At 42.6% G+C, this 115,343-nt stretch carries 110 protein-coding genes (2 of these 110 cut by a window edge); 44 read left to right on the top strand and 66 right to left on the bottom strand.

The window, feature by feature from the left end:
* A protein-coding gene (locus GVT53_RS16475) for an SDR family oxidoreductase (RefSeq protein ID WP_166249584.1) crosses the window boundary here: on the top strand, positions 1-427 show its 3' portion. The gene continues 284 nt to the left of window position 1, outside the view; the window shows 427 of its 711 coding nt (coding positions 285-711); its start codon lies off the left edge, out of view; it ends in the stop codon at positions 425-427.
* Here GVT53_RS16475 and GVT53_RS16470 read toward each other — a convergent pair whose 3' ends face one another.
* From GVT53_RS16470 to GVT53_RS16455, 4 genes are all read right to left on the bottom strand, one after another.
* Entirely contained in the window at positions 428-3,160 is a 2,733-nt protein-coding gene (locus tag GVT53_RS16470; protein ID WP_166249583.1) for a PD-(D/E)XK nuclease family protein, read from the bottom strand.
* A 62-nt stretch (positions 3,161-3,222) separates the two neighbouring features.
* Positions 3,223-4,581 carry an OmpA family protein gene (locus GVT53_RS16465; RefSeq protein WP_166249582.1) on the bottom strand — a complete coding sequence of 453 codons (1,359 nt, stop codon included), beginning with the start codon at positions 4,579-4,581 and terminating at the stop codon, positions 3,223-3,225.
* Between the two features lie 123 nt (positions 4,582-4,704).
* Complete coding sequence (gene kbl / locus GVT53_RS16460) at positions 4,705-5,898, bottom strand: glycine C-acetyltransferase (protein ID WP_166249581.1); 1,194 nt, start codon at positions 5,896-5,898, stop codon at positions 4,705-4,707.
* Positions 5,899-5,912: 14 nt separating this feature from the next.
* On the bottom strand, positions 5,913-9,035 hold the full coding sequence (locus GVT53_RS16455; protein ID WP_166249580.1) for a UvrD-helicase domain-containing protein: 3,123 nt from the start codon (positions 9,033-9,035) through the stop codon (positions 5,913-5,915).
* A gap of 122 nt (positions 9,036-9,157) precedes the next feature.
* Here GVT53_RS16455 and GVT53_RS16450 point away from each other — a divergent pair, with 122 nt between their 5' ends.
* On the top strand, positions 9,158-9,766 hold the full coding sequence (locus GVT53_RS16450; protein WP_166249579.1) for a superoxide dismutase: 609 nt from the start codon (positions 9,158-9,160) through the stop codon (positions 9,764-9,766).
* 644 nt (positions 9,767-10,410) lie between these two features.
* On the opposite strand, the gene GVT53_RS16445 is transcribed toward GVT53_RS16450, so the two are convergent.
* The 15 genes from GVT53_RS16445 to purN all read right to left on the bottom strand — a co-directional run bounded on the left by GVT53_RS16445 (position 10,411) and on the right by purN (position 22,663).
* Positions 10,411-11,019 carry a hypothetical protein gene (locus tag GVT53_RS16445; protein ID WP_205791746.1) on the bottom strand — a complete coding sequence of 203 codons (609 nt, stop codon included), beginning with the start codon at positions 11,017-11,019 and terminating at the stop codon, positions 10,411-10,413.
* A gap of 8 nt (positions 11,020-11,027) precedes the next feature.
* Entirely contained in the window at positions 11,028-11,291 is a 264-nt protein-coding gene (locus tag GVT53_RS16440; protein WP_166249577.1) for a hypothetical protein, read from the bottom strand.
* 43 nt (positions 11,292-11,334) lie between these two features.
* Positions 11,335-11,910: a hypothetical protein gene (locus GVT53_RS16435; RefSeq protein WP_166249576.1), complete on the bottom strand. Its 576-nt coding sequence runs from the start codon at positions 11,908-11,910 to the stop codon at positions 11,335-11,337.
* Positions 11,911-12,478: 568 nt separating this feature from the next.
* Positions 12,479-13,348: a hypothetical protein gene (locus GVT53_RS16430; protein ID WP_166249575.1), complete on the bottom strand. Its 870-nt coding sequence runs from the start codon at positions 13,346-13,348 to the stop codon at positions 12,479-12,481.
* Complete coding sequence (locus tag GVT53_RS16425; RefSeq protein ID WP_166249574.1) at positions 13,335-13,964, bottom strand: hypothetical protein; 630 nt, start codon at positions 13,962-13,964, stop codon at positions 13,335-13,337. The genes GVT53_RS16430 and GVT53_RS16425 overlap by 14 nt, the downstream gene beginning before the upstream one ends.
* Before the next feature lie 8 nt (positions 13,965-13,972).
* Entirely contained in the window at positions 13,973-14,689 is a 717-nt protein-coding gene (locus tag GVT53_RS16420) for a hypothetical protein (RefSeq protein ID WP_166249573.1), read from the bottom strand.
* 114 nt (positions 14,690-14,803) lie between these two features.
* Entirely contained in the window at positions 14,804-14,989 is a 186-nt protein-coding gene (locus tag GVT53_RS16415) for a hypothetical protein (protein WP_166249572.1), read from the bottom strand.
* A 17-nt stretch (positions 14,990-15,006) separates the two neighbouring features.
* Complete coding sequence (locus GVT53_RS16410) at positions 15,007-15,567, bottom strand: hypothetical protein (protein WP_205791743.1); 561 nt, start codon at positions 15,565-15,567, stop codon at positions 15,007-15,009.
* A gap of 151 nt (positions 15,568-15,718) precedes the next feature.
* Positions 15,719-16,093 carry a carboxypeptidase-like regulatory domain-containing protein gene (locus GVT53_RS16405; RefSeq protein WP_166249570.1) on the bottom strand — a complete coding sequence of 125 codons (375 nt, stop codon included), beginning with the start codon at positions 16,091-16,093 and terminating at the stop codon, positions 15,719-15,721.
* Between the two features lie 47 nt (positions 16,094-16,140).
* Positions 16,141-16,575 carry a hypothetical protein gene (locus tag GVT53_RS16400; RefSeq protein ID WP_166249569.1) on the bottom strand — a complete coding sequence of 145 codons (435 nt, stop codon included), beginning with the start codon at positions 16,573-16,575 and terminating at the stop codon, positions 16,141-16,143.
* A gap of 12 nt (positions 16,576-16,587) precedes the next feature.
* A complete protein-coding gene (locus GVT53_RS16395; RefSeq protein ID WP_166249568.1) occupies positions 16,588-18,087 on the bottom strand; it encodes a hypothetical protein in 1,500 nt (499 codons plus the stop codon).
* 432 nt (positions 18,088-18,519) lie between these two features.
* Positions 18,520-20,418, bottom strand: a complete 1,899-nt coding sequence (locus tag GVT53_RS16390) for an amidophosphoribosyltransferase (protein WP_166249567.1) — start codon at positions 20,416-20,418, stop codon at positions 18,520-18,522.
* Positions 20,419-20,461: 43 nt separating this feature from the next.
* Complete coding sequence (locus tag GVT53_RS16385) at positions 20,462-21,388, bottom strand: PfkB family carbohydrate kinase (RefSeq protein WP_166249566.1); 927 nt, start codon at positions 21,386-21,388, stop codon at positions 20,462-20,464.
* Positions 21,389-21,464: 76 nt separating this feature from the next.
* Entirely contained in the window at positions 21,465-22,100 is a 636-nt protein-coding gene (locus GVT53_RS16380; RefSeq protein WP_166249565.1) for a ribonuclease H1 domain-containing protein, read from the bottom strand.
* The gene (purN, locus tag GVT53_RS16375) at positions 22,100-22,663 is read right to left on the bottom strand and encodes a phosphoribosylglycinamide formyltransferase (protein ID WP_166249564.1); all 564 of its coding nucleotides are present in this window, start codon (positions 22,661-22,663) and stop codon (positions 22,100-22,102) included. The genes GVT53_RS16380 and purN overlap by 1 nt, the downstream gene beginning before the upstream one ends.
* Before the next feature lie 162 nt (positions 22,664-22,825).
* Between purN and GVT53_RS16370 the strand changes: the two genes are divergently transcribed.
* From GVT53_RS16370 to GVT53_RS16335, 8 genes are all read left to right on the top strand, one after another.
* Entirely contained in the window at positions 22,826-23,059 is a 234-nt protein-coding gene (locus GVT53_RS16370) for an acyl carrier protein (RefSeq protein ID WP_009778413.1), read from the top strand.
* Positions 23,060-23,161: 102 nt separating this feature from the next.
* Entirely contained in the window at positions 23,162-24,412 is a 1,251-nt protein-coding gene (fabF, locus tag GVT53_RS16365; protein WP_166249563.1) for a beta-ketoacyl-ACP synthase II, read from the top strand.
* Between the two features lie 9 nt (positions 24,413-24,421).
* Positions 24,422-25,159: a ribonuclease III gene (gene rnc / locus GVT53_RS16360; RefSeq protein ID WP_166249562.1), complete on the top strand. Its 738-nt coding sequence runs from the start codon at positions 24,422-24,424 to the stop codon at positions 25,157-25,159.
* Positions 25,160-25,264: 105 nt separating this feature from the next.
* Positions 25,265-25,735 carry an IPExxxVDY family protein gene (locus GVT53_RS16355; RefSeq protein WP_166249561.1) on the top strand — a complete coding sequence of 157 codons (471 nt, stop codon included), beginning with the start codon at positions 25,265-25,267 and terminating at the stop codon, positions 25,733-25,735.
* A 2-nt stretch (positions 25,736-25,737) separates the two neighbouring features.
* Positions 25,738-27,180 carry a pyruvate kinase gene (pyk, locus tag GVT53_RS16350; RefSeq protein WP_166249560.1) on the top strand — a complete coding sequence of 481 codons (1,443 nt, stop codon included), beginning with the start codon at positions 25,738-25,740 and terminating at the stop codon, positions 27,178-27,180.
* Positions 27,181-27,325: 145 nt separating this feature from the next.
* Positions 27,326-28,174, top strand: coding sequence for a helix-turn-helix domain-containing protein (locus GVT53_RS16345; protein WP_166249559.1), 849 nt, complete (start codon positions 27,326-27,328; stop codon positions 28,172-28,174).
* Positions 28,175-28,266: 92 nt separating this feature from the next.
* Positions 28,267-28,425 (top strand): hypothetical protein, encoded by a 159-nt coding sequence (locus tag GVT53_RS16340; protein ID WP_166249558.1) that lies wholly within the window; start codon positions 28,267-28,269, stop codon positions 28,423-28,425.
* 35 nt (positions 28,426-28,460) lie between these two features.
* On the top strand, positions 28,461-29,009 hold the full coding sequence (locus tag GVT53_RS16335) for a carboxymuconolactone decarboxylase family protein (protein WP_166249557.1): 549 nt from the start codon (positions 28,461-28,463) through the stop codon (positions 29,007-29,009).
* 56 nt (positions 29,010-29,065) lie between these two features.
* Here GVT53_RS16335 and GVT53_RS16330 read toward each other — a convergent pair whose 3' ends face one another.
* Positions 29,066-29,644, bottom strand: coding sequence for a TetR/AcrR family transcriptional regulator (locus GVT53_RS16330; protein ID WP_166249556.1), 579 nt, complete (start codon positions 29,642-29,644; stop codon positions 29,066-29,068).
* A 223-nt stretch (positions 29,645-29,867) separates the two neighbouring features.
* Here GVT53_RS16330 and GVT53_RS16325 point away from each other — a divergent pair, with 223 nt between their 5' ends.
* Entirely contained in the window at positions 29,868-32,648 is a 2,781-nt protein-coding gene (locus GVT53_RS16325) for a M16 family metallopeptidase (RefSeq protein WP_166249555.1), read from the top strand.
* A 33-nt stretch (positions 32,649-32,681) separates the two neighbouring features.
* On the opposite strand, the gene dinB is transcribed toward GVT53_RS16325, so the two are convergent.
* On the bottom strand, positions 32,682-33,782 hold the full coding sequence (dinB, locus tag GVT53_RS16320; RefSeq protein ID WP_166249554.1) for a DNA polymerase IV: 1,101 nt from the start codon (positions 33,780-33,782) through the stop codon (positions 32,682-32,684).
* A gap of 27 nt (positions 33,783-33,809) precedes the next feature.
* Here dinB and GVT53_RS16315 point away from each other — a divergent pair, with 27 nt between their 5' ends.
* Positions 33,810-34,283: a CYTH domain-containing protein gene (locus tag GVT53_RS16315; protein WP_166249553.1), complete on the top strand. Its 474-nt coding sequence runs from the start codon at positions 33,810-33,812 to the stop codon at positions 34,281-34,283.
* On the top strand, positions 34,277-34,939 hold the full coding sequence (locus GVT53_RS16310; protein ID WP_166249552.1) for a lysoplasmalogenase: 663 nt from the start codon (positions 34,277-34,279) through the stop codon (positions 34,937-34,939). Before GVT53_RS16315 ends, GVT53_RS16310 begins: the two co-directional genes overlap by 7 nt.
* Positions 34,940-35,033: 94 nt before the next feature.
* On the opposite strand, the gene GVT53_RS16305 is transcribed toward GVT53_RS16310, so the two are convergent.
* The 21 genes from GVT53_RS16305 to GVT53_RS16205 all read right to left on the bottom strand — a co-directional run bounded on the left by GVT53_RS16305 (position 35,034) and on the right by GVT53_RS16205 (position 58,424).
* Positions 35,034-36,173, bottom strand: coding sequence for an AEC family transporter (locus GVT53_RS16305; protein ID WP_166249551.1), 1,140 nt, complete (start codon positions 36,171-36,173; stop codon positions 35,034-35,036).
* Complete coding sequence (locus tag GVT53_RS16300) at positions 36,173-37,372, bottom strand: pyridoxal phosphate-dependent aminotransferase (RefSeq protein WP_166249550.1); 1,200 nt, start codon at positions 37,370-37,372, stop codon at positions 36,173-36,175. The genes GVT53_RS16305 and GVT53_RS16300 overlap by 1 nt, the downstream gene beginning before the upstream one ends.
* A 138-nt stretch (positions 37,373-37,510) precedes the next feature.
* A complete protein-coding gene (locus GVT53_RS16295) occupies positions 37,511-38,113 on the bottom strand; it encodes a TetR/AcrR family transcriptional regulator (RefSeq protein WP_166249549.1) in 603 nt (200 codons plus the stop codon).
* 11 nt (positions 38,114-38,124) lie between these two features.
* The gene (locus GVT53_RS16290) at positions 38,125-39,525 is read right to left on the bottom strand and encodes an efflux transporter outer membrane subunit (RefSeq protein WP_166249548.1); all 1,401 of its coding nucleotides are present in this window, start codon (positions 39,523-39,525) and stop codon (positions 38,125-38,127) included.
* A gap of 17 nt (positions 39,526-39,542) precedes the next feature.
* Positions 39,543-42,686, bottom strand: coding sequence for an efflux RND transporter permease subunit (locus tag GVT53_RS16285; RefSeq protein ID WP_166249547.1), 3,144 nt, complete (start codon positions 42,684-42,686; stop codon positions 39,543-39,545).
* Between the two features lie 32 nt (positions 42,687-42,718).
* Positions 42,719-43,798 carry an efflux RND transporter periplasmic adaptor subunit gene (locus tag GVT53_RS16280; RefSeq protein ID WP_240905060.1) on the bottom strand — a complete coding sequence of 360 codons (1,080 nt, stop codon included), beginning with the start codon at positions 43,796-43,798 and terminating at the stop codon, positions 42,719-42,721.
* Positions 43,799-43,850: 52 nt separating this feature from the next.
* Positions 43,851-44,330: a GbsR/MarR family transcriptional regulator gene (locus tag GVT53_RS16275; protein ID WP_166249545.1), complete on the bottom strand. Its 480-nt coding sequence runs from the start codon at positions 44,328-44,330 to the stop codon at positions 43,851-43,853.
* 103 nt (positions 44,331-44,433) lie between these two features.
* Entirely contained in the window at positions 44,434-44,832 is a 399-nt protein-coding gene (locus GVT53_RS16270; RefSeq protein WP_166249544.1) for a hypothetical protein, read from the bottom strand.
* A 9-nt stretch (positions 44,833-44,841) separates the two neighbouring features.
* On the bottom strand, positions 44,842-45,861 hold the full coding sequence (gene pheS, locus GVT53_RS16265; RefSeq protein ID WP_166249543.1) for a phenylalanine--tRNA ligase subunit alpha: 1,020 nt from the start codon (positions 45,859-45,861) through the stop codon (positions 44,842-44,844).
* Positions 45,854-46,546, bottom strand: coding sequence for a ceramidase (locus GVT53_RS16260; protein WP_166249542.1), 693 nt, complete (start codon positions 46,544-46,546; stop codon positions 45,854-45,856). The genes pheS and GVT53_RS16260 overlap by 8 nt, the downstream gene beginning before the upstream one ends.
* Before the next feature lie 124 nt (positions 46,547-46,670).
* On the bottom strand, positions 46,671-47,297 hold the full coding sequence (locus tag GVT53_RS16255; RefSeq protein WP_166249541.1) for a carbonic anhydrase family protein: 627 nt from the start codon (positions 47,295-47,297) through the stop codon (positions 46,671-46,673).
* Between the two features lie 9 nt (positions 47,298-47,306).
* Positions 47,307-48,890 carry a SulP family inorganic anion transporter gene (locus GVT53_RS16250; RefSeq protein ID WP_166249540.1) on the bottom strand — a complete coding sequence of 528 codons (1,584 nt, stop codon included), beginning with the start codon at positions 48,888-48,890 and terminating at the stop codon, positions 47,307-47,309.
* An 85-nt stretch (positions 48,891-48,975) separates the two neighbouring features.
* Positions 48,976-49,284: a hypothetical protein gene (locus GVT53_RS16245; protein WP_166249539.1), complete on the bottom strand. Its 309-nt coding sequence runs from the start codon at positions 49,282-49,284 to the stop codon at positions 48,976-48,978.
* A 58-nt stretch (positions 49,285-49,342) separates the two neighbouring features.
* A complete protein-coding gene (locus GVT53_RS16240; RefSeq protein ID WP_166249538.1) occupies positions 49,343-50,101 on the bottom strand; it encodes an SH3 domain-containing protein in 759 nt (252 codons plus the stop codon).
* Between the two features lie 2 nt (positions 50,102-50,103).
* Complete coding sequence (locus tag GVT53_RS16235; RefSeq protein WP_166249537.1) at positions 50,104-51,891, bottom strand: BatD family protein; 1,788 nt, start codon at positions 51,889-51,891, stop codon at positions 50,104-50,106.
* Positions 51,891-52,784, bottom strand: a complete 894-nt coding sequence (locus GVT53_RS16230; RefSeq protein ID WP_166250518.1) for a tetratricopeptide repeat protein — start codon at positions 52,782-52,784, stop codon at positions 51,891-51,893. Before GVT53_RS16230 ends, GVT53_RS16235 begins: the two co-directional genes overlap by 1 nt.
* Entirely contained in the window at positions 52,771-53,823 is a 1,053-nt protein-coding gene (locus GVT53_RS16225; RefSeq protein WP_166249536.1) for a VWA domain-containing protein, read from the bottom strand. The genes GVT53_RS16230 and GVT53_RS16225 overlap by 14 nt, the downstream gene beginning before the upstream one ends.
* 3 nt (positions 53,824-53,826) lie before the next feature.
* The gene (locus tag GVT53_RS16220; protein WP_166249535.1) at positions 53,827-54,825 is read right to left on the bottom strand and encodes a vWA domain-containing protein; all 999 of its coding nucleotides are present in this window, start codon (positions 54,823-54,825) and stop codon (positions 53,827-53,829) included.
* Complete coding sequence (locus GVT53_RS16215) at positions 54,826-56,487, bottom strand: BatD family protein (RefSeq protein ID WP_166249534.1); 1,662 nt, start codon at positions 56,485-56,487, stop codon at positions 54,826-54,828.
* Positions 56,487-57,353 (bottom strand): DUF58 domain-containing protein, encoded by an 867-nt coding sequence (locus tag GVT53_RS16210; RefSeq protein WP_166249533.1) that lies wholly within the window; start codon positions 57,351-57,353, stop codon positions 56,487-56,489. The genes GVT53_RS16215 and GVT53_RS16210 overlap by 1 nt, the downstream gene beginning before the upstream one ends.
* 69 nt (positions 57,354-57,422) lie before the next feature.
* Positions 57,423-58,424: an AAA family ATPase gene (locus GVT53_RS16205; protein WP_166249532.1), complete on the bottom strand. Its 1,002-nt coding sequence runs from the start codon at positions 58,422-58,424 to the stop codon at positions 57,423-57,425.
* 159 nt (positions 58,425-58,583) lie between these two features.
* Between GVT53_RS16205 and GVT53_RS16200 the strand changes: the two genes are divergently transcribed.
* The 4 genes from GVT53_RS16200 to GVT53_RS16185 are packed head-to-tail and all read left to right on the top strand — an operon-like array spanning position 58,584 to position 61,832.
* Positions 58,584-59,456 carry an aldo/keto reductase gene (locus GVT53_RS16200; protein WP_166249531.1) on the top strand — a complete coding sequence of 291 codons (873 nt, stop codon included), beginning with the start codon at positions 58,584-58,586 and terminating at the stop codon, positions 59,454-59,456.
* A 12-nt stretch (positions 59,457-59,468) separates the two neighbouring features.
* Complete coding sequence (locus GVT53_RS16195) at positions 59,469-60,224, top strand: SDR family NAD(P)-dependent oxidoreductase (protein ID WP_166249530.1); 756 nt, start codon at positions 59,469-59,471, stop codon at positions 60,222-60,224.
* 40 nt (positions 60,225-60,264) lie between these two features.
* The gene (locus GVT53_RS16190) at positions 60,265-60,645 is read left to right on the top strand and encodes a four helix bundle protein (RefSeq protein ID WP_166249529.1); all 381 of its coding nucleotides are present in this window, start codon (positions 60,265-60,267) and stop codon (positions 60,643-60,645) included.
* Positions 60,646-60,695: 50 nt separating this feature from the next.
* Entirely contained in the window at positions 60,696-61,832 is a 1,137-nt protein-coding gene (locus GVT53_RS16185) for an ATP-binding protein (RefSeq protein WP_166249528.1), read from the top strand.
* Here the strand turns inward: GVT53_RS16185 and GVT53_RS16180 are convergent.
* Both GVT53_RS16180 and GVT53_RS16175 read right to left on the bottom strand, forming a co-directional pair.
* Complete coding sequence (locus GVT53_RS16180; RefSeq protein WP_166249527.1) at positions 61,829-63,748, bottom strand: alpha-amylase family protein; 1,920 nt, start codon at positions 63,746-63,748, stop codon at positions 61,829-61,831. The two genes, GVT53_RS16185 and GVT53_RS16180, sit on opposite strands and share 4 nt — an antisense overlap.
* Positions 63,749-64,693, bottom strand: a complete 945-nt coding sequence (locus GVT53_RS16175; RefSeq protein ID WP_166249526.1) for a carbohydrate kinase family protein — start codon at positions 64,691-64,693, stop codon at positions 63,749-63,751.
* A gap of 152 nt (positions 64,694-64,845) precedes the next feature.
* Here GVT53_RS16175 and GVT53_RS16170 point away from each other — a divergent pair, with 152 nt between their 5' ends.
* Together GVT53_RS16170 and GVT53_RS16165 are read left to right on the top strand one after the other, a co-directional pair.
* Positions 64,846-65,577, top strand: coding sequence for a metallophosphoesterase family protein (locus GVT53_RS16170; protein WP_166249525.1), 732 nt, complete (start codon positions 64,846-64,848; stop codon positions 65,575-65,577).
* 40 nt (positions 65,578-65,617) lie between these two features.
* A complete protein-coding gene (locus GVT53_RS16165; protein ID WP_166249524.1) occupies positions 65,618-66,613 on the top strand; it encodes an acyl-ACP desaturase in 996 nt (331 codons plus the stop codon).
* A gap of 22 nt (positions 66,614-66,635) precedes the next feature.
* On the opposite strand, the gene GVT53_RS16160 is transcribed toward GVT53_RS16165, so the two are convergent.
* From GVT53_RS16160 to GVT53_RS16135, 6 genes are all read right to left on the bottom strand, one after another.
* Positions 66,636-67,199 carry a hypothetical protein gene (locus GVT53_RS16160; protein ID WP_240905058.1) on the bottom strand — a complete coding sequence of 188 codons (564 nt, stop codon included), beginning with the start codon at positions 67,197-67,199 and terminating at the stop codon, positions 66,636-66,638.
* Positions 67,200-67,562: 363 nt separating this feature from the next.
* The gene (gene amaB, locus GVT53_RS16155) at positions 67,563-69,116 is read right to left on the bottom strand and encodes an L-piperidine-6-carboxylate dehydrogenase (protein WP_166249523.1); all 1,554 of its coding nucleotides are present in this window, start codon (positions 69,114-69,116) and stop codon (positions 67,563-67,565) included.
* 70 nt (positions 69,117-69,186) lie between these two features.
* Positions 69,187-69,561, bottom strand: coding sequence for a DUF1304 domain-containing protein (locus GVT53_RS16150; protein ID WP_205791740.1), 375 nt, complete (start codon positions 69,559-69,561; stop codon positions 69,187-69,189).
* The gene (locus GVT53_RS16145; RefSeq protein ID WP_166249522.1) at positions 69,558-70,100 is read right to left on the bottom strand and encodes a 3-hydroxyanthranilate 3,4-dioxygenase; all 543 of its coding nucleotides are present in this window, start codon (positions 70,098-70,100) and stop codon (positions 69,558-69,560) included. Before GVT53_RS16145 ends, GVT53_RS16150 begins: the two co-directional genes overlap by 4 nt.
* A gap of 107 nt (positions 70,101-70,207) precedes the next feature.
* Positions 70,208-70,720, bottom strand: a complete 513-nt coding sequence (locus GVT53_RS16140) for a CAP domain-containing protein (RefSeq protein ID WP_166249521.1) — start codon at positions 70,718-70,720, stop codon at positions 70,208-70,210.
* A 185-nt stretch (positions 70,721-70,905) separates the two neighbouring features.
* Positions 70,906-71,436, bottom strand: a complete 531-nt coding sequence (locus tag GVT53_RS16135) for a CvpA family protein (protein ID WP_166249520.1) — start codon at positions 71,434-71,436, stop codon at positions 70,906-70,908.
* Between the two features lie 60 nt (positions 71,437-71,496).
* On the opposite strand from GVT53_RS16135, the gene GVT53_RS16130 reads away from it, so the two are divergent.
* From GVT53_RS16130 to GVT53_RS16110, 5 genes are all read left to right on the top strand, one after another.
* On the top strand, positions 71,497-71,853 hold the full coding sequence (locus GVT53_RS16130; protein WP_166249519.1) for a hypothetical protein: 357 nt from the start codon (positions 71,497-71,499) through the stop codon (positions 71,851-71,853).
* Positions 71,854-72,162, top strand: a complete 309-nt coding sequence (locus GVT53_RS16125; RefSeq protein ID WP_166249518.1) for an antibiotic biosynthesis monooxygenase family protein — start codon at positions 71,854-71,856, stop codon at positions 72,160-72,162.
* 4 nt (positions 72,163-72,166) lie between these two features.
* Positions 72,167-73,834 carry a glycerol-3-phosphate dehydrogenase/oxidase gene (locus tag GVT53_RS16120; RefSeq protein WP_166249517.1) on the top strand — a complete coding sequence of 556 codons (1,668 nt, stop codon included), beginning with the start codon at positions 72,167-72,169 and terminating at the stop codon, positions 73,832-73,834.
* A 247-nt stretch (positions 73,835-74,081) separates the two neighbouring features.
* Complete coding sequence (locus GVT53_RS16115) at positions 74,082-75,347, top strand: hypothetical protein (RefSeq protein ID WP_166249516.1); 1,266 nt, start codon at positions 74,082-74,084, stop codon at positions 75,345-75,347.
* A gap of 16 nt (positions 75,348-75,363) precedes the next feature.
* Positions 75,364-76,005 carry a hypothetical protein gene (locus GVT53_RS16110; protein ID WP_166249515.1) on the top strand — a complete coding sequence of 214 codons (642 nt, stop codon included), beginning with the start codon at positions 75,364-75,366 and terminating at the stop codon, positions 76,003-76,005.
* An 8-nt stretch (positions 76,006-76,013) separates the two neighbouring features.
* On the opposite strand, the gene GVT53_RS16105 is transcribed toward GVT53_RS16110, so the two are convergent.
* Positions 76,014-77,015 (bottom strand): NAD(P)H-dependent glycerol-3-phosphate dehydrogenase, encoded by a 1,002-nt coding sequence (locus GVT53_RS16105; RefSeq protein WP_166249514.1) that lies wholly within the window; start codon positions 77,013-77,015, stop codon positions 76,014-76,016.
* A 124-nt stretch (positions 77,016-77,139) separates the two neighbouring features.
* On the opposite strand from GVT53_RS16105, the gene GVT53_RS16100 reads away from it, so the two are divergent.
* Both GVT53_RS16100 and GVT53_RS16095 read left to right on the top strand, forming a co-directional pair.
* The gene (locus GVT53_RS16100) at positions 77,140-78,060 is read left to right on the top strand and encodes a nicotinic acid mononucleotide adenyltransferase (RefSeq protein ID WP_166249513.1); all 921 of its coding nucleotides are present in this window, start codon (positions 77,140-77,142) and stop codon (positions 78,058-78,060) included.
* Between the two features lie 280 nt (positions 78,061-78,340).
* Positions 78,341-79,864: a SulP family inorganic anion transporter gene (locus tag GVT53_RS16095; protein WP_166249512.1), complete on the top strand. Its 1,524-nt coding sequence runs from the start codon at positions 78,341-78,343 to the stop codon at positions 79,862-79,864.
* A gap of 9 nt (positions 79,865-79,873) precedes the next feature.
* Here the strand turns inward: GVT53_RS16095 and GVT53_RS16090 are convergent, their stop codons facing one another.
* The 9 genes from GVT53_RS16090 to GVT53_RS16050 form a co-directional block, all read right to left on the bottom strand.
* Positions 79,874-80,467, bottom strand: a complete 594-nt coding sequence (locus tag GVT53_RS16090; RefSeq protein WP_166249511.1) for a DinB family protein — start codon at positions 80,465-80,467, stop codon at positions 79,874-79,876.
* A gap of 9 nt (positions 80,468-80,476) precedes the next feature.
* Positions 80,477-81,346, bottom strand: a complete 870-nt coding sequence (locus GVT53_RS21095) for a YciI family protein (protein ID WP_240905057.1) — start codon at positions 81,344-81,346, stop codon at positions 80,477-80,479.
* 49 nt (positions 81,347-81,395) lie between these two features.
* Positions 81,396-81,875, bottom strand: a complete 480-nt coding sequence (locus GVT53_RS16080; protein WP_166249510.1) for a hypothetical protein — start codon at positions 81,873-81,875, stop codon at positions 81,396-81,398.
* A 2-nt stretch (positions 81,876-81,877) separates the two neighbouring features.
* Complete coding sequence (locus GVT53_RS16075; RefSeq protein WP_166249509.1) at positions 81,878-82,693, bottom strand: META domain-containing protein; 816 nt, start codon at positions 82,691-82,693, stop codon at positions 81,878-81,880.
* Positions 82,690-83,109, bottom strand: a complete 420-nt coding sequence (locus tag GVT53_RS16070) for an META domain-containing protein (RefSeq protein ID WP_166249508.1) — start codon at positions 83,107-83,109, stop codon at positions 82,690-82,692. Before GVT53_RS16070 ends, GVT53_RS16075 begins: the two co-directional genes overlap by 4 nt.
* Before the next feature lie 99 nt (positions 83,110-83,208).
* On the bottom strand, positions 83,209-83,916 hold the full coding sequence (locus tag GVT53_RS16065) for a membrane or secreted protein (RefSeq protein WP_166249507.1): 708 nt from the start codon (positions 83,914-83,916) through the stop codon (positions 83,209-83,211).
* 85 nt (positions 83,917-84,001) lie between these two features.
* Entirely contained in the window at positions 84,002-84,481 is a 480-nt protein-coding gene (locus GVT53_RS16060) for a c-type cytochrome (RefSeq protein WP_166249506.1), read from the bottom strand.
* Positions 84,482-84,598: 117 nt separating this feature from the next.
* Positions 84,599-85,558 carry a YheT family hydrolase gene (locus GVT53_RS16055; RefSeq protein ID WP_166249505.1) on the bottom strand — a complete coding sequence of 320 codons (960 nt, stop codon included), beginning with the start codon at positions 85,556-85,558 and terminating at the stop codon, positions 84,599-84,601.
* 6 nt (positions 85,559-85,564) lie between these two features.
* Positions 85,565-86,539 carry an NAD(P)H-dependent flavin oxidoreductase gene (locus GVT53_RS16050; protein ID WP_166249504.1) on the bottom strand — a complete coding sequence of 325 codons (975 nt, stop codon included), beginning with the start codon at positions 86,537-86,539 and terminating at the stop codon, positions 85,565-85,567.
* A 117-nt stretch (positions 86,540-86,656) separates the two neighbouring features.
* Between GVT53_RS16050 and GVT53_RS16045 the strand changes: the two genes are divergently transcribed.
* A complete protein-coding gene (locus GVT53_RS16045) occupies positions 86,657-87,139 on the top strand; it encodes an acyl-CoA thioesterase (protein WP_166249503.1) in 483 nt (160 codons plus the stop codon).
* Positions 87,140-87,148: 9 nt separating this feature from the next.
* On the opposite strand, the gene GVT53_RS16040 is transcribed toward GVT53_RS16045, so the two are convergent.
* The 3 genes from GVT53_RS16040 to GVT53_RS16030 form a co-directional block, all read right to left on the bottom strand.
* A complete protein-coding gene (locus GVT53_RS16040) occupies positions 87,149-87,826 on the bottom strand; it encodes an SMI1/KNR4 family protein (RefSeq protein ID WP_166249502.1) in 678 nt (225 codons plus the stop codon).
* 516 nt (positions 87,827-88,342) lie between these two features.
* Positions 88,343-89,233: a DMT family transporter gene (locus tag GVT53_RS16035; protein WP_166249501.1), complete on the bottom strand. Its 891-nt coding sequence runs from the start codon at positions 89,231-89,233 to the stop codon at positions 88,343-88,345.
* Complete coding sequence (locus GVT53_RS16030; RefSeq protein WP_166249500.1) at positions 89,233-89,583, bottom strand: arsenate reductase family protein; 351 nt, start codon at positions 89,581-89,583, stop codon at positions 89,233-89,235. The genes GVT53_RS16035 and GVT53_RS16030 overlap by 1 nt, the downstream gene beginning before the upstream one ends.
* Before the next feature lie 178 nt (positions 89,584-89,761).
* On the opposite strand from GVT53_RS16030, the gene GVT53_RS16025 reads away from it, so the two are divergent.
* Together GVT53_RS16025 and GVT53_RS16020 are read left to right on the top strand one after the other, a co-directional pair.
* Entirely contained in the window at positions 89,762-90,226 is a 465-nt protein-coding gene (locus GVT53_RS16025) for a DinB family protein (protein ID WP_166249499.1), read from the top strand.
* A 105-nt stretch (positions 90,227-90,331) separates the two neighbouring features.
* On the top strand, positions 90,332-90,883 hold the full coding sequence (locus GVT53_RS16020) for a conjugal transfer protein TraO (protein ID WP_166249498.1): 552 nt from the start codon (positions 90,332-90,334) through the stop codon (positions 90,881-90,883).
* 6 nt (positions 90,884-90,889) lie between these two features.
* Here GVT53_RS16020 and GVT53_RS16015 read toward each other — a convergent pair whose 3' ends face one another.
* Positions 90,890-91,630 carry a DUF3298 and DUF4163 domain-containing protein gene (locus GVT53_RS16015; RefSeq protein ID WP_166249497.1) on the bottom strand — a complete coding sequence of 247 codons (741 nt, stop codon included), beginning with the start codon at positions 91,628-91,630 and terminating at the stop codon, positions 90,890-90,892.
* A 74-nt stretch (positions 91,631-91,704) separates the two neighbouring features.
* Between GVT53_RS16015 and GVT53_RS16010 the strand changes: the two genes are divergently transcribed.
* The 4 genes from GVT53_RS16010 (at position 91,705) to GVT53_RS15995 (ending at position 97,572) form a co-directional block, all read left to right on the top strand.
* Entirely contained in the window at positions 91,705-92,859 is a 1,155-nt protein-coding gene (locus GVT53_RS16010; protein WP_166249496.1) for a cystathionine gamma-synthase, read from the top strand.
* 130 nt (positions 92,860-92,989) lie between these two features.
* A complete protein-coding gene (gene gdhA, locus GVT53_RS16005) occupies positions 92,990-94,342 on the top strand; it encodes an NADP-specific glutamate dehydrogenase (RefSeq protein WP_205791737.1) in 1,353 nt (450 codons plus the stop codon).
* A gap of 88 nt (positions 94,343-94,430) precedes the next feature.
* Entirely contained in the window at positions 94,431-95,150 is a 720-nt protein-coding gene (gene recO, locus GVT53_RS16000; RefSeq protein WP_166249495.1) for a DNA repair protein RecO, read from the top strand.
* Positions 95,134-97,572, top strand: coding sequence for a TonB-dependent receptor (locus GVT53_RS15995; RefSeq protein WP_240905055.1), 2,439 nt, complete (start codon positions 95,134-95,136; stop codon positions 97,570-97,572). Before recO ends, GVT53_RS15995 begins: the two co-directional genes overlap by 17 nt.
* A 53-nt stretch (positions 97,573-97,625) precedes the next feature.
* Here the strand turns inward: GVT53_RS15995 and GVT53_RS15990 are convergent, their stop codons facing one another.
* On the bottom strand, positions 97,626-97,919 hold the full coding sequence (locus tag GVT53_RS15990) for a hypothetical protein (protein WP_166249493.1): 294 nt from the start codon (positions 97,917-97,919) through the stop codon (positions 97,626-97,628).
* 180 nt (positions 97,920-98,099) lie between these two features.
* Here GVT53_RS15990 and ileS point away from each other — a divergent pair, with 180 nt between their 5' ends.
* The 4 genes from ileS (at position 98,100) to GVT53_RS15970 (ending at position 103,223) form a co-directional block, all read left to right on the top strand.
* Entirely contained in the window at positions 98,100-101,501 is a 3,402-nt protein-coding gene (gene ileS, locus GVT53_RS15985) for an isoleucine--tRNA ligase (RefSeq protein ID WP_166249492.1), read from the top strand.
* A 4-nt stretch (positions 101,502-101,505) separates the two neighbouring features.
* Positions 101,506-101,889 carry a TraR/DksA family transcriptional regulator gene (locus GVT53_RS15980; protein ID WP_108245802.1) on the top strand — a complete coding sequence of 128 codons (384 nt, stop codon included), beginning with the start codon at positions 101,506-101,508 and terminating at the stop codon, positions 101,887-101,889.
* 92 nt (positions 101,890-101,981) lie between these two features.
* Positions 101,982-102,539 carry a DUF4097 family beta strand repeat-containing protein gene (locus GVT53_RS15975; protein WP_240905053.1) on the top strand — a complete coding sequence of 186 codons (558 nt, stop codon included), beginning with the start codon at positions 101,982-101,984 and terminating at the stop codon, positions 102,537-102,539.
* Between the two features lie 33 nt (positions 102,540-102,572).
* Positions 102,573-103,223 carry a lipoprotein signal peptidase gene (locus GVT53_RS15970; RefSeq protein ID WP_166249490.1) on the top strand — a complete coding sequence of 217 codons (651 nt, stop codon included), beginning with the start codon at positions 102,573-102,575 and terminating at the stop codon, positions 103,221-103,223.
* Here GVT53_RS15970 and GVT53_RS15965 read toward each other — a convergent pair.
* Complete coding sequence (locus GVT53_RS15965) at positions 103,211-103,774, bottom strand: 5-formyltetrahydrofolate cyclo-ligase (protein WP_166249489.1); 564 nt, start codon at positions 103,772-103,774, stop codon at positions 103,211-103,213. The two genes, GVT53_RS15970 and GVT53_RS15965, sit on opposite strands and share 13 nt — an antisense overlap.
* A gap of 485 nt (positions 103,775-104,259) precedes the next feature.
* Between GVT53_RS15965 and uvrC the strand changes: the two genes are divergently transcribed.
* From uvrC to GVT53_RS15930, 7 genes are all read left to right on the top strand, one after another.
* A complete protein-coding gene (gene uvrC / locus GVT53_RS15960; protein ID WP_166249488.1) occupies positions 104,260-106,053 on the top strand; it encodes an excinuclease ABC subunit UvrC in 1,794 nt (597 codons plus the stop codon).
* Between the two features lie 3 nt (positions 106,054-106,056).
* A complete protein-coding gene (locus GVT53_RS15955) occupies positions 106,057-108,324 on the top strand; it encodes a patatin-like phospholipase family protein (RefSeq protein ID WP_166249487.1) in 2,268 nt (755 codons plus the stop codon).
* Between the two features lie 336 nt (positions 108,325-108,660).
* Complete coding sequence (locus GVT53_RS15950; RefSeq protein ID WP_166249486.1) at positions 108,661-109,443, top strand: DUF3108 domain-containing protein; 783 nt, start codon at positions 108,661-108,663, stop codon at positions 109,441-109,443.
* 11 nt (positions 109,444-109,454) lie between these two features.
* Positions 109,455-110,429, top strand: a complete 975-nt coding sequence (locus GVT53_RS15945) for a tryptophan 2,3-dioxygenase family protein (RefSeq protein ID WP_166249485.1) — start codon at positions 109,455-109,457, stop codon at positions 110,427-110,429.
* Between the two features lie 7 nt (positions 110,430-110,436).
* The gene (locus GVT53_RS15940; RefSeq protein WP_166249484.1) at positions 110,437-111,717 is read left to right on the top strand and encodes a M23 family metallopeptidase; all 1,281 of its coding nucleotides are present in this window, start codon (positions 110,437-110,439) and stop codon (positions 111,715-111,717) included.
* Positions 111,717-113,354, top strand: a complete 1,638-nt coding sequence (gene pgi / locus GVT53_RS15935; RefSeq protein WP_166249483.1) for a glucose-6-phosphate isomerase — start codon at positions 111,717-111,719, stop codon at positions 113,352-113,354. Before GVT53_RS15940 ends, pgi begins: the two co-directional genes overlap by 1 nt.
* Before the next feature lie 172 nt (positions 113,355-113,526).
* Positions 113,527-115,343 carry the 5' portion of a TonB-dependent receptor gene (locus GVT53_RS15930; protein ID WP_166249482.1) on the top strand. Its footprint extends 1,390 nt past the window's final position, so the window shows 1,817 of its 3,207 coding nt (coding positions 1-1,817); it begins with the start codon at positions 113,527-113,529; the stop codon falls past the right edge of the window.

The raw sequence follows: 115,343 nt of genomic DNA, 5'->3' as shown, positions 1-115,343 counted from the left end.
CCCAATCGATGAGTTGGAGGACGAGAAATGGCATCAAATGATAGACACCAACTTGAACGGGGTTTATCATACGCTTAAAGCATCGGTGGATGCCTTGAAAAAATCCGAAGGTTATTATATGACCTTGGCCAGTTTGGCGGGGACCAATTTTTTCGCGACCGCAGCCGGCTACAATGCTACAAAGTTTGGTGTGGTGGGCTTTACACAGGCCGCAATGCTTGATTTAAGACAGTACAATATCAAAGTGACCACCATTATGCCCGGTTCCGTTGCGAGTCAGTTTAACAACAATGAGCCATCGGAAAAGGACGCATGGAAAATCCAGCCCGAGGATATTGGTAAATTGGTCATCGATTTGCTTATGATGCACCCACGAACGTTGCCAAGTAAAATTGAGGTGCGTCCCACACGACCAGATTTAAAATAATCAGGTCACCTTTTCGGTAAGCGGAACAGCAGCATTGCATATTTCGCTTATCAATTGGAACAGATAACTTTCAAAGGTAGCAAGGGTATCCGTATGTATCCGGGTATCCTTGTCCTCTGAAAACGGGAACAATCCTTTGCTTAAATTTTTAAAGGAAATAATTCCTGCCTGTACATCACTTATACCGTGTTTTTTGGAATAGAGGTAGGCGTAGCATAGTAACTGAAAGGCCTTGCTCTTGTCGTAATCTGTGATGAGCGTTTCCCAATCCGTTATTTTTACATTTTTGGGCTCCACCTTTCCCGTTTTGTAATCTATGATTCTGACAGTTCCGTCAAACTCATCAACACGGTCCAAGGTTCCCTTTAGTTTGATGGGAAAATCAAGTCCTGGGATGGTAATAAACTCTTCGTAGCGTTCTTCGAGCGCCAATATTTTGATTTGGTGTTGTTTGAGTTGTTTGATTTCATCATCCAAGAAATTGTGCAGGTATTTTAGGATGACATTGTACACCAACAAAAACTTTCCTTTGGAAACATCGATTCCTGAAAGATTCTTTGCAAAGTGATGTTGCACCACTTCTGGAACCTGCTTTTTTAGGGATTGGACGTGTTCTTCCGTCAACATTATATTGATCAGTGGTGTGTACAGCTGTTCCAAACTATCGTGAATAATGGTGCCGAAGGTGTTGGCCGCAATGTTTTCCTCGACCTCTTCCAAATCATTGATTTTAAGAATGTTTCTGGTGTAAAAATCAATCGGGTTTCGGATGTAGTTGGTCAAAGAGGTTGGCGAAAATCCTTTTTGGGCAAATGCTTGTAGATCTTCCATAAACTGTCCATCTTTTTCGATTTGAACGAGCGGTTTCGGCTCAATGGAAATCTTGGGCGTTGCAATGGTATGCGTGATGTTGGATTTTAGATTTTTATCCGTTAGCAATTGCGTGATCAATCGGCTCTTTTCCCCACCCTCCAAAACGTCGGGTTCGGTGTTGTAGGTGATGTAGATGTTCTTGGCACGTTGAATCAGTCTGTAAAAGTGATACACATAGATGGCATCTTTTTCTTTGTAAGTAGGCAAGCCATAATCCCGTTTTACATCAAACGGAATAAAGGAATTGTTGGATTTTCCCGAAGGTAGAATGCCCTCGTTTACGGAAGTTATGATTACCGTTTCAAAATCGAGGTTTCTACTCTCCAACATTCCCATAATTTGAAAACCCGTCAATGGCTGGCCAATAAAATCCAAGGTTTCCATGTTGGCCAATTGTTTGAACAGGTTTTTGATGGATTTGAGCTCCCCCATAAAATCTACCTTGTCCAAATATTGCCCCAGTTGATTGAAAAGTGTGTAGAACCGATACAGGTATTCCAGTTCCAGCGCATTTTTTTCTTCCTGATAAATAATCTTCAACCGCTCGATGAGCATCAGGCATTTATTTATCCAATCCATCGGGGCTAGGGTGCCATCAGGAAAAATAATGGACAATAACTCTTGTGCCTTCGAATATTTTGTAAGCACTTCCGAATTAATGTAAAGGAGGTTGCCCTCTTTTATGTCCTTGGACAATTGTTGGGCGAAGGAACCTTGGCTTTCCGTGGAGAGGGTCAAACTGTAGGGGTTGGATATAAACTCCAGCACCCTTTTATAAAACCATCCTCGCTCCGAAACATTGAGGTGCAGTTCCAAAAAGTTCACAAAAAAGGAATATAGCACTGTTTTGTTCAACGGCATTCCCATGGTGATATTGACTTCGGGGATGTTGTTAGGAACGCCATTGAGCATTGGGTTCAGCAAGGTCTCATCAGCCAAGACCAGCGCAGTTTTGGTCAGGTCTATTGCTGGGTTTCCGCCAATTTCTTCCAACAATTGGCCCACATATTTGGTCTGTGAGATACTTTTGGGCACACCGGTGATTTTGATGTTCTTATTTTGGAGAAAATTGTTCTGTGGCTCTATTTTGTGACCATGTTTGTAATAGGGCCAATTGTATTGATAATCTCTGACGAACAAGCCAGCATCGTGAATGGGGTCGTCCAAAAAATAGGAGTCGATATCCCAGTATATATGAGCACTCCCGTGCTCTAGAAAATGTTGGATTATCGCGGACTCTGCTGCGTTTAGGGCGTTAAAGCCTATAAATATAATCGGATTGCCGCCAACTTTTGGACCAGTTCCATTTTGGATTGCTTTGACGGCTTCTCGTTGGATCAAACCTTGGTAGCCTCTTTTTTGTTGAAGAAGTGCCTTATAAAAATTATTGTAGATGGTTTCTAGATTCTTCCAGAGTTGTAGATAATTCTCCACCAGCTCCGATTTTTCCTTGTTGGTGGACCAATGGTTGATTTCCTTGATGGCGGAAAGATAATTTAGAATATCGGTGGCAGGAATCAGGTAGCCATCAATTTCGTTGAAGTCCTGTAACAAGGTTTGTCCCCAATTAATAAAGGAGGCAAAATCATCCGATTCGTCAATTTGAGATTCTTTGTAGACCTTGAACAGTAGGAGCAACAAATCAATATTGGATGCTTGGTTTAAATCGGAGAGGTTTCCGATGAATTCTTGAATGGATAGAACTTCCGGACTGAATATGTTTTTTTCCAGCCTACTGGAGATATGTTTTTTTAAAAAGGTCCCGGATCTTTTACTGGGAAGTACAAAGGTACACTTGGTAATATCCAACTGCTTTTTGAGGAGATTATCCAGTACATGTTCGAGGAAAGTGTTATGCATGGATTAAAAATAAAAAAGGCCCCGCATTTGCGGAGCCTTTTTCTAGAAAACTTTGTTTCTAATTATTTTACCAAGTTGATTTCAACTCGTCTGTTTTGTGCTCTACCAGCTCTTGTGTTGTTGGTAGCGATTGGTTTTTCTTCACCGTAACCAATTGCACTCAATCTAGAAGAATCGATTCCTTTGTCGATCAAGAAGTTTCTAACAGAGTTAGCTCTTTCTTCAGAAAGTTTCTGGTTCAATTTGTCACTACCTACGCTGTCAGTGTGACCTTCAACTGTAAACTTAGCAGTTGGGTACTCGTTCAAGATTTGGATGATGTCAACCATTACAGAAGTAGATTCTGCTTTGATGGAAGATTTACCAGTATCGAACAAGATAGTTCTAGCGTAGTCGTTCAATTGCTTCTGAACTTCTTCAGTTACTTCAGGACATCCTTTGTTAGCTACTGTACCAGCAACTTCTGGACATTGGTCGTCTTTGTCAAGAACACCATCGCCGTCAGAATCTGGCCAAGGGCATCCGTTGTTTTCAGCAGGACCTGCTTCGTTAGGACACTCATCGTCTTTATCGGCAACACCGTCACCGTCAGCATCAGGACAACCAGCTAGAGCAGGAAGACCAGCAGTGTTTGGACAAGCATCATCTTTATCGGCAACACCGTCACCATCAGAATCAGGACATCCGTTCATTTCTTTGGAACCAGCTTCGTTAGGACAAGCATCTTTAGCATCTTCGATACCGTCACCGTCAGAATCAGGACATCCGTTGAATGCTTCCAAACCAGCTACTTCTGGACAAGCATCGTCTTTGTCATAGATACCATCACCATCTGTGTCAGTACCACCAAATTTGATGCTAAGACCGGCCATGTGTTGGAAATGTTTTACCAAGTAATCTTCGAAAGCGTGCTTGTATTGTGTTTGAAGTGTCAAACCAAGGTTATCAGAGAACCAAAAGTTAACACCAACACCACCATTAACGGTACCAGCACCGATTTCATCAACCCAAGTGTAACCACCACCAACTTCCAAGAAAGGATCGATAGTAGTATTTTTTAGGAAGTTGTACTTAATTGTACCATCTATAGCATAGTGAGATAGATCATCAACTTCAAAATCTCCCAATTTTTCAATTCTGTTCAAAGAACCTCTTGCTCCAACAGAGAAACCATCACCAACATATTTGGAAACAGCTACATAAGAAACTGAAGGCAAAATGTTCCAGTGGTCAGATACGTTAAAATACTCATCGAACAATGTCGTACTGGAGTACGGGTTGTTCTCATCGTTAGTAGGGTAAGTGTCTATCGCATTCACCCCTATGCTAACTTGCCAGGGATTATTTTCGTCTTGCGCTTGTATGCTGTTGATCCCTACAAATACAAGAGCAACAACCAATAATTTGCTAAGATGTTTCATGCTCAAAATTTTAAGTTTAAGTGTTTATCAGCAGCAAATGTAAGTTGTTAAGACTTATTAACAAAATCTAAATTTCTTTTTTTTTGACTCATTTGCCAGAAGGTTTGTTGCAATTCGTCGAATTTAGATGACCTTTAACGACTTTCCTACCTTAATAAAGGCATTAATTGCATGGTCCAAGTGTTGCTTGTCGTGGGCTGCCGAGAGTTGCACCCGAATCCTCGCTTTTTCTTTTGGGACCACAGGATAAAAGAATCCGATGACGTAAATTCCTTCTTCCAAGAGCATATCCGCCATGTTTTGTGATAGCTTCGCATCGTAGAGCATTACTGGAACAATGGCGGAATCACCGTCAATGATGTCAAAGCCAGCTTCTTTCATTCCTTTTTTGAAGTATTCCGTGTTGCTTTGAAGCTTATCACGCAACGAAGTGTCGGTATCCAGCATTTCAAATACCTTGATGGATGCCCCAACTAAGGCAGGTGCCAAGGAATTGGAGAACAAATAAGGTCTGGAACGTTGGCGAAGCATTTCAATGATTTCCTTTTTGCCCGTGGTGTAACCGCCCATGGCGCCGCCCAAAGCCTTGCCCAAGGTGCCCGTGATGATGTCGATTCGGTCCATAACACCTTTTTCTTCCAGCGTACCGCGGCCCGTTTCACCAATAAAACCAGTGGCGTGGCATTCATCGATCATCACCATGGCATCATATTTATCCGCCAAATCACAGATTTTGTCCAACGGAGCCAAAAGTCCGTCCATGGAGAATACCCCATCAGTAACGATAATTTTAAAGCGCGCTCCATCAGCATTACTTTGTTTGAGTTGTTCCTCAAGGTCGGCCATGTCGCTATTGGCATAGCGGTATCGCTTTGCTTTGCACAAACGAACCCCATCAATAATGGAGGCGTGGTTCAGGGAATCCGAGATAATGGCATCCTCAGCGGTGAGCAAAGGTTCAAATACGCCACCATTGGCATCAAAAGCAACTGCATATAATATGGTATCCTCGGTGCCGTAGAAATTGGCGATTTTCTGCTCCAATTCTTTGTGGATGTCCTGGGTTCCACAGATAAAACGAACCGAGGACATTCCAAAACCGTGGGTGTCCATCGTGTCCTTTGCGGCTTGGATCACATCCGGATGGGAGGAAAGCCCCAAATAATTGTTCGCACAAAAATTGATGACTTCTTCCCCTGTGGAGATTTTTATCACAGCGTCTTGCGGCGAAGTGATGATTCGTTCTTTTTTAAAAAGGCCAGCTTCTTCAATTGCTTCCAGTTCTTTGGCCAAATGTTCTTTTATTTTTCCGTACATATCTTTAATTCGTTTTATACAAAAATAGGGTCTATTTCTTGGTCAATATAAACAATAATGGATTGTTTGATTTTAAAATCCATTGCTTTTAAAATATCGGCGTAGTTGGCAATTTGTTCCTTGTGTTTGGGCGATGGTTTACCTGTTTTATAATCGACGATGGTGGCATCGTTTCCGTCAATGATAATTCTATCCGGACGAAGGGAATGCCCATCCGTGGTCAAGATTTCTTGCTCGTTCAAAATTTGAAGTCTCTCCAAGAACAACTCCTTCAATTTTGGATGGTTCACAACGGCCATTATTTTTTGTTTGATGTCGCCCGCGGCCTCTTTGGGAAAATGCCCCTCGATTTCTAATCGTTCCAAAACAGGATCAACATCTTTTACAGTTTCGATTTGACTCAATGCAAAGTGAATCACGTTGCCCATCTCGATGGCTTCCATCCGTTCATTGTCCCACATACGGCCCGATTTGGTGGAAATGGTAAATCCAGCATCATCTTTCGGTCTTGTAACGTAGGAAATATAGTTTTCCGTGGATTCCGAAGAAGTCCCCACCTCTTTTGATGGAAATCTTCCGATGGTGTAAACTCCAGTTTCTTTTTCGGAAATGTTCGCTTGCTGCACGTACCACTGAAAAAGTTCCGAATATGATGTAGCAGCTTCGACCGAAGCAACTTCTTTTTTGCCACTCTCCGTAATTACAAACAATCCATTTACGGGACGGGTAAGGGCCACGTAGAGCACGTTCATCGAATCCAACAAGGTCTTTTGCTCTTCCGCAACATATTTTTGTTGGGCTACCTCATTGTATTCCAACATATCTTTATTGCTGTTGATCAGGAATTCGTTCAACCCTAAAGCTTCGTCATCCGTGGTGGCCGGAACCCAAGCTTTCTTCTTTTTGCGTTTATCATCCAGAACCGCATTGGCAAAAGGGAAAATCACAAAAGGAAACTCAAGGCCTTTGGCCTTGTGGATGGTCATAATTTTTACGGCATCCACCCCATCGGGCGCTGCGATGGAAAGGGAATCTTTTTTTACATCCCAATAATTAAGGAAGGCATACACGCTGGGCCCTTCCCTTTTTTCCAAATCGAGCACCTCGTCCATCAAAAAGGAAATATGGGCCACGGAACCTTCGTAAAGCTCAAATTGAACAATGGCGGTTTCCAAAACGGTAAGCACAGGTTCGCCTTTTAATTCATTTATATGGAAATGGTATTCGGAGGCCAAGAAGGCTTCAATATTTTCCAGGTTTTTACTGATGAAGTCGTGTTTGCCGATTTCATCGGGGGACAGATACATTAATATATGGTAGGCCGCTTCCCGATCCTTTGCATTTTCAAAAATCCGAAGCAGGGATACCAGAAAGATGACTTTCTCATTCTTTGCCAGCAAAAGTGCATCCGAAGAAATGATGGGAATGTTCTGCTGCGCCAAGAAATCCGCCAACAACATTCCCTTTTTATTATCGCGAACCAATACACAGATATCGGAATAAGCGTGATTTTCCGAAAGGATTTGCTGGATGGCTTTCAAGGTTTCTTCGCAATAGACCTCGTCCTTGTCTTCCACATCGGCATCCAAAAAGGACATTTGGATGTATCCCCCGGGTTTGTTATTGGTTTTTTGATGGGAGTCGTTTAAAAATAAGTTCCGATAATCTTCATTGGCGAGCACAGTTGCGACCTCGGTAAAAAAGCTGTTGTTGAAGCCCACGATTTCATCAGAACTCCGCCAGTTGGTGTCCAACGAATGAACGCTGGGCTCCACTACGAAGGGATGCGATTTTTTATTGATCAGATTGAGAAATTGCTCCGCCCTGCCACCACGCCAGCGATAAATGGCCTGCTTTACATCGCCCACCAAAAACAGAGAACCCCGTTCGTGCTTTTCGTTCTCGCTTTCCAAGGCGTTGCCGATGAGTGGCACCAAGTTTTCCCATTGCATTTTGGAGGTGTCCTGGAACTCATCAATAAAATAATGGCGGTATTTTTCGCCCATCCGTTCATAAATAAAAGGCACAGGCTGATTCTTGATTTCTTTGGAGAGAATCGCGTTCAGGGAGGAAATGGGAATGATGTCCCTGTCCAGCTCAATATTTTTGATTTCCTTGGCGATTTCGTTCAAGACCGTCATCGGAACTATGTTGCTGTATATGTTTTGGAGATAGGCTAGTTGATGGAGATTCTTCTTTATAAGTAAGTATTGCACTAAAACTGTAGAAGCTAAAACAGAAGAGTCCCTATTGTCCTTTGCATTTAGGAGTTTTTTGTTTTCTCTAAGGTTTTCCTCCAGTTGATTGGCATACAATCTTTTGGTGTCAAAAAAACCTTCAGATATTTTTTTAAAATGATTTGGAAGAGTTCCTCTCGAAAAATCGGTCAGTTCAAACCCTTGATTTTCTATTTCTTGAAGCGCACTTTGAGCCAACTGTTTTACCTTTTCTTCGATGGCTTTGCTTTCTGATGCTATCCGTTTTTGGATGTCCTGAAAATCCCCGATGGATTTTTCTCGTAAGGGATTTATGTGCTCCGCGTGATTTTCTTGGAACAGCAGTTTACCAATTTCTATGAGGTCGTAAGTGATGTTCCAGCTTTTGTCATCATCAATTTTCTCCAGTGAAAAGGCAATCAGTACTTCGGTGAGTTTTTCATCGTTGCCGGCACGTTCCAACAATCTTCCCACGGCTTCTTCCAACAGTAGATCCAAATTGAGTTCCACCTCAAAATTTTGGGATAGGTGCAGATCGCGGGCAAAGGTTTTTATGATTTTGTGGTTGAACTTATCAATCGTGGAAATCTCAAAAAAAGAGTAATTGTGGAGAATCCGTTTTAGAATAAGTTGCGACCGTTGCCGTAATTGCCCTTCGGTCAAATTGAGTTCATCACAAAGTGATTGGAACAAGCTTTCCTGCTTTTCGGGAACGGTATCTTGGCCAAAAGCATAAAGGTTGTCCAAAATCCGGGTCTTCATTTCGTCCACCGCTTTGTTGGTGAAGGTAATGGCCAAAATCTGACGAAATTTTATGGAAGCATCGTTGGCAAGTAACAGTTTAAGATAGGCTTTTGCGAGGGCATAGGTCTTGCCCGAGCCTGCAGATGCGCTATATATTTTAAAATTAGACCCCTCCAAGGATGTTTTTCCTGCAAAATAAGGATTCCTTACCTGATGTTAACATGGTTTTAGCGGAATATAAATGTTAAAACTCGTATTTTTACGTGAATTAAGTAATAACCTAAAAAAACAAGATAATTATGGCTTTTGAATTACCTAAATTACCTTATGCATACGATGCATTGGAACCCCATATAGACGCTAGGACCATGGAAATCCACCATACCAAGCACCACAATGGATACACCACTAAATTGAACAACGCTATTGAAGGAACAGATTTGGAAGGAAAGGGAATCGTTGATATCCTTTCTGGTCTGGATATGTCCAATTCTGCTGTTAGAAATAACGGAGGCGGATTTTTTAACCACAGCCTTTTTTGGGAAGTAATGTCGCCAAACGGTGGTGGAAAACCTTCCGGAGAATTGGCCGCTGCCATTGACGATGCTTTTGGTTCCTTTGATGCTTTCAAGGAAAAATTCTCCAATGCCGCTGCCACCCAGTTCGGATCAGGATGGGCTTGGCTTTGTGTGCACAAAGGAGGAAAAGTGGAAGTATGCTCCACTCCAAACCAAGATAACCCCATCATGCCCGGCGTATCTTGCGAAGGATACCCAATTTTGGGATTGGATGTTTGGGAACATGCGTACTATTTGAACTATCAAAACTTGAGACCGGATTACATTTCTGCATTTTTTAATGTAATCAACTGGGACAAAGTTTCCGAAAATTATGCAGCTAGCAAATAAGAACTAGTTCATTACCAAATAAAAAAGCCGTGCATTTAATGCACGGCTTTTTTTGTTTCTGTTTTTTTAAAATAGAAAAGGGCGAGGAAGTCCTCACCCTTTTCGTCCCAAATCTTACCATAAACTTAACCTACTTATGCTATGGCGAGACTAAAATACTGGTATTGTGTAAAATAACAAAGGGTTTTAAAAAATATTTTGCGTTTAAAAGAAAAAAGAAATTGTGCAGTTCATCGATAAAATGGATAAAACCTTGGTAGTCAAACATAAAGAAGCCGGAGCACGCTCCGGCTTCTTTCCCCAAATCTTACCATGAACTTAACCTACTTATGCTATGGTTCTCCAAATGTAAGCCAAGGGATGATTTTGTGCCCAAGCTTTTAGATGAAACTCCCTTAAATGGGTTGAAGTGTTCAGAGAGGCCCGATTATTGATAAATGTCAAGAAAACCAAGGGATATTTGGATGAGTGGGAAAGGAGCATAAAACAAAAAAAGTGGAAGCGATTCCACCTTTTTTTGTTTCATTTATAAAGTATTTCATTTGAAAACATTGAGAGCCCATTCCATTGAAGAGGTTGAAGTTTTTTAACTTCCAAAATGTAAAGAATAACCACAAATACTATGGTTGCAATGATAAAATAAATCACCTAGCACGTTTAAAAGAAACCCAGATTTCTCTTTCTTGGAAATTGTTGGCGGGATTTGTCCTATTTTTAATCAAAAGGTCGGTCAAAACACCATTGTTTTTCTTGTTAATATCGTACCACGCCAAACTTTGAATCTCATGGAAGTCTTTTAGCTCTGGTTTTGGAATTTGTTCGTAATATTTACTCAAAGAATCCTTTTGCACTTCAACGGGTAATTTAAATCCATGTTTTTCCAGATAAAATTTGGATAAGCTGGATGTATTGGGCATACCATATTTGTCTACAACTTTTTGATAAAATTGTTCCACATCCCATACCTTAAGGATTAGAAGAATTTCTTTGAACTTTTTATCCTCTCCCAGTTTTACCTTGGCGGCTATCTTTTCTACAGAAAATCCCAGAAAATGATATTGGCCTGCCATCTCATCAACTGTGCAATAGTCGTAGGATGTTAGACCAGAATCTACAGAATTGCTCATATTTAATTCTATATAAGTAGAATCTTTAAACACATCTGAGAACGATTTGCATAAAACACTTTCATCAATAACCATTGTCTGAGCGATTAAGCACGATAAAACTAAATACCACGAAATTGAATTCATATATAAATTTAATAACAATCATCAGTACCCGACCAATCTTCTTTATATTGTCTCGGTGTTCCTAACCAACCCAAAGGGGCATTTCTTGTTGCCTGCCCTCCAATTTCTTGGAAATTTTCTTTTATAAACTGATCCATTTTCAATGCAAGTACACCCGTATTAATTTGACTGCAAGGTTGCTTCTGAAACCATTTCTGCAAATCGAAAAATGCACCTGCCAAAGCATCTGCACTTCTTTCAGCTGCATAATTTGGGTTCCAGTATGCAGGCAAGTGAAAATAATAAGATTATGAGAAGCCTACCAATTGATTACCCTCAGCTTATCCAAAGATGTAAATAAAAAATATCCTCCCAAGCACCATCCTCAAACCTGAATATGGTTATTCCTCCAGCAGCACTTTCTGGGCCTTCATAGGTTTCTTCATACATCAATGCATACTTAGTTCCGTTATTGGTAAAAATATATGGGAAAGAGATACTACTTTTAGCTTTTTGACTGAGCTTTATGTTTCCATTGAGCTTGTTTTTATCTAACCTTTGTTGAACTGTACTCTGATTGACAAATTCTCTGATAACACTAATAAATTCCTCATTGGAGAACATGGATTGAAAGTCAACTTTTGGTCTATCGTAATTTCCTAAATCGTTATTTGCTTCTTGCCAAGCAGATAGGTTGTCCAGTCCTTTAGTATACTGGCATATGTCAACTGTTTTTTTGGCGAATGATTTTTGACCATTAGAACCGTAATATGAATTTATTACTTCATAAGCCTCGTTCGAGGGATTGATTTTCATGGTATTGCATGACATTGTCACAAAATAGACAAGGACGAGCATAAAAAGGGATTTTGCTTTAGAGATCATTTTATGGACATTTTTCTCCTTTTGCATTGTTTGCATTGATAATCGCTGTTCGTTGTTGAAGTGATAATTGTGCAAAAGTATCGGATGCTAGCATACCACCTGACCACGCCAAATTTTCATAATAGTCAATGCTTTGTTGTTTGTTGTCCCACAAGCTAATAGTATGTCTTAATAAATTTGTTTAAATGAAAAAGAAGGTTATGATTTGTATTGTTAATCCCAGATTATTTCTGAACTGTCTTTCAAGTATAATTTGACTACGAGAGAGTCATTTTTATTAATCTTTAACCCGGTTATTACTGAAGGCTCTTTGGATATAAAGTACCCTTTAATATTATATTTTCCTGGGTCAATTTTCAAGATATGATGAAAATTTTTGTAATCCGGATCAATATAAATACCATTTACATTTATAAATCCGGGCAAGGGGTCAGTCTTACTATAAAAGTCAAATAATTGTACATTTAAATAGGTTCCATTACTAGTAGAGTGTTTGGTAGTTTTATGGTTCTCTTTATTATAAATAGTCTTACAGCTGTTAAAACACTGAAATATAATAAGTAATCCAATATAAATGAGTTGTTTATTATGATTTTTAATCACACTCTTGACCTTTTGCATTGACTGAATTTGTAGCTTCATTTTGTATAGTTTCCTGAATTTCATTTTTATTTAATTGAGCCTGATAGACTGATGAACTTTCCAACCCCGCCCAACAAAGTTTCTTATAGTATTCCATACTCTGTTGTTTGTTGTCCCAGACAGATAGTGAAACTGCCATGGCATCTACATATTGGGACATAAATTCATGTTGTGTAAGATTCTGTACTAGTTTGTCTGGGTTGTTAGATTTGTAATGGGTATAAAGACTTTGCAATGATATGGCCATGTCCGATGTATTATTAGAATTAAGAATCATTCCAACAAAAGCATGCACACTTTCATGTATTATGGATCTGGCTATGGATAGCTGTGTGGCATTGTTCACATAATCATCATCAAGTGTAATGGTCCATTCCATTTTTCCTTCAGTTTTTTGTGTTTTGGCCGTTCTAGGAATACCATTGCTATAACCAGCCTCTTCGACCTTAAAAACCAAATCAAAATTGCCAGAAGAATCAAACAAATCCAAGATGCCTTGCGATAAATGTCCTGTTCCATCCAATTGTCCAATGTCAGGAACGGTCAGGTTTTGCATATCCTTGGTTTTTAATTTGTTAATAATGCCTTCTACACATGGATCTACGGATACGTCTATATCAATTTTTTCATCCTCCTCATTAATTGGCAACAAGGTATCCTCCTCGGGGCAGTCGTCGTTCTTGCCCGTCAGTGCCCTTTTCCATATGCCGTCAGTCCCAAAACCACCGAACTTGGAGCGAACATCTTGTTCAAACCTATAATTGCTTATTAATTGAGCAAAAAAGTAAGAGGTATGCACAAGCTTAGCCTTATGATATTTCAAGTTCTTTTTTAAAAGCTATTTTCCATTTATTATTTATTTTTTCCAAGCCCAAAAAAACACGAGAACCAGAACTTCCGTTGTTTTTAATTAAAATCAAAGCCGCCAAGGTTCCCTTTTTGCTGAAAAAAATATCTGAAAACTGTAAGGTCCACGTATGAGTTCCTATTTGTTTGTTTTCCTTTCCAAATAGAAAAGAATCTACAGGAATTATATTAAGCCTACTATGTTTGTTAAGCATAGCTATATCGATTTTCTTTTCTTCACTTGTTTCTTCACCAAGCATCATATACTTATTTGGAATATCCTTGGGAAGCTCCGAAAAATCAACTTCCAAATATGTTGGTATTATTTTCACATCTCGTTCACGGTCGTTTATCGAATCATACGTCTTGTGCAATTCTGCCCAATTAGCCTCATCAGCATCATTTGGCCGCGGAGGTGGCAAAGGAGGAATAGAAAAAGCTTCCTTTTCCACAACCAATACAATTATATCATTTGTTGCGGTCTTATATTTGCTATCGGCACAACCTATAACAGCAAGGAATAATGGAAGTACTATCAATTTTAAAAAAATTGATTTGCTACATGCTCTTCTGTTTTCTAAGAAAAAACTCATATTAAGCTTTAATTACAGTCTAAATTAGAATTATTTATCACAGTATTTCGATAACTGTAGTAATCATTGTTCATTTCCATTGAGAGGAGATTATTGGCATCCCATTCGCGCAAACCATCCCAAGCAAAACTTTTGTAATAATCTAAAGGATACTTATTACCGTCTAAACTCCTTAGTGAGACAGCGATGGGGTTGATATAATTTTCCGTCATATAAACATGTTGAATGTTCCCTATGCCAAGTTCTTGCTCTTTATAAAACTTATAAAGCTGAAACAATCTTGCCCTATTGTTGGGGTCTTCACCAGATTTAAATCTACTTACATAGCGGTAAAGTTCGGCATGTATGGCTTCATGTAAAATTAATGCCGCAATCCCAATAGGACTTTGATTAACATCTTCTAACGTAATTACAATGTTATTAAGATCTCCAGGATTTGTACAAGCGTCATTTGTGGTGATACAATTTCCTGTTTTAAGGGTTAGATTATATTCTGGATCATCAATAAATGCTCCAATAGTTTCGTTAAATAGATTTCCATTACTAGATTTCAACTTATCATAAACACACTTTGCTTTCCCTGTAAGGTTGTTTATGATTTTTTCATCCTCCTCATTAATAGGCAGGAGGGTGTTTTCCTCGGGGCAGTCGGCATTTTTGCCTGTAATGGTTGTGGCCTTTAAAATACCGTCCGTTCCGGGGCCACCAAATTTTCCTTCGCCCACTTCCACAAAGGGCTCGGTGTCTTCTCCGGCACCGCCGCCCCCGTTGTCCGGCGCAAACGTGTTCCAATAATCATAGTAGCTGCGCGGATCGTGGGTTCTACGAAATTATCCAACCTATATTTTTATTTTGTACAAAATATAGAGAGCGGCACTATATAGCAAAACCGAAACAATCAGGATCTTCGGATCCATTTTAAAGGATTTCCATTCCATAGCAGATGTGGAGGTTTTCTCCACTCCCAATATGTACATCACGACCAAAAATAGAATGGTCACAATAATAAAGTATATCGTTTTCATTTATACATTATTTCTTTTTAATCACAATTTCCATAACCAGACCATGTAACTTTGTATGCGGTTGGCTTACCTAAAAAACCTAAAGGAGGAGTTAATGTAACATTTCCTCCATTTTCTTCAAATTCATCTTTAATAAATTCAAGCAGTTTTTGTTCCAATGCTGGAGCGCCCGCATTGCATCCATTTACTTTATACCAGCTATCGAATGCTTTAAAAGCCATGTCTAGATAGGCTGCGGACTCAATCTTGGTGGAGCCAGAGTCTAATGAATAATTATTATTTATTGGTAATTGAAAATATAAAGGTTGAGTAAATATGCCCCAATCATAACCTATACATTGCCAATTAAAAACAGTAAATAATTCATGAACACCTGTAACCGCCGAACATTGCCAATTAGTATTGCCTATTCGTGAATAATTAAAACTTTCACAATCTGGCGGAGGTAGTGCCTCTTCTTCATTGATTGGAATCAGCGTTTCCTCCTCGGGGCAGTCTGCGCTCTTTCCCGAAAGGGAGATGGCCTTTAATATGCCATCGGTCCCGGGGCCACCAAAATTTACTTCCCCCACTTCCACAAAGGGTTCGGTGTCTTTACCGATGCCTCTGGCTACGGTACCAGAGTATAATTGTGCAAATGGTAAAAAGTATATTTTGTATTTTTATATTATTTGATTTTAAACTCTCTACATTATTATTTTTAACCAATATTAATAATAACTAAAAAGTTCAATTTTTCGGAATATAATCAATATGTTCTGAATTATCTTCTAATAAGACCACCTCATGGTCTTTTAATTTCAACTTTATATTTTTGATTATCAAATCTTTGTATCCTATTTTGCCAACATAAAGAACAAAATCACTTAATTTCCCCTTTATTTCCAGTTTGAATTTTCCATTTTTATCAGATATAGCACCTTGAATATAATGTTCAGGATATTCCAAAGAGTCTTTATTCTTTAGGAGTACCGTGACATTTTCAATGGGAGAGTCTCTACTATCAATAACTTTTCCTTTGATAATAGTATCGTTTTCATCAAGTCTGCAGCTGAAAGCAAAAAAGATGAGATAAATCAAAAGCCCCCCTCTAACAACCAGCATCGTTTCCTTTTTTGTGTTCTTATTGGCTATTGTAGTATAAAATCGTATCATTCACAATTGATAAAGGGTCTATCGTCTTCAGCCATAATAAAGTCTATAGCAATTGAATCATTACTACTTAACGAAATCGGTTCAGTTTCTATAACAAAATAACCGACGCTAATAATTTTAAATTGAGTTGGGATGTCCGAATTTTCAAGAGACAATGTCTTCTTATCACTATCAATAACGTATTCATTGCAACCATACATTAAAGTAGCTTGATAATCAAATAAGCTACCATCCGTCTTTAATAAATTGATGATGACGGAAAAACCGCTTCTGTTTTCCCCGTTGGTTTTGAATTTCTTCAATCTGTATCCCCCTCCATTTGTGTAACTTGGTTTGATTTCTCCCATAGATTTTAAGCTTGGGCTTTTTACTACACAAAATGCCAAGGTCAAAACTATCCCTGCAGCAAAAAGTATAATTTTTATTCTCATATCATTTCATTTTTAACACCCCGCTTTGGTACCTTTTTGAGGTCTTGGAGTGTTTGTTAAGTTTTTTCCTGTAAGTTCTACTGAAATAACGTTAGATATTCTATTTTTCGTAGATGGAGTTAAAGAATTAAATGTAGATGTGGACTGTAAACCTCCCCATGCCATATCTTCATAAAATTGACTGCTCAAAGTATATCCTTTGCTTTGACCATATTCTTCTAATGATAAGGCTATGTCGTTCACAATACTTCTTGCAATTTCTTCATGATGTACCGTATTCCAATTTTTTAATTTTCCCCATTCCGCCACCATCTGGGGGTAAGTGGCAATCCAATTTGGCCTGCTGATTGCAAATTCTGCTGCTAAATATGCATGTACTCCTTCATGCAGCATTGTTCGTGCCCATGACAGGTCTGTGGCTTGTTTCCAAGCCTGTGAATCGAAAGTAGTGATTATTGTACCAGTTGAATGATTGTAATGAGCTGGTGGGTCAGTGGATCCCGTGGCTCCACCTAGGCTTCCATCCTTCACTTCCCAGTTAAAGCCCGGGGTATTGCCAGCAAACTTTTGTACAATATATCCAACTCCCTTATTCAGGGTCTTCAAATCATTCAAAACGTTCTTAAGGCATGGTTTAAGTGCCGTGTCATCGATTTTTTCTTCAAAATCATCTTCCTCATTAATCGGCAGAAGGGTGTTCTCCTCCGGGCAGTCGGCGCTCTTCCCCATAATCGCAATGGCCTTTAAAATGCCATCGGTCCCCGGGCCACCAAAATTTCCTTCGCCCACTTCCACAAAGGGTTCGGTGCCGGCTCCAGAACCGCCGCCCCCATTGTCCGGTGCATAGGTGTTCCAATAGTCGTAGTAGCTGCCGGGGTCGTGGTTCCCGCCACCGCCGGAACCTGAGCTTCCTTCATTTCCTCCGTTACTGCCGCCGCCACTATTACCACTGTCACCGTTGCCTCCTTCGGCATTTACACTCAAACAGGGCTCCGGTTCGCTGCCCATTTTGCCGTTCTGGTCCATCTGCAGGCCAAAGGCTTCCAAGGTATATACCCCTATGGTGCCCTTGAACGGTTTTTCCTGTCGTGGCCCCGCCACATATTCGGGCCAGTAGTCCTCGTCCACCTCGTAGCGCAGCACAAAGGGCTCGTTATGTACCCCTTCGTGGGTCTGCTTGGCCACCACGTTGTAAAATACATTATGGGGCGTATCCGCAACGTACATCCGAAGGGAATAGGTGGTATTCCCCACGGAGTCGGTCACGGCCAGCACGCGGCTGCCGTCCAGCACCACGTCCGAACCATCGCTTTTGGAGGCCCAGCCCACCTTGGAGGTCTGCTGTGCTATGGAACTTGAAAAATCGGGCAGCTCATCAATGGTCAATGCCTTTAGCTGCACACTGTCTTCCGTTACTTGGATTGGTTCTAGGTAGTTGGTCTCTTCTTTTTCGCAGTTCCAGGCCAAAAGGGCCAATAGCATTACGGGGAGTAGTTTCTTCAGTAGTTTCATTACTTGTCAAGTTTTAAGAATTAATAAGACTTGGGGAATCTTTGAAAACACACAACATACGGATATACGCAGTCTCTGTTGCGCATATATTTTGCTACGCTGTACAAGTAAGGGGGTAGTGTTCCCGCTAAACTAACAACTTTTTTTGACAATGGATTGGACGAAAACCTTAAAAAAACTGGGGTTTTTCCATAAATGTATGTAGTAGAGGTGCTAAATCAGAAGAAAATAGGGATGATTTAAAGTGCAGAAAATAAAAAAGGTGGAATAGCTTCCACCTTTTTTGCCCCAAATCTTACCATGAACTTAACCTACTTATGCTATGGCAGATACTAAAGTAGGATTGCGGGCTGCTGATTGTATAAAAACCCGCTATTCTGCTAGTTTCATCGATAAAGTGCAAAGTAATGAGCACTTTAATCGTGTGCCAGCTTAATATGCTCTTTCGTTTTTGCCTTCGAAAAAGTTGACGAACGCCTTGTTGACCACCCGGTTACCGCCTGGAGTCGGGTAGTTTCCGGTAAAATACCAGTCGCCCAAATTTTTAGGGCAGGCGCTGTGCAACCCTTCAATGGTCTGATAGATAATCTCAACCTCGGCATTAATGCCTTCGGGGCTTAATATTTCGCCAATTTTCTTTGAAATTTGTTTGGCCGAAAATGGAGCGTAAAACTCCTGCACATAGTTCACCGCATTTTTATTCGATGGATCTGTCTGCGTTAGACACTTTTCGTAAATCTCCTTGATTTTATGGGTTGTTCCGTGCTCTTCATGAAGGGCAAGTGCCGCCCTAAAGGCAACAAAGTCTTCCAATCGAGCCATATCAATACCATAACAGTCCGGGTACCGGATCTGGGGAGCGGAGGACACCACAACTATTTTCTTTGGCGATAATCGGTCCAAAATTTTAAGGATACTTCGTTTTAACGTAGTTCCCCGAACAATACTGTCATCTATAATAACCAGATTGTCCGTAGGCTTTACAGATCCATATGAAATATCGTAAACGTGTGTCACCAAATCGTCCCTGCTACTATCTTGGGTGATAAAGGTTCTAAGTTTGGCATCTTTTATGGCCACTTTTTCAATACGTGGACGAATATTCAATATGTTGTGAAGCTCCTCGGACGTCATTTTTGAACCCAAGGCCAAAATTTGCTCCTCTTTTTTCTTGTTGAGGTAATTCTGGGCCTCTTTCACCATCCCAAAGAACGAGGTCTCCGCCGTGTTGGGAATATAGGAGAAAACAGTGTTCTCCAAATCGTTGTCTATCGACTTCAATATTTCCGGGAATACAAGTTTTCCCAGTAGTTTCCTTTCTTGATAGATTTCCTTGTCACTGCCACGGGAGAAATAAATGCGTTCAAAGGAACAGGCTTTGCGCTCGGTGGGCTCCAAAATTTGCTTTAGGGCCGAGGAACCACTCTTTTTAATGATAATGGCGTGGCCTGGATCTAATTCCTTTACATCATCAAAATTAACGTTGAACACGGTTTGGATCACGGGGCGTTCCGATGCCACTACCACCACTTCATCATCTTGATAGTAATAAGCGGGCCGGATTCCGGCAGGATCTCGCATCACAAAGGCATCGCCGTGTCCGATCAGTCCGCTCATGGCATAACCGCCATCCCAGTTTTTGGAGGCCTTCCTTAAAATTTTGGCAACGTTCAAACGCTCTGCGATCAATGCGGAGGCTTCCCTTTTCGTGTATCCTTCTTTTTTGATCTGCTTGTAGAGCTTGGCCACGGCATCATCCAAAAAGTGACCGATTTTTTCCATTACGGTAACGGTATCGGCTTTTTCTTTGGGGTGCTGTCCCAGTTCTATCAAGTTTCCGAACAGCTCATCAACATTGGTCATGTTAAAGTTACCGGCGACTATCAGGTTACGGTGCATCCAGTTATTCTGTCTCAAAAATGGGTGTACGCTCTCAATACTGTTTTTTCCGAAAGTACCGTAGCGAACGTGTCCCATCAAAAGCTCACCGATGTAGGGAATGTTCTTTTTTTGCCAAGCGACATCGTTTTCCCGTTCGGGGTTTTCTGTCAAAGCTGTATTGATGCGGTTGTTGATCTGGGCAAAAATATCCTGAATGGGCTGCTGTTCTGCAGATCTAACCCGGCTCATATAGCGCTCACCGGGCTGCATGTCCATTTTTATGCTCGCAAAACCGGCTCCATCCTGTCCGCGGTTATGCTGTTTTTCCATCATTAGGTACATCTTGTTTACACCGTAAAAAGCCGTACCGTACTTTTCTTTGTAGTACTCCAGGGGTTTAAGCAAACGGATCAACGATATTCCGCATTCGTGCTTAATGGGATCACTCATAACAAACTGAATAAAAAAAGCCCCAAAATTTTCAGGGCAAACATTAGGTTAATTCAATATTGAACTGCGTCAACTCTTTAAATTGTGCCAAGCGGGCCTCGACCTCGCTCTTTTTTAAATCGACCATCCGGTCCGTGCCAAATTTTTCCACACAGAACGATGCCAGGTTGGATCCATGGACGATGGCGTTCTTCATGCTCTCAAAAGAAATGTTTTCTGCCTCTGTCAAATAGCCTGCAAAGCCTCCGGCAAAAGTATCTCCTGCGCCAGTGGGATCAAAAACTTCTTCCAACGGTAGCGCCGGGGCAAAAAAGATATTTTCTTTATGGAACAAAAGTGCGCCGTGCTCTCCCTTTTTGATGACCACATATTTGGGACCCATTTCCTGAATCTTGGCGGCAGCCTTGACCAAGGAATACTCGTTGGTGAGCTGTCTCGCCTCTTCATCATTTATGGTAATGACATCGATTTTTGAAATCACGGTCATCAATTCATCCCAGGTATTGTCCATCCAAAAGTTCATGGTATCCAAAACTATAAGCTTTGGTCGTTTTTCCATCTGATTAATTACACTCAGTTGGATGTTAGGGTGAAGATTGCCGAGCATTACAATGTCGGCATCGGTATAATCACTGGGAACAACGGGGTCAAAGTCCGCCAAAGTGTTGAGTTCGGTGGCCAAAGTATCCCTGGAGTTGAGGTCGTTATGGTACTTTCCTTGCCAAAAGAAGGTTTTGCCCCCTTTTACAACCTCTACGCCCGAAAGGTCTATGTCCTTGTTTTTTAAGATATCCATATAAGATTGTGGAAAATCATCTCCCACTACGGATACTATGGCTGCGTCTATTTTAAACTGTGATGCGGCCAGACCAATAAAGGTTCCTGCGCCTCCCAATATTCTTCCAGTTTTCCCGAACGGTGTTTCAATGGCATCAAAAGCCATGGTTCCCACGATCAGTAATTTGCCCATTCCCTAATTTTTGCTGCAAATATACGGTATGGATGTTCCAATTATCAAAAAATGGCTTCTTTGTTCGAGAAACGGATTATTTTCTCCCAAAATCGGCGGGTATTTCGCCCCATGCCTTGGTTTCCCATTTAACGATCGGAGTATTGAACCGATTTTTTTTAAGCCAGTTCTCGGCACGTTCAATAAGTTCGAACAGTTGGGCATTTTTGTCGGTTTTGACCAATTTTGTGCCACATTTTTTCTTTCGAACCCACCCGATGGCGATACGGGAATCGGAATACAGGATACGATCGCTCTTTTTCTGCTGTAAAAAAGCCAGTCCATGCACTAGGGCCAGAAATTCTCCAACGTTGCTAGTGCCCTGCTCAAACGGACCTTGGTGAAACAGCACTTTTTTGGTCTTGGTGTCCACACCCCGATACTCCATTCTACCGGGGTTTCCGCTCGATGCCGCATCCACGGCAATGGAATTATAATTGGGGTCCCCAATTTTTAGAAGTTCTTCTGGAGTAAGTTCACTTTTGCCTTTGGATTTTCCCTTGTAATCCATGTAGTTGCCGTTATAGGCTTTTTTGGCTTCTTCAAATGTGGCGAAGGATTTGTATTGGGCGCCTTTATATCCCTCAATCTGGGCCTTACAATCTTTCCAAGACTCAAAAATTCCCGGGTGTTTGCCCTGCCACACTACATAAAACTTTTTCTTTTTGGCCATTAGGACAATAGTTTTGCTATCACTTTAGGGAAATGTTCATATTCGAGTTGATGCACTTTTTGGGCAATGGAATTTGCATCGTCCGAAGGAACAACGTCGGTTTTGGCTTGAAAGATGATGGCGCCCTCATCATAATTTTCGTTTACATAATGTATGGTAATGCCCGTTTCGGACTCCTTATTCTCTTTCACGGCTTGATGTACCCTGTCCCCGTACATGCCTTTTCCGCCATATTTAGGTAGCAATGCCGGATGAATATTGACGATTTTGTCGGGGAAAGCTTCGATAAGATTAGATGGTATTTTCCAGAGAAACCCTGCCAGCACGATTAAATCTGCCTGCAGGCCTTTTAACAATTGAACAACGGTATCCGAGTCCCTAAAGGCAGGTTTGTTAAAATAAAAGGCAGGCACGCCGAGTCTGTCGCATCGTTCAAGAACCTTTGCCGAACTCTTGTTGGTGAGCACTGCGGCAACGGTTGTATCTGGTTTTTCACGAAAAAATGAGATAATATTTTCTGCATTGGACCCGCTGCCCGATGCAAAGATTACAATTCGTTTCATTCGTTAGGAATTGATGTGATTTTGGACTAAATTACGTCGGCTAAAGTAAGGTACAGTAATTAAAGACAATTAATTTAAAGCACATTTTATCGACAAATAGTGTATTTAAACCAAAGTTTTATATTTTTGCCAACGATTTAAATTTTTAAAACCACAATAATTATGTCAGACATTGCATCAAGAGTAAAGGCTATCATCGTTGATAAACTGGGTGTAGATGAAAATGAAGTAGTTGCAGAAGCTAGCTTTACCAACGACTTAGGAGCGGATTCCTTGGACACTGTTGAACTTATCATGGAGTTTGAGAAAGAATTTGATATTCAAATACCAGATGACCAAGCAGAGAACATTGCCACTGTGGGTCAGGCCATTAGCTACATTGAAGAAGCTAAGTAATTATATGATATATCGCTAAAGATTTAAAATTATCCATGTGGTGGTCATCGCATGGATAATTTTTTTTATAATTTAGGTCTAAAGGGTAAAAAAAATAGTTCAATGCAGTTAAAGCGAGTTGTGGTTACCGGAATGGGAGCATTGACCCCCATAGGTAACAATTTGGAAGCTTATTGGGAAGGACTACGGACTGGTAAGAGCGGTTCTGCCCCCATTACGTATTTCGATACCGAAAAATTTAAGACAAAGTTTGCTTGCGAGCTCAAGGGTTACGATCCAAACGATTTCTTTGATAGAAAAGAAGCCAGAAAACTGGACAGGTTCGCCCAATACGCGTTGGTCTCCTCCGACGAGGCCATTGCGGACTCCGGAATAGACTTGAACGTAGTGGACAAGTTTAGGGTAGGTGTTGTATGGGGAGCCGGAATAGGTGGATTGGAAACTTTTCAAAATGAAGTGATCGGGTATGCCGAAGGAGATGGCACACCACGATTCAATCCTTTCTTTATACCTAAAATGATTGCCGATATAGCACCGGGCAACATTTCCATTAAACATGGATTTATGGGACCCAACTATACTACGGTATCTGCTTGTGCATCATCGGCAAATGCCATGATCGATGCACTGAACTATATTAGACTTGGCCACTGCGATGTGATCGTGACCGGAGGTAGTGAAGCCGCCGTTACCATTGCCGGTATGGGTGGATTCAATGCCATGCACGCGTTATCTACCAGAAATGAAAGTCCAGAAACCGCTTCCAGACCATTCGACGCAACCCGCGATGGATTTGTGTTGGGAGAAGGCGGAGGGGCCCTTATTCTTGAAGAATATGAACACGCAAAAGCGCGTGGGGCAAAAATATATGCCGAAGTATTGGGAGGCGGATTATCAAGCGACGCCTACCACATGACAGCACCGCACCCAGAAGGAACCGGAGTGGTCAAAGTGATGGAAAACTGCTTGATGAACGCAGGCCTAAAACCAGAGGACGTTGATGCCATCAATACACACGGAACCTCTACACCACTTGGAGATGTCGCTGAGCTTAAGGCTATCTCCAAAGTGTTCGGAGACCATGCAAAAGAAATCAACATCAACTCCACCAAATCCATGACAGGACATTTGTTGGGAGCAGCTGGAGCGATCGAGGCCATCGCATCAATATTGGCCATGGAGCACAGTTTAGTGCCTCCTACCATCAACCATAGTGTGGTGGACGAGCAAATAGACCCTTCCCTTAACTTGACCTTGAACCAGGCCCAGGAACGTGAAGTGAAGGTTGCGATGAGCAATACATTTGGCTTTGGAGGCCACAATGCTTGCGTACTATTCAAAAAAATAGGGTAGTTTTGTAACATGAAACTTACCTCCAAAATATTCAATTCCCATCCAAGCTCGGATGGGGATTTTTTTTTGGGTATGAAAAGAATTCTTGGATTTAAGCCCAAGAGCCTGGAAATCTACAAAACGGCGTTCCTGCATCGTTCCATGAACAAAAAGGACGATAAGGGCAATCCACTGAACTACGAGCGGCTGGAGTTTTTGGGTGACTCGATGCTGGGCACCATAATTTCAAAACACCTGTACAACGAAGTACCCGAAGGAGACGAGGGGTACCTGACCAAAATGAGGTCTAAAGTAGTAAGTAGAAAACACTTGAACGAATTGGGCAAGGACCTTGGCCTATTAAAGTATGTTGAGAGCAGGATTCCCAAGGCCCATTTTGGGGATAATATCCATGGTAATGTTTTTGAGGCGCTCGTGGGAGCCATTTATTTGGACAGAGGGTACGTTTATTGCGAAAAATTTATCACTGAAAGGGTAATAGAGCCCTATGTGGATATTGAGCAGTTGGAGGGAAAGGTCATAAGCTATAAGAGTTTGGTAATAGAATGGTGCCAAAAGGAAAAGAAACCCTTTAATTACAATGTTTACGAGGATACCGGCAATGATGAGCTGAAACACTTTGCGGTAAAACTCACCATAGGGGACAGAATGCTAGCCAAGGCAAGGGCCACATCCAAGAAAAAAGCAGAGGAAAAAGCATCCAAAAGAGCCTATTTCGCATTGCAGAGCAGGATAGAAAACCAGTAACTTTAAATAATGGTAAACTCAAACGTTTTCGCTTTTTTTAGAAGTGTATTGTTTTGTATTGGCTAGGCATTCAATTGGATTAAGCCTATATTTACGGTTCGTGTTATGGGCATATTAACAACGCATAGGATATCGGCGGACTTGTACGATGAAAGTTTTTCGCTCATCGCCATTCATAGCAATTTGGAAGATTATGCCATCGCATATGCCATAAATTCCAGTTGCGGGCTATATCTAAAACGCATGAAAAAGGACCTTCATTTAGATGAAAAAATGTCTTTTTCAGTGTTTGATTGGGACGATGAGATGAGCGAGATGTATTGGACGTTGATTGCCAACAAATGTGAAATTGAGGAGGAAATGCCCTCGGTGGGATTGTTTGAAGACAATGTTTCCCGAAGAACGGATTATTTGGTGAAGGAACGCAAAGAAGTAGATTATTTTTTAAAAGTGGATACGATAGATGAAGCGTTGTTTCTCAAAAAAATCAAATCGATCAACACAATAGCCAAAGTGATAACAGCATATCCTTTGGACACACAGAATTTAAAATCAAAAAGAAATTTAATCTTTTAAAAATGCCAACTAGAAAGAAGACTAAAATTGTAGCGACCCTAGGACCAGCCACCAGTACAAAGGAGACCCTAAGGGAAATGATCCTTGCAGGAGTGGATGTTTTTAGAATAAACTTTTCCCATGCCGCCTACGAAGATGTTGCCGAGCGAATTAAAATGATAAGGGAACTTAATGAAGAACTGGAAGTCAATATAGCCATACTTGCCGACCTTCAGGGACCCAAATTAAGAGTAGGGGTAATGGGTGGCGAAGCCGTTGTTTCTCCAGGAGATGAGGTTACCTTTGTTACGGGAGAACCGTTTGAGGGCACAGCCGAAAGGGTGTACATGAACTACAAGAGCTTTCCCAAAGATGTTAAGGCGGGCGAACGTATTCTTTTGGACGATGGCAAGCTTATTTTTGAAGTAAAATCAACCAATGGAGATAACGAGGTAGTGGCCAAGGTGATACAAGGAGGACCGCTTAAATCCAAAAAAGGAGTAAACCTTCCCAATACCAACATCTCACTTCCCGCCCTTACAAAAAAGGATATCAAAGATGCCATTTTTGCCATCGGCCAAGATGTGGACTGGATAGCGCTATCATTCGTGCGCCATGCGCAAGACCTGTACGACCTTCATGATTTGATAAAACAGCACACGGAGCACAAAATCCCAGTGATTTCAAAGATTGAAAAACCAGAAGCACTGGAGAACATCGATGAGATCGTAAAAGCTTCCGATGGACTTATGGTGGCCCGTGGCGATCTAGGGGTGGAAATTCCGGCACAAGAAGTTCCATTGGTTCAGAAAAAATTGGTGTTGAGCGCCAAAAAAGGAAGAATACCCGTAATCATTGCCACCCAAATGATGGAGACCATGATTACCAGTTTAACGCCTACCCGCGCCGAAGTGAACGACGTGGCCAACTCCGTAATGGACGGGGCCGATGCCGTAATGCTTTCGGGGGAAACATCAGTGGGGAACTATCCCGTACAGGTTATCGAGAAAATGGCCAGCATTGTTTCAAGCGTCGAGAGTTCCAGTTTGATCAAGGTGCCACAAACCCCACCACATATTCGTACCAAAAGATATATTACCAAATCGGTTTGTTACCATGCAGCTTTGATGGCCAACGAAATATCGGCAAAAGCTATTTCCACATTGACGAACAGTGGATATACCGCATTCCAGATTTCGGCTTGGAGACCTGCAGCCCACATCCTTGTGTTTACATCAAACAAAAGAATTTTGACGCAACTCAACCTTTTATGGGGTGTAAAGGCATTTTACTACGACAAGTTTGTGTCCACCGACCAGACCATCGAGGATGTAAACCAAATTGCCTGTAAAAAAGGATACTTGGAAGTAGGGGATATGCTCATCAGCTTGGCGGCCATGCCCATCAAAGAAAAAGGCATGGTGAACACTTTGCGAGTTACCGAAATAGAGAGCTGTAATTTCTAGAACAAAAAATGGAGCTATAAAAAAAGCGCACATCATTTTGATGTGCGCTTTTTTGTTAAATATTTATGGCTACCCCACAAAACCGTGACTGTAAGTAAGTTTGAAATAAAAGGACTAATGGCTATGTAACGGAACAATCTTTCAGATGAGACACGAATACAAAGATTCCAGGTTGGGGGCCATTTTGGGGTTTACGGATGATATCAAAAACGAAGGAGAACGATTCTCCGCAACCTCAAAGACCATTAAATTTTTATGGAACCGTAACGATTGTCCCTTAACCATTCAAATAGATGGAATGGACCTGGAACTATTGTCAAATCAAATAATTACCGTTACTTATTTACAACATGTTTCATATTCCAAGGTAAAATTGCCCCTTACGGCCATTCTTTTCAATAGGGAGTTTTATTGCATATCCGATCACGACAGTGAAGTTTCCTGCAACGGGATTTTGTTTTTTGGAACACAGGACATCCCCATCATCACCATTCCAAAGGAACATTTGAACAAGTTTAATCTTTTGCACGACATTTTCATTGAGGAGTTTTCCACACCCGACAATATTCAGGGAGATATGCTTCAAATGCTCCTAAAAAGATTGATCATTATGAGCACTCGATTGGCAAAAGAACAGCTCATGGTCAAAGCATTGGGGAACGATCAAATTGAAACCATCCGAAAATTCAATGTTTTGGTGGACCTCAACTTCAAGACGAAGCGAAAGGTGAGCGATTATGCCGAATTGTTGCACAAATCCCCAAAGACGCTATCCAATCTTTTTGCCATTTACAACCAAAAATCACCACAACAGATCATTCTGGAACGAATTGCCTTGGAGGCAAAACGACTCATTAATTTTACCGATAAACAAAATCAGGAAATAGCCTATGACCTTGGCTTTAACGACCCTGCACATTTTAGTCGTTTTTTTAAGAAAATGACCCGAATGACCCCGTCGGAGTACCGAGAAAACCTTCATTTGGTGGCCTAAGGGAAAATTGGTCAAGCCGTCGGGAAATCCCTCCTAACACCTACCCTTCTTTTCGCAGCATCTTTGCCCTGTAATCAAAAAGCAGACAAAAGATGAAATCCACGGAAAAATCCATTTTCAATCTCATTGAAATTTTTAGAAAATCACAGAAAACCGGTGTACCGACCGTAAAGGTTTTGGAACACTGTGAGCAAAAACACCATCACGATTTCTATTGTGATGCGGAGCAACCCTTTATACAGACGTATTGATCATTTAAAAACAATTCATATTAAAAATCACGATTATGAGCACAATCAATGTACCCAAAAGAGAAGAAGTAAGCACGGCCAATCAGGCTATTTTTGACAATCTTGAAAAAATGGTGGGATTTGTTCCCAACCTTTTTGCCACCTATGCCCACTCCGAAAATGCGCTGGGCAATTATTTGGCCCTTTCCAACGCCAAAACCTCATTGAAGGCCAAGGAGAAAGAAGTGGTGAATTTGGCCGTAAGCCAAGTGAACAACTGTATTTATTGTTTGTCCGCCCATACGGCAATTGGTAAAATGAACGGTTTTACCGATGAGCAAATCCTGGAGTTGAGAGCGGGAAAAGCTTCTTTTGATGGCAAACTGGATGCTTTGGCACGATTGGCCAAAAACATTACCGAAAACCGAGGCGTTACAGATCAGCAAATTCTTGATGACTTTTTTGCAGCTGGTTGGACCAAGGAAAACTTGATAGACACCATAGTTTTGGTAGGTGATAAAACCATATCAAACTACATTCACAGCACAACAAAGGTCCCTGTGGATTTTCCAGAGGCACAACCTTTGGAAGCTGTTGGAGCTTAATTGCTGAAAAAGAAATAGTTTTTCAAAAGCCTTTCCAGTATTGGAGGGGCTTTTTTTTATACCAGTTCTGCGTCCATAAAAAGAGATGGCGCTATACTTTTGGCCATAAAAATAGGCCAATCGTTTTTAAAAAGATGGCTCTCGGTAACCGCACTTTCGTACAAAAGGTAGAGCCCGCCCGAAATTTTTTCGGTTTCCGCTTTGGACAAATTGGAAATATTGTCGCCCACAATCTCACCTAAATATAATAACAGTTCCTTTTTCTGTTGCTGAATCACGCTTAAAATGGCAGTTTGGTCGGGAGAAAGCTCACCCAGCGTCTTAAGTCCCCAACATCCCTGAAAATTTTCCTCAAGGTACATATCGCGCAACAGGTCAAAAATGGCCAACAGCTGGTTTTTTCCCTTTGACCTACTTTCCACATAGCTTTTAAGCGTGTCCATAAAGCCTACATGCCGTTGGTTGAGATAGGCAATACAAATATCCTCTTTGGATTTAAAATGGCTGTAGAGCGTAGCCTTTGCTATATCACATTTTGTGATGATCTCGTTGACCCCCGTTGAATTATACCCCTGCGAATAGAAAAGATCTCCCGCTGAAGATATAATGTGCTCGTGCAATTCATTTCGTTGCATAAATGGGTAAAATGTAGTTAATGGTGGTCAATGGTGCTACAAATTAAAAAAGAAAATATGTAAACCAAGCCCCAACCATCAACTATTATTCTGATTTGAACAAACAACTATTACATTCTCTGGTTTCAAAGTTGAATGCTAACAATCTAGCATAGTGTTCATTGTAAACAATTTCCTATCTTGTGTATCAAATTTATCGATCAAATAACTAAAAACAACAAAAATGAAAAAATTACTTCTGGCCTCTATTGTCGGCCTTTTGTCCTGTTCCATGGGTTTTGGACAAGGATTTCAGTTCAAAGCTGATGACATTGACATCGATTACAAAACCTACACCTTAAAAAACGGACTCACGCTTTTGGTGCATGAGGACCACAAAGCTCCCATTGCCGCGGTGAACGTTTGGTACCACGTAGGGTCCAAAAACGAAAAACCGGGAAAAAGTGGCTTCGCCCATTTGTTCGAACATTTGATGTTCAACGGAAGTGAAAATTACAATACCGATTATTTTCAGGCATTGGAAAGTATCGGGGGCACCGATTTGAACGGGACAACCAATACGGACCGAACCAACTACTTTCAAAATGTACCTGTTTCTGCCTTAGATCAAGTTTTGTTTTTGGAATCTGACAGAATGGGGCATTTGTTGGGAGCGATCGACCAAGAAAAACTGGATGAGCAACGTGGGGTTGTTCAAAATGAAAAAAGGCAAGGCGAAAACCAACCTTATGGTATGCAATGGGATTATTTGACCAAGGCCATGTATCCGAAAGGGCATCCATATTCCTGGACCGTGATCGGAGAAATGGAAGATTTGAACGCTGCCTCTTTGGAAGATGTGCAAGAGTGGTTCAAATCCTATTATGGTGCTGCCAATGCAGTGGTTGCCGTGGCGGGGGACATTGATGCCGAAGAAGTGCATCAAAAAGTGATCAAATACTTTGGGGATATCCCTGCGGGACCGACAGTGGAACGACAAGAGGTAAACATCCCCAACAAGATTTATGATTCCCGTCAAGAATACCAAGACCGTGTTCCGGAGACCAGAGTATTGTTCGCTTGGAACACACCTCCGTTTGGATCAAGGGAAGACCTTCACTTTGATTTGATCTCCGCCATCTTGACGAGTGGAAAAAACTCCAGGTTGTATCAAAAATTCATCTATCAAGACCAATCGGCCAGTGCCGCGGTCTCTTTTCAATCATCAAGCGAAATAGCGAGTCAATTTATCACTTGGCTCGATGTAAAACAAGGAGAGGATGCCGCAAAATTGGAGAAGGAACTAGAGGCAGAAGTCGAAAGATTTATCAAAGAAGGACCAACGGAAGCAGAACTGGAAAGGGTAAAGGCCAATTATTTTGCCAACTTTATCAAAGGTTTGGAGCGAATCGGTGGATTCGGAGGGGTATCGGATATTCTTGCCTCCAACCAAACGTACCATGGCGATCCATCCTACTACAAAACACAATTGAAATTTGTTGAAAATGCAACGGCCGAAGACCTTAGGAAGACAGCGGAAAAATGGCTGACAAAAGGCAAGCACGTTTTGATCTGCCGACCCTTTCCCGAGTACGACATCGTGGAATCTTCCGTGGATAGAAGCAAGTTGCCCGAACTTGGGGCGCCAAAGAGTTCAAAATTCCCAGAGTTGCAGCGTATGGAGCTGTCCAACGGGCTCAATGTGGTATTGGCACAACGGAAGGGGGTTCCTACGGTAATCATCAACCTAGTGGCCGATGCCGGGTATAAAACCGATTATTTGTCCAGTCCTGGAACAGCAAATTTGGCCATGAATTTGATGGACGAGGGAACCAAGGACAAAACTTCTTTGGAAATCAATGAGCAATTGCAGCTTTTGGGAGCATCATTGAGTACGTTCTCCAGTCAAGATGAATCCAACGTATATATGAGCACCTTAAAACCAAGTTTGGACGCCAGCTTGGATTTGTTCATGGATGTGGTACTCAATCCTGTCTTCCCTCAAAAGGAATTTGAACGCTTACAAAAAGAACAGATCAATAATATAAAACAGGAAAAGTCCCAACCGATTACCATGGCGTTGCGTGTGATGAACAAGTACATGTATGGTGAGGACCATCCGTACAGTAGCCCCTACACCGGTACTGGATATGAGGATACCGTCTCCGCTTTGACTCGGGAAGATGTAGTGGCGTTCTACAACACCTGGTTCAAACCCAACAATTCCACTTTGATTGTAACCGGCGATGTAGAAATGAGCGAATTAAAGTCCAAGTTGGAAAAGACATTGGGAAAATGGAAGAAGGGAGATGTTCCTACCATTGCTTTCAACCAGCCCAAGACCGGCACCAAGAACACGCTTTATTTGATGAACCGACCAGAATCCCAACAATCGGTGATATTGGCCGGACACTTGACCGAAAAGTACGGCGGCGTCAATGAAATTGCAATGGAGCAAATGGTAAATATCCTTGGAGGAGATTTTACTTCCAGAATCAATATGAATTTAAGGGAAGACAAACACTGGTCCTACGGAGCGGGAGGTTTTGTACTGGGTTCCAAGGAGGAACGTCCATTTATTGTTTATGCACCTGTACAGACCGATAAAACAGCCGAATCCGTGACCGAGATAAGAAAGGAAATCTCCGAATTTACCTCTACACGCCCCGCAACCAGCGAAGAACTAGAAAAAGTAAAGACCAATCAGGTATTGAAGCTTCCCGGGCAATGGGAGACCAATAGTTCGGTAAACAGCTCGGTAAGAAGCTTGATTCGGTATGACCTGCCCGACGATTACTATCAAAAATATGATCAGAACGTAAGAAACCTTTCTGTGGATGATATTAGAAAAGTGAGCAATGATGTGGTGCAGCCCGAAAAGGTAAACTGGTTTATGGTAGGGGATCGTGCAGAGATCATCGATAAATTGGATGAACTCGGTTTTGATAATATTGTTGAAATCGATGCCGACGGGAATCCAAAAAAACCAACGGTAAAACCAATGGAAACGGATATCAAGAATTAAATAAGACAGCCTCCCGAAAGGGGGGCTTTTCTTTTAAAAATCAAATTTGAGCTGAACCAGTACAGATTCCTTTTTTGGCTGTTCCTTTTCTTTTTCCGTGTTGAGGTTGGCCAACGAAATACCCAACAATCGAACTGAATTTTCCAATGTGGATTGGTACAGTAGCTCTTTGGCGGTCTCCAATATCAAATCTTTACTGGCAATAAAATAGGGGAGCGTCTTGCTCCGGGTCTGCAAGGTAAAATCACTGTACTTAATTTTTAAGGTGACCGTTTTTCCGGCAATTTTGGATTTTTGGAGCCTTCTTTCCAGCTCACCGGCAATGTTCTCCAACTTTTCCAGCATAAAGATCTCACTGCTCAGGTTTTCAAAAAAAGTACGTTCCGCCCCAACAGATTTTGGAATACGATGTGGCTTTACGGTACTCAGATGAATTCCTCTCACTACATTGAAATAATGTCCGCCACTCTTTCCAAAATGTTGGTCCAAGAACGCCAGCGATTTATCCTTAAGGTCTTTTCCCGTAAAAATTCCCAAACGGTACATTTTTTCCGCGGTGACCTTGCCCACCCCATAAAACTTTCGAATGTCCAAGTTTTCCAAAAACTCGATTACCTCTTCGGGGTTTACCGTCTTCTGCCCGTTGGGTTTGTTGTAATCGCTGGCCACTTTGGCGATAAACTTGTTGATGGAAATCCCGGCCGAGGCCGTTAACCCTGTTTTGTCAAATATTTTTTGACGGATTTCTTTTGCGATCAAGGTGGCTGATGGGTTCCCTTTTTTATTTTCCGTTACATCCAGATAGGCTTCGTCCAAGGAAAGTGGCTCCACCAAATCGGTATATTCAAAAAAAATGCTTCGGATTTGTTTTGAAACCTCTTTATAACGGTCAAAACGAGGTTTTACGAATATAAGATCGGGACAGTTTCTTTGGGCAATACTGCCCGCCATGGCACTTCGCACGCCAAACTTCCGTGCTTCGTAGCTCGCTGCGGAGACCACGCCACGTTTAGACCCGCCCCCAACAGCAATGGGCTTCCCTCTTAGTTCCGGGTTATCATGCTGTTCCACGGAGGCGTAAAATGCATCCATATCCACATGAATAATTTTTCTTAGGGGAAAATCAAAGTCCATTTTCAAATTTAGGGTATATTTAGTTTGATGGAACATTTGGAAATAGAACGAAAGTTTTTGGTAAAATCGGATGGCTTCAAACAGAAAGCCACATCACAGACCCGGATTGTACAGGGATTTCTGAACACGGACCCCGAAAGGACCGTTAGGGTCAGAATCAAGGGAGAACAGGGCTTTTTGACCGTAAAAGGCGCCAGTAACGAATCGGGAACCACCCGGTTTGAATGGGAGACGGAAATCACGGTGGCCGAGGCAGCAAACCTTATTGACCTCTGTGAAGCGGGTATACTCGAAAAGGTCCGTTTTGAAGTGCCATTGGGCAAGCATACGTTTGAGGTGGACGATTTTTTGGGAGAGAACAAAGGACTTATTTTGGCAGAAGTGGAGCTAAAACATGAAGATGAACGTTTTGAAAAACCGGATTGGTTGGGCCAAGAAGTTACGGGCCAAGTACAATATTACAATTCACAATTGAGCTTAAAACCATTTAAGGAATGGTAAAGCCCAAAACAGATAAAAAAATGTGGCTCATCAATATCTTAATATTGGTTTCCGCAAGCTTTGCCATTTATTTTGGGCTTTACAATGAGAGACAGCTTTTTATGTTCCTTAAACCGCTGACCACGATTTTAGTGATTGCTTTACCGTTTTTTACTCCAAAAAACGCCCACCTTAAATTTGGATGGTTGATTGTCGTTGGGTTGCAGTTCTGTTTGTTCGGCGATGTGCTATTGCTGTTTGAAGACTATTTTATATTAGGTCTTGTGGCATTTTTAGTGGCGCATGTTTTATTTTCTATTGCATTTATCCAGTACAAGGGATTTTACAAAAACTGGATTTCCTTTTTGATTCTTTTTGGAATAGGAGGGACTTTGTTTTTTTGGTTAAGGCCGGGGTTGGGCGATTTACTGCTGCCCGTTTCGGTTTATGTGGTCATAATCACGTTTATGGCATGGCAGGGAGTTGGGTTGTACCTTCGTGAAAGGAACAGCGCACATGCTTTTATGGCCATGGCCGTACTATTTTTTATGCTTTCGGACACCTTATTGGCGATTGCGAAATTCAAGACCCCGTTTTACCTATCCGGGCCACTGATTTTGGCTACATATTGGTTGAGCATCGGTTTGATTGCCAATGCCGCCAGGAAGATTTTTTAAAATCAAAATAAGGAAGAACGAAAAACCTGTAATAAAATTGACCACGTAGTCTTCAAAAGCTAGATGGTGATTTTACCGTTTATTTTATTAAGGTTTATGCCGCTTTTTCCGTGGTGGCAGAACTTATTTCATGATCGATCAACCTTTGCTCGGACCATTTTTTTTTGCTGATACCACTGCACAAAGGAATGATAAAACCTACACCCAACAGTGCAACGGCAATCATGAAAATATTAAATGGGTTTACAAAGAACGACCCACTGTTCAAAGTTGCCAAAATCAAAATGGTCGATAGCGGGAACGACAATGCTAAAATGGCCACCCCGAAATTACCGTTAAAGGTTTTCCTCTTGGAATTTTTGTCCATTTCCATGCTATCCACGGCAGCAATATGTGCATAGGGCCAAAAGCTACAGGCGCTAAGGCCAAAGGCCATGGCGAGCAATATTTCATTACGGGCCCCAATGCCCGTTACGGTGACAAAAATACCAGAAATGAGCAAAACCAATCCAGCACGGGTACAGAGCAAGGAAAAAATTTGGAAAAATTGTTTCCTTTTGATTTTCACCGCCAATCCAATAAAGAGCAGCACCAATGGTGTCATGATCAAGCTCAATTTTTCCAATGTCTCGCTCAAAAAGAACGGCAGGGAATCCATGTGCACTCCAAAAGCCAAAAGAATCAAGGCCGCCCCTATAAATAGGTTCACTGGTTCGGAAACCATGGCTTTGATCAATGGTTTTAATTTGGCGCCACCATTTCGCTTTTGATCGGTCTGTAAACTATAATGCCAGTTCATCGCCACCAAGTACAGGAAAAAGAGAACAAAAATTTTGTTCCCCAGATCGGACATGGCTGCTTTGGCCAAATAGTCATCCCCCAAAAACTCCAAAATAAACGGGAACGATGACAGTCCCGGTGCCAAGGAAGGCACCAAAAGTTTAGCGGTTCTGTATTCCGAAGTCCCTTTGCCAATGCCCATGAGGGGCAAAATAAGGGGCATGGCAAAGAACAACAATAGGTTGAGGCCAAGGGCCAATAAAGGCAATATTAACAGATGTAACTCGACCTTTACCCCCAACAACGCAATAAAAATGGTGGCTGGAAGGGCAAGGTTTAGAATTATTTTTTTTATTCCAGAAATCTCTTCTTTGGATTTAAACTTTACTTTAAGCAGTACTCCAATGAAGATGAAAAAAAGAAATACGATTGTTTTCTGAATGCCTATATCCACTATACCAACACTTTATTGAGTGCAGCGGTAAAGGTTTTCATTTCGTCCATGGTTCCCATACTTACACGGCACCAGTTCTGATCCATAAACTCGAAAGCACGAACTCCCACCTTCAATTCGGTCATTTGCTCTAAAAATGCGTGTCCTTCCATTTCAATGGGGAAAATAATAAAGCTGGTGGATGAGGGAACATACGAAGTAATCCCCAATTGCTTTAGGCTATCGTACACATATTCCCTGCAATCCGCATTGAGGCTTCGCGATTTTTCTATGAAGGCAGTATCATCCATTGCGGCCATTGCGGCATAAACGGACGGGAGGGATATACCCATTCCACCTCGAGTGATTTTTTGTAGTCTTCCCAGAGTTTCTTCCAATGCCACAATGTAGCCAACACGCAGACCGGCCATACCATGTATTTTGGAGAAGGTTCTGGCAATTATGACGTCCTTGCCCTCGTTTACCAAGGATACCATACTCTTTTTGGCTCCATCGTCCAAGAACCACAAATAGGCCTCGTCCACAAAAACAGGCACCTTTTCGGACACTCTTGAACAGAAATCGACCAATTCCTGATGGTCTGTCATAGAGCCGGTAGGATTGTTCGGGTTACATATATAGACCAGCTTGGTTTCATCGTCGATAGCTTCCTCCATGGCCTTAAGGTCGTGAGACCAATCATCTTTTAAGGGAACGGGTTTCCAAGTGGCCCCTACGGATTCCGCCACTCTGATGAGGGACATATAGGCTGGGTCGGCAGAAACTACATTGCCGCCGTTCATAAAGAAAACCATGGCCGTTTTCTCCAAAAGGTCGGACGAGCCGGGGCCCATCATAATATTTTTGCTTTCAACACCTTCAAAATCTGCAATTTTGTCCATAAGCTGAAACAGCTCTTTCCAAGCATATCTGTTGCCTCCCGAAGCTGAATTTTTAAATGCCTCAAGCGCCATTGGGGATGGTCCGTACGGATTCTCGTTGGCATTCAGTTTTGCCGCCAATTCCGGAAGGCCCGCTTCCGGCTTCGGTAAATATTCTTTGAAGAACGGACTGTACACTGCATTGCCCTCAGCATCTAGTGTTAATGGTGCCCTTGGTGTCTCAGCCAATCCAATATAGGGCAGTGCCATGGCGCCACCTGCGGTGAGCACACTCTTTCTTATCCAGTCACGTCTGTTGATGTTAGTTGTAGTTCCCATTGGTTTTTAGTTTTTAGAAGAATTTAAAATTAGATGATCATCTTGTTAAAATCAATGCTAAAAACGTAAAAATCAGCTATTTGAGGGTGGATATATTAAAATTGAGGGGTGATATTTAAGGAATTGATAGTCTGGGGGTTACTGAAGGGGGCTTTTTTGAAGATATTCCAATGTAAGTATGCCCCTTAGATTGTTGATAATGATGTGCTCCAACAATTCATGAATGCTGTATTCGTCAAATAAATTTGGTTGTGAATAGACGGTCTCTTCCATGCGGGACAAAAACAGCGTACAGACCAATTCGACATTTACATTTTTTCTTACTTGTCCCAAGGCCTGTGCCCGCTTTAAAAGCGGACTTACAATATCCCAAACAATGTCTTTTTTTAGCTGGGAATATATTTTATATGCCTCCGGATAGTATTTGTGGAGGCCGTAAAGAAAAGCAGGGTTGATTTCTTGAAAAGTGATCAACCCTTGCCTATAAATAAATATTACCGTGGTAAGGGGCTGTTCCTCGTTGGGGTTTTCGATGATGTAATTGTCCACATCGGCCCGAATATTGTCCAAATAAAACCGAAGGCTTTCCTTTACCAGTATTTCTTTGCTGCTAAAATGCTTGTACAGGGTTTTTTTTGATATGCCCAGGTTCTTGGCCAGTTCATCCATGGAGAAGCGTTTGCTTCCAAACTTGGTGAAGTTCTCGATGGCATAGGCCAATATGTCCTTTTTATCACCCAAATGAAGCATTTTTATTTCCAGCCGCCGCCAAGGGCCCTGTACAGTTCTATCATTGCGCTTAACCGAGCGTATTGCGAATCCACATAGTTAAGTTCGGAATTCAGTGCATTCTGCCGGGCCGTCAATACTTCCAGATAATTGGCCAAACCGTTGTCCAACAACTCTTCGGAATAATCTTCTGCAGTGGCGTATGCCTCGAGCTCCTTGGAACGGGCGGTTATTTTTTTGGTTTCGGCCTCATAGGTATATAGGGCATCGCTGACCTCTCTACCGGCGGTGAGCAAAGCTTGTTTATAGCTCAAGAGAGCCTGTTCTTGCTGGGCCTTGGCCACTTCTACTTGGGTTCGCAATTGTCTGCCGTTAAAAATAGGTTGCGTAAGGGACCCCACTAAGTTTGAGAAAAGCGAGCTTGCATCCAACCAATTGTCCAATTCCAAGCTCTGAAAACCCCCGGATGCCGACAAGCTCAAAGAAGGGTATAGACTGCTCTTGGCAACATTGGTCAATTCAAATGCGTTGATGAGACCGTATTCTGCCTGCATCACATCTGGGCGATTGGCAAGCAACATATAAGGAACTCCCGTGCTCAAATCAGTATCAATGGTCTGGTCGTCCAATTTACCTCGTTGAATTTCCTGTGGTGCCTCGCCCAACAGAATGCTAAAGGCATTTTCCAAAAGCTTGATGTTGTTCTCTAGGTCGATCACAATTATTTCCGTTGTGTGCACCTGAGCTTCCGTTTGTTTTACGGCAACTTCAGTTACCTGCCCGGCCTCTTTTAGGGCGATGGTGGTCTCCAAGCTATTTTTTCTGGATTCCAAGGTTTGTTTGGAAACCTCCAATTGTTTGTCCAACGCCATCAATTGATAGTAGGTGTTGGCTATGTTTGCCACCAATTGGGTCTTAACGGCTTGATGGGCGGTGACACTCTGCAAATAAGCGGCGCCAAAAGCTCTTTTGTTACTTCTGATCTTGCCCCAAATATCGGCTTCCCAAGAAAGGGAACCAGAAAGCTCGTACTGCTCCAATGCACTGGTGAAAAAACTACCAAACTGACTGTTCCGGGAGTTTTTTGTCCTTGTAAAACTGGCCGTCCCGGACAGTGTTGGATAGTAACCGGCCTTACCTTGTTTAAGATAGGCCTCTGCGGCAACTACATTTTGGAGTGCAATCCTAATGTCGATATTATTTTCCAGGCCTTCTTGAATATAGGACTTTAACTGTTCATCGTTAAATAGGTCCTTCCAAGAAACATCCGCCATGGAAATGCTGTCCTGTGGCAGGTTGTCCGTTCTATACAGGCTTTCTGTCCCTACCTCTGGTCTGGAGTAGTTTTTTGCCACAAAACAGGATTGTAGCAATAAGGGAACAACGAGCAACAGGGTGAATTTATATATGGATCTTATTTTCATTTTTTTAAGCTTTGTAATTAAGCATTGTTGGTTTCAATGGATTCTGGTTTTCCCGATATGCGCTCTTGCAACGCCTGGAACACCACAAATAGCACAGGCACTACAAAAACACCTAAAATGGTACCTATCAACATGCCACCAACGGCACTTACACCGATGGATTGGTTTCCGATGGCCCCGATACCTGACGAAAGGGCCAAGGGCAACAGACCAAATATGAAGGCAAAGGATGTCATCAAAATGGGGCGTAGCCTTGCCCGGGCACCATCGGCGGCGGCATCGAACAGGGATAGTCCGGCCCGTCTACGCTGCAATGCGAATTCTACGATCAAAATCGCATTCTTGGCCAATAATCCGATCAACATGATCAATGCGATCTGGAAATAGATGTTGTTCTGTAAACCTGCCATGTTGATGAATAGAATTGCCCCGGCGATACCGAAAGGAAGTGATAACAGGATGGAAAGCGGCAAAATATAACTTTCATACTGTGCACTTAGCAAGAAATACACGAACACCAAGCTCAGTATAAAAATGAGTATCGTCTGGGAACCCGCATTGTTTTCCTCACGCGTTAGACCGGAATAATCGTAAGTGTACGAATTTGGCAGAACTTGTGCCGCAACCTCCTCAATGGCGGTAATGGCATCTCCGGTACTATATCCAGGGTTTGGGACCCCGGTTATACTTACGGAACTCAATAGGTTAAACCTTTGTACCACTTCCGGGCCATAGATTTTTTTAAGGGTCACAAATTGGCTTACGGCAACGGATTCCCCATTGGCGTTCCTTACAAAAATGTGGTTCAAGGAATTTTCATTGGCTCTATCCTCTGGTTTGGCCTGGATCATTACACGATATTGCTTACCAAACTTGTTAAAATCGGTAGCATAGATACCTCCAAAGTAGCCCTGTAGCGAATTGAAAATATCCGTAGCGGTGAGCCCGGCCATTTTTACTTTTTCGAGGTCGATTTCCAAATCGTATTGAGGGAAACCTGGGTCGAACTGGGAAATGGCATATTGAATTTCCGGTCTGGCGTTCAGTGCTCCCAAAAATTGATTTTTCACATCGTTGATGGAATTCCAGTCTTCTCCTGTTTTACTTTGAAGTTGCACCTCAAACCCGGAACTGGTACCAAAACCTTGAATGCTCGGAGGTGTGAAATAGATGATTTCAGCATCATTGAAACCTGCGGTAGTGGCATACAAACGTTGCATGGTGGCGTTTACCGAAAGTGAATCTGCATCCCTCTCGCTCCAATCTTTCAGTTTCATAATGGAAAATGCATATGATCCGGCACTTACCCTGTTCAACAAACTGAAACCTGCTACGCTCATCCGTGCATCAATCACATCCATGGATTCATAAATGGAATCCAACTTCATAATGGTTTCTTCGGTTTTTTCAATGGTCGTACCAGGGGGCATGCTCACGTTGGCAAAGATCATTCCACGGTCCTCATCGGGTACAAACCCTGATGGTGTTGACTTGAACAAGAATACCGCAAGTATGCTAAAACCTGCCAAAAGGAGCAGTGTTATCCATGTTCTTTTCACCAAGGTACCAATGGTGTTGGTGTATTTGTTGGTCATTGCGTTAAAACCAGCATTAAAGGCATTGAAGAAACGGTTCAAGAAATTGGATTTCTTACCTTTTTCGTGATTATGTGGTTTTAAAAAGAGCGCTGCCAAAGCCGGACTCAGGGTCAATGCGTTTATGGCGGATATTAAAATGGCCACGGCCAGGGTAATACCGAATTGCTGGTAGAACACCCCCGAAGATCCTTGGATAAAGGATACGGGAATAAATACTGCGGACATTACCAAGGTTATCGAAATAATGGCACCGGAAATTTCGCTCATGGCATTTTTTGTAGCGGTCTTGGCAGAATCGGCGCCTTCTTCCAACTTGGCGTGAACCGCCTCCACCACCACAATGGCATCATCCACCACAATACCGATTGCTAAGATCATGGCAAAAAGTGTTAACATGTTGATGGAATACCCGAACAATTGAAGGAAGAAAAAAGTACCTACAATGGCCACGGGAACAGCGATGGCGGGAATCAATGTGGACCTAAAATCCTGAAGGAACAGGAACACCACAATAAATACCAATATAAAAGCCTCAATCAGGGTATGTACCACATGATCAATGGAGGCATCCAGGAAATCCTTGGAGTTAAAAGGAATTACATAATCGAGTCCTTTTGGGAAATCTACTTTTGCATCTTCCAAAATGGTTTCGATCTCATCAATAATTTCCTTTGCATTGGAACCCGAGGTTTGGTAGACCCCAACGGCAACTCCGGGATTGCCCATACCAGAGTTCTTTCTTACGTAGCTCAGGGCACCCAGTTCAATTTCTGCAACATCTTTCAAACGAAGAAAACCTCCATCATCAGTAGTTTTTAGAATGATGTTCTCATACTCCTTGACTTCCGATAGCCGTCCTTTGTATTTCATCACATATTCAAAAATACCATCGGCGTTTTCACCTATTTTACCGGTAGCAGCTTCGGTGTTTTGCTCTCTAAGCGCTGCTTGAATATCTGCTGGGACCAGATTGTATGCGGCCATTTTGTCGGGAGAGATCCAAATTCGCATGGAATAGTCCTTGGACCCGAACACGTTTACGTTACCTACACCTTTGATCCGTTGTAATCTTGGAACCAAGTTGATTTTCGCGTAGTTTTCCACAAAGGTGGCATCATAATCCTCGTTCTCCGAGAAAATGGAGAAGAACAATAATGCACTGTTCTGAGCTTTTTGTGTGGTTACACCGGTATTTATGACTTCTTGGGGCAACAGACTGTTGGCCCTGGCCACACGGTTTTGAACGTTTACCGCTGCAATATCGGGGTCGACACCAAGTTCAAAATATACACTGATGTTGGCAGCACCGTCGTTACTGGCGGATGAGGTCATGTAGGTCATCCCCTCCACGCCGTTGATTTGTTCTTCGAGCGGAATTACAACACTATTGAGTACCGTTTCGGCATTTGCACCGGTATAATTGGCATTTACCTGAACGGTTGGTGGAGCAATTTCGGGATACTGCTCTACGGGCAGCGTACTTAGTCCAAGAACACCCAATATCAGAATGATAACGGATATCACTGTGGAGAGTACAGGTCGATCTATAAATTTTTGGAACATATATTCTTTGTTCTATGTTTGATGGATAGCAATTATTGTTTGACCGGATTGATGGTTTGACCATCTTTTAGTTTGGACACCCCTTCGGTGACGATGGTGCTTCCGGCTTCCAAACCGTCCTCCACGACAAACTCGGTATTGGTTTGGGCAACAATGTTCAACGGTACGGTCTTAACGGTGTTGTCATCATTGAGCACAAACACCATTTTGGTTCCTTGCAGGTCAACGGTGGCAAATTGGGGAATCACAAAAACATCCTCATGGGAAGAAGGAACCTTTATGGTCCCGGTACTGCCGGAGCTCAACAATCGGTTCGGATTGTCAAAATCCGCTCTCAGGGTAACGCTTCCCGTTGTGGGGTTGATGATATTGTTTACCATGGCGATTTTCCCTTTTTGCGGGTACGTTTCACCATTGATCATAACCAATTCAACCTCGGGAGCATTTTCCGATGAAGCTGTGGTTCCCTTATCGGCCATCTCACTTTTCATTTGCAGCAACTCTTTTTCTGTCATGGAAAAGTACGCCCGAACACTGCTAATGTCCGATACGACCGTAAGCGGCTGCGCCATGGTGCCACTTACAAGGGCGCCAACTTTAAAAGGGATTTCACCAATGTATCCGTTAACGGGACTTACGATATTGGAGTAGCCAATATTTGCGGCAATACTGCTATAATTGCTCTTTGCCTGCTCCAATTGGGCCTTTGCGGTTTCCAATTGAACTTCGCTTATGATGTTTTTTTCAACCAGCGGTACTAATTTGTCCACTTCCACTTGGGCCACATTAACGGCTGCTTTGGCTGCTTTGGCATCTTGCGACAGGGTTTGTGTTTCCAGTTTGAAAAGGGACTGTCCTTTTTTCACCTGTTGTCCTTCTTCCACATAAATCTGTTGTACAAATCCAGAAACCTTTGGCCAGATCTCTACGTTCTGTACCCCTTGGATGTTGGTGGAATAGGAGTTGTATAGTGTAATATCCTGTTTTTCGAGGGTGCTGACCTCAAGGCTGGGAGCTTGCGGTGCCGTACCTTGTGCCTGCTGGTTTTTTCCGCCACAGGATATGATCATAAGGGCACCAACTAATAATGAGATTGATTTGATTGCTTTCATGTAAAAACTAACGATGTTAGGGTTATTGATGTGTTTATAGGGGTTGGAGTGATTACCCATTTAAAATTGATTCTAATTTTTTGATCGACTTTTTTAGGATTTTTTCATTTTCATTGGCATAGTCCAAATACACTTGGGTCCTGGTTTGGCCCTCTTCATATTTTTGGGGAGCGTATTTCTCGTGATAGTTCAATACCAAGGTGATGATACTTTTTTCCGTCTCTACCCGCTTCAAGTTCTCCTGGAGTTTGGAAAGGAAAAACGTCTTTTTCTTGGCGGTGGTAAAATATCTCCTTCTATCGCCGGACTTTGTAAAGTAAGTTACCAAGTCCATGTTGAGCAATAGGTTCAAAGAAGTGGATATGGAGCTTTTGCTGGCACCAAGCCTTTCAAGGCAGCCTTCGAAAGTCAGCCCATCCTTATCTGTTAATATCAAAATAGTGTAAATACGGGCCGCCAATGGAGGCAAGTTGTGTTCTTGCTCTAGGTGCAGCCCTATGGTTTCAATGATTTCTTCCTTCGTTTTTTCCACAATATGGATTTTGAAGGCGCAAAATTAATATTGGTTCGCAACAAACCGAACCAAACGAACTTAAAATTGTGTTAAAAGAATGTCCGCACGGATAAAATGCTCTTTAAACGTTAGAAAGAATCCCGTCCTTGTCTATCACAGGGATTGTGGTAAGGAGATTTTCCGAAATGGTGTGTTTTGGGAATAGGAACCTTTTTTCAAAGAGTTTGTTTTCGGCAAAAAAGGTGACAAAGAATTCATTGTTGAGCGCAAGTACTTCTTCTTGTAGCAATTCGATTTTTTTAAAGGACCTTGGTCCAAGAGCCCCGATGCCATGGCGCATGGTGGAGGTTTTCTTCTCCCCATCAAATCCTTTGGAAACCACAATGGCCATTTCAATGGCGTCCGTTCTGTTGTTAATGAGGTAGGCATTCCAATCCTTGGATAGAAATTCATCGTTCCACTCATGTACCACGGCAACATGAACATCCTTGGCCACGGGAATTTCAATATCCTTTTTCATAAAAATGATTTATAACGCGCTTTTGAACTGTTCCAAGAAACGCACATCATTTTCGCTGAGTAGGCGAATATCGGAAATTTGGTGAAGCAGCAATGCAATACGGTCTATGCCCATACCAAAGGCAAAACCGGAATATACTTCGGGGTCTATGCCGCAATTCTTCAGTACGTTGGGGTCTACCATGCCGCAGCCCATAATTTCCAGCCAACCGGTACCCTTGGTCATACGGTAATCGGTTTCGGTTTCAAGGCCCCAGTACACATCCACTTCCGCACTAGGCTCCGTAAACGGAAAGTACGATGGGCGCAGTCTAATTTTTGACTTGCCGAACATTTCAGACGTAAAATATTGCAAGGTCTGTTTCAAATCCGCGAAGGATACGTTCTTGTCCACATACAGGCCTTCCACTTGATGGAAAAAGCAATGCGAACGGGCAGAAATGGCCTCGTTTCTATAAACCCTTCCAGGGGAAATGGTTCTAATGGGCGGTTTGTTGGCCTCCATATACCGTACCTGTACCGATGAGGTATGGGTGCGCAACAAAATATCCGGATCTGTTTGAATAAAAAAGGTGTCCTGCATATCCCTGGCCGGATGATATTCGGGAAGGTTCAAAGCTGTAAAGTTGTGCCAATCGTCCTCTATCTCGGGACCTTCGGAAACATTGAAACCAATTCTAGAAAAAATATCGATGATCTGATTCTTTACAATGCTGATGGGATGACGGGCACCGATTTCAACAGGTTCGCCAGGTCGGGTAAGATCGCCATACTTGCCAGCAGCCTCTGTCTGGTTTTCCAACGCCTCCTTAAGCTGGTTGACCTTGTCGGTGGCTACTGTCTTCAATTGGTTCACAACCTTGCCGAATTCCTTTTTCTGCTCGTTCGGCACATTTTTAAATTCAGCAAAGAAACCGTTCAAAAGCCCTTTTTTTCCCAAATATTTGATTCGGAATGCTTCAATTTCTTCAATCGAGGTGGAAGTGAACTTTTCAACTTCTGCAATGTGGTCCTTTATGGTATCAATCATGATGGCTTACGCTATTGGCGGACAAATTTAGCAAATTGTCCTTGAATATATAGGCAATAAGGAAATGTACTGCGATTCCACCCAAAAGATGCCATAACCAATGGGTACCCATAGGGAATAAGTTTTGGTGCAGATCTATGCTCCTAAAGAAAATAGCGACCCCAAAAACAAAAAAAGCTGTTACGACCAAGCCTAAATTTTGTCCCTTGGTCCTTATCAAATACCAAATTAGCGGAACAAGTATGGTTGCCGCGGTTATGACATATCCCAAGGAAATTCGTAACCCCGATGGTATGGGAAGAATGCGCAATAAAAAGGAAGCCCCGAGCAGTACAAGAATCCAAATGAGCCTTTGCCACCAAGAATCCACAAGTTTAAAAATAAAATAAACGACCAGTGCGGCACAAAGCAGCATTATGGGCAACCAATCCAAAACAAGCCAAAACTCATGGCTACGCGTGGCATGGTAAACCGTGCCTCCAATATAGCTGATTCCTATAATGGGAAGAACCCATGCCAAAAACCGATGTTGTTTCGGGCTTTGATATACTTTAATGCCCCAATAAACGATCAAGAGCAAAAAAATCAAATTACTAAAAGTGTTGAAGGGTTCCACGGGAAGCCTTCCCTGTATGGTTTCCAAATAAATGGGTCCTGAATCATTCGGAAATTTTGGTAAGGTCATGTTATTTCGAAATGTGTACGTTGAAAAATACATCAATGGAGGGGGCATTTCCAAATAATCAGGTTCAAAAAATAAAAAGCCGATGGAAACCATCGACTTTCTACATAATAAATACTATTCGGATCTAAAGGAAGGTAACCTTGCCATCCGAGATATCGTACATGGCGCCCACAATGGCAATTTCTCCCTTCTCTTCCATTTCTTTGAGGATAACGCTTTGGTTTCGGATATTTTCCAAAGCCATTTCCACATTTTTCACGGACACTGCATCCACAAAATCCAAGTTCTTCGAATTTCTGAGCGATTCGTCCTTGGGCTCTTTTACTGCATAGACCGCAGGCTCGATTTTATTGATCAAACTGGTTAAATTACCCATTCTAGCATGGTCGCATGCCCCCTTAACGGCACCGCAACTGGTGTGCCCAAGAACTACAATGGCCTTGGTCCCTGCCAACTTACATGCAAATTCCATACTGCCCAAAATATCCTGGTTGATAAAATTACCTGCGATCCTAACGCTAAAAATATCCCCAAGTCCTTGGTCAAAAACCAACTCGGCCGATACTCTGGAATCGATACAACTTAAGATCGTGGCAAAGGGAAATTGGCCATCTTTGGTGTCGTTGACTTGCTCTAAAAGATTTCTGTTAGCTTTTAGATTTTGTTGGAATCTTTCGTTGCCCTCCTTCAAAAACCGAAGGGCTTTTTTTGGCGACATTGTCGCTTGTGTTTCTTTTGTATGTGCTTTCATCGCTATCTTTTATGCTGTTTTTTTAGGTCTAAGATTAAAAAACTCTATGTAACTATCAGGGTTTTCGACTTCACCTCTTTCCGAAATTATTTTAATGTCGATATTCCTGTTTCTGGCCTTGCTCGAAAAATCCTCAAGAATTTCCACGATATCATTATCAAGATAACGGGTTTTTCTAACATCCAAAGTTAGATAAGAATTTTCCGGAATACTGTCCAGTTCCTTTAAAATGGCACCTTTGTTAAAAAAGGTCACTTCTTCCGCCAAGGTCATTTTTATTTTGTGTGATCCGTTGCCCTTGTCCTCGATATGCAAAAAGTGGGAATTTTGGTAGCTCTTTATCAAAACTACAACAATGCCTACGCCAAGTCCCAAGCTTATTCCTACCAATAGGTCGGTAAACACAATGCCCACCACGGTCACCACAAAGGGGACGAACTGTTTCCACCCGGCTTGGTACATGGTCTTGAAAAGGCTCGGTTTGGCAAGCTTGTATCCCACTACAAATAAAATTGCGGCCAATACGGACAATGGAATCATATTTAACAGGGTCGGAATCAATATTACGGAGCCCAAAAGGAAGAAACCGTGTATAATGGCCGAAGCTTTCGTTTTTCCTCCGGATTGTATGTTGGCCGAACTACGAACGATTACCTGGGTAACGGGTAGCCCTCCTATCAATCCGGACAAGGTGTTGCCGACTCCTTGGGCCATTAGTTCCCGGTTGGTGGGCGTGGTTCTTTTCTCAGGGTCCAATTTGTCCGTTGCCTCCACGCACAACAAGGTCTCCAAACTGGCAACCAATGCTATGGTAAAGGCCGTTACCCATACCTCCATGTTGGAAATTGCCGAGAAGTTGGGGAAACTGAAAAAGCCCAAGAACGATTCAAAACCATCGGGTACAGGAACCTTTACCAAATGTTCGGCCGATATGCCCCAAGTGGCATCACCTTGGGTAAGGGTAAAATAAACGATTCCTACCACTACCGCCACAACGGGCCCCTGAACAAGTTCGAATATTTTTGATTTTTTTGTAAGTATGGTACTCCATAGAATAAGGATGGCGAGGCCGATTACGGCGATTAAAGTTGCGCCGGGACTTATATGGTTTATGGAGTTGATGATTTCACTGAAGGTATTTTCACCGTCCACCTGAAAAAAGGCCCAATCGCCTTCCGGGTCTGCGTCGTACCCAAAAAAGTGGGGGATTTGTTTTAGAATGATGATGATACCGATACCGGTAAGCATTCCCTTGATCACGGACGATGGAAAGTAATAGGCAATGATCCCTGCTTTTAAAAAGCCGAATATCAGCTGGATGATACCTCCCAACACAACGGCGACCAGAAAGTTTTGATAACCTCCGAGCGTGCCAATGGCGGTGAGCACAATAGCCGCGAGTCCAGCGGCGGGGCCACTGACCCCGATTTGGGATCCACTGAGCGCCCCTACGACGATTCCGCCGACAATACCTGCGATCAGTCCCGAAAATAAAGGTGCGCCACTGGCCAATGCAATACCCAAACATAGGGGCAGTGCCACAAAAAAGACCACAATACTGGCAGGTAAATCGTTTTTAATATGCTTGAACATGATGATGTATAGATTAATCTCCTATATGTTATTTTGGATTTTCATAGAAGAAGGTTAAAAATTGATTTTGAATAAAATTTGAGCGCTAAACCAATTTTCTGGGGGGAGGATCTAAAATTTCCACGGTATAATCTGAAACGGAAAAGAAATATCCAATAAAACGTATGTTATGTTCTTGTGATATGTACTGATGGTTCGATTCGAACACATACTTGTTGAAGGTGTCCTCTTCATCAAACTTTTTGATGGTAATGACTTTGCTGCTTTTTTCCTCTTCCGCCGAACCAATGACCATTGTTTTGCCCAATTCTTTGTCCAACAAGGGAATAATGGGCGATGCTGATATGGAAAGTATCAGCAACAATGCTATAATAGGATATAGGAATGTCTTCACGAACGGCATCAATTTGAACTAAAATAAGGAATTCTGAGTAAGAAGAGGCTCTTTTTGTCTAAAAGTCCTTGATTTTCTTTATGCTCTCCGCTTTGAGCCAACCTGTTTGCCCATCTGCGATCCGTATTCTTTTCCAACCATCGAGCTCGTCCAACACATTTACCTTGGTGCCTTCATGAATGGTGAAAATTGTACTGCTGTTGGCGTTCGGCTCTGAATTTACATTTACTTCTTGGTCAAAGATAATGGCCGGGTCGTCGTTCGTGTTCTGTTGATGGTTGAGGTAGGCAAATAGAACACAGACCAAACAGAAGGTGAGGGATAGTATACTGGAAATAAAAGCGGCTCTTTTTTGATTGGCAGGTCTTAAAAAATAGTAGGCCATATATGCCAGTACGAACAAAAATACGAGAGCAATGGACAAGTAAGCCCATTGGTCCGATGTGAACATCCCAACAACCGAACTATATATTCTTGAAATCTCTGTTTTGGGCATTTCTTCAATGGCATCCAGTCTCATATTTTGGGCAAATGCCAGATTGTTCTGAATCTCCCCGTTGCCGGGGTCTAGGATTAGGGCTTTTTCGTAATAATAGATACTTGGCCCAATGGCATTGAGCTTGTAGTAACAATTGCCCAAATTAAAATAGAGCGATGCAGAGTGTTCGCCATTTTCCAGGATTTTTTTATAATTCTCTATGGCAGCCGAGTATTCGCCATCGTTGTAAAGTTCGGTCGCCTTATTGAACAAAGCCTCGTTTTGGGCAAACCCAAAAACAAAGGAAAGGAGACATACCAAAAAAGCTATCTTCTTCATGATCATAGTTGTTTGTCCAAATTAGAGATTACCTCGCTGGCTTTTTCATAATCCTTTTGCATCTGAACGTTGGAAAACGGGCTGTATCGTGCCATTTCACAACTGGTCAATAAACTTATAAATCCTTGGATGTCCGAATTGTTCACATTTTTTTCAGAAAGGATTCCCGTAATCTTATCCTTGCTAAACTCGGATGTCTCAATATGCAACTTGGCCTTCAGGTAGTTGTGCAATCCTTTTTCCAGGGCCACGTAAAAAGCCTCTTTGTTCCCAAGTTCCTTTTTGGCGGTGGAAAGATATTTTCTGGCCAATCTGTTGGCTTTTTTGATTTTATTGCCCTCCACGTCACTGGCAATGGCCTCTCTCTTTTTGAATGTGAAAATGGCTATGGGAATCAATAACAATGGAGCAAGCAAAAGAATAAAGAACAGGGTGGAACCAAAGAATCGTTCGGCCCCGATGGCACTCAGATTCGGGGTTATATTTATAAAGTGGAATTGATCGCCTGTGGGGACAACCATTTGTTTGTTGGACGTTGGTCCGGTTACAGTTCCTGAACTGTTTGTAGGCCCTTCTAGCACCTCAATATTTATTTCTTCGGAACGTATGGTTTTGTAGGTACCGGTATCCGGATCAAAAAAGCTGAAAGATATACTTGGAATCGGGTATTTGCCCCTAAAAGAGGGCACAATGGTGTAGTTGTTGGATACTTTGCCTTCCATGCCCGAGCTATAGGTGTTGATGGATTCCTCGTATTCGGGATCATACACCTCCAAGGAACTGGGCAGTTCGGGTTCGGGAAGCTGGAAGAGTTTTAAGTTCCCTTTTCCCGATACCTCAACTTTGGCCTGAAGCGATTCGGAAGCATTCAATTGGGTCTTGCTCGTGGTCACGGAGAAATCAAAATCCCCAACGGCACCGCTAAAATTGGCCGGTTTTCCCGTCTCTGGCAAAGGTTTTACATTGATGGTACGTTTTCCCGCAGAAACCGTTTTGCTGGTCGAGGTATAAATCCTTCCGCCAAAAAAGTCCCGTCGGTTGGTGGGTACATCAACAAAAACCTCCAAGGAAAGTGGTTCAATGTCCAACTGCCCCGATTTTTGGGGATATAGTACGACTCTTTTTAATACCACGTACCGATATGGTTTGCCTTGGTAGGTTCCATTTTGTGCCGTATGCTTGGTCACTGGAATATCCTGGCTCCAAAAATTGTTATAAGTTGGGTTGTCCAATGGGCGATAATTCGTAACGCTGACATTCGGACTGACATAAAGTTTATAGATTACGGTTACGGCTTCGTTCAAATATGGATTTCCTTTGGAAACCTCTGCGACCAAATGAAGATTTTCATCAGCCACATCGTCCACTGTTTTTTGTGAATTCGGTTTATCAACGGCTGCTGTCACCTCAACTTTTTGCGGTGTTGTTTTGTATGTTTGCCCATCTATCTCGATGGTAGCTTGGTTTATGGTAAAACTTCCCCTTGCGGTTGGCACCAAAATATAGGTATAGGTTTTCGAAAAGCTCCGTTTGCCGTTGATCCACGAGGAACTAATGGATTGTGAGGGCCCCATGACCACTTTAAAATTTTCGAACTGAGGCGGTTTAAAATTGTCGCCGTCCTTGTTCATGGTAAAATCTACCCGTAGTCGCTCGTTGATTCCCAATTCCTCTTTGCTCAGGTTCATGGTGAACTCTACGCCTTCGGTTTCTTCTTGGGCATATGAGCACAGCCCCGATAGGAGGAGCGTCCCTAAAAAAAGCAATATGTTGCCCTTCAACAATTTCATTACCAGTCCTTCTCGTTTTTAACTTTCTTGCCGCGAACTTTTCGGGCCTCCATTTTTTCCTGAACTTTTTTCTCCTCGTTCTGCATGGCCTCTAGCAAATTCTGGATTTGCTGTTCCGATAATTGATTGGGTCTGGGCTGCTGCTTTTTATCATTGGGCTGATTGCCTTCGTTGGGCTTTTTCTCCTGCTCTTTTTTCTTGTCGCCATCGCCTTCTTGGTTTTCCTTGGGCTTATCTTCCCCATTATCGCCCTGATCGCCCTTATCCTTGTTTTCGTCTTCTTTTTGTTCGCCTTCGTCCTTCTTCTCGTTATCGCCGCCTTCGTTGTTCTGATCTTGGTTTTTGTCCTTGTCCTCGTTTTCCTGGTCTTTTTTATCCTGATCGTCTTGGTTTTGGTCGTTCTTTTGCTCGTCCTGTTGTTTTTCGAGCATCTTTTTTGCCAAGGCAAGATTGTATCGGGTCTCGTCGTCGTTGGGGTTTTTTCGCAAAGCTTGTTTATAGGCCTCAACAGCTTGTTTGTAGTCTTTCTGCTTCATGAACACATTGCCCATATTATGGAAGGCTTTGTGCTTTTCTCCTTTGTCATCCGCTGCATCACTGGCTTCCTTGAATCTGCCAAAGGCTTCGCCAAAACTTTCCCTGTTGTAATAGGCATTACCTAAATTAAATCTTGCAGCTGCATTTTTATTGCTCTTGGATATGGCCCGTCTGTAATCGGCCTCTGCCGAAACAAAGTCGTTGGATGTCAGTTCCTCGTTGGCCTCATAGGTAATGTTTGTGGAGGCTTTCAGTGCTTTCTCCGCTTCTTTGTTCGCTTTTTCCGTAATGTCATCCTGTGCGTGGACCGCTCCTAAACCTAGCAATAGTCCAAACATCAACTTAATCTTGCTCATCATCGTGCTCATTAAAAAGATTCAGTTTTTTTAACCATTGTGTTTTTCTGTCCAAAACGAAAATGTCCAAAAATAGGAGTAAAAAGCCTGCGGCCAGAAACCATTGAAATTGGTCTTTGTACTCCGCGAATTGCTTGGCTTCAAATTCCGTTTTGTCCATTCGGTTCAGTTCTTCCTTGATGTATTCCACGGCATTTTCCGTGTTGGAACCATCAATATATTCGCCATTGCCCCTGTCGGCAATCTCTGTCAATACGTTTTCGTTCAGCTTCGTGATCACCACCTCACCTTGATTGTCCTTCTTCAAGCTCTCCACGATTCCGTTCCGTTTGATGGGAATGGGAGATCCCTTGGCACTGCCTACCCCAATGGTATACACACGGATACCGTTTTGCGTAGCTTTTTCAACGGCGTTTATGGTTGAGCTTTCGGAGTGGTCTTCCCCGTCGGAAACAATGAAAAGGACCCTATTGGTTTGCTGCGTATCATCATAATAGGTGCTGGCCAAATCTATGGCAGCATTGATGGCGGTTCCTTGTGACGAGAGCATATCGGTGTTCATGCTCTGCAAGAACATTTTTGCCGCGCCGTAGTCCGTGGTAATGGGCAATTGTGGATAGGCCTGCCCTGCGTAGGCGATAATGCCGATTCGGTCACTGGCCAATTGGTTGATGATCTCCGAAACAATACGTTTTGATTTTTCCAATCGGTTGGGGGCAATGTCCTCTGCCAACATACTTTTGGAAACATCAAGGGCGAATACGATATCGACACCTTCGCGTTTTACGGTTTCCAGTTTGGTCCCGATTTTAGGATTGACCAACCCCAAGACCAAAAATGCCAGACCTCCCAACAAAAAAACCAATTTAAGGGTGGACTTGAAGTTCGATTTATCGGGCGCCAAACGTTTCAACAGTCTGGTGTCTGCAAAACGCTTTTGTGTTTTCTTCTTCCAGATCTGAAGAAAAAAGAACGCCAGGGCCATAACCGGGATTATGGCCAAGAGGTAGAAATATATTTTTTCGTCAAACTGAATCATTCGCTAAATAAAACTTTTAAAGATGGAGTTTCGCAATCCCCATTCCAACAGCAATAAAATTCCGGCCAGGAAAATCAATGGCCTGAATTTTTCCTCGTACTTGTAGTATTTGAATTCTTCTATTTCGGTTTTTTCCAACTTGTTGATCTCATCATAAATGGCTTCCAAAGACTCATTGTCGGTGGCGCGGAAATATTTTCCTCCAGTTACATTGGCAATCTCTTCCAGCAATTCTTCGTCAATCTCCACTTGTCGCATTCCGTACCTGTAAGACCCATCTCTATTGTAAGCGATGGGAGACAGGGCATTACCGTTGGTGCCTATGCCGATAGTGTAGGTTTTGATTCCAAACTCCACGGCGAGGTCAGCAGCGGTTCTAGGTTCAATAAAGCCAGAATTATTGACACCGTCCGTTAAAAGAATGATAACTTTACTGATGGCCTTGCTTTCTTTTAATCGGTTTACCGAGGTGGCCAGCCCCATGCCTATGGCCGTACCATCTTCCAAAACACCATAGGTAATTTCCTCCAACGAGTTCAATACAATGGCTTTATCACTGGTGATTGGGGTTTTGGTATAGCTTTCGGCCGCATAGCTTACCAATCCGATGCGGTCGTTGGGGCGACCTTCGATAAAGTCGGCGGCTACTTCTTTGAGGGCGGTCAATCTATCCGGTTTAAGGTCACGTGCCAACATACTGGACGATACATCAATGGCCATTACGATATCGATGCCCTTCGTGGTTTTTGTCCGTGTTGAAATATCCTCGGTTTGAGGACGCGCCAAGGCCGTGATGATAGCCGCCAAGGCCAACAAGCGTATCCCTAACAGCACGGGTTTTAGTTTTGATGCCCAACTCTTGACCGTAAATCCTTTGATGCTGGAAATACGTAGGGATGCCATTTCATTTTTTCGTTTGAAAAAATACCATAGCAAAGCCAGTGGCAGCGATAGGAGCAGCCAGAAAAATTCAGGATTTGCAAATTCTATGTTCTCAAACATTTACGCTTGTGTTTTTACATCCAGACTTCCTAAAATTCGGTCCACGATCTGTTCTGCATATTCATCATCTTCTTCCCAAGTGATCACCACTTGTTGGATAAACCCTTTACCGCCAAAGGTGACAATATTGTACTTGGCCCTTTTGGAGTCGCCATTGGGTCGTTCCAAGGTGCCGGTGCCATAGGTTTTCATTCCTTTTACTCCCGACTGGGTGACGAACTCTTCTTGTTTGGTGATGATGTTTTTAAGGCCCAATTGCTCAAAATTGGTCAAGGTGGAACCGATGACCGCTTCAAATTGAGGCTCTTCTTTTTGTTCTTTAAAGGTGATGGAACTCGTGCTCACCGAAAATATCCCTACATAACTTCCATAGGAAAAAGCCTGAAGCTCTTTAATGAGCTCTTCTGTTTCTTTGGGCAACTCTGGCTCTTGGCGTACCAAAACCTCTGGGGTTTCTATATGAATGGGAGGAAAACCGTAGGAACTGGCCACCCATTCGCCTTCCAAAAGATCTTTGGTGGGATATCCGAACACGGTATCGCTTACCTTTTTTGTTCCGAAATAAATGGCTGACCCGATGCCGCCCAAAACAATGATTCCAGCAAAAATGGCTGCGGCCCAGTAGATTCTTTTGCGTTGTTTTTTTCTGGCGAGTTCTTCCAAATATTCCTGATCTAACAACAAATCTTCTTCGGTAGGCTCCGGAAGTCCTTGGTGGGTTTTGGTCACGATTTCCTCTACCAATTTTCTATCCTGTTCTGCAACGGATGATGCAGGTTTGTTCTTGGCGAATTTGACCAAATCTGCCGTTTGTAATATTTTTTGAAATTGTTGGATGGTCTCATCTTCCAATTTAAGTTCCCCGGCATCGCGTAACATTTCCAATTTGGTAATGAGCTCCGAGGTAGTGCTTTCCATGGCTGTTACGTGCACATCTTCTTCCAAATAGGACCGGACAATGTCGGTAAGCTCGGAATAGTACTGTTTGTACTCATCCTGAATGAGATACCTTGAATTCTCCAGTTTTTTCAGCTCCATCAACGCTCGGTCATAGGGAGGGAGCAAGGCGACTTTTTCTTCCTCGGTCAATGGTTTTTTGCGCAAAAAGAACCAGTAGACCAATCCGCCGACCACAATCAGCCCTAAAAGAATCCAAAGTGCGGTAAGCCACATATCGGCATTGCTCCGCTCTACCTCAATCAAAGGTTTGATGTCGTACATCTTTTGTTTGGTGGTATCCACGACCACGTCGGCCACCTTTACTTGGAAGGAATCCGTGAAAAAGGGTTGTTCGTTGATGGCAATTCGTTGTGGAGGAATAGTGTATGCCCCACTATCAAACTGTGTCAGCGAATATATTTTTTGAAGGATGACCTTTTCATCATTTTTTATGGTATCGGCCATAATCGCCTCAACGGTTTCCAATGGGGAAAAGGTTTGGCCCTCGGGAAAGAAAACAACATCGGTGGAATCCGTTTCAACCGTAATTTTGTATTGAATCTGCTCGCCAATTTTGATGGACAGGGTATCCACTACGGCATCCACTTTGGGCTCTGTTTGCGAAAAACCGATCGTGGGCAAAAGCATCAGAAACAATAAAGTGACCAAGATGAATTTGGCCTCGTTTAAGTTTCTAATTGTATGTAGATTGTCCATTCGCATTATCCTCTTCGTTTAAAATAGCCCAATAGCTTTTTTACATAACTTTCGTCCGCCCGACAATTGATTACACCACACCCCGACTTGTTGAAGGAGTTGGAGAAATACGCTACTTTGTCCTTGTAATGTTGTCCGTAAGCTGAACGTACTTGTTTGGATTGGGTATTCACCAATTGAATCTCGCCCGTTTCGGCATCCTGCATTTGCACCATTCCCAAGTTTGGGATGGTTTCTTCGCGCTCATCATACACCCGTATGCCGGTTACGTCGTGTTTGTTGCCCACGATGCGAAGGGTGTTGTCGTAATCGTCCGCGATAAAATCAGAAAGCACAAAAACAATGGCTTTTTTCTTCATCACGTTCGTCAGAAATTTTAGTGCTTCCGCAAGATTGGTTTCACTACTTTTTGGCTGGAACTCCAGCAATTCCCGAATGATTCTGAGTACGTGGCTTTTTCCTTTCTTGGGCGGAATAAAGAGTTCCACTTCATCGGAAAACAAAATCACACCGACCTTATCGTTGTTTTGAAGCGCGGAAAAAGCAAGCGTAGCAGAGATTTCAGTGACAATTTCCTTTTTAAATTGGTTTGATGTACCAAAAAGTTCTGACCCACTTACGTCCACCATCAACATCATGGTAAGTTCGCGCTCTTCCTCAAAAACCTTTACGTAGGGTTCGTTGTAGCGTGCGGTAACGTTCCAGTCAATGCTTCGCACATCATCGCCAAATTGATACTGGCGCACTTCGCTGAACGTCATCCCCCTACCTTTGAACGTAGAGTGGTATTCCCCACCAAAAATATGGTCGGAAAGACGCCGGGTCTTGATTTCAATTTTGCGTACTTTTTTTAGTAGTTCCTTTGTATCCATTTGGTTCAAAAAAAATAGGTTTTCGGGTTGGTTAAAGTATTGCTACTTAGTCCGATAAACATTGAACCGCTAAGGCACTTCTACCTCGTTTACAATCTTGTTGATGATTTCTTCGGAAGTAATATTTTCTGCCTCGGCCTCGTAAGTGATTCCAATTCTGTGACGCAGTACATCGTGCACCACGGCCCTGACATCTTCGGGGACCACATAACCTCTTCGTTTGATGAACGCATAACACTTGGACGCATTGGCCAAGTTGATGCTACCCCTTGGAGAGGCGCCAAAACTAATGAGTGGCTTCAAGCTTTCCAAGTTGTATTTTTCGGGGTATCGCGTAGCGAAGATGAGGTCGAGTATGTATTTTTCGATTTTTTCGTCCATGTAAACTTCACGAACGGTTTCTTGGGCCCTTAGAATTTGCTCCAAGGAAACCACGGGGTTAACGGCTTCAGTCGCGCCTTTTAGGTTTTGACGTATAATCAACTGCTCCTCGTTAAGTTTTGGATAGTCTATTACCGTTTTCAGCATAAAACGGTCCACCTGTGCTTCGGGAAGTGGATAAGTTCCTTCTTGTTCCACAGGGTTTTGGGTGGCCATTACCAAAAACGGTTTGTCCAAAATAAAGGTCTCGTCACCAATGGTCACCTGCTTTTCCTGCATGGCCTCCAAAAGGGCGGACTGTACTTTGGCAGGGGCCCTGTTGATCTCGTCTGCCAATACAAAGTTGGCAAAGATGGGTCCTTTTTTTATGGAGAAATCGTTCTCTTTGATATTGTAGATAAGGGTTCCCACCACATCGGCGGGCAAAAGGTCCGGGGTAAACTGTATTCTGCTAAAGCTTCCTTTTACGGCTTTTGCCAATGTATTGATGGCCAGCGTTTTTGCCAATCCGGGAACACCTTCGAGCAGAATGTGGCCTTTGCCCAAAAGACCTATCAATAGACGTTCCACCATGTGGGTCTGCCCTACTATAGCTTTGTTCATTTCAACCTTTAAAAGGTCAATAAAAGCGCTTTCTTGGGCAATTTTCTCATTCACAGCACTAATATCAATAGTAGTGTTTTCTTCCATTGTAAACTTTTATTGTTTGGTGTTAAGGTCGGGGTTTTTACTAAGGTGTGCAAAATGAAAATTTATTTAAAACCTGCCTGTTAATTAATGGTTAAAAAAAACGCTAAACCCCTAGTTTTATGAAGGATTTAAGGGTTTAATTTTATACTTTCAGCACATATGGAACAGACAACGAAATTTTCCCGCATTATATCGGGAGCAATGACCTGGGGAAGTTGGGGGAAAAAACTTTCCAACAAAGAAATGATCGAATTGATGCACCATAGCATTGAATGCGGCCTTACCACTTTTGACCATGCCGACATATACGGGAGCTATTCCACGGAGGGCGATTTTGGAGCTGCATTCGGCGATAGTGGAATCAAAAGAGAGGATATCCAATTGATCACTAAATGTGGCATTCAATTGACCCGGGGCAGGGACAATAAAATCAATCATTACCAATACGATAAGGATTATATTATCTGGTCGGCAGAAGAGTCGCTGAAAAAGTTGAAAACAGATTATCTGGATTTCTTTTTGATGCACCGACCAAGCCCGCTGATGCATCCCGATGAAATAGCGGAAGCCGCACAACATTTGCTAAAAAGTGGAAAAATAAGACAATTTGGAGTGTCAAATTTTACGACCTCCCAAGTGTCGATGTTGGAGAATGCCATCCCCGTTGAAGGGAATCAGGTGGAATTTTCCCTAACGCACCACGACCCCATGTACGATGGTACTTTTGATGATTGTATCGCCAACAAAAGAATGGCAATGGCCTGGAGCCCGTTGGGTAGCTTTTTCAGGGAAACCGATGAACAGGTGGAACGAATAAAAGAAGCGATGGGCCCACTTATAAACAAGTACAATGCTGACGAAAACCAGCTGCTTTTGGCATGGATATTAAAACACCCTGCCAATGTTCACCCGGTGATAGGCACTACAAACAAAAAAAGAATGCAATTGGCCGCCGAGGCCATAAATATAGAATTGGAACTTCAGGATTGGTTTGCGCTTTTGGTAGCGAGCCAAGGACATGATGTTCCGTAGAAAACTTTTACAATGTCCAAAACAGCATTAATAACAGGAGCAACAAGTGGAATAGGAAAAGCAACCGCTGAACTTTTTGCAAAGCAAGGCTTTAATCTGATTCTTTGCGGGCGTAGACAGGAGCGTTTGGAGCAACTTCAAAATGAACTTGGCCGAGACACGGCTATTTTCATCCTTAATTTTGATGTGAGAAACCGAGAAGCTGTGTTCGCTGCGATTGAAGATTTGCCCAAGGGTTTTTCAAATATTGACATATTGGTCAACAACGCGGGGAATGCGCACGGCTTGGACCCGATTGACAAGGGCAACCCAGATGATTGGGATGCGATGTTGGACATTAACGTAAAGGGATTGCTGTACATGTCCAAGGCCATCATCCCAAAAATGGTGGAACGGAAATCAGGGCATATCATCAATATTGGCTCCACCGCGGGCAAGGAAGTTTACCCCAACGGAAATGTGTATTGTGCCAGCAAGCATGCAGTGGATGCCATCAACCAAGGGATGCGGATAGATTTAAATGCCCATGGCATTCGCGTAGGTGCCGTAAACCCGGGCTTGGTGGAAACAGAATTTAGCGACGTTCGCTTTAAGGGGGATTCCGAAAGGGCATCTAACGTGTACAAAGGATTTCAACCCTTAAAAGCTGAGGACATAGCGGATATTATCCTGTTTGTGGTAACCCGACCCTATCATGTAAACATTGCCGACCTTGTGGTAATGCCCACGGCACAGGCCAGTAGCACTATTGTTAATAAAAACAATTAAGTGTTTCGGGTTTTGGGTTGAAAGTTTAAAGTAGTAATTTATGAATGGATTTGAAGAACTGGATGTTTGGAAACTGGCAAGAGAAATTTGTAATGATGTCTGGATAATAATTGAAAGTACTTCTCTGGGTAAGGATTACAGTCTTAAGAACCAAATGAATGATTCCTCTGGATCAATAATGGACAATATCGCTGAAGGATTTGAACGAAATGGAAATCGCGAATTCATTCAGTTTTTAAGTATTGCTAAAGCCTCTTGTGGAGAATTGAGATCTCAATTGTACCGATGTTTAGATAGAAAACATATCACAAAAACACAATTCGATAACATCTTCTCGAAAACAATTACCGAAGGAAAAAAGATAGGTGCATTTATGTCTTATCTTAAAAAATCAGAGAGGAAAGGGGCTAAGTATGATTGATTTTTTTTTAAACCCCGCAACGCGTATCCCAACTCTCGAAATCTTTCGCTATGATCAATAAACGCCTACTCGTAAAAAACCTTTTGGCCCATAATGACGAGAATAGTTTTTACGACAAAAAGCGTTTTATATCCATTGGGGAAAAGGAAGGCAAGGCCAAGTTTTTAAAGCACGTCTGCGCTTTGGCCAATAGCAACCCCAAAAACAATTCCTTTATCGTGATCGGGGTGGAGGACGAGGACAATAAAATTGTGGGCGTCGATTTTTTTGATGACAGCAAAATCCAGAACCTCGTCAACGCCTATTTGGACAATCCCCCTTTGATTTCCTACGAAAACATCCCTTTTCCCCATCTGCCCGAAGGTAAGGTGGTCGGTCTGGTCACCATAAGGTCCAACGGGAAGGTCTGTGCATTGCGCAAGAACATCTGGAAATATTACGGAGGCGCGGTTTTTTTTCGCGAAGGCAGCATCAGCCTGCCCAAAGCTTTTGACATTGAACTGAAGGACATCAATTCTGAAAAAGTGGCCACTATTGAGCAGCATGCTCGTAACAATATCGAGTATACGCTGGATGCGGTAATCAATTTTTTCAATACAAGGCACCCCGATTTAACGAGCGATTACAAAGTATTCAAGGAACAATTTGTGGTCTGTTGGGCCGGCAACAAGAAAAAAGTAAAGGGAAAAATCTACTATTCCCGTGTGGATATAGAGCTGATCAACGAACAAGTGAAGCTTTTCTATTCCGCTTTGGATGAAATTACCATTGATTATGACGAGGATTCCTTTAAAACCTTGGAGTATGTTCAGTTGGGGCTGGGTTCCCATCAAAAATATTATCCCTTGGAAGAGATGACGATTACATTTTCGGACAATGGCAAGTACACCATCAACAGCAAACTCATATTTGAACCGCCACAGTTTGATAAAAAAACGCTATATCACGTGTACAATGCCAACAATGCATTGCTCAAAAAACTGGAAAACCATATTCCATTGACCGATTCGGAGCATACGGACATTACCCATTTGCCCGCTACCTATTTGATTTGTTACTTGAACGGTTTTGAAGAGGCGAAGGACAAAATGGACAGTTCCAGGGCGCTGCTGAAAGCCTACGACACCCATGTATACCAATCCATGAAAGAGTCGCAACGGATTTTGAGAAAAGTAAGGTACGCCTAGGATTTCATCAGCCAGAGCATCTGATAGGGGATTAGTTCCAAAAGAGCGCTGTTAAGCCCCACTTTTTTACCGGACACCAAATCCAACGGCTCTCCTTTGCTAAAATAACCTAGTTTTTTAATCCAACTGCTATCGATAACCTGAGGGTTCTCATCAAAATTACAGATCACCAATAATCCTTTGTGCTGCTCTGTCCTTTCAAATGAAAAAACATGGTCGTTCCCTGTATGATAGAGTTCAAGGTTGTTTTTATCGGCAAAAACACTGTTCTCCTTTCTTATTTTGATGAGTTTTTGAAGCGCATGGAATATGGTGGATTGGGGCGAATTTTGATTGTCCAAACTTGAAATGGTCTCCCAATCCTGCATGGGTCGGTTCACCCAGCGGCTATCCCCTTTTTTGGATGCGTCATTTTGGAAGGAATAATCGTTCAGCGTGCCAATTTCATCACCTGCGTAGATCAAGGGAATACCACCAAAGGCCAATGTGATGCCGTGCAGCATAATAATTTTACGCACCGATGCCTCCTTCAGGTCTTCATTGTTGGTTTTGATAGCCTTTTCAAGTCCCAATAAAGATGCCGCACTACCTGTAATTCGGCCGTCCCCTGTTTTGGGGTTGTACATAAAAAGCATTCCCATTGCTGGCGACCAATCCAATCGCTGGCAATAATAGTCCAACAAAAATTTTCGGTGCATCTCCGGGTTCCATCCCAATGCTTGGATGAGGTGGTTTTCGTACCCCAATCCAATATCATCATGGCAGCGGATGTAGTTGATCCACGTACAATCTTGTGGTTTGGGCGGAACGTGCATCAAGCTTTTATACAGCAATTGTGTTTTTTTCGTGGCGATGGAATTCCATAAAAGTGCCATTAAGGACGCATTATAGGCAATCTCACATTCGTTGCCTTTTTTTTCTTCCTCCCCAAAATATTTTACGATGTCGGTCGGTGCCACAATAGCTTCGGCCAAAAGTATGGACCCGGGGGCCACCACCTGCAGGCACATTCGGAACAGGGAGATGAGGTTGTGCGCTTCGGGCAAGTTTTGGGAAATCGTCCCGATTTTTTTCCAAAGAAAAGCCAGGGCATCAAACCGGACCACATCTACGCCCATGTCCGTTAGCTTTACCAAATTGGTGAGCATTTCCAAAAACACTTCGGGGTTGGTGTAGTTAAGATCCCATTGGTAGGTGTTGAAGACCGTCATCACCCATTTTTCCATTTCAGGGATGTAGGTAAAGTTGCCGGGAGACGTTTCAGGAAACACTTCGGGCAGGGTTTTTTCAAATTCCGCCGGTATGGTGAAATCCTCGTAAGTGTAGTAGTAGCCTTGATATTTTTTATCTCCTTTCTTTGCCTTTTTGGCCCATGAAAATTCATTGGAGGTATGGTTGACCACAAAATCGAGCATCAAGTAAATACCGTTTTTGCGAAATGCCTTCGTCAATTCGAGCAAATCTTCTTTGGAGCCATATTTTTTATCCACTTCGAGGTAGTTGTTCACTGCGTAGCCGCCGTCACTTTCTCCTTTGGGTCGTGTGGTGATGGGCATCAGGTGCAAAAAATTGACCCCTAGCTTTTTGAAATACGGTATTTTTTCTTCTAACCCTTTTAAATCTTTATTAAAGTGCTCCACATACAACTGCATTCCCACCAGCTTTTCGGACTGGTACCAATTGCCCGATTGCAACCGTTTCAAGTCTTGCTGTTGTAATGCTTCGGGTCTCTCGGAGAATAACTTGGGAAGCAGTTTCAATAGTTTTTGGAACTGTTTTTCGTAACGTTCCTCCGGATAAAGCGAAAAGAACTGCTTTTGGATCAAGGTAAGATTAGTGGCCAATCGCTGATCAAATTGTTCTTGATCATCTTTCCCCTTTTGGGAGAGTAGCCGATGTAATTTTGCTTGGTTCATCTACTTTTCGAGCTGGTCTTTTGTGGGGAGGGACACAATGGCGCCAAAATTCGTAGTGGTAATGGCCCCTGCCTTATTGGCTTTGGCCACCATTTTCTCGACCAAGGAAAAATCTTCCAGAACAGGCTCAAAATTGCCCAAATCCGAAATTTGGTACAACAAGCAGCCTATAAAAGCATCACCCGCGCCAGTAGTGTCGACAGGGTTCACCTTTACGCTGGGAATCGTTTTTTTGGTGCCGTTCATGCTGAGCAAAGTGCCATCCTTCCCCAAGGTCACCGTAATTATTTTGGTCCCGATTTTATGTAGTGCGTCGCAGGCTTCGTGCAAATCTTCCTTTCCCGAAATAAGCTGTGCTTCTTCCATACTGAACTTGCACAAATGGGATTTTTCCACAAATGGCATGCACTTTTTTATGAAGGTTTCCTCATCATCCTTCCAAAGATCGATTCTAAAATTAGGATCAAAACAAATGAACATATCCTTTGTTAGCCCATCAAAAAGATATCTGCCGTATGTTTTTTCCAAAGGCCCTCCCAAAAGTGCCGTTGCCGCACCAAGGTGAAGAATGTTCCCGGGAAGATTTTTACGTAGATCAGGATTGTATTTTAGTTCTTTATCAGCTCCACGGCTAAAAACAAAATCACGTTCCCCATCTTCCGAGAGCGAAACAAAGGCAAGTGTGGTAAAGGTATCCGACAGTTGGGTCAACGAAACATCTACCCCTTCATTTTTTAAGGTTTCCAAAAGAAATTTACCAAAGGGATCATCCCCAACACTGCCAATAAAGATACCATTTCCGCCCAGTTTGGAAATGGTACAGGCCACATTGGCCGGCGCACCTCCTGCTTTTTTGGTAAATTGGTTTGCTTTGGAAAGATCGCTACCTTGTCGTTCGGCAACAAAATCTATCAACACTTCGCCGATGCAGTAAACTTTTTTCATATTGTTTTCGGAATATTCTAAGGTACATAGAAAATAGTGCCATGACCAAAAAACGGTTAGGTTTATTTGAATTCTAGGTTAAATACGTGATAAAGACATCATGATTTTTCATGGGCCAAGGTTTTGTGTGTAATATTGCCAAAAACTTTTCTATGCGAACACTGGTAGTGGGCGATATACATTCTGGAGTAAGGGCTTTGGAACAATTGATGGACAAAGCCAAGGTTACCCCAAAAGACCATATTATTTTTTTGGGCGATTATGTGGATGGCTGGAGCACGGCGGTAGAGACCATCGATTTTTTGATTGAGTTGCAAAGTGAACATACATGCACTTTTATCCGTGGAAACCACGATGAACTCTGCAAGGCCTGGCTTATAGATCAAAAAGAAAATCCACAATGGCTGGCCCATGGGGGCACGGCAACTAGGGATTCTTATTTGAATGCCGACAAGGAAAAGTGGAGGCATCACCTTAATTTTTATGAAAGTTTGCAAAACTACTATCTCGCAGACGATAACCGCTTATATCTTCATGCTGGCTACACCAATCTAAAGGGCATAGATTACGAGTATTTTCAGCAATCATTTTATTGGGATCGTACGTTATGGGAACTGGCCACTGCGCTGGACCCCAACTTAAAGCCCACCGACCCCAAGTTTCCAAAAAGGTTGACCCACTACAAAGAAGTTTTTATTGGGCATACCCCGATATCCAAACGAGAGGTTGTAGAACCCCAGAACAGAGCCAATGTTTGGAACGTAGACACAGGGGCTGCTTTTAAAGGCGGTTTGACGATGTTGGATGTAGAAACCAAACAATTTTGGCAAAGTGACCCGGTCCATGAATTTTATCCCGGAGAAACAGGAAGAAATTTGGGTTAAATTCATTAAATTATAAAGACCTTTGTAAAAACCCCGTACTATGTCGATAAAAAATGTAAGGTTGGAAGTGATGCAGGCCATTGAGCCTAAAGTGGAAGATTATATCAATGAATTTCTTATCCCAGCAGAAAAAATATGGCAGCCGACAGATTTTTTGCCCGACTCCCAAAGCGATAAATTTTTTGATGAGGTTGAGAAGATTCGTGGTGAAGCCAAGGAACTGGGCTATGATTTTTGGGTAACCCTCGTTGCCGATACCATTACCGAGGAAGCTCTGCCCACCTACGAATCGTGGTTGATGGATGTGGAAGGTATCGACCAGCACAATGGAAAGGACAACGGTTGGAGTAAATGGGTACGCGCATGGACGGCCGAAGAAAACCGTCATGGCGATGTCTTGAACAAATATTTGTACCTATCCGGACGAGTGAACATGCGTGAAATAGAAATTACCACGCAACATCTAATTTCTGATGGATTTGATATTGGTACGGACAGAGATCCCTACAAAAACTTTGTGTACACTACCTTCCAAGAGTTGGCCACCAATATTTCGCACAAGAGGGTCGGAAAAATGGCCAAAAAACAGGGAAATGGTTTGCTCGCAAAAATGTGTACCATCATCGCTGGAGATGAAATGAGGCACCATCTGGCCTACCGGGAGTTTGTAAAGACCATTATGGGACAAGATCCCGATGGAATGGTTTTGGCGTTCGCCGATATGATGAAAAAGAAAATTGTAATGCCTGCCCATTTTTTACGTGAGTCGGGAGGTACCATAGGCGAGGCCTTTGAGCAGTTTTCCAATTGCGCACAACGTTTGGGCGTGTATACTGCCCAAGATTATATCGATATTCTTAAAAAGTTGAACGATTATTGGGAGATCGGCAACCTTCGCGGTCTTTCCGATCAAGCGGAAAAGGCTAGGGTATATTTGATGAAGCTCCCAGAGCGCTTGCAAAGAATTTCCGAGCGTATGCAATTTTCTCAAGAGCAGTACAGGTTTAAATGGGTGGAGGCCAATGGCATGATGTAGAAAGACAAGTCGGTCTTTTTTCTTAATATTTTCCGGCTCTATGCTTTTCTTGCCATTCGAATAATTGCTCCCAATGACCTTCGTAGGCCATTTTGGCCTGCATGGGCCACGATGCAGGGTCGTGTATCCTGTAACGGCTTCCGCCCGAATCGAGCACTTCTTGACATTTGTCCACAGGTGTTTCGGATAGATTTTTCCAAGTTTTAATGTTGAAATTATGGAATAGCCCTTCTATTTTGGGACCGATTCCCTCGATAAGTTTCAGGTCGTTTTCTTTGATGGTCTTTCCGAAGGCAGCTTTGGCTTCATCGGCATTAAAAAGAAAAGTGTTTTTCCCTGATGAGTGTATATCGGAATCCAGCCTAGGATTTTTGGTTTTTGTAGGATTGTTATCCAAACGTTTTCGGCAAGTTTCAAGATCGGATTTCAATTTTGCGTTTTCTATTTCCAGTACGTTGATTTCAATAGACTTATCCGCAACGGACGGAGTGTCGGATTTTCCAAAAATGTATCCCAAAACCGCCGAGATTATCCCCGTAATGGCCAAACAGACCCAATACCACATAGAAGAACTTAACCAATCCATAGTTTTTGAATAACGAAGATTACAAACTGGCTAATTAAAATATCAAAAAAATCTTAAAAATCTAAACAAAGCCCATGTAAACTATGCTATTTTCAAAAACAAGGGTGTTTTGTAGGAAAAATCAAAAACTGAAAATAAAATAAAAAGTACCAACTATACACTATTTGTGACCAATTGTAATATACCCTTTAATTTCTTCATTAAATATTTTGAAATTTGGTACTCAACATTAAGTGAAGAGCCCTGTTTCTCCCGACAAAGATCCGGCACTGAAATAGGGTTTTAAAGTTAAGTTTGAGTTAGTTAAGTTGGTTTTAAAGACTGCCCATTTAGCATTGCGTCCAAATGGGCGGCTTTTTCTTTTTATAGGTCAAACTTAATGCCCTGTGCGAGCGGTAGCTCTGTAGTATAGTTGATGGTGTTTGTTTGTCTTCGCATGTACACTTTCCATGCATCTGAACCACTTTCTCTACCTCCACCGGTTTCTTTTTCACCACCAAATGCCCCACCGATTTCAGCTCCGGAAGTACCTATGTTTACATTGGCAATCCCGCAGTCCGAACCTTCAACGGAGAGGAATCGTTCTGCCTCGCGCAAGTTATTGGTCATTATCGCCGATGATAGACCTTGCCTTACCCCATTTTGCATATCCAATGCGTTTTGTAGGTCGCCACTGTACTTTAATATGTACAATACAGGGCCAAAAGTTTCGTGCTGTACAATCTCAAAGTGATTTTCAGCTTCAGCGATGGCGGGTTTTACATAACAACCACTTTCATAACCTTCACCTTCCAATACTCCGCCTTCTACCAAGATGTTCCCACCTTCGGCCTTCACTTTTTCAAGAGCGTTCAAATAGTTTTTCACGGCATCTTTATCGATAAGCGGCCCAACGTGGTTGTTTTCATCCAACGGATTGCCAATGCGGATTTGCTTGTACGCGTCCACAATGGCATTTTTCACCTTGTCGTACACATCTTCGTGCACAATGAGCCTACGTGTGGATGTGCAACGTTGGCCACAAGTGCCCACCGCACCGAATACGGCACCGATCACTGTATTTTTTATGTTGGCATCGGGCGTTACGATGATAGCGTTGTTTCCCCCAAGTTCCAACAAAGATTTTCCTAGTCTTTCCCCAACAGTTTTGGCCACTATTTTTCCCATACGGGTAGAACCTGTTGCCGAGATCAATGGAATTCGTTCATCTTTGGTCATGAACTCGCCCACGGCATAGTCTCCCGTGATCAAGCAGGAAATCCCTTCGGGCACCCCATTTTCGGAAAATACGCGGGCCGCTATATTTTGACAGGCCACAGAGGTCATGGGTGTTTTTTCGGAACCCTTCCAAATACAGGCATCGCCACAGACCCAAGCCAGGGCCGTGTTCCAGGACCAAACAGCTACGGGGAAGTTAAATGCGGAAATGATGCCTACCACTCCCAAGGGATGATACTGTTCGTACATCCTGTGGCCGGGACGTTCGCTGTGCATGGTCAATCCGTGCAGTTGTCGGGATAGTCCAACGGCAAAGTCGCATATATCGATCATTTCCTGTACCTCTCCCAGTCCTTCTTGATAACTTTTGCCCATTTCGTAGGAGACCAATTTGCCCAACGGCTCCTTCAACCTGCGCAGTTCATCATTGAATTTTCGAACTACCTCTCCGCGTTGGGGAGCTGGCATGGTCCGCCATTTTTTAAAGCCTTCTTGAGCGGTATTGATGACTTTTTCGTAGTCCTCTCGAGTGGTGGCCTTCACTTTCCCGATCAAGGCACCATCAACCGGAGAGTAGGATTCAATGATTTCTCCCTCCGAGAACCAGTTTTTTCCAGTTGAGGTACCATTGTTTATTTTGTTCAGGCCCAATTCTTTCAGGGCTTCTTCTATTCCAAAAGCAGTTGCTGTTTTAGACATTTATAACTTTTTAAGGGTGTATTGTTATATTTTTACAATTATACAAATAATCTCCTAGAGGATGAACGGTTTAGAGGAATAGATGGATCAAGAAGAGGAGAATTCCAATCAGCGCAGGGAGTGCCTGTACCGTGAATATTTTTTTTGATGCCGTAGCCGCCCCATATATTCCGGCCACGGTAACACAGCCCAAAAAAAACAATCCCACATAGATTTGCCATGTTTTATCTGGAATGATGAGAGACCAAATCAGTCCAGCAGCCAAGAAACCGTTGTAGAGACCTTGGTTGGCCGCCAATGTTTTGGTGGGCTCGAACAAATGTTCGGGCAACGATCGGAAAACTTTTTTTGCTTTTGTGGTCCAGGCAAACATCTCCAACCACAAAAAATAAATGTGAAGCAATGCCACAATACCGATAATGATCTTTGCTAAAACGAGTATCATTCTTCCTTGGCCACAAAACGTTCATCAACGGGCATAACCGTTCCGCAATTATCACACGTACGTAAATCTTTCGAACCGTAAAAGTGTTTAAAATGGCCCAAGAAATCCTTCTCGATATCGTTCAGTTTAAAGTAGACTTCGTACAACTTATGGTTACAGTTATCGCAGAACCACAACAGGCCATCTTCGGCATCTAGATCAGCTCTTTTGCGCTCTATCACCAACCCTAGGGAACCTTCTTGTCGGACAGGGGAATGGGGAACCTTCGCAGGATGAAGGTACATGTCCCCGGGTCCAAGCCTCATCGTCTTCTTTTGGCCATGTTCTTGGATGTGGACTTCAATGTTTCCCTCTAGCTGATAGAAAAGCTCCTCCGTTTCATTATAGTGGTAATCCTTTCTGGCGTTTGGGCCAGCTACGATCATAACAATATAATCACCGGACTCCTTGTAAAGATTTTTATTGCCTACGGGTGGTTTTAGGGTGTCCCGGTTTTCCTCGATCCACTTATTTAGGTTAAAAGGTTCCTTTATCGCCATGTTCAAAGATTTTACGAAAGGTAAAAAAATCCTTGCTGCGAACATAGCGATTAACAAAAAAGACCCACCAGTTGGCGGGTCCGTTGTAGCTGGTTATATAGGTTGGGTTATTTTACCTTAATGAATATCTGGGTATAGTATGGTCTACCTTGCTTATCCAATTGAACGCTCAAGGTGGTATGCGAAAAGTCGCCTTCCATGGCTTCTTTATGGGATGAACTGTTGAGCCACCCTTCCAAAGTTTTTTCTGCCGAAACATAATATCTGGCAACGTTTTCAGATACGCTGATCGCATTGGTTTCCTCGGCAATCTTTTCAGCCCGAGACTGAAAATTATCATGGCTAAGTGTGTTTTTGGAAATCATGTAGTCGTTGTGCTCTTCGGCATATTTATAGGCCGGAGCGTTTTTGTCCAAGATGGTCAGCCCAATGGATTCACGGTGATGGTTGACCAAGTTTAATAGGTCTTCCTCCATTTTAACGGGATCTACGGTGACTTTTTCGTTGCCAAGGGTTGCCTCGGTATAGTCTTGCTCCTCTTGCTGTATAGATGGTGTGCTACAGTAACTTAACGCAACAGCAAGTGTTATGACTAATGCAATGCCATATACTTTTTTCATTTTCGGGGTGTTTTCCGGGAGTGTTCAATTCCCTAATGTTCTCTGTTGCTAAACTAATAGAGGCACTGTCTTTTTCCATGAAATTTCCATGTTAGGATAGATTATCACGTTGAAATACAGTTAACTGTGGACCGACATTTATTTAGGATGGAAGAAAGGTCCTTTTATCGGAAAAAATGAACCGTTTAAATAATCTCCTCACTTGCTTCTATTTCTTCTGATGGATCACTTTCGTCATTATCGAGTACGTAAGAAAAGACCAGGTCTCCCAATTCTTTGATGGGCTCATAGAAAACGGATTCTTCCTTGGTTTCCTCGTTGATGAGCCCCATGGGAGAGGCAAGTTTTTCGAAGAAAATGAGAAATGCACCCAAAATCACGGCAACCTTTAATGCCCCAAAAATACCACCGGCAATTTTGTTCAAAAGGCCGAGCATGGCAAAGTCGGCAATTTTGGTCAGGAATTTTCCGGCCAAGTTCACCACAATGATTATGGCAAAAAAAGTAATCAAGAATGCGGCGATTTTTAGGTACTGGTCGCTCCAATCAAAACGTTGGGCAAGGTAATCGCCGGCGATGTACGAAAAATGGATGGCACCATATATCCCTGCAATCAAAGCAATCAGGGAAGCAAGCTCAACAAAAAGACCGTTCCTCAAGCCTTTGTAAAGGCCCCAGACCAAAAGAATTCCGATGATTATATCCAAAAAGCTCATACGCAGGTTTTAACAAATATAGAATATTGATTTGTACCTTTGGTACTCATATCAAATCACATGTCAAGAGACGAACAATTAAAAGAGCGGTGGGAGTTTTTGGTGAAGAAACTGTCAGCACAATTTTCCGATGGCGACCCGTTGGAATTGGACGGAATCGTCTATTTGGTCGGAGTTCAGGAATTGGGCGATTTTCATCGTAAATTTAAAAAGGACGAGAAAGTCAACCTGATGCATATCGCCATCTGCCGGTTATTGGAACCTTATGGCTATTATGATTTTGATTTTTTCGATGAAGACGGATGGCCGCACTATACCATCAAGGAACAATTGCCGCCATTAAAAGCCGGTGAACAATCCGTTTTAATGAAGGAGGCCTTGGTCAATTACTTTATGGAAAAAGAATACATCACCTAAATGGAACTTAAAAAACCATACTACGCAGTGATTTTTACCAGCCTTAGGACTGAAGGGGACCTTGGCTATGCTAAAATGGCGGAGGAAATGGAAACCTTGGCCCAAAAACAACCCGGCTTTATAGGTATGGAAAGTGCCAGGGACGGATTGGGCATTACGGTCAGTTATTGGGAGAGTTTGGAGGCCATTGCCGATTGGAAAGCCAATATGGACCATCGACAGGCGCAGAAAAATGGAATTAAAACATGGTATTCCTGGTACAAGGTCAGGATTTGCAAAGTAGAACGCGAATACGAATTCAACACATAGAAACATGGGCGAGAACATTGCTTTTTCCAACATAGATAGAAAGGACAAACTGCAAACAGCGGCCGATACTACTTATGATCTTGTAGTGATTGGCGGAGGAATCACCGGGGCGGGCATTGCCTTGGATGCATCTTCTCGCGGAATGAAGGTGTTGTTGCTCGAAAAGGGCGATTTTGCTTCCGGCACCAGCAGTAAATCCACCAAGCTGATACACGGAGGGCTACGCTACCTAAAACAGTTCGATTTTTGGTTGGTGAAGGAAGTGGGTTCGGAAAGAGCCATCGTACATAAATTGGCTCCGCATTTAGTACTTCCCGAAAAAATGTTGCTTCCACTTATTGAGGGAGGTTCCTATGGAAAATGGCTGACATCTATAGGCTTGAAGGTCTACGATATTTTGGCACAAGTTTCAGGGGAAGATAAACGACAGATGCTGGAGAAAAAGGAAGCTTTGAAGTTAGAGCCCCTTTTGCCCAAAAAGATACTCAACGGAGCTGGTTATTATGCCGAATACCGAACCGATGATGCCCGATTGACCTTGGAAAACATAAAGACCAGTCTTCAGTTTGGAACTCAGATATTCAATTACACCAAGGTAACGGATTTTGTTTATGAGGATGAAAAAGTAGCAGGGGTCAAGTTTTCGGACGAGGTGTTTGGAGATGAATACAGTGTGTCATCAAAATATGTGATTAATGCCGCTGGGCCTTGGGTGGATGAACTCAGGAGTGTCAATCAATCCAAAAAAGGCAAGCAATTGCATTTGACCAAGGGGGTACATTTGGTGTTTCCAAAGGAAAAATTGCCCGTGAAGCAATCCGTTTATTTTGACATTCCCGATGGCAGGATGATGTTTGCCATTCCACGTGGAAAGGTCACCTATATTGGCACCACCGATACCAATTACAATTCCGATAAGGACCATGTGACCACGGAATTGGCCGATGCCATTTATCTGATATCGGCGGTCAACAATATGTTTCCTGACATTGAATTGGAGCTGGACGATATCATTTCCTCTTGGGCCGGACTGCGACCTTTGATTCATGAAGAAGGCAAATCTGCCTCCGAACTATCCCGAAAGGATGAAATTTTTACTTCCGATACCGGTTTGGTAAGCATTGCGGGCGGAAAGCTGACGGGATACCGAAAAATGGCGGAGCGAACTGTGAACCGAATCGCCAAAAAAATGGAGGAAGACCACAATGCCAAACTGGGACATTGCACCACGGACAAGATTCCACTTTGTGGAAACGACTTTAAAAAGTTCAAGCACGTCAAAAAATATATTTCCGACCTTCAAGAACAGCTGCAAACAGATGAATTTAGCAAGTATGATGCGTGGTATTTGGTGACCACCTACGGCAAGCAAACGGAATCTATTTTAGAACTGTATGCGAAAATAAAAGGCGACAAACCCAAAGAAAGAATGATAAGGGCCGAGGCTCAATTTACCATAGCCCACGAAATGGCGTTGAACCCATTGGACTTTTTTATTCGAAGAACGGGCCGACTTTATTTCGACATTCATAGTGTCCGAAAATACAAAGCCCCAGTTTTCGAGGAGTTCCAGAAGGCGTACAACTACTCCAAAGAAGAAATGGAAGCCTTTTCCCAGGAATTGGATACGCAATTAAAGGAACATTCCGATTTTTCTTTGGAAAGGGATTAATCCAACCTATTTATATTCTTTTCTTTTCAAGTCCTGATAATTCGAGGTAAATCCGTGGGATTTTGTCGATTTCCAGTTCTCGACACGATTTTTCTTTTGAAAAAATCTCAGAATTACCCATCCGTCAATTTAAAACCACCATACGTCAACCCAAAAGGGGCATCCATTGATTTAGAGGGCTTTGAAAGATAATTTTTACATAGCTTGACACCAATCTTGACTCTATTAACTTAAAAACACCTACTTAATGCAATTCTATAAAATAAACCCCTTAGTACATCGAAATGCCTTTTTTCCAACTGTAATTTTAGCTTTGGCAATACTATTGAGTTCATGTGAAAATGAAGAAGAACAAAACATGTCTTTTGAGGAAAGTCAACTTACTTCTTTGCTCTTTGATAAAGTGGGTATTGAAAAGGCGGAGTTAAAGGAAAAATTAGCCTATAAGAATTATCACCTTACTTTTTTAATGGAAGAAGTACTTCAATCCAACCCAGATTTTGATGAACAGGAAATTACTAAGTCGAGCAAAAAGGGTCATATGGGAGCTTCATATTTTAAGGATTTACTGGGTAAAACATTAAAGGGTAAAGGGAAAAGAGAAATAAATGATAGCATTCAATTTTCCTTAAACGCTTTTATCGATTTGGATGGAGAATCATGGCATCCATATGTGTATAAAATTAAAGAAGGAAGGGAAAGCAAACCTTTCTTTCTGATTAATAGTTACGACCCAGATAAAGAGAAAGAAATCGTGCAGGGATACAAACTGGATGCTGCTGGACAGTTGGAATTAAAATATCGGAAGTTGTTGGAAGAGGATGTTTTTGGCCCTAACCCTAAACCAGAAGCTTTAGAAAATGATGTTTATGTGCTCGGAATATCTCCAGAAGATCAAGAATATATGTTGCCAGACCCTATCGCTGAAGAAGGGTTTGAAGGGGGAGAAGGGAGTTCTTCAGGCGGTGGATCTTCTGGTAGTGGAAGTCATATACCCAAAGATTTGCAAATTGAAAAAATAAAGATTAAGGATAAAAAGGAATCATGGTTGGAAAAAGCAGATGTGCATATTTATGGGTATGCCATGTCTGATAATGTGTATTTTTTTTATCCCCTGGGATATTACTGGGGGGATAGGGTGACAATAGATGGGGCTCAAATTCGAAATAACCCTGAATATAAATTAGGTAAATTTTCTAATAGTGATGTAAATAATGGGGTTTTTAAGACCATTAATAAACATATTATGAATAAAAGTGAATCCTCAAGTACATTCATATCATATATAATTTATGAATATGACGGGTTTCCTGCACCGTTGAAATCCGTTTATTTTAATCGTCCGGATGGAACTAGTGCTGTGATTAGTTATAGATCCTACAATCAAAAATACATTTCAGCAAAGGTACAGGCCAGTAATATTTTTGAATATGACAATTTTTTCGTTTTAAATGGTTTTGGGAATGTTATTAAAAATTCTGTTATAGAATATCATTTTAGTCCTTCCTATTAGATAAATCATTTTTAAAATGAAAATGCACATACTTTTATTCCTATTTTTACTGCCACTATATCTTGCAGCCCAAGATAACTCAAGAGCGAAAAATTTCTTTTTAAACCTTGGTGCTGAATATAGAATTACCCCCATTTACAAATCAGGAGATCAGGCCCAGGCCAAAAACTTTATTAATCCCGATTTACAAAATTCCGGCCCTGCACTTAATTTAGGGTTCGATTATTATTTTACTCAAAATTTTAGTGCAGGATTCAAAACCTCTTTTCGTTATGACCTTATAACAACTCGTATCGATAATACAGCTTCAGAAACAGAGCGTGGGCTGATGTTCGGCTATCATTTTAACTTGAACTATCACTTTCAAGTATTCCAAAAAGGCGAATTATTGGTCGGTGCCGGCCTTAGCTTGCTCAACCGAAATAGTGAGTATGTAAGAACAGAATCAATTTTAAATGAAGAAGGAGAGATTGTAGGTTCAAATTCCTCTTTGGACAATTATAATTTCAGCGCAAACAAAATTTTCGTTGGTTATGGAAAAGGCAGGTCTAAAATAATGTTGGGTATATACATATCGCGAAATACTAAGTATTTTGATGAGAAAACGACTTTTATCCTACCATTTATAAGCTACAGTTTCAATCTTTTAAAGCTCTGAATGCGAAATCAATCCAACTTCTCCGTCAGTTTCTCAAAAATCTTTTTCGGGTCTTTGTTTTTATAGAGCACTTGGTACACCGCATTGATAATGGGTGTTTTGGACTTTTTTTGCAGCTTCTCCATAAGATTATGGGCACTTTGGGTCGCATAATAGCCTTCGGCCACCATGTTCATTTCCATCATAGCGCTTTTTACGGTGTAGCCCTTTCCGATCATATTCCCGAACATACGGTTTCTGCTAAAAACGGAATAGCCCGTTACCAACAAATCGCCCAAATAGGCAGAAGCATTGATGTTGCGCTTCATTTTGTACACACGATCAATAAACCGTTTCATTTCCCGGATGGCGTTGCTCATCAGCACACTTTGGAAGTTATCCCCGTAGCCGAGTCCATGCGCAATACCTGCGGCAATGGCATAAATGTTCTTCAACATGGCCGCGTATTCGGTCCCGATGATGTCATCCGATATTTTGGTACGGATATAATCGCTCTTTAGGTGTTTCGCCACCATTTTCGCCTTGTCGGCATCCGCACAGGCAATGGTTAGATATGATAGGCGTTCCAAGGCCACCTCTTCCGCATGGCAAGGTCCCGTGATCACACCTATGTTCTCAAAAGGGATGTCGTATTTCTCATTAAAATGTTCCCCGACGATCCGTCCGCTTTCCGGAACAATCCCCTTAATGGCCGAAAAAATGATTTTATCCTTGAGTGAAGCCGTCAACTGCTTAAGTTCCCTATCCAAAAAAGCAGAAGGGATGGCAAAAATGAGCACGTCGGATGCTTCCACAACCTCATTGATGTCAAAGCTCATTTTCAGTTGGTCCACATCAAACTCCACGGAACTCAAATAGTTGGGATTGTGCCATTCTTTTTTAATGTGACGAATGGCAGAATCGCTCCGCATATACCAATTGACCTCATCTAAATTTTCGGTCAACATCTTTACAATGGCCGTTCCCCAACTTCCTCCACCAAAAACTCCAAACGTAAGTTTGTCTTTCATGCATCCAAATTAGTGTGTAAAGCTAAAAAATAAATCCTTCAGCTTATTATTTATTGATTATCAATCGGTTAAAAATTTTGGCACAGTGCTTGGTTTACGTAAAGAGAACTTTAAAACCTCGATTATGAAAAATAGAAAACTACTCTTTGGAATTTTATTCATTGGCCTATTGGCCAGTTCTTGCTATACCGAGGTTATTGTGGAAGATGATTTGATCACCGAACCACCCATCAATACCGCCTTGGTCTTGGAATCGCACGACCTTTGGTATGTGGACATCAACGAAACCCGTGGAAACGGAGAGGTTCCATTTTTACAACGAGCCTTTACCATTTCTTTTGATAGGGGAATCGTTTATGCCAACAACAACCTTTCAGGATTGGGGAAAACCGGCAACGGATTGGGAATAGATGTCGGTGCCTATGCCACCTACAGCGGTCAGGTGGAAATAGACCACGATGTGGATGGACTATGGTTATTGGAAGTGTTCGCTTTGGATTATGATACTTTGGAAATCTACGATTCCCGTTCGGATACTTCCTATATATTGGAGGGCTATCAAAGAAACAACTTCGATTACGATATGGTGTTCTACGACAACATCCACTACTTTTTACAGGAATATCAAGTTTGGGAGAAGACCTATACCAGCGAAGTAGGGGCATTGAACGAGTTTGATGAGGAAAACTACCTACAGTTTTTTGATGATGGGAATGGATATTTCAGGTCTTCTGTAGATGCCCAGGGCATACCATTGTCCAACCTACAATGGGATTATGAAGGTGATTACGAAGTATATGATGTGGCCAATGACGCTTCCTTGAAAACTTTAACACTGGATTATGACTATTTGGGCAATGATTATTTTGAGTTGTACGTTATCAATGATAGTACTATAGAGTTGTACCATGTATCCAGCGGAACGGTATATGAATTTACAGGAAGAGGATACATTCAATATTTGAAATCTAGTGACGGAACAGGTAAAAAACGTTCAAAGACCAACAACCCTGTAATGGACGTTGCCCGTCAACGAAATATGTAAGGAAGAACAACTTTGTTCGACTATACAAACAGTTTTTTTGGTTGGTTATTTAGTTAAGAATCGCCCCGCTCTATTGAGTTCGGGGCGGTTCTTTTTTATAGAAAGATAATCGGGGTACGCATCATTGGAACCAACCCAATACGAAACCGCTAAATTAAGTCCGCTTGGGAAAAGGTATTGGCACTGACTAACTGTTGGATTATCAAATCTTTAAAAATTTTTGTCCGATTAGGGTCTTGCATTTAATAATGTTACTTTTGCCCGCTTCAAGAAGGAAGCCATGAAAAAGTACCTCAATCTTTTCGATTTTTCACAAAAAGTAAACTATCGCACGGAAATTTTATCGGGCTTGACCGTTGCGCTTGCCCTGGTCCCCGAAGCCATTGCATTTGCCTTTATTGCAGGTCTTTCCCCTTTAACTGGATTGTACGCAGCCTTTGTCATGGGATTGGTCACCTCGATATTGGGCGGTCGACCTGGAATGATCTCTGGAGCTACGGGAGCCGTGGCGGTGGTCATCGTTACATTGGCACAGCAATACGGGGTCGAATATGTTTTTGCCACTGTGATTCTAGCTGGAATTTTACAGATGATAGCAGGCTTATTGCGGCTCGGTAAGTTGATGCGTTTGGTGCCCCACCCCGTAATTTTTGGTTTTGTTAATGGATTGGCGGTAATCATATTCATGTCACAGATGAGCCAGTTCCAAACCGTGGATGGCGAATGGTTGAGCGGAAGTACACTTTATATTTTCTTGGGATTGGTGCTGTTGACTATGCTCGTGATCTGGGGATTGCCCAAGCTAACAAAAGTAGTTCCCGCCTCTTTGGCAGCCATTCTTTTGGTATTCGGGATTGTATTTTTCTTTGGATTGGATACCCGGACCATTGGGGATATCGCTTCCATTCAAGGAACATTTCCTCCCTTTCATATTCCCGACCTTCCTTTTACTTGGGAAACTTTGCAGATTATCTTCCCATTTGCCGCAATTATGGCGGGCGTCGGTCTTATTGAGAGTTTATTGACCCTCAATATTGTGGATGAGATTACCGAAACCCGTGGTCGTGGCAATAAAGAAGCCGTTGCTCAGGGAACCGCGAACATTCTCTCTGGATTTTTCTCGGGCATGGGTGGTTGTGCCATGATCGGGCAGAGTTTGATCAACACTTCCAATGGTGCAAGAGCTAGACTTTCTGGAATTTTTGCCGCTTTAATGTTGTTGGTGTTCATCATGTTTGGTTCTGGATTGATTGAAAAAGTACCAATGGCCGCACTAACGGGACTTATGATAATGGTGGCATTGGGAACTTTTGAATGGGCGAGCCTGAAAACTTTCCGCAGAATGCCAAAATCCGATGTCTTGGTAATGGTATTGGTTACCTTGGTGACCGTGTTCCTTCACAATTTGGCCTTGGCCGTGTTGGTGGGAGTGATAATTTCAGCTTTGGTATTTGCTTGGGACAACGCAAAGCGCATCCGTGCCAGAAAAAGCATTGATGATGAAGGCGTAAAGCATTATGAAATCTATGGTCCTTTATTCTTTGGAAGTACCACCTTATTTGCCGAAAAGTTCGATGTGCTCAACGACCCCGAAGAAGTGGTGATCGATTTTAAAGAAAGCAGGTTGGTGGATATGTCCGCCATTGAGGCCGTGAACAAAATCACGGAGCGCTACCGAAAAGTGGGCAAAAAAGTACACTTAAAGCACTTGAGCCGCGACTGCAGACGTTTGTTGGCCAATGCCGACGATATTATCGAGGTAAACGTATTGGAAGACCCGACCTATAAGGTTGTGACGGATTAAGGTTAAGCCCTATTCCTTGGTTTTGCCCAAGAACACATTTACGTTGGGATTTTGTGGATTGCCGCTGGACCGGCGCATCAAAACAATTTGACCGGTATGATGGATGCAATCCGTAATCATACCATTGATCATGTTCCAATAGGGAAATTCTGATTGGTTTTCGCCCTGTTGAAACACAATGGTCAGTTGTTCCAAATCTTCGATATCCTTGCCCAAAACCAAATCGCTTGCTTCTTTGAAGTTTTCTAAGGTCATTTTTCGTAGTTCATCAAAAGAATAGTCCGGAGAATCATCTTCTCGGATGATGTGTTCCCCCTTGTTGGTCATTAAAATGGAATGGGATAAACTATAAATATGGTCGAGGGTTTGCATTGCAGATCGTCCCTCTTCGGAAGGTTTATGGCCGAGATCCTGTTCAGTCAACCCTTCAGTGGCCCAATAATAGCGATAGCCCAACCCGTCAATCATTCTGGCCACCAGATTGCCCGAGGCATAATCGGTGGGATATGGGGGTATTTCCTTATAAGGTAAATCAGATTCTTGTGCCTTGATAGTATTGAGCATAAAAATAAATACGATTAAAAAATAGGGTAGTTTCTTCATTTTGGAACTTTAGTCTGTAATTGATTTTTTCTGAAGCGTCATTCCAATTTTTGCAACCTCCATAAGTGCCGCGGACCCATACCATTCTTTGAGTTCCATAACAAGGCTTCCCGCTTTAATGGCTGGGTCGGTTTCGGTAAGGGATTTGGCCTCTTCCAAGGTTTCCACATCAAAAATATAGATGCCACGTAGGTCATCGTTCCCGAAAAAGGGGCCGGCAAGAATCAACTTTCCTTCTTCTGCCAGGCGCATAATGTTTTGCAAATGGGCATTTTGTAATTCTGCGGCCTCTTCTTTTGGAAGGTCACGATTGGGCCCCCGCTTTAAAAAAGCAAATATGTATTTCTTCATGCCGTAATCATCAGCTCCGTATTTTGATGCTTTTTCGGCATCGTAGACATAGCCTTCCCCGTTTTTGGGAAACGTGGAAACTGAGTTAACAACACGGAACACTTGCCCCCCGGGCGCATGAAAATAGTAGAACTTGGAATGGTCTTTATATTTTTCAAGATCGGGCAACAAGGGCGCTGCCCCAAAATCTTTAATGGTGCTTACCACGGCCCCATACTCGGATGATGGCACCAAGAATGCCAATTGCATGGATTTGGGAAATTGGGATGCATCCAACACTTCGGTTTTGGGACGGTACACAAACTTTACAAATCCGCCCCCGTCAAAAAAGATAAGGTCGGCATCTTCCTCGGATTCAATTTTTCGCCCTAGGGCAGAGCCAAAAAAAGATTTTATGGCACTTCTCTCACTTTTAAGCACGTTTACTTTGGCCTGTCCTTCAAAAACAATGGTCAAATCGGATGCTGTTTGGGCCTTGCTGCTTAAAATGAACAGAAAAGCGAATATAAATAGTGCTCTTGTTTTCATGGTCTTAAAAATTTACAGCCCAAAATGTAACACGTTTTTTTGAAACCTATTATTCTACGCATTCGGATTTGGACAAGGGCATGGAAGAAGTAAAACTTATGTTCTTTTTGTCCTTGAAACCTGTACCCTTTTCGTCCAATTCGCCAAATCCTTCAATAAGCTGATTTTCTTTGACCAAAAAAGCGACTTCGCGTGAGCTTTCCGTTCCCTCGGACATGAATGTATAGTCTCCGATAAGCACGCTGTCTTTTAATACGCCCGAAAAATAACCTGTGTTTGCATCCTTTTCTTTGAACGCATAATTAAGTGTGCCCACGATGGAATCATTTATTTGGGTGATCTCTAGTACAACTTTATTGCCGTTATCATTGTAGGAATAGCATCCAACCTCCAAGTTGGGTGCCGAAGTTGTTTCCACATCCACTTCTTTTTTGGGTTCTACCATGGTTTCCTCCTCTTCCTTTTTTTCTTTTGAATTGCAGCTTACAAAAGCTATGGTAAGGAGTAAGGCAACTATTGTTTTTTTCATGATCAATCTATTTTCTTGAATACAAGCAATTTTTCTTCCGACCCATTGGAAAGGTAAAGTCTGTTATTTTCCACTTTGTATTGTGTGCTGGCCTGCAAATTGGATAAAAATTCGGACTCTTTGTCCATATTGGGACAAGCCATTCTTGTTGAGGCAATTTGTGTAAAGCGAAGGATATCCTGTTCGTAGAAAAGGCTTCCTGTCATACGATTGCATCCCGAAAAACCAGAAAACCTGTTATTGTTGATGTTCACTTCCATATTGGGAACATCACGGCCATCAAAGTCATCTTTGGAGATCGAAACCCCTTTCATTTCTTCCAACACCCAAATATCATGAAGCCTATAATCGGTAATATATGACCCGCAGCCTTCGTAAACTGTGGTTTCTCCACTGCCTGTATTTTTATACGAAACGGTTACGGTGTAGGGAAACACTTCGCCCGACATGGCATTGGTACATTCCTTATGGGAAATAATAACGTCCATTTGAGCGGCCTCCGTCACGGTTCGAAACATTTTGATGTTGGCATCTTGCGCTTTAATGGCTTCCGATGGAGGGACACTTATGGTGTCCTCCATGGTTTGAAGCTCTATTTTATCATTAAAAAGCTTGATTCCCCAAAAAGGTTCGGTTCCCGTGGCCTTAAAATAACTGCCGTCAATTTTCATGGTAATGGGCTCAATGGTTCTTTTTTCTTCCACTTGAACGGAGTCGGTCGCAATTTCTTCTGATGCATCGGCCGGCTCTTGTTTTTTCTTCTCCACACAATTTGAGAAAATCAGCATAAGAACAACTAGGGAAAGGACTCTTTTCATGGTTCAACTTTTTTAAATCGCATCATTGGGACTTCGCCCACCAACAGATTGAGTTTGCCATCTTCGACGGAATAGCCGTCTATTTTTTTCATCATTTCAAGAAATTGGCGTTCGCTGCCACCACAGAACATCATGGTAGTGGGGCCCGGATCCCCAAAAACGATGGTGTTTTCGGCCAGTTCGTAATCCGCAGAGTAGCCGTTGCAACTGTCTGTTCCGGATACTTTACCCGATTCTTTATCAAAAGTGATCTGTGGTTTTTTTTCTGGGAAAAGACCGTCAAAAGCAATGCGTGGCCCAGAAATATATTCCAGTTCCCAAGTAGTGCCGTACAAGGCTTCTTCGCTTGATTTTGGCCCGCCACAGGATTCTGCCAGTACAATTACGGCAAAAAAGAGGATGATCGAGGTTTTCATTTTTACAGAAATTAATGGTTAATGTATAAGAAAAATACTAAAAAAATCGATGCGATTCCTATATGGGCAGCGTAATTAAAACTATAAAAACAACATAGTTTATTGTACTCTTTTGCTCCAGACCTCGTAAATAGGGTCTCCTTTGCTGCTCAAGCCCGAATGGTGCCAATCTCCGTTTTTTAACGTATAATCGAACTGTAAGCTCGCCCCGACCCTTGAATCGTCGCGTGAGAAAAAGCCAATGTTTTCTGTATACTTTCCGTTGACGGTTGAGTATGTGCCGCCTCCGGTTCCCATAAACTCCTTGGTCTGGGTGTTGTACGCAATCCATTGAAATCGGGTGCCGGACAAAATTTTAAGGGTCTTGCGTGGTCCGGAGGTATCCCGTTTCACAATTTCCCCATTGCGTTTTCTGCCCGATATCAGCCAAGCACCAAAAAGGTTTCCCGGGGTTCCGTCATCCACACGGCTCCAAGTTGTTCCATCGGTTTGTAGAGCGTTCCCGATCAACTTATATGGTTTAGATTCCATTTTCCCGACGATTTCCGGGTTTTGCGTGGAAAACTCGTAAGTGAAATCGATTTTTTCATCCGTTACCGTGTAGGTGCCACCTTTGGTTCCCAAGAATTTTCCATCGGCTTTCTCAAAAAAGGCCTCGGAAAAAAAATCATCCGTTAAAATAAGAACATGTTCAACTTCTTGTCCATCATCGCCCGACCCTGTGGCACTCCAAGCACCAAGTATATTTTGGGCCAGTAACATAGGACCTGTTAACAAACATAACACCAAAAGGAAAATCTTTTTCATGATCAAAAGTTTGTATCAAGGTAATAAAAAAAGCTGCTGTTTTGCTAAAAAAACAGCAGCCCTTACATATAATAGAGTTGGTTTGTTACAACGTTCTCAAGTATTCGGCAACGTCCCTAGCTTCGTCCTCGGTAAGATTTTGATTGAGCATAATAGCGTTGTTGTACTCTTTTAGCAAAGCTTTTGCAATAGGGTCTTCTTTCAACATTCCATCAGGGTTCAGGATCATGTTCATTACCCATTCCGGACTTCTTCTGTCGTAAACACCTTTTAGGGCCGGGCCGATCATACGTTGGTCGATCATATGGCAAGCCACACAAATGGCATCGTATTTTGCCTTGCCCCTAGCAGCCATTTCTTCGTTTATTTCATCGGGGAACTCCAAATTCTTTATCGGTCCAACTCCTTTGTTGTCCAAATCAACAGGAACACCTTCCTTGGCTTCTTTTTTGGTGTCTTCAGTTTTGGTGCGGCTTACTTCAAAACCATCTTTCTTTTCTTCCTTTTTGCCGCCGCAGCTCGCTATCAAGGCCCCTATGGCCAAGAACATTACAATTTTTTTCATTCTAATTCTATTGAAGTTTGTTTGTGTAATCTGAGGCACTAAGATAGGTAATTAGCGATTAATATTCCCGGTGTTTTTGTGTAGATCATCACATCAGGGCTTCTGAAAACGTTTGAGTTATAGGGAATCGAAGAAATCCAAGGCCCTTTTTTCGGTGTAAGTAATGTTGTTTTTGCCCCAAAATCCTACATGGCCACCAAATGTCGGGGTTTCCAAATAAAGTGAAGGATTGTTTTCCGTTGCTGTAAAAGGATAACACTCTTTGCCCAAGAACGAATCATTTTTTGCATTGATGATCAGGCTTGGAACTTGGATGGTAGGTAAAAATTGGAGCGAACTGGATTTTTGGTAATAGTCAAGAGCATCTTTGAAACCATGGGCCCGGCTGGTGTAGATGTCATCAAAATCTTTTAAGGTCTTAATTTTTTTGATATCGGAATCCGTGATTTTATTTGGAAATAGCTGTTGTTTTTGCCGTAGTTTTTCCAAAAGATTCCCCTTGAACCTTATGGCGTACAATATATTTTTTGGACTGAGCAGTTGCTTACAGGAGTCGTGAAGATTACATGGAACGGAAACCGCTACGGCGCCCTTCAATTGCTTGGGAACATTATTGCCTTCGCCCAAATATTTGAGCAATAAGTTGCCCCCTAAACTAAATCCTTTCAAATAGATTTCCGTATAGTTTCGAGTGTTCAGAATATGGTCGACCACTTCAATTAAATCCTCAGTGGCCCCAGAATGATAGGAGCGGTACGTTATATTGGGTTCCCCACTACAGCCCCGATAATTCACGGCGCAGGTATCATACCCGTTTTGGTTGAGAATTTTGGCACTCCCCGTAATGTAAGGGCGTAGGGCATCTCCTTCCAGTCCATGGAGCAAAATCACCAATTTTTGGGTGGGTGTGGGCGAATCGCTCCAATCCAGATCCAAAAAATCGCCATCCGAGAGCACCATTCGTTCTCTTTTCTGAACAACTCCGTTCACCGAACGTACAATGCCCGAATAAATAGTCGCAAAGTGACCGCTTCTAAAAAGAAACGGGGGTAGATAATTGGAAGTAAGTTGGGGCATTGATTATTACTTTGGATATATTTTTAAGAGCTGTGCCTGCGATTCAATGGCCATTTTGAAATCTTTTTTCAAATTACCGACAAGTTCGGATACCGGTAATACGTTATCAATGGTAGTTACACCTTGTCCGGCCGACCAAATGGTTTTCCATGCCTTGGCCTCGGTGTCGAGTTCCTTTCCAAAATCGATTTTTGTGTCTTTTTTCAAATCCTCTTCGGTAATTCCGGCCGCCTGCAAGCTTGCGGCCAAAAAATTGGCATGCACTCCGGAAATGGCAGCAGTGTAGACCACATCACTGGCGCCCGCATCAATGATCATTTTTCGGTACTCTTCCGTGGCCTTGCTTTCTTCGGTATTGATAAAACGGGTGCCCATATAGGCAAGGTCGGCCCCCATTTGCATTGCAGAAGCTACATCCCTTCCTGTACTGATGCACCCGGAAAGAATGATGGTCTTGTCAAAGAATTTTTTCACTTCCGCAATCAAGCTCATAGGATTGATGTTCCCACCATGGCCACCTGCTCCGGCGGATACAAGGATAAGTCCGTCCACACCGGCTTCTGCCGCTTTCTCGGCATGTCTTTTTTTAATGATATCGTGAAAGACCAGACCTCCATAACTGTGAATGGCGTCCACCACCTGACTGACAGCCCCCAAAGAAGTAATGACCAAAGGGACTTGGTGTTTGATGCACAACTTTACATCGGCTTCCAATCGCGGGTTGGTGGGGTGAACCACCAAATTCACGCCAAACGGAGCAGCTTTTTTCCCGCTTTTCTCTTCAAATGCTTTTAATTCTGATTTTATTTGGATGAGCCATTCCTCAAAACCTTCACTTGTACGCTGATTTAATGCAGGAAATGTGCCCACAATGCCATTTTTGCAACACTCCACTACCAACTTTGGTCCCGAAATCAGGAACATTGGAGCGGCAATTACGGGTAGTGATAGATTTTTGATAAATTCAGCTTTTTGGCTCATGGGTCTTGTGTTAAACTATGTTTAAAAATAGGAACAATTCTTCATCCGGATTGGAATCAGTTATCAAAACTATGGTATTTTTACAATTATTATGCGTGCATAACAAAATAACCCACTATGTTTTTTAAAGAATTTGAGATCAGATGGAGCGATACGGACGCTAATCGACACTTGGCGAATTCGGCCTATATCAATTTTATGAGCCATACCCGAATGGCTTATTTGGGATTGCTCGGCTTTAACCAAAAAAGTATGGGCGCCCATAATATTGGCCCGGTTGTGTTTTATGAGCACGTATATTATTTTAAAGAGGCTTTTCCGGGTATGCCCGTAAGAGTATCATTGGAGTTTGTTGGGATGAGCAAGGATGGGAAGTTCTTTGAGTTTAGGCACAACTTTTATGATCACAACGGTAAAAATTTTGCCCGTTGCGAGATGATGGGTGCTTGGATCGACTTAAAGAGCAGAAAACTTACTGGCCTGCCCGATGAATTTTTGAATTCTTTTGAATCGATGGAAAAGGCCGAGGATTTTAAAATCTTGACCAAAAAAGATACCCGAAAGCATGTTCAAGTGCCAAAGGATATAGAAATTTTATAGGTCCACGGGTCAATGCTTGGGATAGCCGAACCAGCTCGGGGTGATTGTTATCAATTTTCCCGAGATAATCTCATCGAGCCAGCCCTCGTACCAATCCAAGAAATTGTTGTATTCGGAAAATCGTGGAGGTATTTGTTCACCTCTATCCATGTTCACCACCCTGCCTTTGTAAGGGCCGTTCAAAACAAGGGCATGTATGTAAGAGCAGCCCTGCGAACCAATGGGCAATAGGCCACCGTAAAGGTTGCCGTTCAAATCTTCATAATCCTCATCGGAAATACCATCCTGGTAGAGCAGGTCGGTCAATTCGTCCCATTGAGACGTAGTCATGTTCGGGTGAAGGGAACATCGTTTATTTAAATGTTCCTCAACTTTGCCGTGAATCAAATCGTCCAAATTCTCCCCGAACGGATAAATACCAAAAAAAGGACCCGCACCAGAGCTGAGGAAGGACCTTCCCCCATTACCGATATGGAGCACGAACGACTTGTAGCACTCTGGCAATTGTATTCCGTAATGTTGTTCAAGGGCCTCGATATGGGAAACGGTTGTGGGAGCATTTAATTCATATCGGTGGCTACCGGCCCCGAATACTTTAAAAAGGGCATCTTTTTGTTTAGCCTGTTGTAGTTTTTCTTTAAGGCGAACCAGCTGTTCGTGGTACATAGTGTAATCGATTGTTTTCAAAGAAGATAATTTTAGTAGGGAAAGTCGTTTCGCGTTTGATTTGGTTTCTTTTGAAGGTTCTTCTTTTTGATGTATGGTTTTACTCCGATATTATAAATAAAGAGGAGGATGAAGCAGGTCAGAAAAACTGACATTGCAATATCATGCACAGTCATTTTGGGCTGGTCCAATTTAAAAAGAGACCCAATAGGGCCATCAAGCTGAAAAGGGGTGTCAATTTGCTTGATTTTATAGCTTTCGGGGATGACTTTAAGAATTGCTTTGTCAAAAACCTCGATCAATAAGTACAAGCCGCCCAAATGTAATAGGGGATTTATTTTATATGCCTTTTCAAGGACAGCAAAAATAGCCAGATACAATGCAAAAATGAACAGTCCAATAAGAATACCGATTAAAATCATAATGTAGCTTTAAAGAAGATAACCCGATAAAGATACTAGGTCGGTATCGTACCAAACCCCTTAAATTGATGGATGCACCGGTTGAGTTGACGAATGCCCCATACCAATTGGCGGACTATTTTTTTTTCGGCTTTTTGCTGGCCAGATATACGCCGACCAAAACAAAACACATGGCTGTGATCTTCACCAAGGTTAGGTTGTCCTTGCCAGAAAACAGGGCAAAAAGAATACCTACCAACGGCTGCATATAAACAAATGCGCCTACCGATGAGGCCTTGAGTTGGGTAAGTGCAAAAATATTGAAGAGATAAGTCAAAAAAGTAGTGCCAATCACCACAAATGCGATGGAACCGTATGCCCATAGCGGTATGCTGGAAAACTCTGTTTCCATAACCTGTGGAAGGGTAATGGGAAGGTTAACAAGTATGGCGATGGTGAAAAGCCACTTCATTAATGTGAAGGGATGGTATTTCTCTATCAGTTTTTTTACCACAACGAGGTAGGAACCGTAGGAAAGAGCGTTTATGATGAACAAAAAATTTCCCAAAGGTATATTCGGTGCATTTTTTTGGGTTTCCGCTCCAAAAAGAATGAGCCCAACTGCTCCTACAAAACCCAGAAATATACCGAACCCCTTGTTCAATGTAATTTTCTCCTTCAAAAACAGTGCTGAGACCATAACGGTAATAATGGGCACCATGGTCACCAAAACCGCACTGTTAATGGGCGTGGACAGTTGTAGTCCCTTAAAAAAGGAGAGCATATTTATGGACATGCCCAAAAGGGCGCATACCAACAAACGTCCCCAATCCTTCTTATCAATTTTTTGTTTTGGCCCAAAAAAGGAAATCAGCCAGAAGAGAATGGCGGCACCCCCGACCCTTAAAAAGATAAACCCAAAGGGTTTAACATGTATGGGCATTACGCCTTTGGCCACAGTGTGGTTTACACCATAGATTACGGTGGCGCCAATGGCGGCCAAAATGGCCAAGGTCCTTTTGTTCATTAATGCAAGGCTTCCTTGGCGGCTTCGACCGTTTTTTTTGAGTTGCCCACAAAAATCTGGTCGTCCACTATAATTACAGGTCTTTTTAGGAAGGTGTAATGTTCCAAGATCAAATCCTTATAATCCTTTTCGGAAAGCTCCTTTTCGTGCAGTCCCCTTTGCCTAAAAAGCATGGCCCTTCTGCTAAAAAGGGATTCGTAGCTTCCGCTCAATGCCTCCATTTGCTCCAATTGTTCGGGGGTAATGGACTCGGACTTGATTTCTTGCAGCTCTACTCCATCCAAAGGTTCCAATTCTTTTAAAATGCGTTTACAGGTAGAGCAACTGCCCAAATGGTATATTTTTTTCATTACTGTGGTGTTGGATGGACAAAGGACGTTAAAAATCCATCAAAATACATTACCAACATGTAAATTCAACAGCTTTTGCGGGTGTTGTTGTTTTTTAAATGCCCGGTATGTAAAACGGTTTCGGATTTTAGGATTAGTTTTGTTATGAACGAATATTGGAACAAAACTGCCAATACTTATGGAAAAGACATTTGACATTATTCTTAAGAACAGGAAGATATTTCAAAGCTTTTTGCAGGACATCCCAAAGGAAGATTTGTTCAGGATCCCGGCGGGTTTCAACAATAATATTTGGTGGAACATTGCCCATGTGGTGGTAACGCCCCAATTGTTGATGTACAAATTGAGCGGCCTGGACTTTACCATTGAGGAGGAGTTGGTCAACAAATACAAAAAAGGAACCTTTCCACAAGGCGAACCATCAAATGAAGAGTTGGAGAAAATAAAGACCTACCTTTTTAGTACGGTCGAACAAATTCAACACGACTATGAACAGGGCAAGTTCAAAAATTTTCAGGAATATATGACCACGCCAAAAATTGGTCTAAGTACTCCTGAGGATGCCCTTTCCTTTAATGTTTTCCACGAAGGGCTCCACCTTGGGGCCATTCTCGCCTTAAAAAAGGCCTTGGCCAGCGGTTAGTTTTTTCTTTTGGCATTTTCCAAAAATCGACCCTGTAGCTCTAACACAAAGGAAATCAGTTATATTTGGTGGTAAATTATATTAAGAACCCAAATCTTAATCACAATGAAACACTACCATTTATGCTTCGGGCTGCTATTGGCTGCCCTAATCCTTTCTGTACAAGAATGTTTTTCCCAAAGGAGTTATTTATCCATCGGAGCGGTTCCTACGTATAAGACGGACGGGTATGGCATTCAGCTCAATGCAAACCATTATCATAGCACCACGGATTATCTTCAAGTATCCCTAGTGGCCACTTTTTCCAAGGAAAAACCAAATTCTGGCGTAGAATTCCCGTATGATGACTACTGGTTGAACCTTGGCTATTTTACCACTATTTTAACGTCGCCAAAGCGTGGTATTTCCTTTTATTTTGGAGGTGGACCATCGGTGGGCTACAAGTACATCAACAATGGAGAAACTGATTTTCCCTTTGATGCCTTGGATGCAGAGAGCAGTTTTATATATGGTGCCTATGCCTCGTTTGAAATGGATTTTTTTGTTTCCGATGCCTTTTCTTTGATCATTCCTATAAATGGATACTACCATTTTAATAGCGACCTCAATGATTCCACGCTGCTTTTGGGAGCCGGACTGCGGTATTATTTTAAATAAGGCAAATTAAAGCTCGACCTTTCGTTTGAGGTACGGATTGACTTCATTGTACGGCAAAACCAGAACAATGGGGCCATCGGCATAGGAGGCGACTTCGTATTGGTTGTAAATAAGTTCCACTCCGTCTTTGGTATAGCCTAAGTTGTTGGGTAGATGGAACGAGTCTCCTTCGAACATAAACCCGGTGGCATTTATGTTTTTGTCCTGCGGCACGCTTTCTTGATTGCGGAACTTTGCCTCGGCAAAATCTTCAAAGTCGTCCAAATCATTAAAAAGTTCAGCATTTTCGAGCTCTTTACCGGTCTTCTTGTCAAAATTTAAGTAAGATGTGGATGCGTAGCCGTGGGCACCTCCGGTAAAAGAGTAGGAGTTTAGTCTCAAGGTCACTACGTTCTCATCTTCATAGATTACCTCGCCATCAATCGTAGCTTCCCATTGGATCTCATCGGGAAATTTGGTCTTTAGCTCCTTGTAGCTATCCGTAAAAGACTGCAAAGCCTTGTCCATGGTGTCAATGGTCCTATCTTCGGAAAAGGACATGATGCTTATGATCTCTTCCCTGAGCGAACGGTTTATGGCTTCGGAAACCGGAGAATCGTCCAATGCATTTGGAATATTGATGGCTATTTTTGGACAATCGGCACAGGTCTCGCCCAGCAGTTGCGTCGGCTCAAAAGTAAGTTTGCTCTCCGTTTGGCAACCCATCAATACAACAAGGAAAAGTATAACGACGATATATTTTTTCATGATCTGAGGTTTTGTGTCATCAAAATTAATACTTCGGAAAGATAACGATACATTTGTATGTAGATAGTTTTAACATGGGCAAAAAAGAGTTAAAATTCAACAGTAAAGCAATCCACGGAGGACAACGGCCCGATGCCGCTTACGGAGCGGTAATGCCGCCCATATATCAAACTTCTACCTATGCACAGCCCACTCCCGGCGCACACAAAGGGTACGAATATTCCAGGGGGGGCAACCCTACGCGGACCGCTTTGGAAAATGCCGTGGCAAGTTTGGAGAATGGCAGTTTTGGTATGGCTTTCGGTAGTGGAATGGCAGCGATAGATGCTGTGCTGAAACTATTGCTTCCCGGTGATGAGGTAATCTGCACCAGTGACCTTTACGGAGGCAGCTACCGACTCTTTAAGGGCGTTTATGAAAAATATGGGGTCAAGTTCCGTTTTTCCGATATGGTGGACATGGAAGAACTGGCTTCGCAAATCACCGAAAACACCAAGTTGATCTGGGTGGAGACGCCTACCAACCCCATGATGAACATTATTGATATCGAGGCCGTTTCCAAGATTACCAAACAACATAATTTATTGTTGGCGGTGGACAACACCTTTGCTACTCCCTACCTACAGCGGCCATTGGACTTGGGTGCCGATATTGTGATGCATTCTGCCACCAAATATTTGGCGGGCCATAGCGATGTGGTGGTCGGAGCCTTGGCGGTAAAGGATGAAAAATTGGCCGACCAATTGTATTTCGTTCAAAAATCGAGTGGAGGTATCTGTGGCCCCATGGACAGTTTTTTGACCCTTCGCGGTATTAAAACACTTCATGTGCGCATGCAGCGCCATTGTGAGAACGCGGAATTGGTGGCGAAATATTTGGAGAACCATCCCAAAATCGATAAAGTATATTGGCCAGGTTTCGAGCATCACCCAAATCATAAAGTTGCCAAAAAGCAAATGGAAGGTTTTGGCGGAATGATTTCCTTCGTGCCCAAGGGCAGAAACTATGAAGAAGCCATCAAAATTGTGGAGAACCTTCAACTGTTTACTCTTGCCGAATCGTTAGGGGGTGTCGAGAGTTTGGTGGGCCATCCGGCAAGTATGTCGCACGGAAGCATTCCAAAAGAAGAGCGCGAAAAAAACGGGGTGGTAGATGCATTGATCAGGTTGAGTATCGGTATTGAGGACGCAGAAGATTTAATAAATGATTTGAAACAGGCGCTTAACTAAAATATTTTGAAAAATTTATAAAAAATAAATATTCAAATTATCGAAATAATATAATTTTGCCCTCATAATAACAATTCAATAAAAAAATGCTTTTCGCAAGCGGAAAGACAACTAAAATTTTAATCCGTATATGGAAGAAAGAATAGAAGATAAAATAAAAGTGTTTATGGATGAGGTGATTTCCAGAAATGGACATGAGCCGGAATTCATCCAAGCAGTGCAAGAGGTGGCCGAAACGGTAATACCTTATATTGTTCAGCACGACATCTACCACGGGAAGAACATTCTTTTAAGAATGGTGGAGCCAGAGCGATTGATTTCATTCCGTGTGGCATGGGTTGATGATGATGGGGAAATTCACGTTAACCGTGGATACCGTATTCAAATGAACTCTGCCATTGGCCCTTACAAAGGAGGACTTCGTTTTCACCCAACTGTAAATGCCAGTGTCCTTAAATTCTTGGCGTTCGAGCAAGTGTTCAAGAACAGTTTGACAACGCTGCCCATGGGTGGTGGTAAAGGTGGTTCCGACTTTAACCCAAAGGGTAAATCGGATGACGAGATCATGCGTTTTTGCCACGCCTTTATGACGGAATTGTGCCGACACATTGGTCCAAATACTGATATTCCAGCAGGAGACATTGGTGTTGGTGCCCGCGAAATCGGATTCCTTTTCGGGATGTACAAGAAAATCCGTAATGAGTTTACCGGGGTGTTGACCGGAAAAGGGCTTTCTTGGGGAGGTTCGTTGATCCGTCCCGAAGCTACCGGTTACGGTACGGTTTACTTCGCCGACAGCATGCTAAAGACCAAAAACGAAACTTTTGAAGGTAAAAAAGTCGTGATTTCAGGTTCCGGTAATGTGGCCCAATACGCTGCAGAAAAAGTATTGCATTTAGGAGGCAAGGTTTTGACCCTTTCTGATTCTGCCGGATACATTTACGACAAGGATGGCATCGATGAGGAAAAACTGGCGTTTGTGATGGATTTGAAAAACAACAAGCGCGGTAGGATCTCAGAATACGCAGATAAATATGCATCCGCAGAATATTACCAAGGAGAGACCCCATGGAAAGTTGAGTGTGATATTGCCTTGCCATGTGCCACTCAGAACGAGCTGAACGGAGACGATGCCAAAGCATTGATTAAAAATGGTTGCATCGCGGTTGCTGAAGGCGCAAATATGCCATCAACACCAGAAGCGATACATGCCTTCCATGATGCCAAGATTTTGTTTGCACCAGGTAAAGCCTCCAATGCGGGTGGTGTGGCCACTTCAGGATTGGAAATGTCGCAGAACTCTTTGCGTATCAGCTGGACCAGGGAGGAAGTGGACAAACGATTGAAAGGAATCATGTCCGATATTCATGACGCATGTGTTGAATACGGAGAGGAAGAGGGCTATTGCAACTATGTAAAAGGAGCCAATATCGCCGGCTTTGTTAAGGTCGCAGATGCCATGTTGGCCCAAGGAGTGATATAACATAGGCCATCTAGAATGGTTTTTGGTTGGCAGTTACCGGAAGGAGTGGTTACATTTACACTTCTGGTAACTGCTTTTTTATTAGCCCATGCAAGTCACAACAAAAGCCATCGTACTTTCCTCCCTAAAATATGGGGATACCAGTCTTATCGTTAGGGCCTTTACGCAATCGGATGGCGTAAAATCCTATTTGCTGAAAGGAGTGCTTGCCTCAAAAAAGGCAAAAATCCGACCGGCCTATTTTCTTCCTTTGATGCAACTGGAAATCGTGGCAAACCATAAGAACAAAGGAACCTTGGAAAGTATGCGCGATGTGAAGGTGGCCATTCCCTATCAAACCCTGCACACGGATATAATAAAGAACAGTGTGGTCCTTTTTTTGGCCGAAATGTTGGGCAACAGCATACAGGAGCAAGAGCAGGACGAAAGCTTGTTCAATTATCTGGAATATGCGCTGCAATGGATGGATGTTCATCAATTATCACCCAATTTCCACATCTTATTTTTACTTAATTTGACCAAGTATCTCGGATTTTACCCTGATACGTCCTGTAAAAACTCGCCTTTTTTTGATTTATTGGAAGGGAGCTTTAGTAAAACACCGTCCCTTAACCCATTGATTCAAAGTGAAAATCTGGAAAGTTTCAAGAAATTTTTAGGCACGGATTTTGAGGCATTACAATCAATCCAACTAACTAAGTCTAACAGGCGAGAACTCTTGAAAACGATGGTCCGGTATTATGGTCTGCATGTACATGGATTTCGAGAACCAAAGTCTCTCGCCGTATTAAATGCAGTATTCACTTAAAATGCAAAGCCTAAAACCAACCTTAACTTTAATTCTTTTATTATTTACACTGACTTTTTATGCCCAAGAAGTAACCGTTTTGGATGTTGATACAGGAATTCCTGTGGACAACATTGCAATTTTTAACAAGGACCAGACCAAGTCCACCGTAACAGACGTCAACGGAAAAGGCGATTTGGACATTTTTTCGTCGAACGAAAGGATCACCTTTAAACATATTAGCTACGAAACCTACACCACCACCAAGGAGCAAATAGAACGGCGAGGCAACAGGGTGTATCTATTGTTGAAAACCGAAGAGCTTCAAGAAGTGGTGATGTCCGTTTCCAAATGGGAACAGCAGAAAAAGCACATCCCGCAAAAAATAGAAACCTTTGATGCCCGCAATATTGCATTCACGGCACCGCAGACCTCTGCGGACCTGTTGCAAAGCAGCGGAAAGATATTTGTACAGAAAAGTCAACTCGGTGGAGGTAGCCCCATGATCAGGGGATTTGCTACCAATAGAATTTTATTGTCTGTTGACGGCGTTAGGATGAACAACGCCATTTTCAGGGGCGGGAACCTTCAAAATGTAATATCGGTGGACCCGTTTACCATCAAAAAAACAGAGGTGACCTTTGGTCCGGGGTCGGTGATCTACGGTAGTGATGCCATAGGGGGAGTAATGAACTTTTATACACAAAGTCCCCGTTTTTCATTTGCGGATAGCTTGGCATTCTCCGGAAACATCAATTATAGATATTCATCGGCCAATAATGAAAACACCGCCCATGTCGATTTTAATCTTGGCAAACAAAAATGGGCATCGTACACCAGTTTCACCTATAACAATTTTGATGACTTAAAAATGGGGGAACATGGCCCGGAATCCTACTTGCGGCCCAATTATGTTATCCGTGAAAACGGTACCGATGTGCTGGTGGCCAACGATAATCCCAAAAAACAGGTCGAGTCTGGCTATGACCAGATCAATTTTCTCCAAAAGTTTACTTACCGTCCCAATAGTACATGGAACTACGATTTGGGACTGTACTATTCCGAAACATCGGATTTTCCACGTTATGATAGATTGATTCGTCCAACAAGCGACGGTGAAGGACTTCGTTCCGCGGAATGGTACTACGGTCCACAAAAATGGTTCATGGGAAACTTTCAAATCACCCAAAAAGGGAAAAACAAGTTTTATGATGGCGTAAAACTCACCACGGCCTATCAATTTTTTGAAGAAAGCAGGCACGATCGCGGTTTTCAGGATGTAGAACTGTATTCCACTCGCGAAAAAGTGGATGCATTGTCCGTTAACCTGGATTTTGAGAACAGAAAAATCGGGGCGCTCAACCTGTATTATGGTGCCGAATACGTTTTTAACAAGGTGCGTTCCATGGGCAGTATGCGCAATATTGAAACCGATGAAGTTGATGAGACCGCATCCAGATATCCCGATGGCTCCACCTGGCAGACCCTGGCCGGATACATTAATGGCGAGTACCAGTTAAAGCCCAACCTTTCGCTGCTATCTGGAATTCGATATAGTCAAGTTTGGGTTGACGCCACGTTTGAGAGCACCTATTACCCTTTTCCGTTTGATGAAGCCGATATTGTAACGGGAGCGCTTACCGGAAGTTTGGGACTAAGCTGGTTTCCAAGGTCCGACCTTCAGGTAACATTGAACGGTTCCACAGGTTTTAGGGCGCCTAATATTGATGACATCGGGAAGATATTCGACTCGGAACCAGGGTCGGTGGTAGTGCCCAATCCCGATTTGGAACCAGAGTATGCCTATAATGGTGAGTTGGGCCTCAGAAAAAACTTCAACGATGTGCTGGTTTTGAAAGGAGCTGCCTACTATACCTACTTGGTCGATGCTTTGGTCCGAAGGGATTTTTCCTTTGGAGGTCAAACAGAGATAGAATACAATGGCGAACCGAGCAATGTACAGGCCATTCAAAATGCGGCAAAGGCCTATGTGTATGGTTTTGAATTTGGTGTGGAAGCTTATTTTAACGAGCATCTATCCCTCAATTCCAACCTTACCTTGACCGAAGGCGTCGAGGAGGACGATGATGGTACCGATAGCCCATCACGCCATGCTGCACCCACCTTTGGCGATGTTCATTTGATTTGGGACAACCAAAGGTTGAAAGCAGACGTGTTTGTCAACTATAACGGAGAGGTAAGCAATGATGATTTGGCACTTTCCGAACAGAGCAAGACCTATATGTATGCCAGCGACGCCAACGGAAACCCCTATTCGCCATCGTGGTATACCCTAAACTTTAGGTCGCAGTACCAAATCACCAATGCGTTGAAGGCATCCGTGAGCCTGGAAAATATGACCAATCAACGGTACAGGATGTATTCCTCGGGAATTGCCGCCCCGGGCACCAACCTTATTCTGGGGCTGGGCTACGTCTTTTAAAAAATAAAGGCTCGGATTTTCCGAGCCTTTTTGCTTTTTAGCAAGGGTTTGTCCTAAATGCTATCAATTGCCTTTTTGGTAGCTTCTTTTGCTGCATCCATGGTTTCTTTTCCGGCTTTTTCTATGCTATCCAAAGCTTTTTCGCCCATTTCCTTCGCGTCTTCACCAGCTTTTTTCATGGTGTCGGCGGCATCTTTGGCAGCTTTTTCTATGCCTTCGCTCGCATCTTCCAATGTTTCGGCGGCTTCTTCCGCTGCCTCTTCGGTTTTGCTCTGTGCATCCTTGCAAGATGTCATTACAGACAGTGACAAGGTCAATGCCATTGCGGTAAACAGTACTTTTTTCATGTTTTTGATGGTTAAGTGTTAATCAAAAGGAAATATAGACAAATTAATGTAAATAAGTGATGTGGTGCTTATCATATTTAGGTTAAGGGATTTATGTGAATTCTAATGCTAAAAGGCAGGGCTTAATTCCATCTAAATTTATAATTTTGCAAACTTGAATTCAAGTAGAAGAAGCAGTATATGAAGTTTGCGGAATATAAGGGATTGGATTTGCCAAAGGTATCGGAGGATGTTCTTGACTTTTGGAAGGATAAAAAGATTTTTGAAAAAAGCGTTTCCACTAGGGAAGGCAAAGAGAGCTATGTGTTTTTTGAAGGCCCTCCATCTGCAAACGGAATGCCCGGGATTCACCACGTAATGGCGCGTACCATCAAGGATATCTTTCCACGGTACAAAACCATGAAGGGTTTTCAGGTAAAAAGAAAAGCCGGATGGGACACCCATGGCCTTCCTGTGGAAATCGGTGTGGAAAAAGAGCTCGGCATCACCAAAGAGGATATCGGCAAAAAAATATCGGTAGAGGATTACAATGCGGCCTGTAAAAAAGCGGTAATGCGCTACACGGACGTGTGGAACGAGATGACCGAGAAAGTCGGCTATTGGGTGGATATGGAAGACCCCTACATCACCTACAAGTCCAAGTATATGGAATCCGTTTGGTGGCTGCTGAAACAGATTTATGACAAAGGACTTATTTATAAGGGATACACCATTCAGCCCTATTCGCCAAAGGCGGGTACGGGATTAAGTTCCCACGAGTTGAATCAACCTGGTACCTATCAAGATGTGACGGATACCACGGTTACCGCACAGTTCAAGGCCAAAACCGATTCACTTCCAGCATTTTTGAAGAAAATAGAGGGAGACATTCACTTTTTGGCTTGGACGACCACGCCTTGGACACTTCCATCCAACACGGCATTGACCGTTGGGCCGAAGATTGAATATGTACTGGTAAAATCGTACAACCAATACACGTTCGAGCCCATAAATGTAGTGCTGGCCAAAAACTTGGTCAACTACAATTTTTCTGGGAAGTTCAAACAGGTTGAAACCGAGGAAGAGTTGAAAGCATTTAAGGAAGGTGACAAAAAGATTCCGTATTTGGTAGGAGAATCTTTTGTGGGCAAGGATTTGGTCGGCATTCAGTACGAGCAGCTGATCGATTACGTGCAGCCCTACCAAAATCCTGAGAATGCCTTCAGAATAATTTCAGGTGATTTTGTAACCACCGAGGACGGTACGGGAATCGTGCATACGGCACCCACCTTTGGTGCGGACGATGCCTTGGTGGCAAAACAGGCAACGCCGGAGATACCGCCGATGCTGGTTTTGGATGAAAATGACAACCCGGTCCCGTTGGTGGACCTTCAAGGTAAATTTAGACCTGAACTGAAAGAGTTTGGTGGCAAATATGTGAAGAACGAATACTACGATGAGGGCGAAGCACCTGAAAAGTCCGTCGATGTAGAGATTGCCATCAAACTAAAAATAGAGAACAAGGCCTTTAAGGTCGAAAAATACGTGCACAGCTACCCAAATTGCTGGCGTACGGACAAACCCATCCTCTACTATCCGTTGAACTCTTGGTTCATTAAGGTGACCGATGTCAAGGATCGTATGTTTGAGTTGAACCAGACCATTAACTGGAAACCAAAATCCACTGGAGAGGGCCGATTTGGCAACTGGTTGGCCAATGCGAACGATTGGAACCTTTCTAGATCAAGATATTGGGGTATTCCGTTGCCTATCTGGCGAACCGATGATGGGAAGGAAGAATTGATCATCGGCTCCGTGGAGGAATTGAAATCTGAAATGGCAAAGGCAGTTGAGGCTGGAGTTTTGGACAAAGACGTTTTCGAAGATTTTGTAGTGGGCGATATGAGCGAGGAGAACTACGATAAAATCGATTTGCACAAAAATATTGTGGATGGCATCACCTTGGTTTCGCCATCAGGGCAGCCGATGAAGCGTGAAGCAGACCTTATCGATGTTTGGTTCGATAGTGGTTCCATGCCCTACGCGCAATGGCACTACCCTTTTGAGAACAAGGAACTGATTGATGACGGCATTGCGTTCCCAGCCAACTTTATCGCCGAAGGTGTAGATCAGACCCGTGGTTGGTTCTATACCCTGCACGCTATTGGAACCATGGTTTTTGATAGCATTGCCTATAAAAATGTGGTTTCCAACGGACTTGTTTTGGACAAGGAAGGCAAAAAAATGTCCAAACGATTGGGCAATGCGGTAGACCCCTTCGAGGTGTTGCCAGAGCATGGACCCGATGCCACGCGTTGGTATATGATTTCCAATGCCAATCCTTGGGACAACCTTAAATTTGATATAGAAGGCGTTGTGGAGGTAAAGCGAAAGTTCTTCGGAACACTTTACAACACCTATTCCTTTATGGCGCTTTATGCCAATATTGATGCGTTTGATTATTCCGAGGCCGATATTCCTTTGGATGAAAGACCAGAGATCGATCAATGGATTTTGTCCGAGTTGCACACCTTGATCAAAAATGTGGATGAAGCCTACAATGATTACGAGGCTACCCGTGCCGCTCGAATGATTTCTGACTACGTTCAAGAAAATTTGAGCAACTGGTACGTGCGTTTGTGTAGGAGACGTTTCTGGAAAGGGGATTACGGAACGGATAAGATTTCCGCATACCAAACCCTTTATACCTGTCTGTCAACAGTGGCCAAATTATCCGCCCCGATTGCACCGTTCTTTATGGAACAATTGTACAGGGATTTAGATGCTACTTCACAAAAAGAAGGTTTTGAAAGCGTACACTTGGCAGAGTTCCCAGTTTATGATTCCAGTATGGTGAACAAGGACTTGGAACGTAAGATGCAATTGGCCCAAAAGATTTCCTCTTTGGTGCTTTCCATCCGTCAGAAGGAAAAAATAAAGGTGCGCCAACCGCTTCAAAAAATCATGATTCCCGTATTGGACGATGAGCAAAGAAAGGACATTGAATCTGTATCCAATTTGGTGAAATCCGAGGTCAATGTGAAGGAGATTGAAATGTTGGACGATGCTTCGGGCGTACTTGTAAAGCAAATTAAACCCAATTTTAAGGTGTTGGGCCCGAAATTTGGTAAGGATATGAAGGCAATTGCCGGCAAAGTATCAAACTTGGGTCAAGAGGATATCCAAAAAATGGAACATGAAGGAGAATTATTGCTACAGTTGGAAAATAAAACCGTTAATTTACAGTTAACCGATGTAGAAATAAGTTCCCAAGATATAGAGGGTTGGTTGGTAGCCAGTTCCGGTCCGTTGACTGTGGCACTGGATGTTACCATAGACGAAAACTTGAAAAAGGAGGGAATTGCCCGGGAATTGGTGAACCGAATCCAGAACCTGAGAAAAGAATCCGGATTTGAGGTAACCGATAAAATCGACATTAAAATATTGAAGGACGGCCTAGTGGAAAATGCGGTTTCCAGTAATGAGGATTATATCAAAACGGAAACGTTGACCGCCGAGCTCAACTTTGAAGAGAAACTTGAAGATGGTGTTGCAATAGCCTTTGATGAGGTGAACACAAAATTGTTTATTCAAAAACATTAAGAAAATGGCAGAAGATTCAAAAGTAAGATACTCCGACAAGGACCTTGCGGAATTCAGAACATTGATCGAGGAGAAAATGGAAAAGGCCAAAAATCATTTGGAGCTTTTAAAGAGCTCTTACATGAACGATGGCAACAATGGAACCGATGATACCTCGCCAACGTTCAAGGCGTTCGAGGAAGGTTCCGAGACCATGAGCAAAGAGGCGAACACACAGTTGGCCATCCGCCAGGAAAAATTTATCCGTGACCTTAAAAACGCTTTGTTGCGAATCGAGAACAAGACCTATGGCATTTGCAGGGTAACAGGAAAGCTCATCAATAAAGAGCGTTTAAAGCTTGTGCCCCATGCTACGTTGAGCATTGAGGCTAAGAATATGCAAAAATAAGTAAAACGCCTACGGGCGTTTTTTTTGTTATGAGGGCATTGGTGTTCTTGTTGTTTGTTTTTACACTGGTCAATGTCCAAGGGCAAAAATTGGTGAGGAAGGCCTTTGTTGATCCTCGTACCGAAACCATACAAATTGATGCCCAATATTGTTATCGCATCGATTTAAAGACGGAGCCGATCAATGAGATCCATGTTTCGGCAACCATGGAAGGAGAGTACGCCAAAGACCTTTTGGTTTCCATCACCGAGAGTGGGGCCACTGCCATGATCAGCTCGGAATTTCACCCCAACTTTATAAACCCAAACGATAAGCTCAGCGCTCACAAAGTTGTCTCCATAGCTTTGGAAATACGTGTGCCCGAGTACAAGAACGTTGAAGTATTCGGAACCGGGACCAATGTATTTGCCACGGGAACGTATGAGCATTTGACCGTTGCCTTGTCCAATGGTCGCTGCTCCCTGCAAAATATTTCCCAGTCGGTAAAAGTGACCACCCAGACCGGGGATATTGTCCTTTCGGTCCCACGCGGAGAGGTATCTGCAGAAAGTGTATATGGTACCGTGAGAAGAGAGCATATCCCTTTTGGTAATGACCAATTTGTTCTAAAGTCGGTGGAAGGTGATATCTTACTGATGAAAACAAAATAATATACATATTTTTGCAGTCCTTTTAATAACAGCATGAGTTTAAAGAAGTCCCTTATTATCATAGTACTGATTTTGGTTGTGGACCAGATCAGCAAAGTCTATATAAAGACCAGTTTTATATTGGGAGAGGCCCACGAAGTGTTCAGTTGGTTCAAAATTCTTTTTATAGAGAACGAGGGGGCTGCTTGGGGGACCAAGTTGAGCGACTTGTTGCCAATATCCGAACCGGTCGGAAAACTGATATTGACCATTTTCAGGATTTTTGCCGTTTTTGGGATAGGCTACTGGCTGTGGGACATCATTAAAAAACAGTCGCCGCGAACCTTGATTTTGGCGGTCTCCCTGATTTTTGCAGGTGCTGTTGGAAACATTATTGATTCGGTTTTCTACGGAATTATATTTGACCATAGCAATGGGCAGGTGGCCACCCTTTTTGCCGATGAGCCCTACGGAAGTCTTTTCCATGGCAAGGTGGTGGATATGCTGTACTTTCCTTTGGTGGATACTACTTGGCCCGATTGGGTTCCATCGGTGGGAGGAAGACGCTTCCGATTTTTTGAGCCTGTTTTTAATATTGCGGATACGGCGATCAGTACCGGCGTTGGTATTTTGATCGTATTCAATAAAAAGGCATTCCCTAAGCAGGATGAGAAAAACGAAGTCGACGCTGATCAGAACGCATAAACCTTTTCCGGGGTGATGCAGTAGTCCAGTTTCACGTCGTTTGCATGAACATCGGTTATAGGTTCTGGTTCGGCAGCGAAGAACGATAATCCTATCTTACGTGTTTCCTTGGGGCATTTGCCCAAAAAGCCATCATAAAATCCTTTGCCATAACCTACGCGGTTTCCTGCTTCATCAAAAGCCAACAAGGGAACAAAAACCACATCGATTTTGTTTTCGGGGACCTCTATGCCTTCAACCGGCTCTGGCACTCCCCAGGCACTTTTTTTAAAGGCAGTGGTATCCGTAAGCAAATAATTTTCCAAGCTATTGGAACCAACGACTTTGGGAATGACTATATTTTTATCCTTGCCCTGTAACAAGGTGATCAAGGGTAGGGTATCCACTTCGTTTTTGTCCTCGATGCTTAAAAAGATATGGTAATAAAAAAAATCCCAGATAGGGATTTGAAGTGAACTGTTGGCCAAGGCCAAACTTAAATCCGAAGCTTTTGTTGGAGAAATTCCCGCTCTCAGATTTTTGTATTTTTTTCTTAGTTCATGTTTCAACATTGACTGTTGAAGATTTTGGGGTTGTTTCGGGGCAATGGACTACTACTCTCCTTTTGTTGCAACGGAGAAAAAGATTTTGAAGAAAAGCATCAAAATCAGGTACATTCCCAAAACGATGATATAGTTTTCCATAGGATTGTAATTATATCGTTAAATGTAAGTAAATCATTTGATAAGTTTACCATGAAATGCACTTTTTATCGATGAAATACATCATTTTTAGTAACAGTTTAACAAATTACATTGACTATCAGATGGTTGACTATGGGTTTTCCATACTTATTTTATGGTAAATCCCCAGTTTTGATCGAGATGGAATATTTTGATGAAATCTTACATCTTTTTAGGGACATTCAAAAAATTATAAATCGAGAAGGGTCATCCGTCAATGTAAAACTGGAATTCATCAAGTTTAACAATAATCACCACAATTAAAATATAACTTTGTTGCAAAGTCAAAAAAGAAGCTCCTTTTAGCGTTACCTATGTCCAAATCTGCATCCTTAAAAGTACAGTTGAGTGCCTTGCCCGACAACCCGGGGGTGTACCAGTTCTATGATGCGGACGGAAAAATCCTGTACGTGGGCAAGGCCAAGAACTTAAAAAAAAGGGTATCCTCCTATTTTAATAAAAAGCAAGAGTACGGCAAGACCCGTGTTCTGGTCAAAAAAATCGACGCGATAAAGCATATAGTGGTGCCTACCGAGTCGGATGCACTGCTGCTGGAAAACAATTTGATCAAAAAATTGCTTCCCAGATACAATGTGCTGCTTAAGGACGATAAATCCTATCCATGGATTTGTATCAAAAATGAACGTTTCCCGAGAGTGTTCTCCACCCGAAAGCTGATCAAGGACGGCTCGGAGTATTTTGGGCCCTATACCAGCATGAAAACTGTACGGACGCTCTTGGATTTGATCAAGAGCCTATATCCATTGCGCACTTGTAATTATGATCTGTCCGAAGAAAAAATAGACGCCGGCAAGTACAAAGTGTGCCTTGATTATCATTTGGGCAATTGCTTGGGACCCTGCGAAGGTTTTCAAACGGAGAAAGCGTACCAAGATCAGATCGAAGATATCAGGCAGATTATCAAGGGCAATTTAAAGGATTCCATACAAACCTTTAAACAACAGATGCAAGACTATGCCCAGAACATGGAGTTTGAAAAAGCTCAAAAGGTGAAGGATAAAATTGATGTGCTGGAGAATTACCAGGCCAAATCAACGGTGGTGAACCCCAAGATCAACAATGTGGATGTGTTCACCATTGTTTCTGACGAAACGCACGGTTACGTAAACTTTTTACAGATTTCCCACGGGGCCATAATAAGGTCGCATACTTTGGAAATAAAAAAGAAGCTGGACGAAACCGACGAAGAGCTGTTGCAATTGGGGTTGACGGAACTCCGGCAACGTTTTGGCTCAACATCAAAGGAAGTGTACCTGCCCTTCCCGGTTACCGTAGAGGACGAGGTAAAGGTGACCCTGCCCAAACTGGGCGACAAGCGTAGAATTCTTGATTTGTCCGAACGCAACGCCAGATATTATAGACAGGATAGACTGAAACAGATCAAGATTACCGACCCCGACCGACATACCAAACGTATCATGGCCCAAATGAAGTCGGATTTGCGCTTATCGGAAGAGCCACGGCACATAGAATGTTTTGATAACTCCAACATTCAGGGGAGCAATCCCGTTGCTGCATGTGTGGTTTTCAAGGACGGCAAGCCTTCCAAAAAGGATTACCGCCATTTCAACATAAGAACAGTGGATGGCCCCGATGATTTTGCAAGTATGGAAGAAGTGGTCTTTAGGAGGTACAAAAGGTTGTTGAACGAAGAGGAACCTTTGCCCCAACTCATCGTAATCGATGGTGGAAAGGGACAGTTGTCGTCGGCATTAAAGAGTTTGGAAGTACTGGGACTTCGCGGAAAAATTGCCATTATAGGCATTGCAAAGCGTTTGGAGGAAATCTATTTTCCCGATGATCCCGTTCCGCTGTATTTGGACAAAAGGTCGGAAAGCCTGAAAATAATCCAGCAGTTGCGCAATGAGGCGCACCGATTCGGGATCACCCATCACAGAAACAAAAGAAGTAAGGGCGCAATTAGCTCGGAATTGGTTAATATTGAAGGAGTAGGGGAAAAAACCGCCCAGCAATTGTTAAAGAGCTTTAAATCCGTAAAACGAATCAAAGAAGCATCCCTTGAGACACTCACGGCTTCGGTCGGGGCGTCAAAAGCAAAGAAGATTTATAAAACATTTCATAAATAGACCATGGGAAACAAGGCAATACTATTCGCAGTCCTGATTGCTTTGCTCTGTTCGGAGGGAATCGCCCAGAACTCTCCAGAAAACAGACCGCCAAAAGTGGGCCTTGTGCTCAGTGGTGGGGGTGCCAAGGGTTTGGCCCATATCGGGGCCTTAAAAAAAATTGAGGAAGCGGGCGTTAAAATAGATTATATCGGCGGGACCAGCATGGGGGCCATTGTAGGGGCGCTCTATGCATCCGGATATACCTCCCAGCAATTGGACTCCATTTTTAGAAGCACCGATTTTACCAATTTGATACAGGACAATGTGCCGAGGAGCGCCAAAACATTTTATGAAAAAGAAGACTCCGAACGCTACGCGCTTACCCTTCCCTTCGAAAACTTTAAGGTATCGTTTCCGCAGGCCATATCGGGAGGGCAAAACATATACAACCTGTTGGTTCAGCTATTGTTCCATGTAAAGGATGTGGAGGACTTTAGCAAACTGCCCATCCCATTTCTTTGTATGGCCACCAATGTGGAAACAGGGGAGGAAGTACTGTTGAACAAAGGTTATTTGCCAGAAGCCATCGTGGCGAGTGGAACATTTCCTTCGTTATTTGAGCCCGCGGAGATAGACGGACAGATTTTGATAGATGGTGGAGTGGTGAACAATTATCCCATTGAACAAGTAAGGGCCATGGGGGCGGACATTATTATAGGGGTGGATGTGCAGCACGATCTGGCCACAAGGGAGTCCCTTTCATCAGCTACGGAAATTTTGTTGCAGATCAACAATTACCGTACAGTGAACGATATGAAGAAAAAGTCAAAAACCACAGATGTATACATAAGACCGGACATTGACCAGTTCTCCGTGATCGCTTTTGACAAGGGAAAGCAGATCATAATAAGCGGGGAAGAAGCAGCACAGAAAAAGTTGGACGACCTAAGGCAAATAGCCCAGAGCCAAAATGAACCGCCCAAGGCCAGAAAAGGAATCAACGTGGTGGACAGTTTAACCGTGAATAGAATGATCATTGAAGGAAATGACCAGTACACTAGGGGTTACATAAAAGGGAAGCTGAGGTTCGATCTGGCGGAAAAAATCTCTTTTGACGAGCTGCGACAGGGTATGAGCAACCTTTCCGCCACAGGAAACTTTAAGGCCATACGTTATGATTTGATATCCAACGGGCTGGGTACCGATTTAATTTTGAAGTTAAAGGAGAACCAGACCAAAATGTACATCAAAATGGCGGCCCATTATGATGATCTTTACAAAAGCGCGGCACTTATCAACCTTACCAAAAAGAACTTTTTAATGAAGGATGATGTGGCTTCCTTCGACTTTATCCTGGGGGACCACATTAGGTATAACATGCAATATTATTTGGACAAAGGCTATTATTGGAGCTTTGGCGTCAATTCCACATTGACGGATTTTGATTCGGAAATTGATTTTTCCCTGATCCAAGGAAACTTTGATGTGCCCGTTAACCCCAACATCCAGAGAATAAACATGGATGTGACGGACCTTACCAACCAAATATATCTTCAAACGGTGTTAAAGGAAGAGTTTGCATTTACCATAGGCGCGGAACACAAATTTTTGAATTATAGCACAAGGACCCTGGGGCAAGTGGATATGGAGGATGAAAACAACGACTCGAGCACGAACCTAAGGACCGACTTCGAAAATTCGAATTATTTCAATGCCTTTTCCCAAATCAAATTGGACACCTACGATGATAAATATTTTCCTACCAAGGGATTGTTTTTTGACGGGGATTTTCATTTTTATGCATTCTCATCCGACTACAACGAAAACTTTTCGGAGTTTGCCGTGGCCAAGGCAAAATTTGGTGGAGTTTTCTCCCCGATAAATAATTTGAGCATTAAATTGGAAACCGAAGGCGGGTTTAAACTGGGAGTTTCCGAGGTGGCCTCTTTTGATTTCGTCCTAGGAGGGTTCGGAAACGATTTCGTTAATAATTTTGTGCCCTTTTTTGGGTACGACTTCCTTAGTTTGCCCGGCAACAGCTACGTCAAGGGTTTTGGTAGGCTGGATTACCGTTTTGCGCCAAAGCACCATTTTCTTTTTTCGGCGAATTATGCCAATGTGGCCGATGACCTTTTTCGCACGGGGGACTGGTTCGAGGAACCGAGTTTTTCGGGCTATGGTCTGGGCTACGGTTTTGAATCCTTTATGGGTCCCGTCCAAATTTATTATTCCTGGTCGCCAGAGATCAGTGAAGGCAATTTTTTCTTTAGCGTAGGGTATTGGTTTTAGTAAAAATTACTCGATCATCTGGGTCGGTTTTCTTAATAATTTGTCAAAAAAATAGCCAAAACCAATCAATAATACAGGGGTTTAGTTAAAGTCCGTTAAAAACAATTTTTCCTACAAAACCTTGCCGTATCTTTACGCCACATAAGGGGTGGTTCCCTTATAACTTTAAGTATTGGTTTTTCATAATTTAAAGTTTGGTTGGTTATTTAGGAAAAGCCCAGTCTCGAGACTGGGCTTTTTTTTGTTTATACTATTTTGGAATAAGTTTTGTTTAAGTAAATGTGAACAGTGTAGCCCCTAAACTGATTTTACTAATTTTATACCAATAAAATGCACATGAAAAAGATAATAATATCCATGCTGGGCCTTCTTTTTGCAATCTCTGCAATGGGGCAAAGCGCACGACCGGCCTTTAAATCGGGCGAATGGTTAAAGTTTAGGATTCATTATGGGTTTTTGAATGCAAGCTATGCCACATTGCACCTTACCTCGGAAACTTTGGACAACCTTCCCGTGTACCATGTTGTGGGAGAAGGAAAGACCACTGGGTTTGCGAGCATCTTTTTTAAGGTGGACGATACCTACGAAAGCTATTTTAACCGAGAAAACGGCAAACCATACAAGTTTATCAGAAAAATAGACGAGGGCGGATATACCAAGGACATTGAAATTGACTTTGACTACAAAAAGGACAGAGCGGTTTTGATCGACAACAAGAACGGGACAAAACAGGATTTTGAGATACATGGCCAAATACAGGACCTAATTTCTGCTTCCTATTTTTTAAGGAGCAACTATAATTTGGAAGAATTTAAAAAAGGCGAGTCCATTAACTTGGATTTGCTCTTTGACGACGATGGCGTTTTTAAGTTCCAGTTGAAATATTTGGGAAAAGAAATCCTCAAGACCAAGTTTGGAAAGGTAGAATGTCTTAAATTTAGGCCTTTGGTTCAGTCCGGTCGTGTCTTTAAGGAAAAAGAGAGCCTTACCCTTTGGGTATCCAACGATTGGAACAAAATACCCATACGTATAAAGGCGGATTTGGCCGTGGGATCTTTAAAAGCGGATCTGGACGGGTACAATGGACTAAGGAACCAGTTTAAAATAATAATGGATTAGTACAGGTGTTAATGGATAAGGATGCAAAGATCGCTTCCCAAATCAATAAGTTAGAGGAAAAGTACAAAAACTCGGGTCAGGATTTAAGCTCTTACTTGGACGGGCTGCTTTACGAAAGGTATCTTACCTATTGGGACTATATCCACTTGGATACCCTGCTCAGCCTTCAAGTGCCTAGAACGCATTTCCCGGACGAGGAAATCTTCATCATGTACCATCAAATAACCGAGCTGTACTTTAAGCTCATCCTGCATGAAGAAAAGCAGATTGTAGCGGATAAATCACAGGATGTTGCCTTTTTTATAGAAAAAGTAAGGCGCATCAACAGCTATTTCAAAGCACTCATATCTTCCTTTAGCATTATGATCAAGGGCATGGAGCGGGAACAATTCCTCCGCTACCGCATGGCCTTGCTTCCAGCGAGCGGGTTCCAGTCCGCACAATACAGGATGATAGAATTCTATGCCACACCATTGGAAAATATGGTGCATCCATCCGTAAGGGGCTCGTTTTCCTCCGAAAATAGCATAGAGGAACTATTTGAACACATGTATTGGAAAAAAGGGGCCACGGATCTGGAGACCGGCGAAAAAACACTGACCTTAAAACAATTTGAGGTAAGGTACACGCCAAGATTGCTTCGGATAGCCAATCAGGTGAAGGACAGTACCATTTACCAAAAATATTTGCAACTGCCAGATGCATCCCGGCACAATGAAGAGCTGATTTCAGCGTTAAAAGAGTTAGATTTGAATGCAAATGTAAACTGGCCGTTGATGCACATGGGTTCCGCCCATAGGTATTTGGCAAGAGAGGGCAAGGATGTTGATGCGACCGGGGGCACCAATTGGAAAGACTATTTGCCGCCCAGTTTTCAGAAAATAATTTTTTTCCCAACTTTGCATACCAAAGATGAGTTGGATAATTGGGGGAAAGAATGGGTGGACCATATTTTTAATCCCGAAAAACAAGAATACAAGGAATAGAAGAACGATGCGGAAAATTATTGGGGCAATTTTGACGCTGGCCGTGCTGGCATCATGCAAACAGACTAAGGAGCCAGTAGATGAGGTGGCCAAGGAAGAAATCATAGAAAAGCTGCCCGAGCTTCACTATGGGTTTAATTTTGAAGAGTTCAACGTAGTGCGGGATACTGTTCGCAATGGCGATAGTTTCGGGGAACTAATGCTCAAAAACAAGGTGGACTACCCTAAAATCGCCGCAATTTCAGAAAACTATCGCGATACTTTTGATGTCCGCAAAATCATGGTCGGCAAGCCATACCTCATTCTTAAATCCAAAGATACCTCCGAGGTCGCGGAAGTGTTCATTTACCAAAACGATAGAATAAACTATACCGTGGTGGATCTGCGCGATACGGCAGTGGCATACAAGAACAAGAAAAAAGTCACTTTAAGGGAGCGCGAAGTAGGTGGCATCATCAATAGTAACCTGTCAGAGACCATGGACAACCTAGGTGTCGATTACGGGGTAACCATAGGTCTTTCCGAGATCTACGCTTGGACCATTGACTTCTTTCGATTGGAAAAAGGGGATAAGTTCAAGGTCATTTTTGATGAACGATATATCAACGATACCGTATATGCCGGTCGTGGCCCCATTAAAGCCGCTCTTTTTGAGCACAAGGGAAGAACCGTCTACGCATTCCCCTATGTGGCCGATACCGTGAACAATATATTGGATTATTTTGACCAAGATGCCAATAATCTGAGAAGTACATTCCTTAGAGCACCCATAAAATTTGGTTACAGACTGTCGTCCAGATATAACCTAAAACGTAGGATTGCCTACTACGGTTACAAAGTGCGACCTCATAAAGGAACCGATTACGCTGCACCTATTGGAACCCCGATTGTAGCCACCGCAGACGGAACCGTCACAGAATCCACACGAAGGGGCGGTAACGGGAAGTACGTAAAAATAAAGCACAACAGCATTTATAGCACGCAATACCTCCACATGAAGGCGCAAAAGGTGAAAAGAGGAGAATTTGTGCGGCAAGGAGATGTTATCGGTTGGGTGGGAATGACCGGTAATACAGGAGGTCCCCATGTATGCTACCGTTTTTGGAAAAATGGAAGACAAGTGGATCCCTTAAAGGAAAAACTGCCCACGGCCGAGCCCATAGCCGATTCGTTGCGAATGGATTATATGGCACATATTGCCCCCCTAAAAGAACAGTTGGACTGCATAGAATTTATGGACCCGACCCCAGCAGAACCCGAAGAAACCTTAATATCATACACCCAGTAATGGCACTACCCACAATAGATCCCACAAAGACCGAAACCTGGAAAAAACTTCAAAAACATTACCAAGACACCAAAGACACCCACTTAAGAGAACTATTTTCCAAAGAAGAGGATCGAGGTAAAAAATTATCCATACACTGGCAGGATTTTTTGGTGGACTATTCTAAGAATAGGGTCACCAATGAAACCTTGAAGTTGTTGTTGGAACTTGCCGATGAGGTAGGATTAAAGGATGCCATAAAAAGTTATTTTGATGGAGAGCTCATCAACCAGACTGAAGGCAGGGCAGTGCTGCATACCGCCTTGCGCGCCAAAAAGGGCACAGCGGTTTTTGTAGATGGGGAAAACATTGTGGATGAGGTTTTTGAGGTAAAAGAAAAAATCAAATCTTTCTCCGAAGCCGTTATATCTGGAGAGCGTAAAGGGCATACGGGCAAAGCCTTTACCGATATAGTCAATATTGGAATCGGCGGTTCCGATTTGGGACCGGTGATGGTGACCGAAGCATTGAAATTTTATCAAAATGATTTAAAAACACATTTTGTAAGCAATGTGGACGGTGATCTGGTTCATGAAGTATTAAAAGAACTCGACCCTGAGACCACATTGTTCGTAATCGTTTCCAAATCCTTTACTACGCAGGAAACCTTGAGCAATGCACTGACCATAAAAAAGTGGTTTTTGAAGACAGCATCAGAAAAGGATGTGGCCGATCATTTTGTGGCGGTCTCCACCAATCTGGAAAAAATCAAGGAGTTTGGTATTGCAGATGACAATGTGTTCCCCATGTGGGATTGGGTCGGAGGCAGGTTCTCCCTTTGGAGCGCCGTAGGTTTGTCCATAGCACTTTCTGTGGGCTACGAAAACTTTGAGGCACTGCTGGAAGGCGCCCACGAAATGGACGTACATTTTAAGGAAACCCCATTTGACGGGAACATTCCTGTAATCCTTGGACTCATCAGCGTTTGGTACAATAACTTTTATAAGGCAGAGACCGAGGCCATCATACCATACACCCAATACCTGCACCGTTTTTCAGCATACTTGCAGCAAGGCATCATGGAGAGCAATGGCAAAAGCATGGACAGGGCCGGAAACAGGGTCGGTCACGAAACCGGTACCATTATTTGGGGTGAGCCGGGTACCAATTCACAGCACGCCTTTTTCCAGTTGATCCATCAAGGCACCAAATTGATACCAACCGATTTTATTGGATACAAAAAATCGTTGCACGGCGATGTGGACCATCATAATAAATTGATGGCAAACTATTTTGCACAGACCGAAGCCTTGATGAACGGTAAAACCGCGGAAGAGGTAAGACAGGAACTGGAATCACAAGGATTATCTGGCGAAGAGCTGGAAAAACTCCTTCCTTTTAAGATTTTTGAGGGCAACAAACCCACCAACTCCATTTTAATAGAGCAATTGACCCCTAAAAGCTTGGGCGCACTGATTGCACTTTACGAGCACAAAATATTTGTTCAGGGCGTGGTCTGGAACATCTTCAGTTATGATCAATGGGGGGTGGAATTGGGCAAACAGTTGGCCAAAAATATACTGAACGACATTGAGAATTCAGATATTGGCAAGCATGACAGTTCAACACTGAACCTTTTGCATTTTTTTAAGAAGTAAATTGCCATCTGCTCAAATCCAATTAAAAACCCTAAACAATTGTCTTTCAGATAATTTGTTTTGTTAATTTAGTGTTAACCATGTTTGTGCGATTTTAACTTTGACTTAATCGCAGAGTGTCAAAAATGAATCACATTTGCAGCGCTAATTAAACACTTAAACACTGAATTAAATGAAAAGAATCTACTTGGCTATTGCGGCTATTTTGGTTTCCGCGATGGCATTTGCACAAGGGGTTACTACTTCTTCTATGGGAGGTAAGGTAACAGACGAAACTGGGGAACCACTTCCTGGGGCGAGTATAGTAGCTGTTCATATTCCTTCGGGAACCACATATGGAGCAGCAGCTGATTTTGATGGATTTTATCGTATCTCAGGTATGAGGACGGGGGGACCATACAAGGTGACAATTTCTTATGTAGGATTTAACGAGGATGTTAAAGAAGGAATATACCTTAATTTAGGTCAAGCGGAAAGAATAAGCTCTGAATTATCGGAATCGGCGACCGCACTACAAGAGGTCGTAGTTACTGGAGGAGCCGCAGGAAGCCTTTTTGATCCTGGGAAAACTGGAGCCGAGACCAATGTAAGCCAAAGACAAGTGAACAATTTGCCGACAATATCCAGGAATATTGCGGATTTTGCTAGACTTACACCACAAGCTAAAGTGACTGGGGACGATGTGGTTTCAATAAGTGGTCAAAACAACCGGTACAATGCCATTTATATTGATGGAGCCGTAAATAACGATGTTTTTGGCCTTGCAGCAAATGGTACAAATGGAGGACAAACAGGTGTAAGCCCTATTTCTTTGGATGCCATAGAGTCTTTTCAAATAAACGTTGCCCCTTTTGATGTTCGTCAGTCTGGTTTCGCAGGAGGTAGTATCAATGCTATTACCAAATCCGGTACTAATAAATTTATAGGGTCAGCCTATGGTTTTTTACGAAACGAGAGTTTTGCAGGCAAGACTCCTGTAGGTTTGGTTGGTGAAGATGAAGAAAGAGAAAAATTGGATGAATTTTCTGCAAAAACTTATGGAGTACGATTGGGAGGTCCCCTTATTGAGGACAAGTTGTTTTTCTTTATCAATTATGAGAGACAAGAAAATGAAACTCCACAACCCTTTAATATTTCAACATATAGAGGTGATGCCACAGCGGCGGACTTAGATAACCTGTCCAATTTTTTGGTGAACAATTATGGTTACAACCCAGGAGGTTATGCAAACAATACCTCTAGCTTGGAGAGTGATAAGTTGATTGCCAAGATTGATTGGAACATCAACGAGAAGAACAAACTTTCGCTTAAGCACAGTTATGTTAAGGCTATTCAGTTTGATGCACCTTCTTCCAACACGGGGGCCATTAGTTTTATCAACGGAGCTATCAATTTTGAATCGATTACAAATTCAACAGCTTTGGAACTGAACTCCCAAATCGGGAGCAATATGTCCAACAATTTAGTAGTTGGTTATACAACTGTAAATGATGATAGAGATCCAGCCGGGAGCCCTTTCCCTGCAGTTCAGATTTTTGATGCAAGAGGAAGTTCAATATACTTTGGTTCAGAGGCATTTTCAACAGCTAACCTATTGGAACAGAAAGTATTGACTCTTACCGATAATTTCCAAATCTATTCAGGAAGACATACCATAACCATAGGTACTAACAATGAATTCTCCTCTGCAAAGAATGTTTTCTTTCGTCAGAATTTTGGAGATTACAGATTCGACAGTCTTAGTGATTTCTTAAATGGTGAGTCTGCCAATAGGTATAGGTATGGATACTCCCTATTGGGAGGTTTTGGTGATGATTCCGAAGGAGCAGCAGAGTTTGATTTGTTCCAATTTGGAGTTTATGTACAAGATCAAATCGATATTACTGATAATTTTAAGTTCACCATTGGTGCAAGGATAGACATTCCTTATTGGGAAGATGGTCTTGAAAATGAAGACTTCAACACAAGAACCGTTGCATTGTTGGAAGC

The organism is Flagellimonas oceani, from assembly GCF_011068285.1.
GTDB lineage: Bacteria > Bacteroidota > Bacteroidia > Flavobacteriales > Flavobacteriaceae > Flagellimonas > Flagellimonas oceani.
This window is presented reverse-complemented; position numbering and strand designations above follow the sequence as displayed.

What these genes read in the sequence shown, in the direction of transcription:
- GVT53_RS16255 (WP_166249541.1), bottom strand. Translation starts at nt 47,297, where the DNA reads ATGAAAGCACATACAAAAGAAACACAAGCGACAATGTCGCCAAAAAAA.
- GVT53_RS16205 (WP_166249532.1), bottom strand. Translation starts at nt 58,424, where the DNA reads ATGGAAGAAAACACTACTATTGATATTAGTGCTGTGAATGAGAAAATT.
- GVT53_RS15945 (WP_166249485.1), top strand. Translation starts at nt 109,455, where the DNA reads ATGGATAAGGATGCAAAGATCGCTTCCCAAATCAATAAGTTAGAGGAA.
- GVT53_RS16195 (WP_166249530.1), top strand. Translation starts at nt 59,469, where the DNA reads ATGTCCAAAACAGCATTAATAACAGGAGCAACAAGTGGAATAGGAAAA.
- GVT53_RS16120 (WP_166249517.1), top strand. Translation starts at nt 72,167, where the DNA reads ATGGGCGAGAACATTGCTTTTTCCAACATAGATAGAAAGGACAAACTG.
- GVT53_RS16060 (WP_166249506.1), bottom strand. Translation starts at nt 84,481, where the DNA reads ATGAAAAAAATTGTAATGTTCTTGGCCATAGGGGCCTTGATAGCGAGC.
- GVT53_RS16190 (WP_166249529.1), top strand. Translation starts at nt 60,265, where the DNA reads ATGAATGGATTTGAAGAACTGGATGTTTGGAAACTGGCAAGAGAAATT.
- rnc (WP_166249562.1), top strand. Translation starts at nt 24,422, where the DNA reads ATGAAACTTACCTCCAAAATATTCAATTCCCATCCAAGCTCGGATGGG.
- GVT53_RS16435 (WP_166249576.1), bottom strand. Translation starts at nt 11,910, where the DNA reads ATGCAAAAGGAGAAAAATGTCCATAAAATGATCTCTAAAGCAAAATCC.
- GVT53_RS16395 (WP_166249568.1), bottom strand. Translation starts at nt 18,087, where the DNA reads ATGAAACTACTGAAGAAACTACTCCCCGTAATGCTATTGGCCCTTTTG.
- GVT53_RS15990 (WP_166249493.1), bottom strand. Translation starts at nt 97,919, where the DNA reads ATGAAAAAAGTACTGTTTACCGCAATGGCATTGACCTTGTCACTGTCT.
- GVT53_RS16330 (WP_166249556.1), bottom strand. Translation starts at nt 29,644, where the DNA reads ATGCAACGAAATGAATTGCACGAGCACATTATATCTTCAGCGGGAGAT.
- GVT53_RS16290 (WP_166249548.1), bottom strand. Translation starts at nt 39,525, where the DNA reads ATGAAAATAAGATCCATATATAAATTCACCCTGTTGCTCGTTGTTCCC.
- GVT53_RS16380 (WP_166249565.1), bottom strand. Translation starts at nt 22,100, where the DNA reads ATGGCCAAAAAGAAAAAGTTTTATGTAGTGTGGCAGGGCAAACACCCG.
- GVT53_RS16335 (WP_166249557.1), top strand. Translation starts at nt 28,461, where the DNA reads ATGAGCACAATCAATGTACCCAAAAGAGAAGAAGTAAGCACGGCCAAT.
- GVT53_RS16170 (WP_166249525.1), top strand. Translation starts at nt 64,846, where the DNA reads ATGCGAACACTGGTAGTGGGCGATATACATTCTGGAGTAAGGGCTTTG.
- GVT53_RS16215 (WP_166249534.1), bottom strand. Translation starts at nt 56,487, where the DNA reads ATGCGAATGGACAATCTACATACAATTAGAAACTTAAACGAGGCCAAA.
- GVT53_RS16185 (WP_166249528.1), top strand. Translation starts at nt 60,696, where the DNA reads ATGATCAATAAACGCCTACTCGTAAAAAACCTTTTGGCCCATAATGAC.
- GVT53_RS15995 (WP_240905055.1), top strand. Translation starts at nt 95,134, where the DNA reads ATGCAGTATTCACTTAAAATGCAAAGCCTAAAACCAACCTTAACTTTA.
- GVT53_RS16315 (WP_166249553.1), top strand. Translation starts at nt 33,810, where the DNA reads ATGGAACATTTGGAAATAGAACGAAAGTTTTTGGTAAAATCGGATGGC.
- GVT53_RS16145 (WP_166249522.1), bottom strand. Translation starts at nt 70,100, where the DNA reads ATGGCGATAAAGGAACCTTTTAACCTAAATAAGTGGATCGAGGAAAAC.
- pgi (WP_166249483.1), top strand. Translation starts at nt 111,717, where the DNA reads ATGGCACTACCCACAATAGATCCCACAAAGACCGAAACCTGGAAAAAA.
- GVT53_RS16140 (WP_166249521.1), bottom strand. Translation starts at nt 70,720, where the DNA reads ATGAAAAAAGTATATGGCATTGCATTAGTCATAACACTTGCTGTTGCG.
- recO (WP_166249495.1), top strand. Translation starts at nt 94,431, where the DNA reads ATGCAAGTCACAACAAAAGCCATCGTACTTTCCTCCCTAAAATATGGG.
- GVT53_RS16110 (WP_166249515.1), top strand. Translation starts at nt 75,364, where the DNA reads ATGAAAATGCACATACTTTTATTCCTATTTTTACTGCCACTATATCTT.
- GVT53_RS16015 (WP_166249497.1), bottom strand. Translation starts at nt 91,630, where the DNA reads ATGAAAAAATATATCGTCGTTATACTTTTCCTTGTTGTATTGATGGGT.
- fabF (WP_166249563.1), top strand. Translation starts at nt 23,162, where the DNA reads ATGCAGTTAAAGCGAGTTGTGGTTACCGGAATGGGAGCATTGACCCCC.
- GVT53_RS16415 (WP_166249572.1), bottom strand. Translation starts at nt 14,989, where the DNA reads ATGAAAACGATATACTTTATTATTGTGACCATTCTATTTTTGGTCGTG.
- GVT53_RS16095 (WP_166249512.1), top strand. Translation starts at nt 78,341, where the DNA reads ATGAAAAAGTACCTCAATCTTTTCGATTTTTCACAAAAAGTAAACTAT.
- GVT53_RS16220 (WP_166249535.1), bottom strand. Translation starts at nt 54,825, where the DNA reads ATGTTTGAGAACATAGAATTTGCAAATCCTGAATTTTTCTGGCTGCTC.
- GVT53_RS16100 (WP_166249513.1), top strand. Translation starts at nt 77,140, where the DNA reads ATGAAAAATAGAAAACTACTCTTTGGAATTTTATTCATTGGCCTATTG.
- GVT53_RS16055 (WP_166249505.1), bottom strand. Translation starts at nt 85,558, where the DNA reads ATGCCCCAACTTACTTCCAATTATCTACCCCCGTTTCTTTTTAGAAGC.
- dinB (WP_166249554.1), bottom strand. Translation starts at nt 33,782, where the DNA reads ATGGACTTTGATTTTCCCCTAAGAAAAATTATTCATGTGGATATGGAT.
- GVT53_RS16200 (WP_166249531.1), top strand. Translation starts at nt 58,584, where the DNA reads ATGGAACAGACAACGAAATTTTCCCGCATTATATCGGGAGCAATGACC.
- GVT53_RS16300 (WP_166249550.1), bottom strand. Translation starts at nt 37,372, where the DNA reads ATGGGAACTACAACTAACATCAACAGACGTGACTGGATAAGAAAGAGT.
- GVT53_RS16010 (WP_166249496.1), top strand. Translation starts at nt 91,705, where the DNA reads ATGGGCAAAAAAGAGTTAAAATTCAACAGTAAAGCAATCCACGGAGGA.
- GVT53_RS16090 (WP_166249511.1), bottom strand. Translation starts at nt 80,467, where the DNA reads ATGAAGAAACTACCCTATTTTTTAATCGTATTTATTTTTATGCTCAAT.
- GVT53_RS16150 (WP_205791740.1), bottom strand. Translation starts at nt 69,561, where the DNA reads ATGATACTCGTTTTAGCAAAGATCATTATCGGTATTGTGGCATTGCTT.
- GVT53_RS15970 (WP_166249490.1), top strand. Translation starts at nt 102,573, where the DNA reads ATGAGTTTAAAGAAGTCCCTTATTATCATAGTACTGATTTTGGTTGTG.
- GVT53_RS16165 (WP_166249524.1), top strand. Translation starts at nt 65,618, where the DNA reads ATGTCGATAAAAAATGTAAGGTTGGAAGTGATGCAGGCCATTGAGCCT.
- amaB (WP_166249523.1), bottom strand. Translation starts at nt 69,116, where the DNA reads ATGTCTAAAACAGCAACTGCTTTTGGAATAGAAGAAGCCCTGAAAGAA.
- GVT53_RS16465 (WP_166249582.1), bottom strand. Translation starts at nt 4,581, where the DNA reads ATGAAACATCTTAGCAAATTATTGGTTGTTGCTCTTGTATTTGTAGGG.
- GVT53_RS16070 (WP_166249508.1), bottom strand. Translation starts at nt 83,109, where the DNA reads ATGAAAACCTCGATCATCCTCTTTTTTGCCGTAATTGTACTGGCAGAA.
- GVT53_RS16425 (WP_166249574.1), bottom strand. Translation starts at nt 13,964, where the DNA reads ATGAGTTTTTTCTTAGAAAACAGAAGAGCATGTAGCAAATCAATTTTT.
- GVT53_RS16175 (WP_166249526.1), bottom strand. Translation starts at nt 64,693, where the DNA reads ATGAAAAAAGTTTACTGCATCGGCGAAGTGTTGATAGATTTTGTTGCC.
- GVT53_RS16230 (WP_166250518.1), bottom strand. Translation starts at nt 52,784, where the DNA reads ATGAGCAAGATTAAGTTGATGTTTGGACTATTGCTAGGTTTAGGAGCG.
- GVT53_RS16355 (WP_166249561.1), top strand. Translation starts at nt 25,265, where the DNA reads ATGGGCATATTAACAACGCATAGGATATCGGCGGACTTGTACGATGAA.
- GVT53_RS16235 (WP_166249537.1), bottom strand. Translation starts at nt 51,891, where the DNA reads ATGAAATTGTTGAAGGGCAACATATTGCTTTTTTTAGGGACGCTCCTC.
- GVT53_RS16445 (WP_205791746.1), bottom strand. Translation starts at nt 11,019, where the DNA reads ATGAATTCAATTTCGTGGTATTTAGTTTTATCGTGCTTAATCGCTCAG.
- GVT53_RS16075 (WP_166249509.1), bottom strand. Translation starts at nt 82,693, where the DNA reads ATGAAAAGAGTCCTTTCCCTAGTTGTTCTTATGCTGATTTTCTCAAAT.
- GVT53_RS16065 (WP_166249507.1), bottom strand. Translation starts at nt 83,916, where the DNA reads ATGAAAAAGATTTTCCTTTTGGTGTTATGTTTGTTAACAGGTCCTATG.
- GVT53_RS16025 (WP_166249499.1), top strand. Translation starts at nt 89,762, where the DNA reads ATGGAAAAGACATTTGACATTATTCTTAAGAACAGGAAGATATTTCAA.
- GVT53_RS16250 (WP_166249540.1), bottom strand. Translation starts at nt 48,890, where the DNA reads ATGTTCAAGCATATTAAAAACGATTTACCTGCCAGTATTGTGGTCTTT.
- GVT53_RS16135 (WP_166249520.1), bottom strand. Translation starts at nt 71,436, where the DNA reads ATGAGCTTTTTGGATATAATCATCGGAATTCTTTTGGTCTGGGGCCTT.
- GVT53_RS16280 (WP_240905060.1), bottom strand. Translation starts at nt 43,798, where the DNA reads ATGAAAGCAATCAAATCAATCTCATTATTAGTTGGTGCCCTTATGATC.
- GVT53_RS16020 (WP_166249498.1), top strand. Translation starts at nt 90,332, where the DNA reads ATGAAACACTACCATTTATGCTTCGGGCTGCTATTGGCTGCCCTAATC.
- GVT53_RS21095 (WP_240905057.1), bottom strand. Translation starts at nt 81,346, where the DNA reads ATGAAAACAAGAGCACTATTTATATTCGCTTTTCTGTTCATTTTAAGC.
- GVT53_RS16130 (WP_166249519.1), top strand. Translation starts at nt 71,497, where the DNA reads ATGTCAAGAGACGAACAATTAAAAGAGCGGTGGGAGTTTTTGGTGAAG.
- GVT53_RS15965 (WP_166249489.1), bottom strand. Translation starts at nt 103,774, where the DNA reads ATGTTGAAACATGAACTAAGAAAAAAATACAAAAATCTGAGAGCGGGA.
- GVT53_RS15950 (WP_166249486.1), top strand. Translation starts at nt 108,661, where the DNA reads ATGAAAAAGATAATAATATCCATGCTGGGCCTTCTTTTTGCAATCTCT.
- GVT53_RS16050 (WP_166249504.1), bottom strand. Translation starts at nt 86,539, where the DNA reads ATGAGCCAAAAAGCTGAATTTATCAAAAATCTATCACTACCCGTAATT.
- GVT53_RS16080 (WP_166249510.1), bottom strand. Translation starts at nt 81,875, where the DNA reads ATGAAAAAAACAATAGTTGCCTTACTCCTTACCATAGCTTTTGTAAGC.
- GVT53_RS16210 (WP_166249533.1), bottom strand. Translation starts at nt 57,353, where the DNA reads ATGGATACAAAGGAACTACTAAAAAAAGTACGCAAAATTGAAATCAAG.
- GVT53_RS15940 (WP_166249484.1), top strand. Translation starts at nt 110,437, where the DNA reads ATGCGGAAAATTATTGGGGCAATTTTGACGCTGGCCGTGCTGGCATCA.
- GVT53_RS16225 (WP_166249536.1), bottom strand. Translation starts at nt 53,823, where the DNA reads ATGATTCAGTTTGACGAAAAAATATATTTCTACCTCTTGGCCATAATC.
- kbl (WP_166249581.1), bottom strand. Translation starts at nt 5,898, where the DNA reads ATGTACGGAAAAATAAAAGAACATTTGGCCAAAGAACTGGAAGCAATT.
- ileS (WP_166249492.1), top strand. Translation starts at nt 98,100, where the DNA reads ATGAAGTTTGCGGAATATAAGGGATTGGATTTGCCAAAGGTATCGGAG.
- GVT53_RS16310 (WP_166249552.1), top strand. Translation starts at nt 34,277, where the DNA reads ATGGTAAAGCCCAAAACAGATAAAAAAATGTGGCTCATCAATATCTTA.
- GVT53_RS16260 (WP_166249542.1), bottom strand. Translation starts at nt 46,546, where the DNA reads ATGACCTTACCAAAATTTCCGAATGATTCAGGACCCATTTATTTGGAA.
- GVT53_RS16285 (WP_166249547.1), bottom strand. Translation starts at nt 42,686, where the DNA reads ATGTTCCAAAAATTTATAGATCGACCTGTACTCTCCACAGTGATATCC.
- GVT53_RS16405 (WP_166249570.1), bottom strand. Translation starts at nt 16,093, where the DNA reads ATGCTGGTTGTTAGAGGGGGGCTTTTGATTTATCTCATCTTTTTTGCT.
- GVT53_RS16370 (WP_009778413.1), top strand. Translation starts at nt 22,826, where the DNA reads ATGTCAGACATTGCATCAAGAGTAAAGGCTATCATCGTTGATAAACTG.
- GVT53_RS16325 (WP_166249555.1), top strand. Translation starts at nt 29,868, where the DNA reads ATGAAAAAATTACTTCTGGCCTCTATTGTCGGCCTTTTGTCCTGTTCC.
- GVT53_RS16390 (WP_166249567.1), bottom strand. Translation starts at nt 20,418, where the DNA reads ATGAGTGATCCCATTAAGCACGAATGCGGAATATCGTTGATCCGTTTG.
- GVT53_RS16385 (WP_166249566.1), bottom strand. Translation starts at nt 21,388, where the DNA reads ATGGGCAAATTACTGATCGTGGGAACCATGGCTTTTGATGCCATTGAA.
- GVT53_RS16240 (WP_166249538.1), bottom strand. Translation starts at nt 50,101, where the DNA reads ATGAAGAAGATAGCTTTTTTGGTATGTCTCCTTTCCTTTGTTTTTGGG.
- GVT53_RS16400 (WP_166249569.1), bottom strand. Translation starts at nt 16,575, where the DNA reads ATGAGAATAAAAATTATACTTTTTGCTGCAGGGATAGTTTTGACCTTG.
- GVT53_RS16045 (WP_166249503.1), top strand. Translation starts at nt 86,657, where the DNA reads ATGTTTTTTAAAGAATTTGAGATCAGATGGAGCGATACGGACGCTAAT.
- GVT53_RS16105 (WP_166249514.1), bottom strand. Translation starts at nt 77,015, where the DNA reads ATGAAAGACAAACTTACGTTTGGAGTTTTTGGTGGAGGAAGTTGGGGA.
- pheS (WP_166249543.1), bottom strand. Translation starts at nt 45,861, where the DNA reads ATGATTGATACCATAAAGGACCACATTGCAGAAGTTGAAAAGTTCACT.
- GVT53_RS15955 (WP_166249487.1), top strand. Translation starts at nt 106,057, where the DNA reads ATGGGAAACAAGGCAATACTATTCGCAGTCCTGATTGCTTTGCTCTGT.
- GVT53_RS16340 (WP_166249558.1), top strand. Translation starts at nt 28,267, where the DNA reads ATGAAATCCACGGAAAAATCCATTTTCAATCTCATTGAAATTTTTAGA.
- GVT53_RS16035 (WP_166249501.1), bottom strand. Translation starts at nt 89,233, where the DNA reads ATGAACAAAAGGACCTTGGCCATTTTGGCCGCCATTGGCGCCACCGTA.
- GVT53_RS16160 (WP_240905058.1), bottom strand. Translation starts at nt 67,199, where the DNA reads ATGGATTGGTTAAGTTCTTCTATGTGGTATTGGGTCTGTTTGGCCATT.
- gdhA (WP_205791737.1), top strand. Translation starts at nt 92,990, where the DNA reads ATGGAAGAAAGAATAGAAGATAAAATAAAAGTGTTTATGGATGAGGTG.
- purN (WP_166249564.1), bottom strand. Translation starts at nt 22,663, where the DNA reads ATGAAACGAATTGTAATCTTTGCATCGGGCAGCGGGTCCAATGCAGAA.
- uvrC (WP_166249488.1), top strand. Translation starts at nt 104,260, where the DNA reads ATGTCCAAATCTGCATCCTTAAAAGTACAGTTGAGTGCCTTGCCCGAC.
- GVT53_RS16270 (WP_166249544.1), bottom strand. Translation starts at nt 44,832, where the DNA reads ATGAAAAAGGATATTGAAATTCCCGTGGCCAAGGATGTTCATGTTGCC.
- pyk (WP_166249560.1), top strand. Translation starts at nt 25,738, where the DNA reads ATGCCAACTAGAAAGAAGACTAAAATTGTAGCGACCCTAGGACCAGCC.
- GVT53_RS16345 (WP_166249559.1), top strand. Translation starts at nt 27,326, where the DNA reads ATGAGACACGAATACAAAGATTCCAGGTTGGGGGCCATTTTGGGGTTT.
- GVT53_RS16115 (WP_166249516.1), top strand. Translation starts at nt 74,082, where the DNA reads ATGCAATTCTATAAAATAAACCCCTTAGTACATCGAAATGCCTTTTTT.
- GVT53_RS16450 (WP_166249579.1), top strand. Translation starts at nt 9,158, where the DNA reads ATGGCTTTTGAATTACCTAAATTACCTTATGCATACGATGCATTGGAA.
- GVT53_RS15980 (WP_108245802.1), top strand. Translation starts at nt 101,506, where the DNA reads ATGGCAGAAGATTCAAAAGTAAGATACTCCGACAAGGACCTTGCGGAA.
- GVT53_RS16470 (WP_166249583.1), bottom strand. Translation starts at nt 3,160, where the DNA reads ATGCATAACACTTTCCTCGAACATGTACTGGATAATCTCCTCAAAAAG.
- GVT53_RS16125 (WP_166249518.1), top strand. Translation starts at nt 71,854, where the DNA reads ATGGAACTTAAAAAACCATACTACGCAGTGATTTTTACCAGCCTTAGG.
- GVT53_RS16180 (WP_166249527.1), bottom strand. Translation starts at nt 63,748, where the DNA reads ATGAACCAAGCAAAATTACATCGGCTACTCTCCCAAAAGGGGAAAGAT.
- GVT53_RS16030 (WP_166249500.1), bottom strand. Translation starts at nt 89,583, where the DNA reads ATGAAAAAAATATACCATTTGGGCAGTTGCTCTACCTGTAAACGCATT.